Here is an 85540-nt window from a genome sequence, read left to right as displayed (position 1 = left end):
CCTCCGAGTGTGAACAGGCTCCCGGAGCCGCCGGGTCAAGGGTGGCCACAGGCCATCGCGAAGCGACGCGACCGAAGGGAGCGCCCTTGACGCGGTGGTGGAGGGAGCCACACTCGGATCAAGGGCGGCCGCACCAGAAGCCCACACGCAACCCCCACCCGTACGACCTCAGAGACCCGCCACTCCACCCGGACCCCCGCCCCCACCACCTCAGAAACCCGCCCCTCCCGACCCCGCCAGCCAGAGCGCGCCCGACGCTCACGCCCACGCCAGGATCTCCGGCGCCGCCTCCGCCAGCGTTGCGAAGTGGCGATGCGAACCCTCCGACCCCGTCGCGGCGTTCACCGTCCAGACCGTCATCCCCGCCGCTCGGCCCGACCGTACGCCCGACGGCGCGTCCTCGATCACCAGGCAGTCCGCGGGATCCGCGCCCAGCTTCTCGGCGGCGAGGAGGTACGGCACCGGCGAGGGCTTGCCCTCGCTCACCGACGCCGCGTCCACGATCAGCGCGGGCATCGGCAGCCCGGTCCGCTCGAACCGGCCGCGCACCCGGTGCTCGTAGTTCGACGTGACCAGCGCCCAGCGGTCGGCGGGCAGGGCCTTCAGCAGCTCCGCGGCGCCGTCGAAGGCCGCATACGTGCCCGTCCGTACGTCCTCGTCCTCCAGCTCGTGCAGCAGCGCCAGGCACGCGGCCGGGTCCGCCCCTGGCACGACGGCCGCGAACGTCTCCACCGGCCGTGTCCGGAGAGCGACGGCGTACACCTCGTCGCCGTCGAGCCCGTGGCGTGCGGCCCAGGCGTGCCAGACGCGCCGCTGGTTCTCGACGGCGTCCATGAGGGTGCCGTCGACGTCGAAGAGTACGAAGTTCTTACCGGTCACGCGCCAGAGGCTACGCCCACACGCCCGCACGCCTACGAGCCCCTGAGGTCCGGTCACGCATCGCGGGGCCGCCGGCGCCGACGTCGACGCCCGGCGCCGATGAGTTTTCGGCGCGGCCGCCGTCTACCCCTCGTAACCCCCCCGAGAGGAGACCGAGAAATGCCCTACGTTGACGTCAACGGAATGACCCTGTGGTTCGAGGAGCACGGCACCGCCGCCACCTCGGGTGTGCCGCCGCTCGTCCTGCTCCACGGCGGGTTCGGAGCCGGGGAGATGTTCCAGCCGTTCCTCGCCTCGGAGGTCGGGGAAGGGCGGCGCGTCATCACCGTCGACCTCCAGGCGCACGGGCGGACGCCGGACGTCGACGGGCGGCCGATGTCGATGGAGGTGATGGCGGACGACGTCGCCGGACTGCTCAAGCACCTCGGCGGCGAGGCCGTCGACGTCCTCGGCTACTCCCTCGGCGCGGGCGCCGCCATGCGGCTGGCGATCCAGCACCCGGACCTGGTCCGGCGGCTCGTGGTGGTGTCTATGCCGGCCCGGCGCGAGGGATGGTTCCCCGAGGTCACGGCGCAGATGGACCAGATGGACGAGGGCGCGGCGGAGGCGCTGAAGCAGTCGCCGATGTACGAGCTGTACGCGCGGATCGCGCCGCGCGTCGAGGACTGGCCGGTGCTGGTGGAGAAGGTCGCGTCGATGACCCGGCGTGACTACGACTGGAGCGAGGAGATCGCCGGCGTCACCGCGCCCGTGCTGCTGGTCTTCGCCGACGGCGACGGCATCCGCCCGGCGCACATGGTGGAGTTCTTCGGCCTCCTCGGCGGCGGCCTGAAGGACCCGGGATGGGACGGCGGCGACCGGCCCGCCGCCCGCCTCGCGGTCGTTCCCGGCGCCACGCACTACGACCTGATGTTCTCGCCGCTCCTCCCCGGAGTCGTCGGCGCGTTTCTCGCCCAGTGACGTTTCTGTGGTGAAAACGGTCCTCCTGGAGAGTGAGTAAAGCTCCCGTATGCGAAGGTTCGAGCTTGTCTCCCGAAATCATCTTGTTTTGGCAAAGTGCCAGCGTGTTGATGAGGAGTCAGTCTGTGAACCACTTCAGCTACGGCAACGACCTGCGGGCGCGGATCGCCGCGCCCGGCACCACACCCCTGATCGGCGTCTACGACATGTACTCGGCGTCCGTCGCCGCCGAGCACTACGACGGGATGTTCGTCTCCGGCTTCGGCTTCGCCGCCTCGCACTACGGACTGCCGGACATCGGGTTCATCGCGTGGCCGGACATGGTGGCGTTCGTGCAGCGGCTGCGCGGCGCGTTCCCGCGGCACCACCTGCTCGTCGACATCGACGACGGCTACGTCGACCCCGAGGTGGCCTGTCACGTCGTGGAGGGCCTGGAGCGGATCGGCGCCTCCGGCGTGATCCTGGAGGACCAGAAGCGGCCGCGGCGCTGCGGGCACGCGGACGGGAAGCAGGTGCTGCCGCTGGACGAGTACCTCGCCAAGCTGGAGATGGTGCTCCAGACCCGGCGGGACCTGGTGGTCGTGGCCCGTACGGACGCGACGGACGAGGACGACATCCTGCACCGGGCCCAGCGTCTGGCGGCGACGGAGGCGGACGTGGTCCTGGTGGACGGCGTTCGGAGCGTGGAGTGGATCCGGCGGATCCGCGAGGTCGTCGACGGCAAGCCGCTGCTGTTCAACCAGATCGCGGGCGGCAAGTCGCCGCGGCTGTCGCTCTCCGAGCTGTCGGAGCTGGGCGTGGACGTGGCGATCTACAGCACGCCGTGCCTCTTCGCGGCGCACGCGGCGATGGACTCGGCACTGGCCGAGCTGAAGGCCGCCGACGGGCGGCTGCCGTCCTTCGACCCGGAGAGCGGCGTCGGCGTCGCCGCCTCGACCCGGCTCCTGGAGCGGAACATCGCCCGGCACCACGGGGCGCGCGAGCACGTCGGGCGGGCAGTGCGGGGCGGGAAGGCCGAGCAGGCTGTGCGGGTGGGCGCGTGAGGGCGTCGATTCCGCGTCCGCGGAGGGCCCAGCCCGGCCAGCCCGGCCAGCCCGCCCAGCCCGGCCAGCCCGCCCAGACCGGCCAGCTCGGCCAGACCGGCCAGCTCGGCCAGACCGGCCAAGGGAGCCAGACCGCCCAAGCCGCCCAGACCGACGAGGTCGGCCAGGCCGGCCAGGCCGGCCAGGCCGGGCGGAGGGTTCGGGTCGGACAGGGGAGCCAGGCCGGTCGGGTGGGCCGGGCCGCGCTGCCGGTGCTCGGCGCGGTCCTGCTGGCCGCCGCCGGGGCGGCGCCCGCGGTGGCCGGCGGGAGCCTGGTGACCGTGATCGACAACTCGCACGCGGACTCCGTCCTGGAGGTCGACCGGGCGGCCAACCTCCAGTACGGCAGCAGCGGCACGGCCGGCAGCGACCACGACGGCAGCGCGGTCGACGCGCTCCAGACCCTGGTCGGCGCGGTGCACGCGTCCGACGACGACTGAGGGGCCTGAGCGAACGCCGAACGGCCGGACACCGCCCTCGTGGTGTCCGGCCGTCTCGCGCTGTGCCTGACCGCTGCCCGGCCCGCGCCTGGCTCTCGCCCGGCTCCCGGCCCGGCTTTCGCCCCGCGGTCAGTCCTCCAGCAGGTCCGGCAGGCCGAGCTCGTTCAGCTCGACGGGCTCCGGCCCGTCCTCCGCGTGGGCCACGGCGGTGGCGCTGGCCGGAGCGGCCTGAGCGGTGGCGGCGGCGAAGCCGAGGACGCCGCCGGCCAGGGCGACGGCGGCGACGAGGGAGCGGGTGGTGGTGGTGAGGTTCATGCCCGGGGAACGACTCCTCTCCCGCGGCGGTCACGGAGTGTGGCGCGGGAGAGGGAGAGGCGCGCGTCCATCCACCGTGCGCCCCCTTGCCGCCACCGCGCTCTCCGCCACCGCCCGCGTCAGGGCCTAGCGTCGCTCCACCACGCCCCGGACGTACGCCGCCTGCCCCGCGTGCTGGTTGTCCTCGGCGACCACGCTGATGAGGCGGACGCCGAGGGTGACGTGCGGGGTCCAGCGGGTGTCGACGACCCGGTCCAGGTCGGCGTCGGTGAGAGCGCCGACGTGGTCGAGGGTGCGGGCGTGAACGGCGTCGTAGTAGTCGAGCAGGAGGTCGGCCGGCGCACGGACGGCCGCCACCTGCTTGCTGCTGTGGCCGAAGCCGGTGGCGTCCTCCGGGAACGGCAGGCCGAAGCGGCCGGACCAGCCGTCGGCCGTCCACACCTGCTCGGTCCCGAAGGCGTCGGCGACGTGGTCGTCCTGGATCCGGGTCAGGTGCCAGACCAGCCAGGCGATGGAGTTGGCGTCGGGATCGATCCGTACGGTCAGCTCGTCGTCCGACAGGCCCTCGACGGCCTCGTGCACGGCCTCCTGGATCCGGCCGAAGGCGTCAAGGAGAAGCTCCGCGCTCTTCATGGCGTCACGGTACGCGCTCAGACACGGTGGTAGTGGTAGCCCTCGCCGTGGGACGGGCCCACGTCGTGGAGGATGCCGCTCGGTACCGCGAGCTTGAACGCCGACGTGTCGCCGTTCGTGCAGTAGGGGTACCCGCCGGACTTGGCCTGGTCGACGGTGGTGGTGCCCAGGTTGATGCGCTTGCCGCCGTCGGTGATCGAGACCAGCTTGGCCACGTACTCGCAGTGCGCTCCGTTGGTGTCGCTGATCATCCTGGCGGCGATCTGGCCGGGGGCCACCCGGTAGATGTAGACCGTTTCCGGCTGCCCGATGTTGTACTGCGCCGTGTACTTCCAGGTGCCGACGAAGCCCGAGGGGACCGTGTTGCCGCCGGTGGCCGGGGCCTGGGTGGTCGCCGGCGGCCTGGTCGTCGTACCGCCGCCGGACGACGAACCACCGGAGCTCGTCGAGGAACCGCCTCCAGAGGCGGTGCCGCCGGAAGCCCCTCCGGAGGCACCGCCGGAAGCGCCGCCCGAGGCCGTGCCTCCGCCGCTCGCGGGCAGACCGCCGACCGCGCCGCCGCCGCCCGCCGCCGCGTCACCGGGCGGCGGGGCCGCCGTCGGGTTCTGGCCCGGCGGCGTGGTGGCCGTGCCGGGCGGGGGAGCGGAGGAGGGGCCGGTGGTGGTCGTCGCGGGCGGCGGGGCGCTGCTCGACGCGCCGGGTGCGCCTCCGAGATCGCGCTCGCGGGCGCCGTCGTCGATCAGCTTCACCACCGTGCCGCTGATGCCGAGGACGACGAAGACGGCCGCGACGACCGTCCAGACGCGGGAGGCGCGGCGCGGCTCGCGGCGCACGGCGGCGGGTGTGGCGGCGACCGCGTCCGCGGCGCCGGCCGTGCCGGGCTCCTTCGGGCGCGGTCCCGTCGTGCCGGTGTCGGACGCCTCCCCGGCCGCACCGGCCTTCGCGGCCTCACCCGTCCTGCCGGCCCCCGTGGCCGCACCCCCCTTGCCGGCCTCCGTGGCCGCCGCCTCCCGCTCCAGCTCCTCCGACAGCGCTTCCACGTCGAGCAGCCGGGCCGCCTGTCGGGCGAGGCGGGCCACGAGCTCGGGCGGCAGCCAGGCGCCGCCCGCGGCGGGGCCGCGGCCGGACTCCTCGCCCGGGAGGGCCGGGTCGGCGAGCAGGGTGGCGATGGCGGGCCGCTGCTCCGGGTCCTTGGTGAGGCAGCGGGCGATGAAGCCGCGCAGCTCCTCGGACCCGACCCGGTCGAGCTCGGGCTCGGCCTCCACGATCTGGAACATGATCGCGTGCTGGTTGCTGGCGCCGTGCCCGAACGGCAGCCGCCCGGTCGCCGCGTACATGAGGACGCAGCCGAGCGCGAAGACGTCGGCGGCCGGGCCGAGCGACTCGCCGCGGACCTGCTCGGGGGCCATGAAGCCGGGGGAGCCGACGACCATGCCGGTGCTGGTGAGCAGCGACTCGACGGAGGGTTCCAGGGCCCGCGCGATGCCGAAGTCGATCACCCGGGGGCCCTCGACGGTGAGCATCACGTTGGAGGGCTTGAGGTCCCGGTGCAGGATGCCGGCGCCGTGGATGCCCTGGAGGGCCCGCAGCAGGCCGAGCGCGAGGGCCAGGATCGAGTCGGCGGGCAGCGGGCCGTGCTCCCGTACGACCTGTTCGAGGGAGGGACCGGGTACGAAGCCGGTGGCCACCCAGGGGCGGTCGGCCTCGGGGTCGGCGTCCAGGACAGGCGCGGTGTAGTGCTCGCCGACCTTCCGTACGGCGTCGATCTCCCGGCGGAAGCGGGCCCGGAACTGGGGGTCCTGCGCGTGCTCCGCGTGCACGATCTTGACCGCGACCGTCCGCCCGCCCTCGGAGCGGGCCAGGTAGACCCGTCCCATGCCGCCGGAGCCGAGCCGGCCGAGGAGCCGGTACGGCCCGATCGCGCGCGGGTCGCCGGCGCCGAGCGGCTCCATGCCGCTGATGCCCGCGCCCTCTCCCTTGCCCTTCACGCCGCTCATGCCGGTCTGGCCCCCCTGGTCGTCCCTGCCCGATGGTCGGTCGAACGCGCACAGCGTAGATGAGTACGCGTCAACTGGACGCCCTGGACGGGCCCTTGGGTTCCTCCACTATCCATCTATCTCTGAAACGTATCCCTGCGCCCCTACGCGAACCAGCCCCCCGGCGCGCGAACCAGCCCCCGGCGCTCACCCACGGAGGTGCGCCCGGCGCCACCGCGCCGCTTCCGCCTCCACGTCGAACAGTGTCAGGTTCAGCGGCGGACCGGCCGGCGGGCGGGCGAGGGCTTCGGCGATCTTGGTGTTGATGTCGCCGAGGACGCGGCGCAGCTGGGCCTCCGACACCGCTTCCCGAGCGGCGCGCGCCGCGTCCTCGGCGTCCTTGCGCAGGGCCAGCGACGGCGGGAGTGCCGACAGGCCCTCGCGGTGCATCTTCCGCCTGACCCACCACAGCTCGTCGTACGGCGCGGCGTCGTCGTCGAGCGGCTTGCCGAAGCCCTCGAGCCGGGAGAACTCGCCGCGCTCGGTCGCCTCGCGGATCTGCTTGTCCACGAATGACTCGAAGCTGACGCCGGGCGGTTTGCGTTCGGTCATGTGTTCAGCGTAAGACCGGGGGACGGCCACGGCCGGGCCTTTTCGGTACGGGGCCGGAAACGGCAGGAGCCCCGCTCGTGCGCTTCGCGCACGGAGCGGGGCTCCTTGGGTACAGCTCTAGAGGATCGCGATCGTCGACCCCGGGGTCACTTAGACCGGGGTGACGTTCTCCGCCTGCGGGCCCTTCGGGCCCTGCGTGACGTCGAAGTTCACCTGCTGGTTCTCCTCGAGGGAGCGGAAGCCAGAGGCGTTGATCGCGGAGTAGTGGACGAAGACATCCGGGCCGCCGCCTTCCTGGGCAATGAAGCCGAAGCCCTTTTCAGCGTTGAACCACTTCACGGTTCCGGTAGCCATGAGCCCTCCTATGGGCCAAAGGGTCGCCCTGCTCCAGAACCTGCAACCAAGTCTGAAAACTACAAAAGCCTGCGGGTCACATGCTCCGCAGGCTCTGTACTGCAAGGGAAACCAAACTGCAACTTGCGTTGAGCGTAGCACGCAGCGTGCTCGGAGCGGTAGAGGGAAAGATCACGTCACCCGAATGTTTGGCGCGTCTCTCACGCGCTGACGGGATCGGGGCGCGGTGTCGCTCGTACGCCCCCGGCGATGTCCGCCTGGCGAGACGGGTCTAGCCTCGCGATGTGGACAATGCAACCGATGCCGCGGCCGATGAGCAGCGGCGCAGCCGGCCCCGCGTGGGACACATCCAGTTCCTGAACTGCCTTCCCCTTTATTGGGGCCTCGCCCGGACCGGAACGCTGCTCGACCTGGAGCTGACGAAGGACACGCCGGAGAAGCTCAGCGAACGGCTGGTGCGTGGGGACCTGGATATCGGTCCCATCACGCTCGTCGAATACCTCCGGCACGCCGACGAGCTCGTCGCGCTGCCGGACATCGCCGTGGGCTGTGACGGGCCCGTCATGTCGTGCGTGATCGTCTCCCAGCGGCCGCTGGCCGAGCTGGACGGCGCGCGGGTCGCGCTCGGCTCGACCTCCCGCACCTCGGTGCGTCTGGCGCAGCTGCTGCTCGCCGAGTCGTACGGCGTGTCGCCCGACTACTACGCGTGTCCGCCCGACCTCGGTCTGATGATGCAGGAGGCGGAGGCGGCGGTGCTGATCGGCGACGCCGCGCTGCGGGCCTCGCTGCACGACGCGCCGCGGCTCGGGCTCCAGGTCCACGACCTGGGGCTGATGTGGAAGGAGTGGACGGGCCTTCCGTTCGTCTTCGCCGTGTGGGCGGTCCGCAAGGACTTCCTGGCGCGCGAGCCGGAGACCGTCCGTGACGTCCACCGGGCCTTCCTGGCCTCGCGTGACCTGTCGCTGGAGGAGGTCACCAAGGTGGCGGAGCAGGCGGCGCGCTGGGAGTCCTTCGACGCGGAGCTGCTGGAGCGGTACTTCCGTACGCTCGACTTCCGCTTCGGGCCGGAGCAGCTGGCGGGGGTGCGGGAGTTCGCCCGCCGGACCGGCCCGACGACCGGTTTTCCCGCGGACGTACGGGTGGAGCTGCTCGGCTCCCGCTAGCCGGCGGTGGGCTGTTCCGGCTCGGACGGGACCGGGCCCTGGATGTGCCGGCTGATCCAGGCCATCGTCCCGTCGTTCATGCCCCGCATGTAGGAGCGGGCGTTGTGCTCGCCGTCCTGGATGACCTGGAGCCGGGTCTTCAGGGGGCCCTTCGTGTACGTGCGCATGAAGGCCCTGAGCCTGGCCATGCCCGACTCCTTGGTGCCGATCTGGAAGGCCACGTAGGTCCGGTACGCCGGCTTGTCGGGTTTCCGGCCGAGGGCGGCGGCCAGCTTCTCCGGGTTGTTGGCCTGCCGCTCGGCCTCGTGCCCCTTCCAGAGCGGGGAGTCCGGAACGGTGTCCGGGCCGGAGGCGATGACGGCCTTGAACTTGTCCGGCTTCTGCAGCACGGACTTCAGTCCGGCGAAGCCGCCCGAGGACGAGCCCATGAAGGCCCAGCCGTCCCGGGAGTCGAAGGTGCGGAAATTGGCCCGTACGAAATCGGGGACGTCCTCGGTCAGCCAGGTGCCCATTTTCGGCTGCCCGGGGATATCACTGCCGTCGTGGTAGAACTCGGCGCTCGGGTTGAGAACGGGCATCACGACGATGAACGGTTGGCTCTTCCCTTCGTCCACCCAGCGGCTGATGTTCCCCTGGAGGTCGATGCCCTTGCCCGTCCAGTAATTCGTGGGGAACCCCTTTCCGCCGGGCAGCGTGATGAGGACGGGGAAGCCGCTGTCGGCGTACGCCGGGTCGAAATACTGTTTCGGCGCCCATACCCAGACCCGGCCGGTGAATCCCGACTTCTCCCCGTGCAGCTCGGTCATGCCGATCTTGGTGCCGTCGTCGAGGGTGCGGTGCACCGTGAAGGAGGCCTTGGGGCCGGTGGGGAAGACGGTCCTCGGCACCCCGGCTCCCGGCTTGTGCTGCCGCACGGCCTGCTGCTGGGCCGACCGCTCGCTCCGCGGCGTGTCGAAGGAGACGGGATCGCCCTCGTCGGAGCAGCCCGTGACCAGACCGAGCGTGGTGCCGAGGGCGAGGGCGGCCGCGAGGATCCGGGCCGGGCGGCGGCGACGTTTCATGACGTGCTCCGGGTGCGATTCGGGCGATACGGAGGTTATGGAGGATTCCGGAGAAGGAGAGGGTCCCGGCGGCCGATCGGTTGGCTCGGGACCGGCACCAATCCGCGCGAAGGCCCTGGCGTAGGCTGGTTCGGTCCGTTCAGTACGCACCGGTTCGCGTACGCACGCCTCCGAAAGGGACACACCCGGTGACCGAGAACGCCGAACTCACGTCTTTTGATGTCACAGCTGTTCTCGACCGCGCCGCCGCGGGTGGCCGGATCTCCGCCGAGGAGGCGCTCGGCCTCTACCGATCGGCGCCGCTGCACGCGCTGGGCGCCGCCGCCGACGCGGTGCGCCGCCGCCGGTACGCGGGGACCGAGCACATCGCGACGTACATCATCGAGCGCAACATCAACTACACGAACGTCTGTGTGACGGCGTGCAAGTTCTGCGCGTTCTACGCCGCCCCGAAGGACACCAAGAAGGGCTGGACCCGCGACCTCGACGACATCCTGCGCCGCTGCGCGGAGACCGTGGAGCTCGGCGGCACCCAGATCATGTTCCAGGGCGGCCACCACCCGGACTACGGGGTCGAGTACTACGAGAAGCACTTCTCGGCGATCAAGCGGGAGTTCCCGCAGCTGGTCATCCACTCCCTCGGCGCGTCCGAGGTCGAGCACATGGCCCGCATCTCCGGCGTCTCCGTCGAGGAGGCCATCACCCGCATCCACGAGGCCGGCCTCGACTCCTTCGCGGGCGCCGGCGCCGAGCTGCTGCCCGAGCGGCCCCGCAAGGCCATCGCGCCGCTCAAGGAGTCCGGCGAGCGCTGGCTGGAGATCATGGAGATCGCCCACAAGCTGGGCGTCGAGTCGACCTCGACGATGCTCATGGGCACCGGCGAGACCAACGCCGAGCGCATCGAGCACCTGCGGATGATCCGCGACGTGCAGGACCGGACGGGCGGCTTCCGGGCCTTCATCCCGTACACGTACCAGCCCGAGAACAACCACCTGAAGGGCCGTACGCAGGCCACGATCTTCGAGTACCTGCGGATGATCGCCGTCGCGCGGCTCTTCCTGGACAACGTCGCCCACATCCAGGGCTCGTGGCTGACCGTCGGCAAGGAGGCCGGCCAGCTGTCGCTGCACTACGGCGCGGACGACCTGGGCTCGATCATGCTGGAGGAGAACGTGGTCTCCTCGGCCGGTGCGAAGCACCGCTCCAACCGCATGGAGATCATCGACCTGATCCGCAAGGCCGGGCGCGTCCCGGCCCAGCGCGCGACGACGTACGAGCACCTGGTCGTCCACGACGACCCGGCGAACGACCCGGTCGACGAGCGGGTGGTCTCCCACATCTCGTCCATCGCGATCGAGGGCGGCACCGCGCACCCCGAGCTGAAGCTGCTCGACGCCAAGTAGGACCGGAGAAGGGGCACGACTGTGCTGACGCTGCACGTCGCCGACGCGTCGCCCGAGAACGCGGTCCTGGTCGACGGCGCGCTCGTCGCGGCCGTCGGCCCGTACGAGGAGCTGGCCGCGGCCAACCAGGACGCCCGGCTGCGCCGGTGGCCCGGCATCCTCACGCCCGGGCTGCTCAACCCGTACGGCCCCGAACTCCTCGAACAGACCTACCACCCGGACCCGCGCGAGGCCGACACCTACGGCACCGAGCCGATCACGGGCGAACGGGCGCGGGAGATCTTCCACGCCGAGCCCGTGCGGCTCGGCGCCAGCGCGCGGCGCGGGGTGCAGCGGCTCCTCGCGCACGGGACGGTCGCCGTCGCCGGCGAGCTGCGCGGCCGGGCCGCCCTGGACGCGGTGCGCCGGGCCGGGCTGGCGGTGGGGCAGCGCCCGCCGAACCTGCCGGGACCGCCGTCCCTCTCGCCGACGCCGCTCGTGCTGCTGCCGCGCCTGGCGGCGGGCGGTCCTGCGCGCTTCGCCGTGTTCGACGTGCCCGACCGGGCGTCCCTCGTCCGCCTGGGCCCGGCGACCTGTGTCGCCACCGTTCTCGGCGGCCGCCTGGTCTACCGGGCCCGCTGACCGGGCGGGGCCGGTCCCGCCCGGTGGAGGGGGCGGCTGCAACAATGGTCCGGTGACCCGCGCATCCCTGGACAAGCAGCCGCACGAAGTCGCCTCGATGTTCGACGACGTGGCGGCGAACTACGACCTCACCAACGACGTCCTGTCGCTCGGCCAGGACCGGCGCTGGCGCAAGGAGGTCGCCAAGGCGGTCGACGCGCGCCCCGCGCAGAAGATCCTCGACCTCGCCGCCGGCACCGCGACCTCCTCGCAGCCCTTCGCCCGCGCCGGGGCGTACGTCGTGCCCTGCGACTTCTCGCTCGGCATGCTCAGGGTCGGCAAGAAGAACCACCCGTGGATGCCGTTCACCGCGGGCGACGGCACGAAGCTGCCCTTCAAGGACGAGGTCTTCGACGCCGTCACCATCTCCTTCGGGCTGCGCAACATCCAGGACACCGACCAGGCGCTGCGCGAGCTGTACCGGGTGACGAAGCCCGGCGGCCGGGTCGTCATCTGCGAGTTCTCGCACGCCACCTGGGCGCCGTTCCGCACGGTGTACGAGGAGTACCTGATGCGCGCCCTGCCGCCGGTGGCCCGGGCCGTCTCCTCCAACCCCGACGCGTACGTCTACCTCGCCGAGTCCATCCGGTCCTGGCCGGACCAGCCGACCCTCGCGGGGATGCTGCAGAAGGCTGGCTGGGAGCGGGTGGCCTGGCGCAACCTGACGGGCGGAATCGTCGCGATGCACCGGGGCTTCAAGGCGTAATCCCCCGCAATAGACTGCAACCGTCCCGTTCATCGACCCTCCGGGAGACCCCGCCGTGACCGAGCAGCCCCTCTCCGAGCACAGCGCAGACGTGATCGTCGTCGGGGCGGGCCCGGCCGGCTCGACCACCGCGTACTACCTGGCCAAGGCGGGGCTCGACGTCCTGCTCCTGGAGAAGACCGCGTTCCCGCGCGAGAAGGTGTGCGGTGACGGGCTCACGCCGCGCGCCACCAAGCAGCTCGTCGCGATGGGCATCGACATCTCCGAAGAGGCCGGCTGGCTGCGGAACAAGGGGCTGCGGATCATCGGCGGCGGTGTGCGGCTCGAACTCGACTGGCCGGACCTCGCCTCGTACCCGGACTACGGACTCGTCCGCAAGCGTGACGACTTCGACGAGATGCTTGCCCGGCAGGCGCAGAAGGCGGGCGCGCGGCTGTACGAGCGCTGCAACGTCGGCGCCCCCGTCATCGACGACCGCACGGGCCGGATCACCGGCGTCCACGCCAAGCTCGGCGAGGAGAAGCGCGAGGTCACCTTCCACGCGCCGCTCGTCGTCGCCGCCGACGGCAACTCCACCCGTCTGTCCCTCGCGATGGGTCTGCACCGGCGCGAGGACCGGCCGATGGGCGTCGCCGTGCGGACGTACTTCACGACCCCGCGGCACCAGGACGACTACCTGGAGTCCTGGCTGGAGCTGTGGGACCGGCGCGGCCCGCAGGACCGGCTGCTCCCCGGCTACGGCTGGATCTTCGGCATGGGCGACGGCACCTCCAACGTGGGCCTCGGCATCCTCGACTCCTCCTCCGCCTTCCGCGAGCTGGACTGGCGCGAGGTCCTCAAGGCCTGGTGCGCCTCCATGCCGGAGGACTGGGGCTTCACCCCGGACAACATGACCACCCCGATCCGCGGCGCGGCGCTGCCGATGGCCTTCAACCGGCAGCCGCACTACACCAAGGGCCTGCTGCTCGTCGGCGACGCCGGCGGTCTGGTCAACCCGTTCAACGGCGAGGGCATCGCCTACGCGATGGAGTCCGGCCAGATCGCCGCCGACGTCATCGTCCAGGCCCACGCCCGCCAGACCCCCGCCCAGCGCGAACTGGCCCTGCGGAACTACCCGCAGATCCTCAAGGACACCTACGGCGGCTACTACACGCTGGGCCGCGCCTTCGTGAAGCTCATCGGCAACCCCAAGGTCATGAAGATCGCGACCCAGCGCGGCCTGACCCACCCGCTGCTGATGAAGTTCACGCTGAAGATGCTGGCCAACCTCACCGACCCGACCGGCGGCGACGCCATGGACCGCATCATCAACGGGCTTTCGAAGGTGGCCCCGAAGGCCTGAGCGCGAACGACCGCCGGTAGGCGCCGGGGGACACCCCGACCGTGCGGGTGAAGTGGCGGCGCAGGTTGGCCGCGGAGCCCAGGCCGCTCTGCTCGCCGACGCGTTCCACCGGCAGGTCGGTGGATTCGAGGAGCGTACGGGCCCGGGCCACGCGCTCGCCGAGGAGCCACTGCAGCGGTGTCGTGCCGTGCGTCTCGCGGACCCGCCGGTGGAAGGTACGCGGGCTCATGTGGGCGCGGCGGGCCAGCTCCTCCACGGTCAGCGGCTCGTGGAGGTGTTCCACGGCCCACTGCAGGGCCGTCCCGAGGCCGTCGTCCTCGGCCGGGGGCACCGGTGCCTCGACGTACTGCGGGCGGTCGCCCGGCCGGAGGGCGGGCACGACCATGCGCTGGGCGAGGGCGGCCGCGACACCCGCGCCGAGGTCCTTCCGTACGAGGTGCAGGCACAGGTCGAGGCCGGCGGCGGCGCCCGCGCTGGTGAACACCCGCCCCTCGTCGGTGTACAGCGCCGAGGCGTCGACGGTGACCCGCGGGTGGCGGGCGGCCAGCGCGGGCGCGTAGTCGCGGTGGACGACGGCACGGTGGCCGTCCAGGACTCCCGCCGCCGCGAGGGCGAAGGCGCCGGTGCACATCGACACCATGCGCGCTCCCGCCGCGTCCGCCTCCCGCAAGGCCGCGACGAGCTCGGCGGGCAGCTCCTGACGGCCCTCGGCCATCGCGAGCGGCACCGACGGCACGATCACGGTGTCCGCGCCGGCGACCCCGTCGACGCCGTGGGTCCCGTACGGAGCCGGGCCGTGGACCCGCAGCTCGTACCAGGGGTCGGCCAGGTCGGTGTGCGGGATCCCGAACACCATGGACACCGTGGACAGTTCGTACAGGTCCCACGGCGAGAGGGCGCCCTGTTCGTCGGGCACGAGGACGACGGCGACGGCTCCAGCGCTCATGCCCACGACGGTACGGCAGGCCACTGACAGCGTGGCAGGAACCGTGCGCCGGACGTCAGTTACGCCGCTGTCGGCGCGCCCGCCGCGCTGCGAGCGTGGAGCCATGAACGAGATGCACAAGGAGAACGTCACCGTCATCGGCCTCGGGCAGATGGGCGCCGCCCTCGCGGGCGCGTTCCTCGACGCCGGCCACCCCACCACCGTCTTCAACCGCAGCCCCGAGAAGGCCGGGCCGCTCGTCGCGCGCGGCGCCCGCCACGCCGCCACCGTCGCCGAGGCGGTCGCGGCGAGCGAACTCGTCGTGGTCTGCGTCCTCGACCACGACGCCGTCCGCGGCCTCCTCGGCCCGCTCGCCGACGCGCTGCGCGGCAAGGTCCTCGTCAACCTCACCTCCGGTTCGCCCGAGCAGGCCCGTGCGGAGGCGGAGTGGGCCGCCGGGCACGGCATCGGCTACCTCGACGGCGGGATCATGACCACCCCGCCCGGCGTCGGCGACAGCGCCAACATGATCCTGTACGCGGGCGGTCCCGAGCTCCTGGCCGCGCACCGTCCGACGCTCGCCGTGCTCGGCGACCCGGTCGACCTGGGGCCGGACGCGGGCCTCGCCTCGCTCTACGACGCCGGTCTGCTCGGCCTGATGTGGTCGGTGTTCGGCGGCTGGCTGCACGCGACCGCGCTGACCGGAGCCGACGGGGTGCCGGCCAAGGAGTTCACGCCGGTGGCGGTGCGCTGGCTGCGCACGGTGTCCTGGTTCCTCACCACGTACGCCGACCAGATCGACGCGGGGGAGTACCCGGGCGACGACGCCACCATCGACGTCCAGGTCGCGGGCATCGGACACCTGCTGCACGCGGGCGAGGCCCGGGGCGTCGACAACCGGCTCCCGGAACTGCACCTGGAGATGATGAGGCAGGCGGTGGCGGCCGGCCACGGCGGGGACAGCTACGCGCGGATCATCGAGGCGTTCCGGAGGTAGAGCGCGCCCGGGCGGCACGGCGCGCCGGGCGCACGGCCGCCGGCCCGCACGGCGAAGGGCCGCCACTCCCGTGAGAGTGACGGCCCTTCGCCGTGGTGCGGGTGGCGGATCCGGGGATCAGCCGATGGCCAGCTTGTTCTTCCAGCCGACGCCGCCGTCGGTCTCCGAGACGACCTCGACCGGCGCGCCGTGGGCCTGGGCGCCGCCCGGGTAGAAGCGGGCCGAGTTGTCGCCCATCACGGCCCACATGTCCGGGATGCCGTCGCCGTTGGCGTCCGGCGTGCCCGTGAGCAGCCGCACGTTGGTGGCGTCCCAGCCGCCGGTGCCGTACACGCCGTCCTCGCCGTTGAGCGAGTCCGCGGCGGCGGCGAGCGACGTGAGGCTCGTGCCGGTGCCGTCGCCGTCCTTCTTGCCGTAGCGGATGAGGAGGCGGTTGGAGGCGTAGGTGCGGTAGACGAGGTCGACCGCGCCGTCCTTGTTGTGGTCGCCGACGGAGACGATGTCGCGCTCCGCCCACGGGCTGCTGGACAGGCGGACCGACTTGGAGACGCTGCCGCCGGTGTAGCCGAGGAGCGCCCAGAAGGCGTCGCCCTCGGTGGCGAGCATGTCCGGCTTGCGGTCGCCGTCGATGTCGCCGACGGACATGAGCTGGCTGAGGCCGGCCGGGTTCGGGGAACCGGGCGGCAGCAGCATCTCGGTGCGGCGGCTGACGTCGACGCCGCCGAGGCCGTTGCCGGGGTAGATCCACAGCTTGCCGTCGGGCATGCGGGCGACGAGGTCCTGGTAGCCGTCGGCACCCCAGTAGTCGCCGTTGTGGGTGATCAGCGCGCCCTTCCAGTAGCCGCGGGCGACCTTGCCGTCGGCCTGGCCGGCCGCGTCGAGGGAGTAGTTGACGTCGCCCTTGGACAGGTTGGGGTAGAGCCGCAGGTCGCCGTAGCCGTCGACGACGAACAGGTCGGCCAGCCGGTCGCCGGTGGTGTCGCCGGGGCCGTCGGTGCCGGCGGGCGGTGTGGCGTAGGTGAGGTAGTCGGCGCGGTCGGACCAGTTGCCCGCCTTGTCCTTGGTCTTCACGTAGAGGACGTTCGGACCGGCGTGCACCGGCTTGAGGTCGATGTACCAGACGCCGTTGGCGAACGTGGCCGGCTTGTCGTACGAGGTGGTGTCGACGCTGTACCAGTAGCCGGCGATGTCGTTGCCGCCGCCGGTGATGGTCACCCTGCCGGTGGTGCCGAGGGCCGGGCCCCACTTCTCCGTCTCGTCCCAGTCGGGCCAGACGGCGGAGGCGAGGACGGGCGGGCCGGGCTTGCTGGTGTCGACCGTGAAGTAGCAGGTGTCGGAGTACGCGGAGTGGGCGTCCTGGGTGTCCCAGGCCTGCGCGCGGTAGGCGTAGGTGCGGACGCTGTTCGCGGGGAAGGTCGCGGAGGTGATCCGCTTGCTGACCGCGCCGGTGCTGCTGAGGGTGGGCTTGCCGTCGTAGAGGACGGGGCCGCCGGCCGGGCTGGTCTGCCAGATCTTCAGGTGGACGGCTTCCAGGTTGTCGTCGGGGTCGGACGACTTGGCGGAGACGGTGACGTCACCGATGCCCAGGCGCGGGCCCGGGGAGCTGGTGGCGCACTTGCCGCCGGGGCTGGTGGCCAGCGAGCTCGGGGTGCGGGGCGGCCGGTTGTAGACGGTCGTCATGACCGGGTTGTCGCGGAACTTCTTCCAGGAGTAGACGCTGGTCTCGCTGGTGGCCTTGACGCCCAGGGTGATGTTGGGCCAGCCGGCCGCGTTCGCCTTGACCGCGGCGGCCTTCGCGTCGAAGCCGATGTAGTCGTCGGGGCAGCTGGAGCTGTAGCCGTGCGAGGCGGAGACCTTGTCCAGCTGGTCGGCCCAGTCCGGCTGGTTGTCCCAGCTGGTGGACGAGGAGATGGAGCCGGTCAGCCACAGTTCGACGTCGCGCTTGGAGCAGGACCACGAGTGGGTCTCGTACAGCCGGAACGTGGAGGACTTGATGATGGCGTCCTCGAGGTCCCAGTCGACCCGGAAGAAGGACCGGCCGGTGCCGTTGGTCTGGTTCTCGTAGCCGGCGCGGGCCTCGTCGGTGCCGCCGTTGAAGCCGGCGCCGTTCCAGAAGTTGGACTTCGGGTAGCGCTTGTAGGCGAGGGTCCAGGCCTGGGTGTGGCCGTTGAACGACGGGTCGATGAAGACCGGGTAGGTGGTCTTCGGGTCGTCCAGGAGCCGGGTGTCGGGCTTCAGCGTGAGCGTGCCGCCCTTGAGCTCCGAGCCGACGAGCGCGCTGTGCGTGCCGGGTTCGGGGCCTTCGAGGGCGTGCAGGCCGGCGAGGGCGGCGGGGAGGTTGGCGCGGTCCGGTGCGGCGCCGGTGTCGCTCGCGGTGTCCTTGCGGCCGGCGGAGTCCCACATCACGGGGGTGGGCGCGGTGACGAGTTCCTTGCCGGAGGCGTCGGTCCCGGACAGGCCCCCGGCGGCGTTCCGCTTCAGCGTGAGCGTGGGGGAGGACAGGGACAGCGTGAGCGAGCGGACGGCCGGACTGGCCGCGGCCTCACGGGTCTTGACGATCCACGACTGTGCGAAGCCGTCGTTCTTCGCCGTCAGGAGCAGGTCGACGCCCGGCAGGACCTCCGGGTAGAGCGCCCGGGTGCCGGCGACCTGAGGGGCGGGCAGGGCGGAGGGCCAGCCGACGTCCACCGTGTGGCCGCCGGTGGCGAAGCGGACGAGGGTGTTCCCGGCGGGGGCCGCGGGCTCCTGCGGGGTACGGGCGGCGGGACCGGCGGCCGGTCCCGCCGCCGGGCGTGCGGCGGCACGGGCGGCGCGCTCGGTTCCCCCGGCGCTCGCGCGGCCGGTGCCGCCGGAGAAGGTCAGTGCTCCGGTCGTCGCCCTGGTGCGGAAGCCGCCCGCGCCGTCGGACCGGAGCGAGGTGTCGATCGCGGTCCAGGAGCCGTCCGGGGTCTTCAGCCGGACCGGCGCGGTGGCCTGGTCCCGCGTGAACGTTCCGTCAGGGTTGGCGTACGTGGTGGCGTGGGTGGTGCGGAGTCCGGTCGCCTCGACGCGCTTGCCCGTCCGGCGGGCCTCCCGCATCGCGCCGTCCTCGTCGTACGGTCCCCTGGGCGCCGCCGCGGGTGCCGCGGACTTGTGTTCATCGCCGTCGAGCTGCGGCAGCACGACGAGGCCCGTCGCGGTGACAGCGGCCGTCAACGACGCCGCCACCCATAGGCGTATGCGTCGTCGAGGCCATGTGGGCCGTGTGGTCGTCACGGCGCTCCCCCAATTCCTCTTCTGTTTTCCGGAACGGGCCTCTCACGGCGCCCCCCGGCATAGCGGCCGAATCTTTGCACGACGGCGTGGGAAGCTCCGAATCGCCGCTCATCAGCAGCTTCCTGACCTAGCGTCAATGTCCGTTTAATGATCATCAGGGATATTTATCCCCGCTTTATGTGGGTGATTTCCCTGTGCCTCGCCATTCCGGTCATACTTCGGCGACTTTCTTTGTTCGACACTTTGGGGGAATCAACGTGTCTGTGTTCCGGTCCGGACCGCCGAGGGGAGGTGGCGGGAGACCACGCGGAGCGGTGGGGGCCGTCCTGGCGCTCGCGATATCCGCCACGCTCCTGCCCATCGAGGCGTGGGCCGACAGCCCGGTACGCGGTGGCGTCACTCTGCCCGACCTGCAGAGCACCAAGCCCGTACCCGGCGCCGACAGCGAGGCGGAGTTCAAGCTCCCGCCCGCACCCGACACCCAGGGGGAATACGCGGTCGAGCGCACGGCCGCACCGGAGAGCGGTACCGGCACCGTCGTCATCAACGGCGGTGCCGCGACGGCCAGTCAGTCGTCGCAGGTCCAGCCGTCCTCCGTCCAGCACGCGGTCTGGAGCGGTCCCCGCACCGCCCCGCCGCCCGTCACCGGCAAGCCCGGCGAGATGGTCCGCGTCGGCAGACTGCCGGTCATGCTCGGTGCCGCGCCCGGCACCTTCGACAAGGACGCCACGACCAAGGCGCCCGCCAAGGGCGCCAAGACGTCCGCCAAGAACGCCTCCCTCGCCACCCCGGCCGAGGACCCCGCGCCCACCGGCACCTGGCAGGTCACCGTCGCCTCGCGCGAGACGACCGAGGCCGCCGGCATCGACGGCGTCCTGATGAAGCTGGAGCCCGAGGCCGGCACGACCGGCCCCGTCCAGGTCGGCGTCAACTACAAGGCGTTCGAACAGCTCTACGGCGCCGACTGGGGCTCCCGGCTCCAGCTGATCCGGCTGCCCGAGTGCTTCCTGACCACCCCTGACGCCGAGGGCTGCTCCGACCCGATCGAGACCGGATCGGTCAACGACGCCGGCACCGACGTCGTCTCCACCACCGTGGACCCCGCGGCGACCGCGCCCGAGCCCGAGGTGACCCCCTCCGGCTTCACCCGCGTCTCCCACAGCGCCGTCCAGACCGCGGCCGGCGGCGGCTTCGTGCTCGCCGCGACCGGCGGCGGCGCCGGCTCCTCCGGCGACTACGCGGCGACCTCCCTCCAGCCCTCGGGCAAGTGGAGCCACGGCGGCGGGTCCGGCGGCTTCAACTGGAGCTACCCGGTCCAGGTGCCGCCGGTGATCGCCGGGCCCAAGCCCGACATCGCCCTGTCGTACTCGTCGCAGATGGTCGACGGCCGCACCTCCACCACGAACAACCAGGCCTCGTGGATCGGTGACGGCTGGGAGTACCACCCGGGCTTCATCGAGCGGCAGTTCCGCACCTGCACCGACGACCGCGGCAAGGACGCGCAGGACCGCGCGCCCAACAACGCGAAGAAGAAGACCGGCGACCTGTGCTGGTGGGGGAAGACCGAGAACGCGGTCCTCAGCCTCAACGGCTCCACCGCCCCCCTCGTCAAGGACGACAAGTCCGGCAAGTGGAAGCTCGCCAACGACGACGGCACCCGCGTCGAGTTCAAGACCGGTGCCGAGAACGGTGACAAGAGCGACCCCGACGGCAAGGACGACGGCGAGCACTGGATCATCACCACGCCGGACGGCGTCCGCTACCACTTCGGCCTCAACAGGCTGCCCGGCTGGACCGACGGCAAGCCGACCACCGACTCCGTCTTCACCGCCCCGGTCTTCGGCAACCACCCCGACGAGCCCTGCTACAAGTCGGGTGACTTCGCCGGCTCCTCCTGCACCCAGGCCTACCGCTGGAACCTCGACTACGTCGAGGACACCGCGCACAACGCCATGGCGGTCTACCACAAGAAGGAGATCAACCACTACGCGCGCAACGGGAAGGTCAAGACGCCCGTCGACTACGTGCGCGGCGGACACCCGGTCCGCATCGAGTACGGGCTGAGCAACCACACCGGCAACGTCTACGCCGCTCCGGCACCGGCGCGGGTGGTCTTCACCACGCCCGAGCGCTGCATGGAGACCGAGACCTTCGACTGCGCTCCGGAGAAGTTCACCAAGAAGGGCCAGGACGCCCAGCGCTGGCCGGACACCCCGTCCGACACGTACTGCGCCGAGAAGAAGAAGTGCTACGTCTCCTCGCCGACCTTCTGGACCCGGATCCGGCTGAGCGAGATCACCACCGAGGTCGCCACGGCCCCGGGCAGCACGGACTACCGCAAGGTGGACCGCTGGGAGCTGAAGCAGAACTTCCTGCACACCCGGTACGACACCAACCCGCCGCTCTGGCTGGACCGCATCGTCCGCACCGGCTACAGCGCCGGCGGCCAGGGCAAGTCCCTGCCGCCGGTGGTCTTCCACGCCAACGGCGACCCCATGCCCAACCGGGTCTCCAAGCCGACCGACGACCGCCCGCCGTTCGAGCGGCTGCGCATCGCCTCCGTCTACACCGAGACCGGCGGCGGCGTGAAGGTCACCTACTCCAAGCCGTGCGACCCGGACGCCCCGAAGCCCAAGCCCGAGGCGAACGGCACCCGCTGCTACCCGGTGAACTGGACTCCGTCGGGTGAGGACACCACCAAGCCCGAGTGGTTCAACAAGTACGTCGTCACCCGCATCCAGGAGGAGGACCACGTCGGCGGCGCGCCGCCGCAGGTGACCACCTACGAGTACGTCGGCGACGCCGGCTGGGCCAAGGACGACAGCGAGTTCACCAAGGCCAAGCAGCGCACCTGGAACGAGTGGCGCGGCTACGAGGCCGTACGCGTCCGCACGGGCGAGACCAGCACCGCCGAGGGCACCACCCGCACGCTGGTCGAGAACCGCTACTACCGCGGTCTGCACGGCGACCCGCTGCCCGGCGACGAGACCCGCAAGCAGATCGTCCTCGACCACGAGGGCGAGAAGATCGACGAGGACCTGCCCGCCTTCCAGGGGCAGGTGGCGGAGACCGTCACCTACCGGGGCGACACCACCCCCGCCGTCATCGACGGCACGGTGACCACCCGGCTGTGGACCCGCGAGACGGGCCGCCACGCCCGCACCTCCGCGAGCCCGCTGATCGCCCGGCAGACCGCGCAGCTGTCGACCACCACCACCGCGCACATCAGCGGCGGGAAGACCCGTACGACGACCAACTCGACCCTCGAGTTCGACCCCGCGTACCCGCTGCCGGTCAGGACCCAGACCACCGGTGACACCGGAGCGCCCGGCGACGAGACCTGCTCGGTGATCACCTACCGGCACAACACGTCCGTCGGTCTCCTGGGCTACCCGGTGCAGGTCCGCACCACCGCCGGTTCCTGCGCCACGGCCGCGACGGCCGGGCCGGACCGTCTGATGGACGACACCCGCACCTTCTACGACGACCTCGCCTTCGGCGCCGCGCCCACCAAGGGCCTGGTGACCCGCACCGAGGACGTCCAGGCGGACGGTTCGGGCTACGCGCTGACCTCGGCCACGGCGTACGACAAGTACGGCCGCGCCACGGCGACCACCGACTCCGACGGCAAGGTCACCAGGACCGCGTACACGCCCGACGACACGGTGCCGACCCGCACGGTCGTCACCAACCCCAAGGGCCACGAGGTCACCACCGACTTCGAGACGGGCCGCGGACTCGCCCTGACGAAGACGGACGCCAACAAGCGCGTGACCCGCCTCGAGCACGACCCGCTCGGTCGTCTCGTCAAGGTCTGGATGCCCGGACGGTCCGGCGCCGGAGACCCGGCGGGCCTGGAGTACACGTACCGGATCGACGGCCTCAAGCCGACGGTCGTGACCTCCCGCGCGCTGCGCGACAACGGCACCTACGCGACCAGCAAGACCCTCTACGACGGCCGGCTGCGCGAGCGGCAGAGCCAGACCGAGGCCATCGGCGGCGGCCGCATCATCACGGACTCGCTGTACAACTCCAACGGCGGCGTCCGGCGCGTCAACGCCAAGTACCTCGCCGTCGGCAAGCTCTCCGACACGCCGTACATCCCGAAGAGCGACACCGAGATCCCGTCCTGGACCAGCTCGGTCTACGACGGCATGAACCGCTCGGTGAAGCAGGTCACCTGGCACGGTGACGTCAAGGCCTTCGAGGCCGGGACCGAGTTCGGCGGCGACTACACCACGACCCTTCCCCCGCCGGGCGGCACTCCCACCCGTACGTGGAAGGACGCGCTCGGCCGGGTCGTCAGGATCGACCACTTCAGCGACGCCGCCCGCACCAAGTTCACCAGCACCGGCTACGAGTACGACGTCCGCGGCCAGCGCGTCAGGACCACGGACGCGGAGGGCAACGAGTGGACGTCCACCTACGACGTCCGCGGCCAGGAGCTCACGGCCACCGACCCCGACCGGGGCACCTCCTCGTTCACGTACGACAACTCGGGCCGCCAGCGCACCGTCAAGGACTCCCGGGGCGTCGTCCTGGAGACCGAGTACGACGAGCTGGGCCGCAAGACCGCCCAGTACCAGGTGGAGGGCGAGACCCGCACCAAGCGCGCGTCCTGGCTCTACGACACCGTCGCCCTGGGCCTGCTCACCTCGTCCACCCGGTACGAGGGCACGGCGCAGTACGTCAACGAGGTCACGGGCTACAACGCCGAGTACCAGCCCACCGGCCGCAAGGTCGTCATCCCGGAGGCCGCCGGCGCCCTGAAGGGCGAGTACACCTACCGCTACACCTACACCCCGACCGGCAAGCCGGCCACCACCACCCTCCCGGCGGGCGGCGGCCTGACCGCCGAGCAGGTGGTGAACCGCTACACCCCCGAGGGCCTCGCCCTCACCACCTCGGGCATCGACTGGTACGTCAACGACACCAAGTACGACCCGCAGGGACGCGTCCTGCAGACGACCGCGGGCAACGCCCCGTACCGGATGTGGACGACCAACTTCTACGACCCGCACACCGGCAGGCTCACGCAGCAGATCAACGACCGCGAGGTCGCCGACACCCGCGTGAACGACGTCCGGTACAGCTACGACACGATCGGCAACGTCAAGAAGGCGACCGAGTACACGGGCAGCGGGACCAACAAGGTCACCGACACCCAGTGCTACGTCTACGACACCCTGCGCCAGCTCACCGAGGCGTGGACGTCGAAGACGCCGGACGCCTGCGCGTCCTCGCCGTCGGCGGCCGCCGTGGGCGGGCCGCAGCCGTACTGGCACTCGTACACCTTCGGCCCGACCGGCAGCCGTCTCACCGAGACCCGCCACGACCCCTCCGGTGACACCACCAAGGACGTCAGGCGCGGCTACGCCTACCCCGACCCGAAGGCCGCCCGGCCGCACACCCTCACCTCCGTCACCACCCAGGTCGGAACCGGCGCACCCACCACGACCGACTTCGCCTACACGGCGGCCGGCGACACGGAGGAGCGCACCGAGGGATCGGTCCGCCAGAAGCTCGACTGGGACGCCGAAGGCCACCTCCAGCGGGTCAAGAACAAGGACACCGGCGGCGAGCTCGCCTCCTACGTCTACGACGCCGACGGCAACCGCCTGATCGGCAAGACGCCCACCGGCAGCACGCTGTACCTCGGCGAGACCGAGGTCACCGCCCTGCCGAACGGCACGCTCACCGGTACGCGGTACTACACCCACACCGGGGCGCCGACCTTCGTCCGCGTCGCGAGCACGGCGCCCGGCAGCACGGACAAGCTGTCCGCGCTGATCACCGACTACCACAACACCGCGGCCTTCGCGGTGCTCCTGGCCCCGGGCATGACCGTCACGCCGCGCAAGCTCACGGCGTACGGCCAGCTGCGCGGCAGCGCACCGGCCGCCTGGCCGGGCAAGCGCGGATTCGTCGGCGGCACGCTCGACGACACCGGACTGACCCACCTCGGCGCACGGGAGTACGACCCGGCCCTCGGCCGGTTCCTGAGCGTCGACCCGGTCATCGACATGCTCGACCCCCTGCAGATGCAGGGCTACAACTACGGGTACAACAACCCGCTCGTCTTCACGGACCCGGACGGTCTGTGGGGCTGGTCGGACGTCACCCACGCCACCCTCGACGTCGTCGGCATGGTGCCGGTCGTCGGCGAGGGAGCGGACCTGGTCAACGCCGGCATCTACGCGGCCGAGGGCGACTGGGAGAACGCGGCCCTGTCCGCGGCCTCGGCCGTCCCGGTGGCGGGCAACGTCGCCACCGGCGCCAAGTGGGCCAAGAACGCCAACAAGGTGATCGACGGGGCCCAGGCGGCCGGCAAGAAGGCCGACGACGCCCCCTCCCTCTCGAAGCAGGCACCTCCCACCAAGGAGGCGCCCGCCAAGAAGCAGGAGAACAACAACCGCAAGAAGGACAAGGACGACGACGAGGAGTACGTCGACCTGTACCACGGCACGACGCTGGCCGCCGCGAAGAACATCCAGGCGAACGGTGTCGACCCGGACTACGCCCCGCGCGCCATGGACTTCGGCACCGGCTTCTACACGACGAAGCTCGAGGACCAGGCGAAGGAATGGGCGGAGCGCCAGGCCCGGAGCAAGACGAACCGGGCGAAGGGTGGCGACAACGCCAAGCCGGCCATCATCCACTTCCGCATTCCGAAGTCGGAGTTCAGCAAGTTCAAGGGCAAGGTCTTCACCGAGGCCAACGACGAGTGGGCCAAGGAGGTGGCCAAGTTCCGGGCCGACTCCGACCCGCCGAAGCTGCGGCAGAGCCGTCCCTTCGTGGAGGGGCCGATGCTGATGAACAGCCGGACCTACCCGCACACCCGGGGCTCGAAGCCGGTGTCGGGCGGCCATCAGATCTCCTTCCACGTGGTGAAGAAGTTCAGCGCCTCCTTCTGGGGACGCTGGTTCGCCAAGTGGTTCTTCGGGATCAAGACCTGGTAGCCGTGTGATCCGCTCCTGACCACCGCCCCGGTACGCTCAGCCGTACCGGGGCGGTGTCTTCTCTCCCCGCACCCGACCCGAAGGACCTGGAAGACCTGTGCACGACCGCATGGAAGACGAAGACGAGTTCCCGGAATTCGCCGAGGACGGCGACGAGGACGGCGACGAACCGGACGACGGCCCCGAGCGGCTGGAACCGGCCGCCTTCCCCGAAGGCGCGCAGTGGGACCGCGTCCGGGCGGCGGCGCTCCTGGTCGTCCGCTACTGCTCCCTCCTGGAGCCCCCGGTGGCCACCCCGTGGGTCGGCCCCGTGCGCAACGCCCTGATCCGGGCGCGCAGTACGGCCGAGGTGCTGCTGCGGGAGGGCTACGGCCCGGGCGGCGAGATCAGCGCCTGGGACATCGGGCTCACCCGCTGGATCCTGCTCGGCGTGACCGGCCTGCCCGAGGCGGTCCGCCGCCCCGAGGAGTCCGTGGACGGCCAGCAGGCGCTGGCCCGCGCGGTCTACGACGTGATCGCCGACCCGGCCGACGAGGAGCGGTTCGCCGAGGCGTGCGCCCTCGCCGAGCGGCTGGCGGGACCGGAGCTCGCCGGGGAGGAGCGTGAGCTCGTGGCCCGGGACCTCGCGGAGCTCGCCGCGGCGCGCGAGGCCGGCCGGGAGCCGGACGCCGAGGCGCTGTGGGCGCGCGGCGACACCTTCGCCCGGCGCTACGCGGACCGCCTCCGGGCGGAGCTGCGGGCGGCCGGTCACCACATCGGCGAGGTGATGACCGACTTCCCCGTCGCGGTGAGCGAGCGGGGCGCGGACCTCGCGCGTGACATCGTCGCGTCACTGGCCGGCCGGTTCGGGGTGTCGGAGGAGGAGGCCCGCGTCCGGGTCTTCGCGTACTTCTCGGACTGGGACCTGACGGACGAGTCCGACATGGGCGATCTCGACTACATCGGCCACCAGACGCCCGAGGAGTGGGCCGGCAGCATCTACCTGGGCCTGGAGTTCCACGAGGTCCGGCCGGGCGCCGACCTCAGCGGCCACGAGCCCGTGCCGCTGCCGGAGTAGCCCGCACAGGCCGAAGGGCCGTCGCTCCCCCGAGGAGTGACGGCCCTTCGCGCGATGCGGGAGGCGGGATCAGAGGATCCGCACCGCGCCGGACGGCATGTCCCAGTCCAGGGAGCGCTCGACGACACCGGTGGACGGGTTCTGCGCGCCGACGTACTTGCCGCCGCCGACGTAGATGGCGACGTGGTACGAGCCGCTGCGGCTGCCCCAGTACAGGATGTCGCCCGGCTGCAGGTTGCTCAGGGAGACGGAGGTGCCCATGCTCGACTGCGCGCTGGAGACGCGCGGCAGGTCGATGCCGGCCTGGGCGTAGGCGGCCTGCACGAGGCCGGAGCAGTCCCAGGAGTTCGGGCCGGTGCTGCCCATCACGTACGCGTCGCCGACCTGGGCGCGCGCGAAGGCGACGATCGCGGCGGCGGAGCCGGTGGCGACCTGCGAGCTGCTGGAGGAGGAGCCGACGGAGTCCGACGAGGAGGACTTCGCGGAGAGCGTGGTGCGCGCCGCGGTGCGGGAGGCACGCTCCCGGGCCTCGGCGCGGGCCTTCTCGGCGCGCTCGGCCTCGGCCTTGCGGTCGGCCTCGGCCTTGGCCTTCCTGGCGTCCGCGGCGGCCTTCTTCAGGGCCGCGTTCTCCTGGGCCGCGAGGCTCTGGTCCAGGGCCTCCTGCTGGCTCGCCTCGGCGGAGGCGGAGACGGCGCTGGCGAGGTCGGCGTCGAGGGAGCCCAGGGTGGGCATCTCGAGGGTCGTCTCGGTCACCGGCTCGGCGTTGGCCGGCGCGGCGGCACCGGCCACCGCGATGGTGCTGAAGACGCCACCGGCAACTCCGGCCCGGAGCGCCATCTTCGAGGCGCTGCGGCGGGGCTTCCGGTGGCTACGTATGGGAGCGGTCTGGGACATGAGTACAACCGCTATCAGGGCTTCACGGTTCCCTTCAAGAAACGTGGGTTGCGCCACAGTTACGTCCGGAACCTCTTAATCCGCTTCCTGTGCGCCCTTATTGACGCCGTAACGGGCAAATCGGGCACGGCTCATTGGGGCCTTGATCATGTGTTTTCAAGGAAAGGTCCGAATTGCCCGTCGCTTACCACCTCTTCACGTCGATGGCCAAGCCCCGTTTTCCGCTCGCCGTTTCGAAGTGGTGCAGGTCACATCGGAGCTCGTGAACGCGCGCACGTGTCCACCCGGGTACGCATGACCCCCCGACCGGGCGACGGCCGGTTCCTTTATCACCCCGACGCGTCCCACGGCCAATTTGCTTGTAGCCCCCAACTCTTGATAGTGCAACACCCCTTCCGACCAGCGATTTCCGGTGTGGATGTCACATCTGGTGATCACCTGGGCGCTTCGAGTGGCAAGATCACCGCTCATCCGACTTCATGATCGTTCGTCAGGTGGTGGAGATCACAAAGCCGGTGACGCACCCCGTGTCGCAGATCACAGAGGGGCGGGCTTAAGATACGCGGACGTCAGGCTTGTGAACTGCCTCACATGTTGGCGATCTTTCGCGGAGGCCCCATGAGCCGACGGTGCGGTCCAACGGTCAAGGACGACTGGAAGGAGCGAGGAGCGTGAATGCGTACGCGCCCATCCTCGTGCTCGGTGCCCTGGGAGCGGGGTTTGCGATCTTCTCCGTGGTCATGGCCACGCTTATCGGGCCAAAGCGGTACAACAGGGCAAAACTTGAGGCGTACGAGTGCGGCATCGAGCCCACCCCGACGCCGGCGGGCGGCGGCCGCTTCCCGATCAAGTACTACCTGACGGCGATGCTCTTCATCGTCTTCGACATCGAGATCGTCTTCCTCTACCCCTGGGCCGTCAGCTTCGACGCCCTGGGGCTTTTCGGGCTCGTGGAGATGCTGCTCTTCGTGCTCACCGTCTTCGTCGCCTACGCGTACGTGTGGCGGCGCGGCGGCCTGGAATGGGACTGAGGGGCTGAGGAGCACCCATGGGACTCGAAGAGAAGCTGCCGAGCGGTTTTCTGCTGACGACCGTCGAACAGGCCGCGGGCTGGGTCCGGAAGGCCTCGGTCTTCCCCGCGACCTTCGGCCTGGCCTGCTGCGCCATCGAGATGATGACGACGGGCGCAGGCCGCTACGACCTGGCCCGGTTCGGCATGGAGGTGTTCCGGGGCTCTCCGCGCCAGGCCGACCTGATGATCGTGGCCGGCCGGGTCAGCCAGAAGATGGCGCCCGTCCTCCGGCAGGTCTACGACCAGATGCCGAACCCCAAGTGGGTCATCTCGATGGGCGTGTGCGCCTCGTCGGGCGGAATGTTCAACAACTACGCGATCGTGCAGGGCGTCGACCACATCGTCCCGGTCGACATCTACCTGCCCGGTTGCCCGCCCCGCCCCGAGATGCTGATGGACGCGATCCTCAAGCTCCACCAGAAGATCCAGTCCTCCAAGCTCGGCGTGAACGCGAAGGAAGCGGCCCGCGAGGCGGAGGAGGCGGCGCTGAAGGCGCTGCCGACCATCGAGATGAAGGGTCTGCTGAGGTGACCGACGCACGCGCGGCCGCCGGGCCGCAGTCGACGACGAAAACCGCGCCTCTGCGCCGCGCGGGCGGAGAAGGGAACGGGACGGCACGGTGAGCGACGAAACCCCGAACCCCGAGAAGGAGCTCAGCGCGCAGAACCTGCCGGGGCAGCGCGGCGAGCACGGCGAGGAGGTCCGCGTCCAGCGCGGCATGTTCGGCGCCGACGACGGCGGCGACACCTCCGGCTACGGCGGCCTGGTCCGCTCGATCAGACTCCCGGGCCCGGCCACCCGGCCGTACGGCGGCTGGTTCGACGAGGTCGCCGACGAGCTGGAGGGCGCCCTGGAGGAACAGGGCCTCGTCCCCGAGAACGCGATCGAGAAGACCGTCGTCGACCGCGGCGAGCTCACCTTCCACATCGCGCGCGAGCACCTCGTCCGGGTCGCCCGCACCCTGCGCGACGACCCGGCCCTGCGCTTCGAGCTCTGCACCGGCGTCTCCGGCGTCCACTACCGCGGCGACAAGGGCCGCGAGCTCCACGCCGTGTACCACCTGCGCTCGCTCACCCACGGCCGGCTGATCCGCCTGGAGGTCTCGGCGCCCGACGCCGACCCGCACATCCCGTCGCTCGTCCCGGTCTACCCGACCAACGACTGGCACGAGCGCGAGACCTACGACTTCTTCGGCATCGTCTTCGACGGCCACCCCGCCCTCACCCGGATCATGATGCCGGACGACTGGCAGGGCCACCCGCAGCGCAAGGACTACCCGCTCGGCGGCATCGCCGTCGAGTACAAGGGCGCCCAGATCCCGGCTCCGGACCAGCGGAGGTCGTACTCGTGAACAGCACACCGGCAGGAGCCCGGGACACCACCGAGGGGACCGTCTACACGGTCACCGGCGGCGACTGGGACGAGGTCGTCCAGTCCGCCGCAAAGGCCGACGACGAGCGCATCGTCGTCAACATGGGCCCCCAGCACCCGTCCACCCACGGCGTGCTCCGGCTCATCCTGGAGATCGACGGCGAGACCGTCACCGAGGCCCGCTGCGGCATCGGCTACCTCCACACCGGCATCGAGAAGAACCTCGAGTACCGGACCTGGACGCAGGGCACCACCTTCGTCACGCGCATGGACTACCTCACCTCGTTCTACAACGAGACGGCGTACTGCCTCGGCGTGGAGAAGCTGCTCGGCATCACCGACCAGATCCCGGACCGGGCGAGCGTCATCCGGGTCCTGCTCATGGAGCTCAACCGGCTCTCCTCGCACCTGGTCTGCATCGCCACGGGCGGCATGGAGCTCGGCGCCACCACGATCATGATCTACGGCTTCCGGGACCGCGAGATGATCCTGGACCTGTACGAGCTGATCACCGGCCTGCGCATGAACCACGCGTTCATCCGCCCCGGCGGCCTCGCCCAGGACCTCCCGCCCGGCGCCGTCGACGCCGTGCGCGAGTTCGTGAAGACCATGAAGAAGAACCTGCCGGAGTACGACAAGCTCGCCACCGGCAACCCCATCTTCAAGGCCCGCATGCAGGACGTCGGCTACCTCGACCTCACCGGCTGCATGGCCCTCGGCGCCACCGGACCGATCCTGCGCTCCGCGGGCCTCCCGCACGACCTGCGCAAGACCGACCCGTACTGCGGCTACGAGAACTACGACTTCGAGGTGCCCACCGCCGACAGCTGCGACGCCTACGGCCGCTTCCTCGTCCGCCTGGAGGAGATGCGCCAGTCGCTGCGGATCGTCGAGCAGTGCCTCGACCGGCTGGAGCCGGGCGCGGTCATGGTCGCCGACAAGAAGATCGCCTGGCCCGCCCAGCTGGCCCTCGGCCCCGACGGACTCGGCAACTCCCTCGACCACATCAAGAAGATCATGGGCACCTCCATGGAGGCCCTGATCCACCACTTCAAGCTGGTCACCGAGGGCTTCCGGGTCCCGGCCGGCCAGGCGTACGCGGCCGTCGAGTCACCCAAGGGCGAGCTCGGCGTGCACGTCGTCTCCGACGGCGGCACCCGCCCCTACCGGGTCCACTTCCGCGACCCGTCCTTCACCAACCTCCAGGCCATGGCCTCGATGTGCGAAGGCGGCCAGGTCGCCGACGTCATCGTCGCCGTCGCGTCCATCGACCCCGTGATGGGAGGCGTCGACCGATGACGGACGGACACACCAGTCTCGGGATGCCCCAGCTGCCCGCGCCCGACTATCCGGCCGAGGTCCGCGCCCGGCTCGAGGAGGACGCGAAGGCGATCATCGCCCGCTACCCGGGGTCCCGCTCCGCGCTCCTGCCGATGCTGCACCTCGTGCAGTCGGAGGAGGGCCACGTCACCCGCACCGGCATGCGGTTCTGCGCGGACATGCTGGACCTGACCACCGCCGAGGTCACCGCGGTCGCCACCTTCTACTCCATGTACCGGCGCAAGCCGTCCGGCGACTACCAGGTCGGCGTCTGCACCAACACCCTGTGCGCGGTCATGGGCGGCGACGCCATCTTCGAGGAGCTCAAGGAGCACCTCGGCGTCGGCAACAACGAAACCACCGCCGACGGCAAGGTCACCCTCGAGCACATCGAGTGCAACGCGGCCTGCGACTACGCGCCGGTCGTGATGGTCAACTGGGAGTTCTTCGACAACCAGACCCCGGAGTCGGCCAAGGAGCTCGTCGACGACCTGCGGGCCGGCCGCCCCGTGTCGCCCACCCGCGGCGCGCCCCTGTGCACCTTCAAGGAGACCGCCCGCATCCTGGCGGGCTTCCCCGACGAGCGCGACGGGGCCGTCGAGGCCACCGGAGGGGCCGGCCCGGCCTCGCTCGTCGGGCTGCGGCTGGCCAAGGGCGAGTCCCCGCACCACAAGATCGTCCACCCGCGCGGCGAATCGGCCAGTGGGGAGGGGGAGTGATGACCTTGGCAGCCGAGATCAACAACAGCAGCCCCGAGAAGCTGCTCTCACCCGTTCTGTCGGCCTTCTGGGACCAGCCCGACTCCTGGACCCTGGACACCTACCGGCGGCACGAGGGCTACGAGGGCCTGCGCAAGGCCCTCGCGATGTCGCCGGACGACCTCATCGCGTACGTCAAGGACTCCGGTCTGCGCGGTCGCGGCGGCGCCGGCTTCCCCACCGGGATGAAGTGGCAGTTCATCCCGCAGGGCGACGGCAAGCCGCACTACCTCGTCGTGAACGCCGACGAGTCCGAGCCCGGCACCTGCAAGGACATCCCCCTCCTCTTCGCCAACCCGCACTCGCTCATCGAGGGCATCGTGATCGCCTGCTACGCGATCCGCTCCAGCCACGCCTTCATCTACCTGCGCGGCGAGGTCGTCCCCGTCCTGCGCCGGCTCCACGAGGCCGTGCGGGAGGCCTACGCGGCCGGCTACCTCGGCAGGAACATCCTCGGCAGCGGCCTGGACGTCGAGCTCACCGTGCACGCCGGGGCCGGCGCGTACATCTGCGGCGAGGAGACCGCCCTGCTCGACTCGCTCGAAGGACGCCGCGGCCAGCCCCGGCTGCGACCCCCCTTCCCCGCGGTCGCCGGTCTGTACGCGTGCCCCACCGTCGTGAACAACGTCGAGTCCATCGCCTCGGTTCCCGCGATCCTCAACAAGGGCAAGGACTGGTTCACGTCGATGGGGACCGAGAAGTCCCCGGGCTTCACGCTGTACTCGCTCAGCGGGCACGTCGCCTCGCCCGGCCAGTACGAGGCCCCGCTCGGCATCACCCTGCGCCAGCTCCTCGACATGAGCGGCGGGATGCGGCCCGGGCACCGGCTGAAGTTCTGGACCCCGGGCGGCTCCTCCACCCCGATGTTCACCGACGAGCACCTCGACGTGCCGCTCGACTACGAGGGCGTCGGCGCCGCCGGCTCCATGCTCGGCACCAAGGCGCTCCAGTGCTTCGACGAGACCACGTGCGTCGTGCGGGCCGTCACCCGGTGGACCGAGTTCTACGCCCACGAGTCCTGCGGCAAGTGCACGCCCTGCCGCGAAGGCACCTACTGGCTCGTCCAGCTGCTGCGCGACATCGAGGCCGGCAAGGGCCTCATGTCCGACCTCGACAAGCTGAACGACATCGCCGACAACATCAACGGCAAGTCCTTCTGTGCCCTCGGTGACGGCGCCGCCTCGCCGATCTTCTCGTCCCTGAAGTACTTCCGCGACGAGTACGAGGCGCACATCACGGGCAAGGGCTGCCCCTTCGACCCCGCCAAGTCGACGGCCTGGGCGGACAAGCACCGGGAGGTGAACGCATGACCGTCACCACGTCGAACCCGGCCGGCGGCGGCAGCCCGGCGGTTCCGCCGGAGGACCTCGTGACGCTGACCATCGACGGCATCGAGGTCTCCGTCCCCAAGGGGACCCTGGTGATCCGCGCCGCCGAGCAGCTCGGCATCGAGATCCCGCGCTTCTGCGACCACCCGCTCCTCGACCCGGCCGGCGCCTGCCGCCAGTGCATCGTCGAGGTCGAGGGCCAGCGCAAGCCGATGGCCTCCTGCACCATCACGTGCACCGACGGCATGGTCGTCAGGTCGCAGCTGACCTCGCAGGTCGCCGAGAAGGCCCAGCACGGCGTGATGGAGCTGCTGCTCATCAACCACCCGCTGGACTGCCCGGTCTGCGACAAGGGCGGCGAGTGCCCGCTGCAGAACCAGGCCATGTCGCACGGACAGTCCGAGTCCCGCTTCGACGGGAAGAAGCGGACGTACGAGAAGCCGATCCCGCTCTCCACCCAGGTGCTGCTCGACCGCGAGCGCTGCGTGCTGTGCGCGCGCTGCACCCGCTTCTCGCAGCAGATCGCCGGCGACCCGATGATCGAGCTGATCGAGCGCGGCGCGCTCCAGCAGGTCGGCCTCGGCAACAGCGACCCGTTCGAGTCGTACTTCTCCGGCAACACCATCCAGATCTGCCCGGTCGGCGCGCTCACCTCCGCCGCGTACCGCTTCCGCTCCCGGCCCTTCGACCTGGTGTCGTCGCCGAGCGTGTGCGAGCACTGCGCGGGCGGCTGCGCGACCCGCACCGACCACCGGCGCGGCAAGGTCATGCGGCGGCTGGCCGCCGAGGACCCCGAGGTCAACGAGGAGTGGATCTGCGACAAGGGCAGGTTCGCTTTCCGGTACGCGCAGCAGCGCGACCGGCTCACGACCCCGCTCGTCCGCGACCCGGAGACCGGCCGGCTGGAGCAGGCGTCCTGGCCGGAGGCCCTGGAGGCGGCCGCGCGCGGGCTCGTGCGCGGGCGCACCGGCGTCCTGGCCGGCGGCCGGCTCACGGTCGAGGACTCCTACGCGTACGCCAAGTTCGCGCGGGTCGCCCTCGACACCAACGACGTCGACTTCCGGGCCCGGGTCCACTCCGGCGAGGAGGCCGACTTCCTGGCCGCCGTCGTCGCCGGACGGGGCCGTGACCTCGACGGCAGCGGCGTCACCTACCGCTCCCTGGAGGCCGCGCCGGCCGTGCTCCTCGTCGGCCTGGAGGCCGAGGAGGAGGCGCCGGGCGTCTTCCTGAAGCTGCGCAAGGCGTGGCGGAAGAAGGGCCAGCGGACGTACGCGGTCGCCGCGTTCGCCACCCGCGGCCTGGAGAAGGCCGGCGGCACCCTGCTCGCCGCAGCGCCCGGCACCGAGACCGAGTGGCTGGACGCCCTCACCTCCCGCGTCGGCCTGTCCCGCGAGGGCTTCGCCGCCGCCGAGGCGCTGCGCGAGGACGGCGCCGTGATCGTCGTCGGCGAGCGGCTCGCCGGGGTTCCCGGCGCGCTGACCGCCGCCGTCCGGACCGCGACCGCCACCGGCGCGAAGCTGGTGTGGATCCCGCGCCGGGCCGGAGAGCGCGGCGCGGTGGAGGCGGGCGCCGTCCCGGCCCTGCTGCCCGGTGGGCGGCCCGCGACCGATCCCCGCGCGCGGGAGGAGGTCGCCGCCGTGTGGGGCGTCCGCGAACTCCCGCACGGCTACGGCCGTGACACCGGCCAGATCGTCGAGGCCGCCGCCACCGGCGAACTCGCCGCCCTGGTCGTCGGCGGCGTCGACGTCGACGACCTGCCGGACCCGGCACGCGCGCGGGAAGCGCTCGACCGTGCCTTCGTCGTCTCCCTGGAGCTGCGCCCGGGCGCGGTCACCGAGCGGGCCGACGTGATCCTGCCGGTCGCCGCGGTCGCCGAGAAGCCCGGCACCTTCCTCAACTGGGAGGGCAGGGCCCGGCTGTTCGAGGCCGCGCTGAAGCCGGAGCAGATGACCCGGTCGCTCGCCCCGACCGACGCGCGCGTGCTGCACATGCTGGCCGACGCGCTCGCCCGTGCCGAAGGCACTAATTGGCAGGGTCACCTGGGCCTGCCCGACCTGCGGTCGATCCGGCGCGAGCTGGACCGGCTCGGCGGCTGGACCGGCGAGCGGGCCGGCGAGCCGGCCGAGCCCGGCCAGGCCGCGCCCCGGCCCGGCGACGGCGAGGCCGTGCTCGCCGGGCACCGGCTGCTGCTCGACCTGGGCCGCCTCCAGGAGGGCGACGAGGCCCTGGCCGGCACCCGGCACGCCGCCGTGGCCCGGCTCTCGGCCGGCACCGCCGCCGACACCGGAGTGAAGGACGGCGACCTGCTCGAAGTCACCGGCCCGGCCGGCGCGGTGACCTTCCCGCTCGCCGTCACCGAGATGCCGGACCGCGTGGTCTGGCTCCCGCTGAACTCGGCGGGTCACGGCGTCCTCAGCGACGCCGGAGCCCGCCCCGGCGACGTGGTCCGCATCGGCCCGGCCACCACTTCGACGGAGGTGCAGGCGTGAACACGCTGCTCGCCGCGGAGGACCTGTCCATGTTCGGGACGGACCCCTGGTGGCTCGTCGCGATCAAGGCGGTCTTCTGCTTCGCGTTCCTGATGGTGACCGTGCTCTTCTCCATCGTGTGGGAGCGCAAGGTCGTCGCCTGGATGCAGCTGCGCATCGGCCCCAACCGGCACGGCCCCTGGGGCATGCTCCAGTCGCTCGCCGACGGCATCAAGCTGATGCTGAAGGAGGACGTGATCGTCCGGCGGGCCGACAAGGTCGTGTACGTGCTCGCGCCGATCATCGCCGCCATCCCGGCCTTCATGGCGATCGCCGTGATCCCGTTCGGCCCCGCGGGCAACGAGGTGTCGATCTTCGGGCACCGCACCACGATGCAGCTCACCGACCTGCCGATCGCGATGCTGTACGTCCTCGCGGTCGCCTCCGTCGGCATCTACGGCATCGTCCTCGCCGGCTGGTCCTCGGGCTCGACGTACCCGCTGCTCGGCGGACTGCGCTCGTGCGCGCAGATGATCTCGTACGAGATCGCCATGGGCGCCGCCTTCGCCTCCGTCTTCCTCTACTCCGGGTCGATGTCGACCTCGAAGATCGTGGAGGCGCAGGCCGACCGCTGGTACATCGTCCTGCTGCCGGTGTCCTTCATCATCTACATCGTCACCATGGTGGGCGAGACCAACCGCGCCCCCTTCGACATGCCGGAGTCCGAGGGCGACCTCGTCGGCGGCTTCAACACCGAGTACTCGTCCATCAAGTTCGCGATGTTCATGCTCGCCGAGTACGTGAACATGGTGACGGTCTCGGCCGTGTCCGTGACCCTCTTCCTGGGCGGCTGGCGGGCCCCGTGGCCGATCAGCACCTTCTGGGAGGGCGCCAACCACGGCTGGTGGCCGATGCTCTGGTTCGTCCTCAAGGTCCAGCTGCTGCTCTTCTTCTTCATCTGGCTGCGCGGCACCCTGCCCCGCGTCCGCTACGACCAGCTGATGAAGCTGGGCTGGAAGGTGCTCATCCCGGTCTCCGTGGTCTGGCTGATGCTGGTCGCCACCGTCCGGGCGCTGCGCAACGAGAACTACGACTTCCAGTCGATCGTGCTGTATGTCGCCGGGGCCGTGCTCGCGGTGCTGCTGCTCTCCTTCGTCGCGGACCTCTTCCGCGACCGGAAGGCGAAGGGCGCCGCCGAGAAGGCCGCGCCCGAGGCACCGTTCGACCCGATGGCCGGCGGCTTCCCCGTACCTCCCAAGCCCGGACAGTCCCTGCCGCCCGTACCGCGGCGTCGGCCCCGCGCGGAGCGGGAGCTGATTGTCAGTGGTGGTCCCGATACTGCTACTGCGAGTGATGGAAAGGAGACGGACGGTGTCTGATTTCCAGAATCCGGTGGCCGGCTTCGGCGTGACCTTCAAGGCCATGTTCAAGAAGCGGCTGACGGAGCAGTACCCGGAGCAGCAGAAGACGACGGCGCCCCGCTTCCACGGCAGGCACCAGCTCAACCGGCACCCCGACGGCCTGGAGAAGTGCGTCGGCTGCGAGTTGTGCGCCTGGGCCTGCCCCGCCGACGCCATCTACGTGGAGGGCGCCGACAACACCGACGAGGAGCGCTACTCGCCGGGCGAGCGGTACGGGCGGGTGTACCAGATCAACTACGCCCGCTGCATCCTGTGCGGACTCTGCATCGAGGCGTGCCCCACGCGCGCGCTGACGATGACCAACGAGTTCGAACTGGCCGACTCCTCCCGCGAGAACCTGATCTACACCAAGGAGCAGCTCCTCGCGGGCCTCACCGAGGGCATGGTCGACACCCCGCACGCCCTCTACCCGGGCACGGACGAGCAGGACTACTACCGGGGCCGGGTCACCGAGGCCGCGCCCGGGACCGTCCGCCAGGCCGCCGTCTCCAAGGGCGAGGTCGTGCAGGAGGGCGAGTCGACCTTCGGCGAGTCCGAGCCGGCGTCGGGGAAGGTGGTCGGCCGATGAGCGCGCTCGCCGCCTACACCACCTCCACCGGCGAGGCCTTCCAGTTCTGGGTGCTCGGCACCGTCGCCGTCATCGGCGCACTGTGCACGATCCTGATGAGGAAGGCCGTGCACTCGGCGCTCTGCCTCGCCGGGACCATGATCATCCTGGCGGTGTTCTACCTCGCCAACGGCGCCTACTTCCTGGGCATCGTCCAGATCGTCGTCTACACCGGCGCGATCATGATGCTCTTCCTCTTCGTCGTCATGCTGGTCGGCGTCACCGCCGCCGACTCGCTGAAGGAGACCCTCAAGGGCCAGCGCTGGTGGGCCGCCGCCTGCGCGCTCGGCTTCGGCATCCTGCTGGCCGCCGGCATCGGCAGCGCCTCGCTGACCGAGTTCAACGGCCTCGGCACCGCCAACTCGGCGTACGGCGGAAACGTGGAGGGCCTCGCCGCCCTCGTCTTCACCAAGTACGTCTTCGCCTTCGAGATCACCGGCGCCCTGCTCATCACCGCCGCCGTCGGCGCGATGGTCCTCACCCACCGCGAGCGCACCGAACGCGCCCGCACCCAGCGCGAGCTGTCCGAGCAGCGCGTACGGGAAGGCAGGCACGTGCCGCCGCTCCCGGCGCCCGGCGTCTACGCCCGGCACAACGCCGTGGACATCGCCGGCCTGCTGCCCGACGGCACGCCCGCCGACCTGACCGTGATCTCGACGCTGCGCAAGCGCGGCCAGATCCGGGACGTGTCCGGCGAGGCGCTGGCCGACCTCAAGGCCCTCGAACAGCGCTCCGAGGAGCGCCTGGGCCGGGACCGGGAAGACGTCCGCGACATCCGGGACCAGGTCCGGGACCGTGACCGGGACGAGGAGGAGGCCTCGCGATGAACCCCGTCAACTACCTGTACCTCGCCGCGCTGCTGTTCACCATCGGCGCGACCGGGGTGCTCATCCGGCGGAACGCGATCGTGGTCTTCATGTGCGTCGAGCTGATGCTCAACGCCTGCAACCTCGCGTTCGTCGCCTTCTCCCGCATGCACGGCAACCTCGACGGCCAGATCATCGCCTTCTTCACGATGGTCGTGGCCGCCGCGGAGGTCGTCGTCGGACTCGCGATCATCGTGTCCGTCTTCCGTGCCCGCCACTCGGCCTCGGTCGACGACGCCAGCCTGATGAAGCTGTGAGGGGCTGACCGTGGACAACCTCATTGCGCTGCTCGTCGCGGCGCCCCTGCTCGGAGCGGCCGTCCTGCTGACCGGCGGGCGGCGGCTCGACAGGACCGGGCACTGGCTCGGCACCCTGCTCGCCGCCGTGTCCTTCGTGATCGGCCTGGTCCTGTTCGCCGACATGCTCTCCAGGAGCGCCGACGACCGGGCCCTGCACCAGCGGCTGTTCAGCTGGATCCCGGTCGAGGGCTTCCAGGCGGACATCGCCTTCCAGCTCGACCAGCTGTCGATGACCTTCGTGCTGCTGATCACCGGCGTCGGCACGCTCATCCACGTGTACTCGATCGGGTACATGGAGCACGACGAGCGCCGCCGCCGCTTCTTCGGCTACCTGAACCTGTTCGTCGCGGCGATGCTGCTGCTCGTCCTGGCGGACAACTACCTGCTGCTGTACTTCGGCTGGGAGGGCGTCGGCCTCGCCTCGTTCCTCCTCATCGGCTTCTGGCAGCACAAGCCCAGCGCCGCCACCGCCGCCAAGAAGGCCTTCCTGGTCAACCGGGTCGGCGACATGGGCCTGTCCATCGCGATCATGCTGATGTTCACCACCTTCGGCACCTTCGCCTTCGGCCCGGTCCTCGAAGCCACCGGCGAGACCGGCGAGGGCAAGCTCACCGCGATCGGCCTGATGCTGCTCCTCGCCGCCTGCGGCAAGTCCGCCCAGGTGCCGCTGCAGTCCTGGCTCGGCGACGCGATGGAGGGCCCGACCCCGGTCTCCGCCCTCATCCACGCCGCCACCATGGTGACCGCCGGTGTCTACCTGATCGTCCGCTCCGCCGACATCTTCAACGCCGCCCCGGACGCCCAGCTCGTCGTCACCGTCGTCGGCGCCGTCACGCTCCTCTTCGGTGCGATCGTCGGTTGCGCGAAGGACGACATCAAGAAGGCGCTCGCCGGCTCGACGATGTCGCAGATCGGCTACATGGTCCTGGCGGCCGGCCTCGGCCCGATCGGCTACGCGTTCGCGATCATGCACCTGGTGACCCACGGCTTCTTCAAGGCCGGGCTCTTCCTCGGTGCCGGTTCGGTCATGCACGGCATGAACGACGAGGTCGACATGCGCAAGTACGGCGGCCTGCGGAAGTACATGCCGGTCACCTTCGTGACCTTCGGCCTCGGCTACCTCGCGATCATCGGCTTCCCCGGCCTGTCCGGCTTCTTCTCCAAGGACAAGATCATCGAGGCGGCCTTCGCCAAGGGCGGCACCGAGGGCTGGATCCTCGGCGCCTGCGCCCTCCTCGGCGCCGCCATCACCGCGTACTACATGACCCGCGTGATGATCATGACCTTCTTCGGCGAGAAGCGCTGGCAGCCCGCGCCCGACGCCGACCAGGTGCCCAGCGCCGAACCGGCCGCCGAGCACGCCGAGGGGCGGATGCCGCACCCGCACGAGTCGCCGAAGTCCATGACGCTCCCGATGATCCTGCTGGCCGTCGGATCGGTCGGCGCCGGCGCGTTCTTCGAGTACGCCGGGTTCGTCGAGTGGCTGGAGCCGGTCACCGGCTTCGAGCACGGGCACTCGCCGCTCAGCGCGGCGGCCGTCACCACCGCCACCGTCGTGGTCATGCTCCTCGGCGTCGGCCTCGCCTACCTCCAGTACGGGCGCCGCCCCGTGCCGGTGGTCGCCCCGCGCGGCTCGCTGCTCACCCGGGCCGCCCGCCGCGACCTGCTCCAGGACGACTTCAACCACGTCGTCTTCGTCCGCGGCGGCACCCACCTGACCCGCTCCCTCGTCTACGTCGACCACAGCCTCGTCGACGGGGTGGTCAACGGCACCGCCGCCTCGGTCGGCGGGCTGTCCGGCCGGCTGCGCAAGCTCCAGAACGGCTACGCCCGGTCGTACGCGGTCTCCATGTTCGGAGGTACGGCGGTGCTCATCGCCGCGACCCTGCTGATGAGGGCGGTGTAACCACATGTCCCAAGTGGTCAACGCGGGCTTCCCGCTCCTGACCGTGACGGCGGCCGTGCCCGCGGTGGGCGCCGTGCTCACCGCGGCCGTGCCCGCCGCCCGGCGCACTGCCGCCAAGTGGCTCGCGCTGCTGGTCTCGCTCGTCACCCTGGTCCTCGCCGCGGTCATCTTCGTCGACTTCGAACCAGGCGGCGACCGCTACCAGCTCGCCGAGTCGTACGCCTGGATCAAGGACTTCGGCGTCCGCTACGAACTCGGCGTGGACGGCATCGGGGTGGCGCTCATCGGGCTCACCGCCCTGCTGATTCCGTTCATCATCCTGGCGGGCTGGCACGACGCCGACCCGCTGGAGACCTCCTCCAAGCGGTGGCGGCCCACCCAGGGCTTCTTCGCCCTGATCCTCATGGTCGAGGCGATGGTGATCCTCTCCTTCGAGGCCACCGACGTCTTCCTCTTCTACATCCTCTTCGAAGCCATGCTCATCCCGATGTACTTCCTCATCGGCGGCTTCGGCGACCGCGCGCACAGCGGCACCGACGAGAACGCGGCGGCCCAGCGCTCGTACGCGGCGGTCAAGTTCCTGCTCTACAACCTGGTCGGCGGCCTCATCATGCTGGCCGCCGTCATCGGGCTCTACGTCGTCGCCGGCAACTTCTCGCTCACCGAGATCGCCGCGGCGCGGGCGAACGGCTCGCTGGAGATGGCCACGAGCACCGAGCGGTGGCTGTTCCTCGGCTTCTTCTTCGCCTTCGCGGTGAAGGCGCCGCTGTGGCCGCTGCACACCTGGCTGCCCAACGCGATGGGGGAGGCCACCGCCCCGGTCGCCGTCCTCATCACCGCCGTCGTCGACAAGGTCGGCACCTTCGCGATGCTCCGCTTCTGCCTCGGACTCTTCCCCGAGGCGAGCAAGTGGGCCACCCCGGCGATCGTCGTCCTCGCGCTGATCAGCATCGTCTACGGGGCGCTGCTCGCCGTCGGCCAGCGCGACATGAAGCGCCTGGTGGCGTACGCGTCGATCTCCCACTTCGGCTTCATCATCATGGGCATCTTCGCGATGACCAGCCAGGGCCAGTCGGGCGCCACGCTCTACATGGTCAACCACGGCATCTCGACCGCCGCGCTGATGCTGGTCGCCGGCTTCCTGATCTCCCGGCGCGGTTCGCGGCTCATCGCCGACTACGGCGGTGTGCAGAAGGCCGCCCCGGTGCTCGCCGGCACCTTCCTGATCGGCGGCCTCGCCACCCTGTCGCTGCCCGGACTCGCCCCGTTCGTCAGCGAGTTCCTGGTCCTGGTCGGCACCTTCGCCCGCTACCCGGTGGCCGGGATCATCGCCACCACCGGCATCGTCCTCGCCGCGCTCTACGTCCTCGTCCTCTACCAGCGGACGATGACCGGGCCGGTGAAGGAGGAGACCCGCAACATGCCGGACCTGCGGGCGCGTGAGCTCGCGGTGGTCGCTCCGCTGATCGCGGTGCTGATCTTCCTCGGGGTCTTCCCGAAGCCGCTGACGGACGTCGTCAACCCGGCGGTGCGGCACACCATGTCCGATGTCCAGCAGAAGGACCCGAGCCCCGAAGTGGAGGCGGCCAAGTGAGCGTCACCGCCGTCGCACCCGTCGTCCACACCCTGTGGACGACGGCCGCCGGGCCGATCGACAAGATCCCGGCACCCCACATCGAGTACACCCAGCTGTCGCCCGTGCTCATCGTCGTGGGCGCCGCCGTCGTCAGCGTCCTCGTCGAGGCCTTCGTGCCGCGCAAGGGCCGCCACCACACCCAGGTCTTCCTGAGCGTCCTGGCCCTCGTCGCCGCGTTCGCCGCGGTCGTCGGCCTCGCCGCCGGCGGATACGGCTCCACCAAGGCCCACATCGCGGCCATGGGCGCCATCGCCGTCGACGGGCCCGCCCTGTTCCTCCAGGGCGTCATCCTGCTCTCCGCCGTCCTGGCGGTGCTCACCTTCGCCGAGCGCAGGCTCGACCCGGCCGACCACGGCCACCGGGTCGACTCCTTCGCCGCCGAGGCCGCCGCCGTGCCCGGCAGCGAGCAGGAGAAGGCGGCCGTCAAGGCCGGCTTCACCACCACCGAGGTCTTCCCGCTGGCCCTGTTCGCGGTCTCCGGCATGCTGGTCTTCCCGGCCGCCAACGACCTCCTGACGCTCTTCATCGCCCTGGAGGTCTTCTCCCTCCCGCTCTACCTGCTGTGCGCCGTCGCCCGCCGCAAGCGGCTGATGTCGCAGGAGGCCGCGGTCAAGTACTTCCTGCTCGGCGCCTTCTCCTCGGCGTTCCTGCTCTTCGGCATCGCCCTGCTCTACGGCTACGCGGGCTCCGTGTCGTACTCGGCGATCGCCCAGGTCGTCAGCGGCGACGTCCCCGCGATCGACCCGGCGCTCGCCCAGACCATGGGCAACGACGTGCTGCTGCTCATCGGCTTCGCCATGGTCCTGATGGGGCTGCTCTTCAAGGTCGGCGCCGTCCCGTTCCACATGTGGACCCCGGACGTCTACCAGGGCGCCCCGACGCCGGTCACCGGCTTCATGGCGGCCGCGACGAAGGTCGCCGCGTTCGGCGCGATGCTCCGTTTCCTGTACGTGGTGCTGCCGGGCCTCACCTGGGACTGGCGGCCGGTCATGTGGGCCGTCGCCATCGTCACCATGCTGGGCGGCGCGGTCGTCGCCATCACCCAGACCGACATCAAGCGCCTGCTCGCGTACTCGTCGATCGCCCACGCCGGCTTCATCCTGGCCGGTGTCATCGCGGCCACGCCGACGGGCGTCTCGTCGGTCCTCTTCTACCTGGGCGCCTACTCCTTCGTGACGATCGGCGCGTTCGCCGTGGTCACGCTGGTGCGGGACGCGGGCGGCGAGGCCACGCACCTGTCCAAGTGGGCCGGGCTCGGCCGCCGTTCGCCGCTGGTCGCGGCGGTCTTCGCGGTCTTCCTGCTCGCCTTCGCCGGCATCCCGCTGACCTCCGGCTTCTCCGGGAAGTTCGCGGTCTTCAAGGCGGCGGCGGACGGCGGCGCGGGCGCGCTCGTCGTCGTCGGCGTGATCTCGTCGGCGGTCGCCGCGTTCTTCTACATCCGGGTGATCGTGCTGATGTTCTTCAGCGAGCCGAAGGCGGACGGCCCCACGGTCGCCGTGCCGTCGGGCCTCACCTCGGTCGCGATCACGGCCGGCGTGGTCGTGACGCTGGCACTCGGCTTCGCGCCGCAGTACTTCCTCGACCTGGCGAGCCAGGCGAGCGTGTTCGTGCGGTAGCCGAAGGCGGCCGCCGTACGAGGAAGAGGGGCCCGGATCCCGCCGCGAGGGCGGGGCCGGGCCCCTCTCCCGTGCGCCTACGACTTCGGGTGGGCCGGCTTCGGCTCGTCCGGCTTCGCGTGGTCCTCCGTGCACGGGGTGCAGTGGACGCGCGGGTTGTACGGGGTGAAGACGCCCTTCGGGTTCTTCTTGAAGATCCAGGCGTGCAGCGAGTAGTGCGGCCCGACGGGCTCGAAGTCGAACGGCCCGTCGAAGTCGTGGTCGAAGAGCCGCGGCCTGGGCTGGCCCGTGTTGGGAACGACCCACTCGAGGGCGACCAGTTCGCGCTTGCCGGTCTTGTGGTCGGGGGCGTACAGCACGGCGGCGGGCTTCGTCGGGTCGGTCGAGCCGATGTGGTCCGGGTTCACGTAGTGGTAGCCCATGCCGCCGAGCTCCGGGTCCTCCACGCAGTCGTCGGTGCGCACGTAGCCGTCGTCGATGGCCGCCTGCTCGGACTCGTACTTCTTGGTCGCCTCGTACGTCTTCTTCAGGTCCGGATGCGCGAACTCGTCGCCGGCCGGTGCCTTGGCGACGGCCGGGGCGGCCCCCAGGGCCAGCGAGGTGACGGCGGCCAGCGCGAGCGCGGCCATGAGGGGTCGGGGTCGTGCGGACATGTGTGTCTGCTCCTCGGAAGGGTGGGCGCGCCCGGTGCGGGGCGCCTGACGTCGGCGGGCTCTCCCCGTGACCCGCCACCTCCAGCAGCATCGAACGGACGGTGCGGGTGGCGCACGCGGGGTGACCCATTGGGGGGTGGCCCGAGGGGCGGCCGCGTGCCATCGTGGGCGGAATGGTCTGTACCAGTCGAGGAAGCCGTCCGAGGGCCGGTCGTGGGCCGGCCGTCGCCGGCCGAGGAGAAGGGGACGGCGCGATGCGCGGCACCACCGCCTTACCAGGGACCCCGTGCACCACACCGAAGGAGGGCCAACCGCCCGTGCACCGGCTGGAGGTGCGACTGCCGGACGACGTGCCGTTCGCGGTCGGCACCTTCGACGGCATCGGCCCGATGTCCCGGGCGGACTTCCCGCACCGGCACACCTTCTACGAGATCGTCCACGTCACCCACGGCACCGGCACCCATGTCGTCGACCTGGCGCGCTGGGAGCTGCGCCCGCCGCACATCGGCGTGATCCTGCCCGGACAGGTCCATCACTGGGAGAACGCCCGGGACCTCGACGGCTCCGTGGTCCTGTTCACCCCCGAGTTCCTCCTCGACCACCCCGGCGACGAGGAGTTGCTGCGCCGCATCGGCGAACGCCCCTGGCTCCGCCTCGACCCCGCCGCGCACACCCGCACCGCCCGCCTGATCGCCGAACTCACCGAGGAGTACGGCCACGGGGACAGCGGCTTCGCCACCGTGCTCCGCTCGCTGCTGCACGTCCTCCTCGTCCGTACGGCGCGCCTGGGCGGGCCCGGGGAGGCGGCGGCGCCGACCGGTCGCCACGCGGCCGTCACGGACGCGTTCGTCCGGCTGGTCACCCGAACCGGTACGGACGGCGGGGCCGGAGGCGTCGGCCTGCGGTCCGTGCGCGAGTGCGCCGAGCGGCTCGGGGTCAGCCCCGGCTACCTCACCGAGGCGGTACGGGCGGCCCTCGGCCGCACACCGGGCAGCCTGCTCCGCGAGGCGCGCACCCACGAAGCCCAACGGCTCCTCGCCCGCACGGATCTGTCGGTACGTCAGGTAGCGGCGCGGACGGGCTTCGACGACCCCGCGTACTTCTGCCGCTTCTTCCGGAGGGAGACCGGGATGACCCCCGGTCACTTCCGGAAGCACCACGGAGAACACCACGAGAACCCCCACGACAAGCACCACGACTGCAGTGCTCCGTCCATCGAAGACGCCCCCGGCGACACCTAGGTTTCTGGTCGACCGCTCAAGCCCCCCACCCCAGGAGCAGGCATGGACCGAGAGACCAGCACCGGGCACCTCACCCGCAAGGCCGTCCTGCGCGCCGCGCTCGCGGCGGGCATGGCCGCGCCCGTGGTGCTCATGGGCGTCCCGGCACTCGCCCGTACCCTCACCGACGGCACGGGCGCCGCACCCGCGCTCACGCCGGCGTGCGACGACGGCGACGACCCCACGCCGCCCCAGACCGAAGGCCCCTACTTCAAGCCCAACTCACCGCGCCGGACCAGCCTGTTGGAGCCCGGGCTGCCCGGCGTGCGGCTGGAGGTGAGCGGCTACGTCTTCGGGCGGGCGTGCCGGCCGGTCTCCGGCGCGCTGCTCGACTTCTGGCAGGCCGACACGAACGGCGCGTACGACAACACCGGATTCCGCTTCCGCGGCCACCAGTTCACGGGCACGGACGGTTCCTTCAGGCTCAGCACGATCGTCCCGGGCCTCTATCCGGGCCGCACCCGGCACCTCCACGTCAAGGTCCAGGCCCCGGGCCGGCCGGTGCTCACCACGCAGCTGTACTTCCCCGGCGAGCCGCGCAACAACACCGACCCGATCTTCGACGCGCGACTGCTGATGAGCGTGCGGGACGCGGGCGGCGGCGGGAAGGAGGCGGCCTTCGACTTCGTCCTGGACGTCCCGCAGGACCCGGGCCCGACGCCGACGCCCACGCCGACGCCCACGGCTCCCGGGGGCACGTGGTCGGCCGGCACCGCGTACCGGGCGGGCGACGCCGCCACGTACGGCGGACGGGGCTACGTGTGCCTCCAGGCACACACGGCCCAGCCCGGCTGGGAGCCGCCGGCGGTGCCGGCGCTGTGGCGGGCGGCGTGACGGGTCGGCCGGATCGACCGTCCGGCCGGTGGCTCGCGGACGCGCCGGGCGGCCCGCACCCGGCCCGCTCCCCGTGCCGTGTGTGCCTCACGGACGAGGCGCACACGGCGGAGGCGGGCCAGGGGCCTGTCTAGGCGGCGGGGTTCGGGGCGATGCGTCCGGTGACCTCGCCGAGGGCGACGCGGGTGCCGTCCGGGCCCGGGGCCCAGGCGGTCAGGGTGACCTCGTCGCCGTCCTCCAGGAAGGTCCGCTTGCCGTCGGCGAGCTCGAGCGCGTCGCGGCCGTTCCAGGTCAGCTCCAGGAGCGAGCCGCGCTGGCCGACCTCGGGGCCGGAGACCGTACCGGAGCCGTAGAGGTCGCCGGTGCGCAGCGAGGCGCCGTTCACGGTCATGTGGGCGAGCTGCTGGGCCGCCGTCCAGTACATGGAGGCGAACGGCGGCTCGGCCACCACCTCGCCGTTGACGGCGACGCTGATGCGCAGGTCGAAGCCGCCGGGCTCCTCCTCGGCGGAGTCGTCCAGGTACGGCTGGAGCGCGAAGTCTCGGGCGGGCGGAGCCACGCGCGCCGCGTCCAGGGCTTCGAGCGGGGTCACCCAGGCCGAGACGGAGGTCTGGAAGGACTTGCCGAGGAACGGGCCGAGCGGCACGTACTCCCAGGCCTGGATGTCGCGCGCCGACCAGTCGTTGAGCAGGGTCAGGCCGAAGACGTGCTCGCGGAAGTCGCCGAGCGCGACGGGCCGGCCCAGCTCGGACGGCGTGCCGACGAGGAAGCCGACCTCCGCCTCGATGTCGAGCTTGACCGAGGGCCCGAAGACGGGCGCCGGGTCGGCGGGCGTCTTGCGCTGGCCGGCCGGGCGCACGACGTCGGTCCCGGAGACGACGACGGTGCCGGCGCGTCCGTGGTAGCCGATCGGCAGGTGCTTCCAGTTCGGGGTGAGCGCGTCGCCGTCCGGGCGGAAGATCCTGCCGACGTTGGTGGCGTGGTGCTCGCTCGCGTAGAAGTCGACGTAGTCGGCGACCTCGTACGGCAGGTGCAGCGTGACGGTGTCCAGGGCGTGCAGCAGCGGCTCCACGACCGGCCGGTGCGCGGGCACGGTCACCCAGCCGGTGAGCGCCCGGCGCACGTCACGCCAGGCGGTCCGCCCGGCGGCGAGCAGCGGGTTGAGGCTCGGCTGCGCGAGCAGCGCGGCGTACGGCGACCCCAGGGCGTGCGCCGCGGCCCCCGCGTCGAGCACGTACCCGCCGATCCGGACGCCGAGCCGGCGGCGCTCGGGCTCGTCGGCGGTGGAGAAGACGCCGTACGGGAGGTTGTGCGGGCCGAAGGGGTCGCCCTCGGGCAGGTCGAGCGGGCTGTGCTCGGGCATCGGTGCTTGCCTCGCTTTCCAGGTGTGTGGGGGACACGTTACGGGGCGTGCGCCAAGGCGCTGATGACATGTGTCACACAGAAACTGCGGCCTCCGTGGGCAACTGTCCGGGTTCGCGGGCTTTGTGGCGCCGGTGCGTGCGCGGTGCGACGGGAGGGCCTGTCACGGCCCGGCGAATGTCGCTATTCCGCGGCGTATTCCGGTCATACGATCAGCCCGTCGTTGCGCCGCGTGACCTATCCGCAGGCGCGCGACCCCACAACTCCGTTTCTCTCATCTTCGTCCGACCAGAAAAGGTCCATCTTGAAGATCCGCCGAATTCTCGCCACGGCCGTGGCCGCCGCGGTGACCACGCCGGTCGTGTTCCTTTCCGCCGCGCCGGCGTTCGCCGAGGACAAGCCTGCGTCGCAGACGCAGGACCAGAAGCAGACGATCAAGGAACTGCGCGAGGCCGTCGCCAAGGCGCAGACCGCGTACGAGGCCGCCGTCGTCGCCCACGCCAAGGCCGAGGAGGCCCTGGCCGCGCTGGACAAGGCCGACAACCCGCTGAAGAAGGCGGCCGTCGACGCCAAGAAGGCGTCCGAGCTCGCCGCTGCCGCGAAGAACGTGGCGGACGGCCAGCTGGCCGACGCCGAGAAGGCGCTGGCGGAGATCCAGGCCAAGCCGGACGCCACCGCGGAGGAGAAGGCGCTCGCCGAGAAGGCCGTCGCCGACGCGAAGACCGGCGCCGACGCCGCCAAGACCACCGCCGAGACCAAGGCCGCCGAGGCGGCCGAGGCCAAGGACGCCCTGGACGATGCGCGCGTCGCCGCCGCCCGTGAGGCGGAGAAGGCCCGGGTGGCCAAGGAGAAGGCGGCGAAGGAGCTGGACGCCGCCAAGGAGGCGCTGCGGGAGGCCCTGGCCGAGGAAGAAGAGGAGCCGTTCGAAGACTGCGAGGCCGACAAGGGCATCATCGGCTCCCTGACCGGTCCGAAGGAGATCACCGCCGGTCAGAGCGGGATCTTCACCTTCCGCGTCACCAACAAGGGCAGCGCCGAGATCGAGTCGGTCGATGGTTCCGCCGAGGCGTACATGTACGAGGGCATCAACCTCGACAAGTACCTCCACGTGTCCTGGTCCTCCGCCACCCACCCGAAGTGGCAGCCGATCGAGGAGGACACCATGTTCTCCACCTCCGCGCTCAAGCCGGGCAAGTCCTTCGACTTCAAGCTGAAGGTCACGGTCGACGCCAAGGCCCCCGCCGGTGACGGCGCCGTCTCCACCGGTGCCGGCTACGTCAACGAGGACGGCTCCTGCGGCTGGACCGATGAAGGCACCTACGCCGGCTTCGCCGTGGTCAAGCCCACGAAGCCTGGTACCGGCTCCGCCGGTGGCAACGGAAACACCGCCCAGCAGGGTGGTCAGTCGACCACTCCGGTGACCACCGGAACCTCCGGCACGCTCGCCAACACCGGCGCGGGCTCCTCCACCATGCCGATCGCCCTCGCCGCCGGTGCGGCCGTGGTGCTCGGTGCCGGTGCGATGGTCGTCGTGCGTCGTCGTAAGGCCGGCGCCGACGCGTAAGCGCGTACGTACGGTGCGGTGAAGGGCCCCTTCCGGAATCCGGGAGGGGCCCTTCCTCATGCGGGCGGGGATCAGCCCGCCGTGCGCGGGATGCGTTTCTCCCACGTGCGGTGGAAGACGACCTCCCCGCCCTCCCGGCAGATCACCTCGTCCGACGTCAGGAACGCGTCCGCGTCGCACGTGATCTCCGAGCGGGTCTCGACGCGGACGTCCCACGCCAGTTCCGGGCGGTGGAGGCGGATGTTCCAGTCCGAGCGGGTGCGGGCCGTCAGCGGGCCGGACTCGGCGATCGTGTACGTGTCCAGGGCGTCGTCGGTGTACTCCAGGCCGTCCGGGTAGACCCGGGTGCCGCCGTAGCGCGGGTCGACCTCCAGGCGCCACTCGCCCTTCGCCACGTCGCGGACCACCACCCGCTCCGGGCGCGGCTCCTCCAGCGTGCGCGGGTAGGACACGTTCAGCGGCTCGGACTGTTCCGGTTCCTCGAACTCGACGGCGTCGGCCGTCCGGGCGCGGACCGGGAGGGTGAGGGAGGAACCCGTCGGGTCGAGGGTGAAGCCGGCGGCGTCCGGCTGGGGCCAGATCCACGGCCAGTACGCGGAGGAGACCGCGAGGCGGACCCGGTGGCCGGGCGCGAAGGCGTGGCCGATGGCGTTCAGCCGGAAGTCGTAGCTCTCCCACTCGCCGACCTGCGCCTCGACCGCCCGGTCGCGGCCGTAACGGGCGGAGAGGTTCAGCGCGCCCCGGGTGACGAGCGTGGACGACCCGTCCGGGGCGATGTCGCAGAGGCGGGCGATGACCTGGCCGGTCGGGGCCGCGGCGCGCAGGGACAGCCTCACCGACGGCCTGCCCAGGATCTGGAGGGCAGGACCGGCATCCGGGACCGGGAAGTCGAAGCACGCCGAGTGCGCGTCCTCCTCGCGCTGGTCCGGCGGCAGGTCCGCGTCGTTGCCGAAGGGGAAGAAGCGGCCCGCGTCGAGGCCGGTCTGCTGGGGCGAGGACACCCCCACCGGGTCGCCCTGGAAGCCGTACGTCACCGGGGTGACGTTCGGCGACGGCCAGGACGGCTCGGTGACCCAGCGGCCCGGCAGCTCCTCGTACACCGTCGCCGGCGGGTGCGAGTCGCTGATCCAGGAGCGCAGCAGCGGTTCGGCCATCACGTCGTTGTCGACGTTCTTGAGGTGGTGGTCCCACCAGCGCAGGGTCTCCTGGAGGAAGCCGATCGCCGGGCCGGGCGGCAGCCCGCGGTCGGGGTACTGGTGCGACCAGGGGCCGATGATGCCGCGGACGCGGTCCTGCGGGAGGTGCTCGACGAGCCGGAGCACGGTGTCGCGGTACGGGTCGTGCCAGCCGCCCACGGCGAGGACGGCGGAGCGGATCGAGGTGTAGTCCTCGCAGACGCTGCCGTGCCGCCAGTACGCGTCGCGGGTCTGGTGGGCGAGCCACGTGTGGGTGAACGGCGTCACCGCCTCCAGGCGCTTCAGCCACATCTCGCGCCACTCCTCGCCCACGTAGTGCGGGTCCGGCGGCCTGGACACGAAGGCGAGCATGGTCGCGGCCCAGGCGTGCATGTCGACGGCGAGGACGGAGCCGCCCAGGTAGTGGAGGTCGTTGTCGTAGCGGTCGTCGGTGGAGCAGACGGTGACGACCGCCTTCAGGGGCTCGGGCGCCAGGGCGGCGATCTGGAGGCTGTTGGAGCCGCCCCAGGAGATGCCGAACATGCCGACCCGGCCGGTGCACCAGGGCTGCTCGGCGAGCCAGTTCACGACGGCCACGCCGTCGGCGAGCTCGGTCGCGTCGTACTCGTCGCCGGGCAGCCCCTCGCTGTTGCCGTGGCCGCGCACGTCCACCCGTACGGAGGCGTAGCCGTGGCCCGCGTACCAGGGATGGCGCTGCCAGTCGCGGGGCGCGGTCCAGTCCGTGAGGCGGTAGGGGAGGTATTCGAGCAGGGCGGGGACGGGCTCGTCGGTGAGCGGGCGCCACACGCGGGCGTAGAGCCTCGTGCCGTCGGGCATCGGGATGCGGATGTCCTCGTGGCGGGTCTCGTACGGGAAGCCGGTACGGATCTTCGCCATCCTCGCGGGCTTCGCGTCCTCCGCGGGCTTCACGGTCCTCGTGACCCTCGTGATCCTCGTCATCTTCGTGCTCTTCGTGGTCTTCATGGCTCCGGACACCTCGCGGCGCACCTCTGGTCACGACCGTGCCCGGGCTCGCCGTTCGGGCCGCTGTCGATCACTGTTCGGGACAAAACGCCTACTCCTGGTCGTATGGGCTGATCACGAACATACCGGGGGTGACGGGAAGGCGCCCACGGTGATCGAAACGTGACCGGATACGCTGGCTTGAGTGAATGGACCGACACATCGACAATCCGAGTCATCGGCTGGTCGTGGCAGGGTCATCGGCGAGTCACCGACAGGTCGGCCGGAAGGTCGACCCGCAGGTCGGCCGGCGAGCCGGCCGGCAGGTCGAAGCAGGCCGTCGGCGTGCGGTCCGGACATCGTGAAGACAGCGTCAAGGACAGCGTCAGTAGGCGTCAGCAGACAGGAGATCCCCTCGTGACCGTCGTCGGGCCGTTCGGTCTTAGCGTGCGGGACCAGGCTCTCGAAGCCGATGTCCAGACCGGCTTGGCCGCCGTGGAGGCGGGCCTCCTCGACGCCACCAAGAGCGATGTCCCGTTCATCACGGAGGCCGCGCAGCACCTCGTGCTGGCCGGCGGCAAGCGGTTCCGGCCGCTGCTCGTGATGCTCGCGGCCCAGTTCGGCGACCCCTACGCGCCGGGCGTCGTGCCCTCGGCCGTCGTCGTCGAGCTCACCCACCTCGCCACGCTGTACCACGACGACGTCATGGACGAGGCGGCCGTACGGCGCGGCGTCGCCAGCGCGAACAGCCGCTGGGGCAACTCGCTCGCCGTCCTCACGGGTGACTTCCTCTTCGCCCGCGCGTCGCACACGCTCGCGGACCTCGGACCCGAGGCCGTACGCATCCAGTCCGAGGCGTTCGAGCGGCTCGTCACCGGCCAGATCCTGGAGACCGCCGGACCGCAGGAGGGCCGCGACCCCATCGCGCACTACCTCGACGTCCTCAGCGGCAAGACCGGCTCGCTCGTCGCCGTCTCCTGCCGCTTCGGCGCGATGATGTCCGGCGCGGACGAGGGCACCGTCGACATCCTCACGCAGTACGGCGAGCGGCTCGGCGTCGCCTTCCAGCTCGCCGACGACGTCCTCGACATCGCCTCCGACTCCCACGAGTCCGGCAAGACGCCCGGCACCGACCTCCGCGAGGGCGTCCCCACGCTGCCCGTGCTCCACCTGCGCGCCGCCGCGGCCGCCCACGGCCGCCCGGAGGACCTCGAACTCCTCGCGCTCGTCGAGGGCGACCTCACGGACGACGCCCGCCACGCCGAGGCCCTCCGCCGCCTCCGCGTCCACCCGGCCCTGGAGCAGGCCCGCCGCGAGACGGTCCGCTACGCGGAAGAGGCCCGCGCGATGCTGGCCCCGCTCCCGGAGGGCTACGCGAAGGCGGCCCTGGAGGAACTCTGCGACGCGGTGGTGCACCGGGCGGGCTGAAGTCGGCTTCGCCGGATCGTCTGCCGTCCGGAGTCCGTCGGAACGTGAAGGGCCGCACCCCTTGAGGGGTGCGGCCCGCACCTTTGTGCGGCGGCCTCCTGCGGGCCGGGTGGAGCACCTTGTGCGACGAGACACCGCTGACGTAGTGGTAGCCGTCGGGCGGGCCCGCCCTAGGGGTACGTCATCCCGTAGGTGTACGTGAGGTTGAGTCCGCGGGCTGACGATTCCTGGGCGGTGTGCTGGTGGGATGGATCCATCAAGAAGGGTCCACGAGGGCACGGAGGGAACGCAGACATGGCAGGACAGCGCAAGGCGAGCCGTTACGTCGTCCCGGTCGCGGTGGCCGGGGTGGCCGCGGCGACCATCGGGCTGGTGCCGGCGCTCGCCGCGTCGGGTGACCCGGATCTGCCGGACATCACCGCGCAGCAGCTCATCGAGAAGATCGCCGCCTCGGACACCCAGACCCTGTCCGGCACGTTCAGGATCAGCACCGACCTGGGACTGCCGTCCTTCGCCGGGCTGATCCCGTCGGCGCCCGGCGGCTCCGGCTCCGGTTCCGCGGACCCGTCGGAGCGGCTGACCCAGCTGGTCTCCGGCTCGCACACGCTGCGGGTCGCGGCCGACGGTCCCGACCGGCAGAAGCTGACGCTGCTCGACGGCTCGGACGAGTACAGCCTGATCCACAACGGCGACGACCTCTGGGCGTACGACAGCAAGTCGAACGAGGTCTTCCACGAGAAGGGCGAGAAGGGGGACGAGGGCGAGAAGGGCAAGCACGAGCAGGAGCTGCCCGCCACGCCCAAGGAGCTCGCCGACGAGGTGCTGAAGGCGGCCGGCGACACCACCTCCCTCACCGTCGGCGGTACCGCCAAGGTGGCCGGCCGGGACGCCTACCAGCTGGTGATCAAGCCCAAGCAGTCCGGCTCCACGGTCGAGTCGGTCACGATCGCGGTGGACGCGGCCAACGGCACCCCGCTGAAGTTCACCCTCGACTCCGTCAGCGGCGGCAAGCCGGTCGTCGACGCGGGCTTCACCAAGGTGGACTTCGCCAAGCCCGCCGCCGACACCTTCGACTTCAAGGCGCCGAAGGGCGCGAAGGTCACCGAGGGCGCGGCTGACAAGGCGGGGAAGGACGCCGAGGAGGAGTTCGGCAAGGACTTCGACAAGGGCCTCGGCGGGCTCTTCGGGGGCCTGGGGGAGGGTGCGAAGGGCGAGCCGAACATCATCGGTGAGGGCTGGACCACCATCGCCCGGCTCGACACCGGCGCCCCCGCGCCCAAGACCGGCGAGGCGCCGAAGGAGGTCCAGGGCTTCCTGGACGCCCTCGGCGACAAGGTGAGCGGGAAGTTCGGCTCCGGCACCGTCTTCAAGACGAAGATCGTCAACGCGCTGATGACGGACGACGGCAAGGTCTACGTCGGTGCCGTCACCCCGGAGAAGCTCGTGGACGCCGCCAATTCCGCCAAGTAGGGGCGTGGTTGGGACCCCGGGTGGGTCGGGGCTGTCGTCACCGACCCACCCGGGAGTTTTTCTGCGGACTACGGGAACGTCAGCTTGAAGCTGTTGATGTAGCCCGTGTCGACCGCGGCCTTGTCCTGGACGCGGAGGCTCCAGACGCCGTTGGCGACCTCGGAGGAGGCGTTCACGGTGTAGGTCTGGTTGATGTTGTCGGCGCTGCCGCCGGAGCGGTTGTGCAGGTTGTAGACCGAGCCGTCGGGGGCGACGAGGTCGACGACGAGGTCACCGATGTAGGTGTGGACGATGTTCACGCCCACGGAGAGGTTGCTCGGCGCGTTGCCGCTGATGCCGGACACGGTCACGGACGAGGTCACCGCGGTGCCGTTGTCCGGGACGGACACGTCGGCCGTGTTCTCGAAGACCGTGCCCGGCGGCGGGGTCGTGCCGCTCGACAGGTTCCAGACCGCGTACGCGATGGCGTCGGCGTTGCGGTCCAGGGCGGTGTCGTTGATGTTCGCCGTCGTGTCGCACGAGGAGTGGTAGCAGCGGTCGAAGGCCGTGGCCGTGCCGCCCCACTTCTGCACCTGGGCGGAGGTCTTCACCCGGCTGGCGCCGGTGAACAGGCCGCCGACCGGGATGCCCACGTTCTTGAACGAGGCGTGGTCGGAGCGGCCGTCGCCCTCGGTCTCGATCTCCGTCGGGACGCCGAGGCCCGCGAAGTAGGTCTTGAAGGTTTGCTCGATCGTCGGGTCGTCGTCGTAGACGAAGTAGCCCGGGTTGGGCGAGCCGATCATGTCGAAGTTCAGGTAGCCCTTGATCTTCGAACGCTCGGTGGTGGGCAGGTTGTTGACGTAGTACTTCGAGCCGACCAGGCCCAGCTCCTCCGCGCCCCACCAGCCGAACCGCAGGTGCTTGGTGGGCTGGAGCTGGGCGCGGGAGACGGCGAGCGCGGTCTCCAGGATGGCCGCCGAACCCGAGCCGTTGTCGTTGATGCCGGGCCCCGAGGTGACCGAGTCCAGGTGCGAACCGGACATGATCACCTGGTTCGGGTCGCCGCCCGGCCAGTCGGCTATCAGGTTGTAGCCGGTCGTGCCGTTGTACGTGAACTGCTGGACGGTGGTGGTGTATCCCGCCGCGTCCAGCTTGGCCTTCACGAAGTCGATGGACGCCTTGTAGCCGGTACGGCCGTGGGCGCGGTTGCCGCCGTTGTTCGTGGCGATGGTCTGGAGGTCGGCCAGGTGCTGCTTGACGTTGGTCACCGATATGTCGGGCGGCGTCACGGCGGCGGTGCCCGATGCGGCGGTCGCCGGGGCGGCGCCGGCGAAGGCGCCGAGGACCAGTGCCGAGGCACCGGCCAGGGCCGACAGTCTTGTGGACAGTCTCGCGGAGAGTTTCATGTGGGGGCTCCGGATTCCGAACTGGGGATGGGACGGAACGTGCGAGCGCCTCGCGCCGTGGGTGACGCGAGGCGTTGGAGCGTGTCAGAGCGTGTTTCAGAGCGTGTGGAGCTTCATGGAGCACGAGCTTGGTCGGAGCATGTGCGGCTGCGCTTTGTGTGACGAATGTTCAGCGAGAGTTTGACGTCTCGTCAAGAGCAGAAACCGGTCAGGAGTGTTCGCTCACCGAACATCCGAGCGCCCGCAGCCGCAGCGTCGACATCGCGTCGTCGAGAGGATGAGGCCGGCTCCACCGCATGAGGTTGACGGCGATGGACATCTGGCGCCTGCCGTCCGCTCGCGTCAGGGAGACCGTCCCGGCTCCCCAGACCGTGCCCTCGTTGCCCCAGAAGGTGCCGCAGTCCGGCACCTCGATCTTCTGCAGCCCCAGGCCGTACGTGATCGTCGACCCGTCCAGGGCGATCACCGGCACCGTCCGCCGCATCTGCGCCAGCGAGGCCGGAGCGATGATCCGGCCGCCGAGCAGCGCCCGGTAGAAGCGGTTCAGGTCCTCCATGGTGGACACCAGGCCGCCCCCGGCCATGTCCCACGACATGGTGTAGACGCTGTAGTCGCGCGGCGGTTCGAGCGCGCCCCAGAGCGCCTCGTACATCTTCGAGTGCGGGCCCTTGATGCGCGGCCCGGTGGGGAAGAAGGTGTGCCGCAGCCCGGCCCGCCCGATGACGTTCCGGGTGATGTACTCCTCCGCCGGCACGCCTGTCACCCGCTCCAACAGCTCGCCGAGCAGCAGGTAGTTGGTATTCGAGTAGACGCCGGGGAGCGCGCCGGGCTCGGCCGGCGCCGGCGCCGCGAGACCGAGCGCGATCAGGTCCGGCACCCGGAACCGCGTGAAGCGGTTCTCGTCGAGGCTCTTCGAGGAGACCGGCCCGTCGGCGCCGGATATGGACGGGAAGGCGTACGGGATGTACTCGGCGAATCCGCTGGTGTGGTTGAGCAGCATCCGTACGGTGACCACCCGGCCGCGCTCGCCCGGTACCAGGTCGGGCAGGTAGTCGCCGATCGGGGCGTCGAGCCGTACCCGACCCTGCTCGACCTGCTGGAGCACGGCGGAGGCGGTGAAGACCTTGGTGATGCTGCCGACCCGTTGCAGCAGATCGGGCCGGACCGGGCGCTGCGACTCCAGGTCGGCGACCCCGGCAGCGCCCCGCCAGGTGCGCCCCGCGTCCCGCACTTCGGCGAAGGCGCCGGGCATGCCGGCGGCGTGCAGGCCGTCCAGGGCGGACTGGAGGGCGGCGGGGTCGAGCCCGGGGGTGGGAGCGGGGGCGGGAGAGGGGGCAGGGGCGGGGGACGTGCCGGTCGTGGCGGCCGCGGGGGTGGTGGTCGCCGCCATCAGGCCGAAGGCGGCGAGCCCGAGCAGTGACAGGCGCAGTTTCATGGGGCGGTCCTCTCGTGAGCGGGTGCTGGGTGCTGGGCGCCGGGTGCCGGGCGCTCGGTACCGGGTGCCGGCTGCTGGGCGCTCGGTGCTGGGTGCCGACTGCCGGGCGCTCGGTGCTCGGTGCTGGGTGTTGGGTGCGCGATACCGGGCGCGCGACGCCCGGTGTCGGGCGCTCGGTGCCGGTGCTTCAGTCGGCCAGGGCGCGGCGCAGGACGGCTCCGAGCTCGGCGTTCTGCCGCTGCGACACGTCGGCGGAGACGATCGCCTGCGAGCCGTGGAAGGTGCCGGGCCACTGGTGCAGCTCGACCGACACGCCCGCCTGGAGGAGCCGCAGGGCGTAGTGGATGTCCTCGTCGCGGTTGGGGCAGAGCTCCGCCGTCGCGATGTAAGCGGGCGGCAGGCCCGTCAGGTCCTCGGCGCGGGCGGGCGCCGCGTACGGGGTGGCGGGCCGTCCGCCGAGGTAGTGCCGCCACGACGCCGCGACCTTGTCCCGGTCGATCCAGGGCGTGTCGGTGAAGTTCCGCTGCGACCAGGTCTCCTGCCGGTCGTCGAGCTGGGGCTGGTTGAGCAGCTGGAAGCGGATCGCGGGGCCCCGCTCGTCCCGTGCCCGCAGGGCCACCGCCGCCGCGAGCCCGCCGCCGGCGCTGTGGCCGGCGACCGCGATCCGCGCCGGGTCGACGCCGAGCCGGCCGGCGTTCGCCGCCGCCCAGGTGAGCACCGCGTAGGCGTCGTCGAGGGACGCGGGGAAGGGGTTCTCGGGCGAGAGGCGGAAGCCGACCGAGAGCACCACCACGCCGGAGGTGGCGGCGAGCCGGGTCGCCCACGGGTGTTCGGTGTCCACGTCTCCCGTGACGTGTCCGCCTCCGTGCAGCCAGACGACGGCGGCCCGCGCGTCGTGCGGGCGGTAGACGCGTACGGGTACGTCCGGACCGGCGGCGACCGGCACCGCGAGGTCCTCGACCTCCATGCCGGAGGTGTCCGGCAGCGGCACCGAGGCGGCGAGCCGGGCGAAGAGCTGGCGCGCGCCGGCCGGGTCGGCGAGATCGGCCTGGGGGAACAGCGGGACGAATGCTTCGAGTTCGGGGTCCATGACGGCCATCCTGGCGGCCGCTGCCCGGCGGCGCGGCCGCCGTCCGTCGCGCTTCCGGGCCCGTTCGCGCACCGATCGGCGCGGGCCGCCACGCCGTCGGTCCTTCTATCCTTCCGGGCATGGAGGCACTGGCCCTGCGCCTGTCCGGACTCGATCCGTACGCCGGCGGCGCGATCCGCATCGTGGCGTTCTACGACACGCTGATGCGCCGCCGCGTCGACCTGCCGGCGCTCGCCCGCGCCTCGGCCGGTCTCGCGGAGTGCGTCACCGGGATACGGGTGCACGGCACGGGGCGGGCCGTCCGGGTCTCGCCGCTGGGCACGGAGGCCGACGCGCCGGCGCCGCCCGCACCGGCGCCGCCCGCGTCGACGACGGTGCCGGTCACGCTCGACGAGGAGGAGATCGGCGAGGTGTGGCTGGAGCGGCCCGGCCCGCCGAACGCGCTCGACGAGGTCCTGCTCGACCGCCTCGCGATCGCCGTCGCGGCGGCGGTCGAACGCTACGGCCCGGCCCGTACGACCATGGCCGACCCGGCCCTCGTCGAACTCGCCGTCGCCCCGACCACGGACCCCGCCGCCCGGGCCCGCGCCCTGCGCCTCCTGGGCTTCGCGCCCGGCCGGCCGGTCCAGGCGGTCGCGGTCCGTTCCGGCCTTCCCCTCGACAGGATCGGCGCGCGGATCTGCCCGGCCGGCCTGGTGAAGGCGGCGGTCCTCGCGGCGCCCGGGGGACCTGGCCGACCTGCCGGACCGGGCGGATATGGCGGACTCGCCGGACACGGCGCGCCTGGCGGACTTGCCGGACCTGCCGGACCTGCCGGACCCGCCCGAAGTGCCGGCTCTGGCGGAATCGATGGCCAGGGCGGCGCGCCTGGCGGACCCGCCGGACTTGCCGGACCCGCCGGAAGTGCCGGCTCTGGCGGAATCGCCGGCCAGGGCGCGCATGGCGGACCCGCCGGTCCCGCCGCACCCGCCGCACCCGCCGGACTGGCCGGCCTCGCCCGACTCGGCGGACCTGACGGACGTGGCCGGCCCGCCGTGTCCGGCGGTGAGATCGGCGTGCTGCTCACCACGGCCGTCGACCCCGCCCGCTTCCCGGACGGTGTACGGGCCGGGGTCGCCGACGCGGACAGTCCCGAGACGTCCTGGCGGCAGGCCCGCACGGCCCTGCGCTTCACCACCGACCACCAACCGGTCGTCCACTACGCCGACTTGGGCGCCCTCGCACTGCTCGCCGACGTCCCCGACGCGGCCGCACGCGCCAACCCGGACGTCGCCGCACTCGCCCGGGCGGTGGCCGGCCCGGAGGGCCAGGAAGCCCTGGAGACCCTCGACGCCTACTGCGCCACCGCCTCGCTCCGCCGCGCCGCCGAGCGCCTCCACCTCCACCACAGCAGCGTCTCCCGCCGCCTCGACCAACTCGGCAAGGCGCTCGGCCTCGACCTCACGGCCCCGACGGGCCTCACGCGGGCCCGGCTGGCGCTCACGGCGTGGCGGCTCCTGGCCGACGGGCCCGAGCCCGGGCGCTGGCCCTGAACTCGCCGCCTCCATCGAACGATGCAGCCCGAAATCGTTCCGTCGGCCGAGGAGCCACCCTCCGGCCCGCTCCTACGCTGAAGCCGTCCCCCTCGAACCGACGGCACCCAGTCGAATGCCGTGAGACGCGAGAAGAGGTCTCCCATGAGCCGCGCCACGAAGAACCTGGCCGAAGGATCCGTGACCTTGCTCGTCGGCCTCGCGCTGGCGCTGTTCGCCGACGGGATCGAGATCCCGGTCTTCACCCTCACCAAGGTGGGAGTGGTCCTCGTCGTCGTCGGCGCCGCCCTGCTGCTCACCGGCCTCGTCCAGGCGGTACGGGAGAGGTGACGCCCGGCCCGCCGGCCCGTACTAGGGGTAGCGGGGCAGATCGTCGGTGGAGATGGTCCAGTCGGCGATGGTGACGTCCTCGCCGTAGAAGAAGTCCTTGCGCGTCGCGTAGCGGGGGCCGTCGGGCGTGGCGTGGATGTCCGAGAAGACGGCGCCGGAGCCGGTCCGGGGGTCGAAGATCGCGTAGACGGGGATGCCGAGGAGGGGGTAGTCGCGCAGCTTCCCGACCCAGTCGTTGTCGGGGTTCGAGCGCGAGACGACCTCGATGGCGGCGATGAGGGTACGGGGGTCGAAGGAGCCGTCGCCCTCCATGTCCGCCATGGAGATCACCATGATGTCGGGGTGGCGCATGACGCCTTGCGGCTCGTCCTCAACGTCGGGCTCTCCCGTATGGGCCGCGATGTCTTCCGGCATCCCCTTCTCAAGGCGCCGACGCAGCTGCAACACGGTCAACTCGTGTGGGCGACTCGGGGCCATCATGTCGTGGACGATTCCTTCTTTGGTGATCTCGAACTTGCCAGGGACGGTGTCGTCCAGGCGGTCCAGGGCTTCGCGCATGGTCCGGTAGAGCGGGAATGCGGTGGTCATGGCGCCGGCTCCTCGTGTGTGCCCTGGGGCCCGAGTCATCAGCTTCATGCTAGGCGGCCTCTCTTGTATCGGAGCGGCAATCCCGGCACCGGCCCGGTGTGGCGGAGCGGAAGGGGCGGTCGCAGCCGTCGCACATCTGGAACGGGTCAGGGGCCGGGGGCCCGGCAGGGAGGGGCGGCGGCATCAGCACGACGAGGCGGTGCGCCAGGAGGCCCGCCGGGTGGGCCAGGTCGTCGGGGAGGCAGGCCGAGAGCGTGCGCGTTACGGCGTCGGGGTGGGCTCCGCGGTCGAGCCACGCCGTCACTCCCGGGGCGAGGCGCCGGACGTCGCGCTCGGACAGCAGGAGCCGGGGTGAGTGGAGGCGGAGGCCGGCGAGGAGCTCGGCGGCGGGGCGGTGGCGCTCGTCGAGCGGCGCGGCCGGCGGAGGCTGAGACGGCGGCGGGGTCTCGCCACGCTTCGGCGAAGGCGCCGGAGGCGGCGGAGGGGCCGGAGGGGCCGGAGGTGGCGGAGGTTGCGAAGGCCGCAGAGCTTGTGACGGCGCCGGAGGCGGAGAAGGCGAGGGCGGCGGCGAGGGCGGCGAAGGCCGCGGGGGCCGCGGAGGCGACGAGGGCTTGGCGCGCTTCCGCGAAGGGGGCGGCGGAGGAAGCGGGGGGAGCGGAGTGTCCGGCGGTGTCTTCGGCGGCGTCTCCGGCGAGGGGTCGCGCTCAGCCCTCGGGCGGTTGTACGAGATTGTGCGCGGCACGATCCGGCCATCGGGAAGCCGCTCCCGGAAACGGGCCAGGTAGCCGTGGGTCTCCAGCTCCCGCATGGCGCGGGCGATGCGCAGCTCGCTCTCGGGCACTTGGGCGGCGATGGCCTTGATGCCGACGGGGGTACCGGCGGGCAGCGACTGGAGGTAGAGGGCCAGCCCTCTCGCGACCAGCGAGATCTTGTGGTTCTGGGCGAGGTGATTGCCGATGACCACGTAGTGGGCCGTGAGCGGGACGTTGTCGTGAATGAGCCCGGAGGCGTGCAGGGGCACGCTAGGGTGCTGTGAAGCCATCGGGAAGGTGCTTCTTCCTCGGTGGTCAGGCCCTCGATCGGGATCGCTAGTCCCGGCCGGGGGCCGACGCATGTCTGGGGGTTGTGGCGTGAGCATATGCCAGGCAACAGGCATGAAATCCAGCCCAGTTGGTACCAATCACCCGAGTGGGTGACGTGCCGGAGGCGGGGAGGCTGGAGGGGAGGGATCGGTAATTTCCCTGGTACTTAAGTCTTTTACGGCGTGGGCCACCGCGCCGCGAGCGCCTGCGTCGCGGGCGGCCGCGACGCCGCCGCTCCGGGCAGGGCCACCTCGGCCCAGACCGTCTTCCGGGGCACCGGCCCCCGCCGGACGCCCCAGCTCCGCGACAGCGCCTCGACGAGCGGCAGCCCGTACCCGGCCGCGACGACGGGAAGCCGGTCGCCCCGGGTGTCCGTGACCTCGATGCGCAGACGTTCCTCGGCGGCGAAGAGCCCGAGGGTGAAGTCCCGGCCGGGCACGCGACCGTGGGTGACGGCGTTGGCGGCCAGTTCGGCCACGATCTGGGCCGCCGGTTCCGAAGCCGCGACCAGCTCCCAGGAGCGCAGCTGCTCGACGGCCAGCAGCCTGGCGAGCCGAGCGCCCCTGGGCGTGGCGGAGAGCCGGATTCCGAATTGGCGTACGGATGCCAAGAGTTGGGTGGGTTCCTGATTCATGTGACCCAGCGTGGTCGTACCTGCTTACGCTGCCCATCGAACATGCCCTTACGTACGGTTACTGTCCGGGGACTGTCCGGTCGTGTCCCGACTGTCCCGCGCGACACTCCGGGAAGGGCTCTGCCCGAAGGAGGTGGGCGCGCATGAGCGTGAACGAAGCTGACGGTACGGGGACAGAGGACGCGGGCTGGGAGGTGGAGCCCGGCGACGAGTCGGGCGCGGCCGTGGTCGCGGCGGTGGGCCGCCAGATCAGGCTGTGGCGCGAGGCGAAGGGGCTGAGCGCGGTAGAGCTCGGGGCGGCCGTGGGTTACGGAGAGGACCTGGTGCGCAAGGTCGAGCGGGGCGCGCGCATCCCCCGACCCGAGTTCCTGGACAAGGTGGACAAGGCGGTGGGGGCCGGCGGGCTGATCTCGGCGATGAAGAGTGACGTGCAGGAGGTCAGGTACCCGAAGCAGGTGCGTGACCTCGCCAAGTTGGAGTCACGGGCGGTCGAGTTCTGTTTCTACTCCAACTTCAACGTCCATGGTCTGCTGCAGACGGAGGAGTTCTCGCGGGCTCTCCTGCGAACGTGGCGACCCGCGTACGGGCAGCAGGAGCTGGACCGCTATCTGGCGGCTCGTGTGGCGCGTCGGGCGGTGCTTGAGCGGGAACCGGCGGCGGAGTTCAGCTTCATCCAGGAAGAGGTGTCGCTGCGTCGGCCGGTCGGGGGCAAGATGGTGTTGCGTCGCCAGCTCGAACGCCTGCTGGAGGTGGCTGAATTGCCCCATGTCGAGATCCAGGTGATGCCGACGGAGCAGGCCGACCACCCCGCGACGGGCGGGCGGATCGCCATCCTGAAGTTCGGGGACGGCACGGCAGTGGGGCGCATGGACGGGGACTTCGGCGGTCGGCCGGTCTCGGATCTCAAGCGGCTCCGGATCTTGGAACTTCGCTATGGCATCCTCCGGTCCATGGCCCTCACTCCTGGGGAGTCCAGGGACTTCATCGAGCAACGGCTGGGAGAGACATGACCGACAACTCCGAACTCAAATGGTGCAAGAGCAGCTACAGCGACAGTGGCAACGGCAACGACTGCGTCGAGGTCGCCACCACCCCCGGCACCGTCCACGTCCGCGACTCCAAGGACACCGAAGGCCCGCGCCTCGCCTTCGGCCCCGGTGCCTGGGCCGGGTTCGTGAGCTTCGCGTCCGAATAGCGCCAGCATTCGTCCCGCGTCCGCGTGAAGGTGGGCGTATGACCACGACGACCTACACGCCACGCGCCATCCCGCCCGCCGCCCTGGCCGAGCTCCGCCGTACCGACGACGCGGGCCGCACGTGCCGGCCGTTCACGGCGGACGCCGAGGCCGCCGGGAATCCGCTGCGCTGCTGCCTGCGCTCCTCGCGCGAGGGGGAGCGGATCGCCCTCGTGTCGTACGCCCCGCTGCGGCGGTGGGCCGCCGAGACGGGGGCCGAGCCGGGGGCGTACGACGAGCAGGGGCCGGTCTTCATCCACGCCGAGGAGTGCGCGGGTCCGCCCGCCGCGCCCGGGACGTACCCCTTCGACCGGCCCGGCGCGCTGCGCACCCTGCGCCGTTACGACGCCGCCGGGCGGATCGTCGGCGGGCGGCTCCTGGAGATCCCGGAGGCGCCGAACGAGGGCTTCGACCGGGCCTTCGAGGAGGCCTTCGCCGATCCGGCCGTCGCGCTCGTACACGTACGGGCCGTGGAGTACGGCTGCTTCCAGTACGAGGTGCGGCGGGACGCCCCGTAGGCTCGGCCGAGTGATCACCGACGAATTCAGCGACGCGTTCCTGCTGGAGGCCGAGCGGCACGCCGCGTGGGGCGCGGCGCAGCTCGAAGCCCTGGCGGACTTCCTGCCCGAGGGGGACTGGACGGCCGACCTGGCGGCCTGCCGCTACCGGCAGGGGCCCGTCGAGCTCAGGGTCGGGGTCCTCGGCACGTACGACATGAACGAACAGAGTTGGATGTGGGGTTGGGCCAACCCCGGGCTGCGAGGTGGTGAGGTCGTCGCGCTGGCCGGAGCCGTCGAGCGGTACGGGCGGGCGCACGGCATCGCCGAACTCACCGCGGAGGTCCTGGACCTGTCCGGCTTCCCCGACCCGCGGCGCGCGGCCGAGATGCTGGCCTTCACCGGGATGGGCGTCGCCGAGGCCGCCGGCTACATCGGCGTGCCCGCCGGCCCGGCCACCCAGGTCTACTTCCTGCCCGACGACCCGCAGGTCCCACGCCCCGGCCTCGACCCGGTCGCCCTGCCCCGCACCCTGCTCACCGGCGCCGGCCTGATCGGCCGCTCGGCCCGCCACGTCGTCGAGGGCCACTTCGACCACCACGGCGCCCCGTACCGCGCGGAACCGGACCGGATCACCGCCGAACTCCCCGGCGGCAGCACGGCCGTGGTCTCCTTCGACGGCCTCGGCCGGATCGCGGGCGTGGAGCTCGACGTCGTACGCGTCGGCGGCTAGGCCGTTTCCCTCGGCGGTCGGCCGTCTCCCTCGGTCGCACGTGCCTGTCCCTGCCCCTCCGTGCCCTCCCGTCGGCTCGTACCCCGCCTCATCAGGGCCGACGTCTCGTTGCTAGGGTCTGCCGACTCGTGTGCCGGGGGGCAGCGGAGACAGGTGTTCGAGGAGGGGCTTGGGGTGCGTCGTCACGTGTGGAAGAGGGCCGGGTTGTGCACGGCCCTGCTGATGGGGCTGGTGGCGGGACCGGTCGGCGCCGCGCAGGCGGAGGCGGCCGCGCCGGCGGAGACGGTGTTCCAGGCGGACCGGTTCGTGCCGCGCACCGTCGCCCCGCTGGGAGCGGGGGCGTCCGGCGTGCTGTACCGCCAGGAGGGCACCGACGGCCTGCTGTGGACCGGGTGGGACGGCCGGACGCGGACGGTCGACCTCAACGGGGCGGGGGTGGAGGGCGACGAGTACAGCGACACGCGCCGGACCTGGCTGCCGGCCGGTACCGACGTACTGCTCTACGCGGAGGGCGGCGCGCACCGGCGGATCGACCTCGCCACGGACGAGCGGACCACGGTCACCTTGCCCCAGGGGCACATCGTCCAGGCCCGCGTCGGCGACATGGTCGTGACCACCACGGGCAGCGCCGGGAGCCTCGCGTACCACCTGCTCAAGGTCGCCCCCGACGGTACCGCCACACCGGTGGCCGACGTGTCCGGACCCGTCCCTTCCCGGCTGTACGAGCAGGTGGCCGCGGACGAGCGGACCCTGGTCGTGCGCTACCCCGGTGACACCGACTACACGGTCGACCTCGGCCTGTTCGACCTGCGGACGGGAGCCTTCACGCGCGGGCCGCGCGTGGATACAGCCCCGCACACCCAGGTCGTCCTCACCGAGGACCGTCTCGCCTGGGTCACGTGGGACGGCAAGACCCTCAGCTCCGTGCCCCGGGACGACCCGTCCGCCACCCCGACGGACGTTCCGCTGACCCCGCCCGGCTCCGCGCGGCCCGTCATCGCGGCCGCCGGCCAGGACCTCCTGCTCACCTGGACCGCCTCAAACGCCCAGCTGTCGGACGACCCCGCCGGTTTCCCCCTGCAGCGCATCGCCTACGACGGCAGCCGCGCCACCACCCTCGCCCGGCATGCCGGACCGGCCATGGTCAACAGCGCCGACGGTGACGTCGTCGTCGCCTCCGGAGCCGACTCCGCCCACTGGGCCCTGCGGAAGACGTCCACCGACGGGCTGCGGACGACCGACCTCGCCGCCGCCCCGCCCGTGGCCGCCGGCGTCGGCCGGCTGTCGCTCGCCAACGGCGTGCTGGCGACGCTGGAGTCCGACAGCGCCCCGAACGCCGGTGTCTACACCCGTACGGTCACGGCCACGCCGGACGGATACCGTGCGGGTGAGCCCGTCCGCCGGGACTGGGCCATGGGTTCGGGCCCGTGGAGCACCGGCGACGGCCGGTCCCTCAGGGTGGACAGCCAGTCCGGGCAGGTCTTCGTCGAGACGGTCGACCGCGAGGACGGCACCTACTTCCGCGCGCCGTCCGCGACCGGCCAGCTGGTCACCGTCACCGGACGCTACGCAGTCGTCAACGGGCTCAACCCCGACCGGCAGTACGTCGGTGACCTCTCCGACGACGCGAGCAGCTACGACCCGATCCGCAGCCGTGCGGTCACCGCCGCCTCCGTCTGGGGCACCACGTACTGGACCCCGACCGGCACCCCCGGCGTCCTGTCCGCGGACGACCTGAAGACCGGCGCCAAGACCACGCTGGACACGGGCGCGCCCTGCGTCCCCAAGGACCTCCAGGCCGTCGGCCGCTGGCTCTACTGGTCCTGCGGGCCCACGGGCCCGGCCGGCGTGTACGACCGCACGGCGAAGAAGAACGTCACGGTCCCTGCCGGAGACGCCCTCCTCGGCGACGGCTACCTGGTGCGCCACGACAGGACCGCCGGGCAGCTGGCACTCACCGCGTTCCGTGACGGCGCCGCCGTCACCCGGAGCGTCGGCAGTGTCCCCGCGTCCGCCGACTTCCGGCGCGGCGTGGAGTGGACCGTCGACAGGTTCGGCGGGCCCCTCGCCTACGAGGACGCCGACGGGCGCATCCACATCGTGCCGAGCGGCGTGACCGCGGAGCCGTTCACCCTCGTGCAGTCCTCGGTGGCCGCGCAGCAGACCGTCACCGCGTGGCAGCACTGGCGGCCCCGCTGGCTGCCCTCCCGCCCCGCGGGCACCTGGCAGGTCGCTCTGCGCAACAAGCGCACCGGTGTCCTCGTGCGTACCTTGAGGGGCAGCGGCGACGGACCGACGGGCGGTGCGGTGGCCGTCGACTGGGACGCGCGGGACGAGCGCGGTCTCGGCGTCGAGAGCGGCGACTACACGTGGACGATGACCGCGTCTCCGGCGGACGGCGTCGGCGCCGCCCTGCAGCAGTCGGGCGTGGTGCGCATCGACGGCAGCGCGGTGACGACTCCGGCGGGCACCTATGAGCCGCTCACGCCGACCCGGCTGCTCGACACCCGCGCCGGGCTCGGCGCGCCCAAGGCCAAGGTCGGGCCCGGCCAGACCGTCTCGCTGAAGGTCGCGGGCGTCGGCGGGGTACCGGCGAGCGGCGTCACCGCCGTGGTCCTCAACGTGACCGCGACCGGTCCGACCGCCGCCGGCTTCGTGTCCGCATACCCGTCCGGCGCCGAGCGGACCTCCGCGTCCAACCTCAACTTCGTCGCCGGGCAGACGGTCGCGAACGCCGTGGTCGTCCCCGTCCTCGACGGCAAGGTGACCTTCTACAACCGGGCCGGTTCGGTGGACCTGCTCGCCGACGTCTCCGGCTACTTCGCCGAGGGCGACTCCGGCTCCACGTACCGGCCCGTGACGCCGGACCGGATCCTGGACACCCGCTCGGGCCTCGGCGCCCCGAAGGCGAAGGTGGGCGCGGGCCGTACGGTGACCGTGCAGGTGGCCGGCCGGGCCGGAGTGCCGCAGAGCGGCGCGACCGCGGTCGTCCTGAACGTGACCGCGACCAACCCGACCGCCACGAGCTTCGTGTCCGTGTACCCGTCGGGCACCCAGCGCACCAGCGCGTCCAGCCTGAACGTCACGGCCGGACGCACCGTGCCGAACCTCGTGACCGTGCCGCTCGTCGACGGCAAGGTGAACCTGTACAACCACAACGGCTCGGTGGACCTGCTGGCCGACGTCGCCGGTTACTACACCGAGGACCCGGCGGCCGACGGCTCCCGCTTCACCGCCGTGGGTCCGGTCCGGGTCATGGACACCCGCGTCGACCTGCCCCTGGGCACCGGCTACTCGGGCATGAGCCCCGCGTCGACCAAGTCGCTGGGATTCCTGGGCACCCATCAGGTTCCGGCCAGTGGTGTCAGGGCGGTCGTGCTCAACGTGACCGCGACGGCCCCGACGGCGCCGAGCTTCGTCTCGGTCTACCCGTACGGGACGACCCGGACCGCGGCCTCGAACCTCAACTTCGTCGCCGGCCAGACCGTGCCGAACCTCGTGGTGGTCCCGGTCGTCAACGGATCGGTCACCTTCTACAACCACAACGGCGACGTGCACCTGATCGCCGATCTGGTCGGCTACTACCGCTAGGAGTGGCAAGAGGCCGGGGGGCGACGGGAGACGGGGCAGCGCCTAGGATCGCGGGCATGGCCCTGATCATGAGTGACGTGGACCGGTTCGAGGCCGCGCGGCCGCGGCTTCAGGCCATCGCCTACCGGCTGCTCGGCTCGTCGAGCGAGGCCGAGGACGCCGTGCAGGAGACCTTCCTGCGCTGGCAGGCGGCCGACGTCTCGCGGATCGAGGTGCCCGAGGCCTGGCTGACCAAGGTCCTCACCAACCACTGCCTCAACCAGCTCGCTTCGGCCCGCGCCCGGCGCGAGACGTACGTGGGCAGGTGGCTGCCCGAGCCGCTGCTCGCCGGTGACCCGATGCTCGGCCCCGCCGACACCGCCGAGCAGCGCGAGTCGGTCTCGTACGCCGTCCTCGTCCTGCTCGAACGCCTGTCGCCCAACGAGCGGGCGGTGTACGTGCTGCGCGAGGCCTTCGACTACCCGCACCGGGAGATCGCCGAGATCCTGGACATCACCGAGGCGGCCAGCCAGCAGATCCTGCACCGGGCCAAGAAGCACGTCGCCGACGGCAAGGCGCGCACCGAGATCGACGAGGCCGCCGCCCGGCGGATCGTCGAGGAGTTCCTGGCCGCGGCGACCAGCGGCCGTACGGAACCTCTCGTCGCCCTGCTCACCCAGGACGCCGTCTCGGTCGGCGACGGCGGCGGCAAGGTCCCGGCCCGCGCGAAGGCGTTCGAGGGCGCGCTCGCCGTGGCCACGTTCCTGCGGGGCCTGTTCAAGCCCGCGCCGGCCAAGCGGGCCCTCGTCGGCGGCGTGCCCGAGATCTACGCCACGACCGCGAACGGCGGACCCGCCGTCGTGGCCGTGGTGGACGGCCGGGTCGTCGGCATCACCTGCCTGGAGGTCACCGCGGACGGCATCGTCGCGGTCCGCAGCCAGGTCAACCCCGACAAGCTGGTCCGCGCGACCGAGCAATGGGCCGCCGCGGAGCACGGCGAGCCCCTGTACGTCCTCTGAGACCTGCGGCTGCCTCGGGGGTAGGGCGCTGCACGTCTTCTGGCGTTGGTCTGACGGGCTCCGATCGGTGTGTGACGCAGGTCACATCCCGATCCTGTCAGGAAACGCCGGGCTGCCCGGTTCAAGGGTCGACACCGCGCAAGACCACGGCGCACCCGACCCGTACAGACAGGAGCAGGGCCATGCAGCACCGCATCGTCGTCCTCGGAGCCGGCTACACCGGAGCCGTCGCCGCCGGCCGCCTCGCCAAGCGGCTGCACCGCGAGGACGTCACCATCACCCTCGTGAACCCCGAGTCCGACTTCGTCGAGCGCGTCCGGCTGCACCAGCTCGCCGCCGGCCAGGACCTCAGGCCCCGCCCCTTCGACGAGATGTTCGCGGGGACGGGCGTGGAGCTGAAGCTCGCCAAGGTCACCGCCGTGGACGTGGACCGCAAGACCGTGACGGTCACCGCCGCGCCCGCCGCGACCGGGGCCGCGCCCGCCGCGACCGGCTTCGCGACCGGCTCCGGGCAGGAGGAGCTGGCGTACGACACCCTGGTCTACGCCCTCGGCAGCGGCTGGAACGACGGCGACGTACCCGGCGTCGCCGCCCACGCGTACGAGCTCTCCAGCCGTCCCGGCGCCCTCCGCCTCCGCGACCGCCTCGCCGCCCTGGACGCCGGCCGGCCGGTGGTCGTCGTCGGCGGCGGGCTGACCGGAGTGGAGGCCGCGACCGAGATCGCCGAGGCCCGGCCGGACCTCGACGTGGCCCTCGCCGTACGCGGCGAGCTCGGCGACTGGCTCTCCGAGAAGGGCCGCACCCACCTGCGCAAGGTGACGGACGGGCTCGGCATCACCGTCCACGAGCACGCCGCGGTCGCCGCCGTGGCGGCGGACGCCGTGCGGACCGCCGACGGCGCGACCGTCCCGGCCGACGTGACCGTCTGGACCACCGGCTTCGCCGTCCACCCGATCGCCCAGGCCACCAGCCTGGAGCTGGGCGAGGGCGGCCGGATCGTGGTCGACGGCACGATGCGCTCGGTCTCCCACCCGGACGTGTACGCCGTGGGCGACGCGGCCCTCGCGGCGGGCCCCGGCGACAAGCCGCTCCGCATGTCCTGCGCCTCGGGCGTGCCCATGGCCTGGCAGGCGGCCGACGCCATCGCCGCCCGCCTCGCCGGCACCAAGGTTCCCAGCGTCTCGATCCGCTACTTCCAGCAGTGCGTCTCCCTCGGCCGCAAGGAGGCCCTGATCCAGTTCGTCACCGCCGACGACCGGTCGGTCGCCAGGGCGCTGACGGGCCGCGTGGCCGTCCTCTACAAGGAGCTGATCTGCAAGAGCGCGGCCTGGGGCGTCGCCAACCCGACCGCCGGCCTGCCGACCCGGCGCCGTCGTGTCGTACGGCAGCAGGTCCAGCTTCCGGTCCCGGCGGAGGCGGCGGCCTGAAGCGCCGTCGAGGACCCGCCGGAACCGGGTCGGGCGTCACGAGGACCGGGACGTCATTGGACGCAGAACTCGTTGTCCTCCGGGTCCGTCATGACCGTCCACGAGCCGCCCTGTTCCGCCACATGGCGCACGACCTTCGCGCCCAGGCCCTCCAGGCGGGCCACCTCGGCCTCGCGGTTCTCCGGTCCCGGGTGGAGGTCCAGGTGGAGGCGGTTCTTGCCGGTCTTCGGCTCGGGCACCCGCTGGAAGAGGATGCGGTGCCCGAGCCCGGTGTCGGTGTCCGGGTCGAAGGGATCGTCCGGGTGGCGGACGGCGGCGAGGTCGCGCCAGGCCGGCCGGCCGTGGACGGTGACGGTCACGTCGGGCTCGACCGCTCCCGCGGCGAGCAGCCGGGAGACCAGGGCGCTGTGGTCCTCCTCCCGGTAGTGGAGGGCGGCGGCCCAGAACCCGGCCTGCGCGTGCGGGTCGGCCGAGTCGATGACGAGCTTCCAGTGGATTGCGGTCATGTGACCTTTTATAGGGTCCGCCTCTGACATCGGCGGCCAGGCCGCGCCTGCCGCGTCTGCCGCCGCGTCTGCCCGCCGCGTCTGCCGTGCCCGCTGTCCTCGCCGCGCCTGCCGTGCCTACCGTGCCCGCCGTGCCTCGGGGCCCGGATCTGCGACCGACGTCACGGTCTCGGCGGCCGTTTCCGCGCCTAATGTGGGGGGATGAACGATTCGCCCGGCTGCCCTCTGGTCGGTGTCGCCGCCACGTACATGACCCGGCTCGCGGAAGTCTCCCTGGAGCCGGGCCTGGTGGCCGCCGTCGACCAACACGCGGCGGCCGTGTGCGACGCGCTCGCGCCGCCCTCTCGGGGCCGCGGCGCCATTCCCGCGCAGCGGGGGCCGCAGGCCCGGACCGTCCGCCGCGAGGAACTCGCCGACTACGTGCTCGGCTTCACCGACCGGCTCACCGAGGTCGAGTGGACGGAACCCGCAGGGCACGACTTCGCCACCCTGCGTCTGACGGCCGTCTGCTGGCTGATCCGCGAGCACGACCTCCTGGCGGCCTGACCGCCGCCGCCGGCCCTCCCGGCCGGCCGTCGCCGGTCGGCCGTCGCCTGTCGGCCGGCGCAGGCTGGCCCGCTGGCCCGCTCGCCCGCCCGGCTGTCGCCGGCCCGCGACCGCGCCCGCGCCTCGGCCTCAGCCCCCGGCCTCGGCCTCAGCCCCTGCCCGGCCTCGGCCTCAGCGCCCGGCCTGTGCCGACGGGGCCGGCTCCACGACGGGGAGGGAGGCCGGTTCGGCTGGTGCCGCGGCGGTCGCCGCCGCCGCGGCCAGGGCCTCGCGGCTGCGCCGTGCCGTGCGCAGGCCGTCCCAGGTGAGGACCGTCAGGGCCAGCCACACCAGCGAGAAGCCCACCCAGCGCTCCGGCGGCATCGCCTCGTGGAAGTAGAGGACGCCGAGCAGGAACTGGAAGACCGGCGCCAGGTACTGGAGCAGACCGAGGGTCGAGAGCGGGACGCGGATGGCCGCCGCCCCGAAGCAGACGAGCGGGATCGCGGTGATCACGCCGGTCGCCGCGAGCAGCGCGGCGTGGCCGGCGCCGTCGGAGGTGAAGGTCGACCGGCCCTGGGTGCCCAGCCACAGCAGGTAGCCGAGGGCGGGCAGGAACTGGACGGCGGTCTCGGCGGCCAGCGACTCCAGGCCGCCGATGTTGACCTTCTTCTTCACCAGGCCGTACGTGCCGAAGCTGCACGCCAGGACCAGCGAGATCCACGGCAGCCGCCCGTAGCCGACGGCGAGGACGACCACCGCGAGCACCGCGATGCCGACGGCCGCCCACTGCGCGGGCCGAAGCCGCTCCTTGAGCACGAGCACGCCGAGGGCGATGCTGACCAGCGGGTTGATGAAGTAGCCGAGCGAGGACTCCACGACGTGGCCGGCGTTCACGGCCCAGATGTAGACGCCCCAGTTGACGGTGATGAGACCGGCGGCGAGGGCGACCAGGCCGAGCCGGCGCGGGGTGCGCACCAGGTCGCGGACCCAGCTCCAGCGGCGCAGCGCGAGCAGGGCGAGGCCGACGACGACGAACGACCACACCATGCGGTGGGCGAGGATCTCGACCGCTCCGGCGGGTTCGAGGAGCGGCCAGTAGAGGGGGAACAGGCCCCAGATGCCGTAGGCGGCTATGCCGTAGATCAGTCCTGTGCGCTCCGCCCGCTGATCGTGCTCCGTGTCCACCGGACCTCCTGCCCCTGCCGGCCCTGCGCCGCGCGTCCTCACGAAGGTAGCGCCGCGAAGGGCCGGCTGTCATGTCCGTATCGCCATACGGTCCTGACGGATCAAGAAGCGGTGGGCGCCTGGCCGAGCGCTTCGCGGATCGTCTCGGCGATCGGGGTGGTCGGGCGGCCGATCAGGCGGGACAGGTCGTCGCCGCGGGCGGCGAGCGCGCCGCGCGCCACGGCCTCGTCGACGTCGACCAGGATCTCCGCGAAGGGCTGCGGGACGCCGGCGCCGACGAGGATCTCCAGGTGGGCGGCGGCCGGCACGTTCGTGTAGCCGATCTCCTGGCCGGACTGGCGGGCCACCTCGGCCGCGTACTCGGCGAGCGACCACGACACGTCGCCGCTCAGCTCGTACGCCCGGCCCAGGTGCTCGTCGAGCGGGCCGGTGAGCACGGCCGCGGCCGCGGCGGCGTAGTCGGCGCGGGCGGCGGAGGCGACGCGGCCCTCGCCCGCGTTGGCGACGACGGTGCCGTGGGCGAGGACGGGGGCGAGGTTGGCGGTGTAGTTCTCCGTGTACCAGCCGTTGCGGAGGAAGGTGTACCGCAGACCGGAGTCGAGGATCGCCTGCTCGGTCGCCTTGTGCTCGTCGGCCAGGACGAAGTCGGCCTCGGGGCCGCCGAGGACGCCGGTGTACGCGAGCTGGGCGACGCCCGCGGCCTTGGCGGCGGTGATCACGGCGGTGTGCTGGGCCACGCGCTGCCCGACCTCGCTGCCGGAGATCAGCAGCACCCGGTCGCCGGCCTCGAAGGCGCCGGCCAGCGTCTCGGGCCGGGAGTAGTCGGCGACCCGGAGTTCGACGCCGCGCTCGGCCAGGTCGGCGGCCTTCGCCTTGTCGCGGACGACGGCGACGAGGGACTCGGCGGGCTCGGTGGCGAGGAGGGCGTCGACGACGAGACGGCCGAGCTGTCCGGTGGCTCCGGTGACGACGATGCTCATGAGGTTCTCCCGGGGTGCGGTGAAGGGGCAACGCACTCACCGTACGACTGGCGCTAACCTTTCGAAAGTACCCACTTTGAAGTAAGGTACTGGTATGCCGGTAAGTGCCGAAGGTGCCAGGAAGCCCGACGTCAACGACGCGATGTGCCCTTCGCGCCTCGTCCTGGAGCACGTCACCAGCCGCTGGGGCGTCCTCATCCTCATCGCCCTGCTCGACCGCTCGTACCGCTTCGGCGAGCTGCGCCGGAAGATCGGCGGGGTCAGCGAGAAGATGCTCACCCAGACCCTCCAGACCCTGGAGCGGGACGGCTTCGTCCACCGCGACGCCAAGCCCGTTATCCCGCCCCGCGTCGACTACAGCCTCACCGCCCTCGGCCGCGAGGCCGCCCTCATCGTCGCGGAGCTCGGCCGCTGGACGGAGCAGCGGCTTCCGGCGGTCGAAGAGGCTCGTGTGCGTTACGACACGGTGCGCGAAGCGTCCCAATGAGGTGTTAACCAGGGCTCGTTGGGGCCGCCCGGCGTACGATCGCTCACCTATGGGGATTCCGTGACCATCTGTGGGGGGAATCGTGGCGCACGTGAGGCGAAGACTGCTGCGCGCCTGCGGGGCGGTGACGGCGGGCGGGGTGCTGCTGCTTGCCGGTTGCTCCGACGGGGACGGAGCGGACGGCGGGGGCAAGGGCGGCGCCATCGGTGACGGAAAGGGCGGGACGAGCGCGTCGGCGACCGCGACCGTGAGCCCCACGCCCCGCCCGACCTCGACCGGTGCCGCCACCCTCGACCCGTCGCGCGCGCCGAAGACCGCGGCCGAGGCCGAACGACTGGCCCTCGCGGTCGTCGCCGGCCCCGACAGCTGGGGCCCCGACTACGTCAAGCGCACCCCGTACCTCAGCGCTCCCGGCTCCTGGCCGGTGCTCGACAAGGACTGCACCTGGGAGGGCGGCGACCTCCCCCGCTCGGTGCTGGCCAGCGTCACCGCGTACAGCGAGATCCCGGCCGCCGGTGGCAAGGGCCCGCTGCGGGTCGCCGCCACCGTCACCGTGCACCGCACCGAGTCCGATGCCGACTGGGAACTGGCCGAGACCCTGGAGGAGGCGCTGCGCTGCCCGGACCAGCGGCTGCGCGAGAACGAACGCATCACCGGACTCATGTCCCTCGGCACGCCCTACGGCGTGAACGGCAACGCCACGACGGTCGACTCCGTCCTCGAACGCGGCGACTACCTCAACGACGCCTTCAAGGGGCGGCAGTTCTACACCTGGTACCAGACCCGCATCGGCCAGGTCACCCTCGCCACCGTCATCAAGGGAGCCCCCGGCTACACCGAGACGGTCACCAACTCCGACCAGGTGCGCGCCAACGTCCTCATGCAGGATCGCATCAAGGCGCAGTGGGGAGCCCAGTCGTGAGCCCGATGACCCAGCCCGCCGGCGCGTCCGACGCCCCCGGGCCCGGCGCCCTCCAGCCGCTGCTTCCGTCCGACCCGTCCCAGCTCGCCGGCTACCGGCTCCTCGGGCGCCTGGGCGCCGGCGGCATGGGCGTCGTCTACCTCGGCCGTACGGACAACGGCGAACTCGCCGCCGTGAAGGTCACCCACGCCGACCAGGCCGACCAGGCCGACTTCCGGGCCCGCTTCCGCCGCGAGGTCGAGGCGGCCCGCCGGGTCGTCAGCCCCTGGGCCGTCCCGGTGCTCGGCGCCGACCCCGACGCGCCCGAGCCGTGGATGGCCACCGCCTTCGTGCCCGGCCCGTCCCTCGGCGAGGCGGTCCGCGGGCACGGTCCGCTGCCCGAGCGGAGCGTACGGATCCTCGGTGGCGCCGTGGCCCGCGCGCTCGCCGCCGTGCACGCGGCCGGACTCGTCCACCGGGACGTGAAGCCCGGCAACATCCTGCTCGCCGTCGACGGCCCCCGGCTGATCGACTTCGGCATCGCGCGCGTCACCGGCGAGACCGGGCTGACCTCGGTCGACATGGTCGTCGGCACGCCCGGCTTCCTCGCTCCCGAGCAGGCCGAGGCCCGCGCCGCCGAGATCGGCCCCGCCGCCGACGTCTTCGCCCTCGGCTGTCTCCTCGCCTTCGCGACCACGGGACGGCCGCCGTTCGGCAGCGGCAGCCTGGACGCACTGCTGTACCGGACGGTGCACGACGAGCCCGACCTCGCCGGCCTACCGGACGCGCTGCTCGACCTCGTACGCCAGTGCGTCGCCAAGCGGCCGGCCGAGCGGCCCACCGCCGAGGAGGTCGCCGCCCGGCTCACCGAGGACACCCCCGGCGCCGCCGCCGACTGGCTGCCGGCGCCCGTCGTCACCACCATCGCCGCCCGCTCGGCCGCGATGCTCGCCCTCCCCGCCATCGACGCGACCGCCCCCGGCGTCGCCCCCGCCGCACCCCCGAAGCCCAGCCGGCGTGGCTTCCTGCTGCTCGGCGCCGGAGCCGCCGTGCTCGCGGCCGGCGGAGGTGCCTACGCCCTCGTCAACTCCCGGCGTGACAAGGCAGGGGAGGACGGCAAGGCTCCCGCGCCGAAGGTCCCGGACACCTGGGCGATCGGCCTCCTCGCCGACCTGTCCGGCCCCGCCAAGGAGATCGGACAGGCCCAGGAGCGCGGCGCCCGCCTCGCCGTCGAGCAGTTCAACGCGATTCACAAGGGAAAGCCCTTCACCCTCCAGCTGAAGGTCTCCGACGACCGGGGGGACCGCGGCGCCGCCCTCGCCGCCGCCCGCAGGCTGACCACCGACCCCGCCGTGGTCGCGGTCCTCGGCCCCACCTCGGACGACACCGGCCAGGCCGCGCTGCCCGCCTTCGACGAGGCCGGCCTGCCGCTCCTGACCGTCTCGGCCGGCTACAACTTGCTCACCCTGCGGGACGCCAACACCACCGTGCTGCGCGCCATCCCGAACCACATCATGGCGGGCACGTACCTCTCCTTCGCCACCACCCTGCTGCCGCAGGTCCGCCGCCCCGGCGTCCTCCAGGAGCGCACCGACGACCAGTACAGCTGGCAGTACACCGGCGGCATCCGCTTCGGCTTCAAGCAGGCCGGCATCACCCCGCACTTCCGGGTGGTCCCCGGCCGGGCCACCGACTACCGGAGGATCATCGGGGAGATGATCGACGCCGGCATCGACGCGTACATCCACTGCGGCGTCCGCTCCACGGCCGTGCTCGCCGCCCGCGCGCTGACGGAACTCGGCTTCACCGGACCGAAGTTCACCGGTCAGCACGTCTTCGGCCCGGCCTTCCTCAAGGAAGCCGGCGCAGCCGCCGAGGGCTGGTTCGTGTGCGCGCCGGTCGTCGACCCCGTCCAGCGGGCCGCCGACGAGAAGCAGAAGCCCGCCGACCGCAAGGCGGTGCAGGACTTCCTCGCCGCGTACCGCAAGCGCTACGGCACCGACCCCGCCTTCTACACAGGTGAGTCCTTCGACGTCGTCAACATGGTCACCGCCTGGCTCGCCACCAGCTCGGCAAAGGGCCCGCTCACCCGCAAGGGCCTGTGGGCGGCCCTGCGCGCGCAGAAGTACACCGGGGCGATGGGCGGTTACGAGTTCCAGCCGAACGGTGAGCTCAAGGGAGTCGGCACCTTCATCTACGGCGTGGAGAACGGCGCGTACAAGTTCATCGGCGGCGCGCCGGGCTACCCCAACAAGCCCAAGACGAGCTGACGGTGCAGCCCCTCAAGAAGGCCGATCCCTCCACGATCGCCGGATACCGGCTGCTCGGGCGGCTCGGCGCCGGCGGCATGGGCGTGGTCTACCTCGCCCGTTCCGCCGGCGGTGCCCTCGCCGCGCTCAAGCTGATCCGGGCCGAGCACGCCGCCGACCCCGGCTTCCGCGCCCGCTTCCGCCGGGAGGCGGCCACCGCCGAGCGGATCACCGGCCGCTGGGTCGTCCGGGTGCTCGGCGCGGACCCGGAGGCCCGCGAACCGTGGCTGGCCACCGAATTCGTCCCCGGGCCCTCGCTCGTCGAGGCCGTCGACGCGCACGGAGCCCTGCCAGAGCCTGCCGTCCGGGCCCTCGGCGCCCGGCTCGCCGACGCCCTCCACGACATGCACGAGGCCGGGCTCGTGCACCGCGACGTCAAGCCCGGGAACGTCCTGCTCGCCCTCGACGGGCCCCGGCTCATCGACTTCGGCATCGCGCGGGTCAGCGGGGCGACCGCCCTCACCGCCACCGACGCGATGATCGGCACGCCCGGCTTCCTCGCCCCCGAACAGGCGCGGGTCATGGGCGGCGGCGAGGTCGGCCCGGCCGCCGACGTCTTCTCGCTCGGCTGCGTCCTCGCGTACGCGCTGACCGGCCGCCGCCCCTTCGGTACGGGCGCGGTGGCCGCGGTGGTCTACCGCACCGTCCACGAGGATCCCGACCTCGACGGCCTGCCCGAGTCCCTGCTGCCGCTGGTGACGGCCTGCCTCGCCAAGGACGCCGCCGACCGGCCCACCGCGGCGGAGGTACGGGCCGCCCTGGGCGCGGCCGACGTCCCGGCCGGCGACTGGCTGCCGCCCGGCCTGCCCGCGCTCATCGCCCAGCGCTCGTCCCGCGTCCTGGACCTGCCGGTCGCCGACCCCACGATGCTGAACCCCGAGGAGCCGCGGGGGACTTCGCGGCGCCGGCTGCTCGTCCTCGGCTCGGCCGGGGCCGTCGCCACGGCCGGCGGCCTCACCGCCTGGCTGCTCGGCCGCGGCCCCGCCACCGGAACGGGCGGCGGCACCGGAACCCCGCGGGCCGCGTACACGCTCGGCGTGGTGACCGACCTCAGCGGTCCGAGGAAGGCGGACGGGCGCGCCCAGGAACGCGGGCTGCGCCTCGCCGCGGAGACCTTCAACGCCCAGGCGGACCGGCCCTTCGATCTGGTGCTCAAGGTGACGGACGACGGAGGAGACCCCCGGCGGGCCGCGACCGGAGCCCGCTCCCTGCTCAAGGACCCCGCCCTGGTCGCCGTCCTCGGGCCGACGACCACGGAGACCACCGTGGCGACCGCGGAGGTGCTGGGCGACGTGAAGGTGACGGTGATGGGCGTGGTGGCGTCCGTCCCCGCGGGCATGATCCAGGGCGGGTCGGCGGAAGTCCGTACCTACTACGAGGTGCGGCCCCACCCCGACACCATGATCGTGCCCTTCGCCCGCTATCTCAGCGAGCACCGGCTCGGCCGCACCGCGGTCGTCCACGACCGGGCGGGCGGCACCTACAGCTGGTCCGCCGTCCGCAGCATGAAGACCACGCCGCCGGCCGGCGGCACGGTCACCTCGCACGAGGTCGCCGCGGACAGCGAGGACTTCGGCCCGGCGGTCCGTGCCGCGCTCGCCACCTCCCCGCAGGGCGTGATGTACGCGGGGACCTCGCCGCGCCGGGCCGCCCTGTGCGCCAAGGCACTCAGGGAGCAGGGGTACCGGGGCCCGTGCGGAAGCGTCGAGTACGTGCTGGAGCCCGAGTTCCTGGCCCTGGCGGGGCCCGCCGCCGAGGGCTGGTACTTCGGCGTGGGGTACCTCGATCCCGACACCGTCCCGGCCGCGAAGGAGTTCGTCTCCGCGTACCGCAAGCGCTTCGGGCTCGCGGCCACGGACCGGGTCGACCGGTTCGCCGTCGAGACCTACGACGTCCTGTACTGGCTGGGGCAGGCGCTGCGCACCGCGGTCGGCAGGAACGCCGGCGTCACGGGCGCGGCGCTCGCGAACGCGCTGATGACGGACAACATGCTCTACAAGGGGGTGGCCAGGTCGTACAACGCCCGGGGCACCGACAACTCGACGTCCGCCCTCGAAGGCCTCACCCTCTGGCAGGTGAAGAACGGCGCGCCCCGCTGCCTCGGACCGTTCGCCGAGGCAGCGAAGCGCGACTGACCCCGCGGGCGCGAGGGCCCGTCAGCCCACCACCGTCCAGGTGTCCCTGCCCGTGAGCAGCTGCGCCAGGTCGCCCTTGCCCTGCTGCTCCACCGCCTGCTCCAGCTGGTCGGCCATCAGCGTGTCGTACACCGGGCGCTCCACCGACCGGAAGACGCCGATGGGCGTCTGGTGCAGCGTGTCCGGGTCGGCGAGGCGGGAGAGGGCGAAGGCGGTCGTCGGCGAGGCCGCGTGGGCGTCGTGGACGAGGACACGCGACTCGTTCTCCGGCGTCACCGTGACGACCGCGAGGTCGCCGGTGGCCGGGTCGCGGACGACGCCCTTGTCGAGCTCGGCGCCGAAGCGGATCGGCTGCCCGTGCTCCAGACGGATGACCGCCTCCTTCGCCTGGTCCTTGCCCTTGAGGACCTCGAAGGCGCCGTCGTTGAAGATGTTGCAGTTCTGGTAGATCTCCACCAGGGCCGTGCCGTTGTGGTCGGCGGCCTGCCGCAGCACCTCGGTGAGGTGCTTGCGGTCGGAGTCGACCGTACGGGCGACGAAGGACGCCTCGGCGCCGAGGGCCAGGGACACCGGGTTGAAGGGCGCGTCCAGGGAGCCCATCGGGGTCGACTTGGTGATCTTGCCGAGCTCGGAGGTGGGGCTGTACTGGCCCTTCGTCAGACCGTAGATCCGGTTGTTGAAGAGCAGGATCTTCAGGTTGACGTTGCGGCGCAGCGCGTGGATGAGGTGGTTGCCGCCGATGGACAGCGCGTCGCCGTCACCGGTGACCACCCACACCGACAGGTCGCGCCGCGAGGTCGCCAGGCCGGTGGCGATGGCCGGGGCGCGGCCGTGGATGGAGTGCATCCCGTAGGTGTTCATGTAGTACGGGAAGCGGGAGGAGCAGCCGATGCCGGAGACGAAGACGATGTTCTCCTTCGCCAGGCCGAGTTCGGGCATGAACCCCTGCACCGCGGCGAGCACGGCGTAGTCGCCGCAGCCGGGGCACCAGCGGACCTCCTGGTCCGACTTGAAGTCCTTCATGGACTGGGCGGCCTCGGCCTTGGGCACCAGGTGCAGCAGCGACTCACTCATCGATGACCTCCTTGAGGGCCGTGGCGAGCTGCTCGGCCTTGAACGGCATGCCGTTGACCTGGTTGTGGCTGCGGGCGTCGACCAGGTACTTCGCCCGGACGAGGGTGGCCAGCTGGCCCAGGTTCATCTCGGGGACCACCACCTTCTCGTAGCGCCCCAGGACCTCGCCGAGGTTCTTCGGGAAGGGGTTGAGGTGCCGCAGATGGGCCTGGGCGACGGGGTGGCCGGCGGCCCGCAGCCGGCGTACGGCGGCGGTGATCGGCCCGTAGGTGGAGCCCCAGCCGAGGACCAGGGTCTTCGCGCCGTCCGGGTCGTCGACCTCGACGTCCGGCACCTCGATGCCGTCGATCTTGGCCTGCCGGGTGCGGACCATGAAGTCGTGGTTGGCCGGGTCGTACGAGATGTTGCCGGTGCCGTCCTGCTTCTCGATGCCGCCGATGCGGTGCTCGAGGCCGGGCGTGCCGGGCAGCGCCCACGGGCGGGCGAGGGTCTCCGGGTCGCGCTTGTACGGCCAGAAGACCTCGGTGCCGTCGGCCAGGGTGTGGTTCGGGCCGGTGGCGAACGTCGTGGTCAGGTCGGGCAGCTCGTCGACGTCCGGGATGCGCCAGGGCTCGGAGCCGTTGGCGAGGTAGCCGTCGGACAGCAGCAGCACCGGCGTGCGGTAGGTGAGCGCGATCCGGGCCGCGTCCAGCGCCGCGTCGAAGCAGTCGGCGGGCGTCTTCGGGGCCACGACCGGCACCGGGGCCTCGCCGTTGCGCCCGTACATGGCCTGGAGCAGGTCGGCCTGCTCGGTCTTGGTCGGCAGACCGGTGGACGGGCCGCCGCGCTGGATGTCGACGACGATCAGCGGCAGTTCGAGGGAGACGGCCAGGCCGATCGTCTCGGACTTCAGCGCCACTCCGGGGCCCGAGGTGGTGGTCACGGCGAGCGAGCCGCCGAAGGCCGCGCCGAGCGCGGCGCCGATGCCGGCGATCTCGTCCTCGGCCTGGAAGGTGCGCACGCCGAAGTTCTTGTGCCTGCTCAGCTCGTGCAGGATGTCCGAGGCCGGCGTGATCGGGTACGAGCCGAGGTAGAGCGGCAGGTCCGCCTGGCGGGAGGCGGCGACCAGACCGTACGAGAGGGCCAGGTTCCCCGAGATGTTGCGGTACGTGCCGGTGGGGAAGGCCCGGGTCGCCGGGGCGACCTCGTAGGAGACGGCGAAGTCCTCGGTGGTCTCGCCGAAGTTCCAGCCGGCCCGGAAGGCGACGATGTTCGCCTCGGCGATCTCCGGCTTCTTGGCGAACTTCTGGCGCAGGAAGTTCTCGGTGCCCTCGGTGGGCCGGTGGTACATCCAGGACAGCAGTCCGAGCGCGAACATGTTCTTGCTCCGCTCGGCCTCCTTCCGGGACAGGCCGAAGTCCTTCAGGGCCTCGACCGTGAGCGTGGTCAGCGGCACCGGGTGGACCTGGTAGCCGGCGAGCGAGCCGTCCTCCAGGGGAGAGGTCTCGTAGCCCACCTTGGCCATGGCGCGCTTGGCGAACTCGTCCGTGTTGACGATGATCTCGCCGCCACGCGGCACGTCCCCGATGTTGGCCTTGAGCGCGGCCGGGTTCATCGCGACCAGGACGTTCGGCGCGTCCCCCGGAGTCAGGATGTCGTGGTCGGCGAAGTGCAGCTGGAACGAGGACACCCCCGGCAGCGTGCCGGCGGGGGCCCGGATCTCAGCGGGGAAGTTCGGCAGCGTGGAGAGGTCGTTCCCGAAGGACGCCGTCTCCGAGGTGAACCGGTCACCGGTGAGCTGCATGCCGTCGCCGGAGTCGCCCGCGAAGCGGATGATCACCCGGTCGAGCCGGCGGACTTCCTTCGCTGAGCCGTGGTCGCCCGTCGCCGGGGCGCTGCGCTGCTCCCCGACCAGGGCCTCACCGGCCTCGCTACTGACCTGGCTGGTCACTGAACTGGACCTCCCTCGCGGCAGGGTCTCTCCGTCGAGGCTGTCCCCGCGGAGAAGGCTCGGGAGACGGCCGGCACCCCGGCCGTCCCGTGGCCCACCCTACGTCCGAGGGGTGGGCCTTCCCGGGACTTCTCGCATCGTGGACCTCGTTTCGAGACGCCCACTGGCGCCCTTATATGGTCAATTGTCGCTCTCCGTGAACCGTCGGGTCCACCCGGAGGTCACGGTGTGCTCATCCCCAGTAACGACCCGTCGCATCGAGCCGCCCCTGAGCCACGCTGAAGCCGGGCTGAAGCCGGGTCGATCCTCCCTGGTCCGAGGGGTGGGACCCCGGGCCACCTGACAGGGTGTCAGCTGTTCATGAGTTCAGATAGGTCAGTACGGCGAGTACCCGGCGGTGATCCCCGTCACTCGGCGAGAGTCCCAGCTTCAGGAAGATGTTGCTGATGTGCTTCTCCACCGCGCCGTCGCTCACCACCAGCTGCTTCGCGATGGCCGAATTCGTCCGCCCCTCCGCCATCAGCCCCAGGACCTCCCGCTCGCGCGGCGTCAGCGCCGCGAGGACGTCCTGCTTACGGCTCCGGCCCAGCAGCTGCGCCACCACCTCCGGGTCCAGCGCCGTGCCGCCCCTGGCCACCCGCACCACCGCGTCCACGAACTCCCGGACCTCGGCCACCCGGTCCTTCAGGAGGTAGCCGACGCCCGTGCTGGAGCCGGCCAGCAGCTCCGTGGCGTACTGCTCCTCCACGTACTGCGACAGGACGAGCACCCCGATCCCCGGGTGCTCCTTCCGCAGCCGCACGGCCGCCCGCACACCCTCGTCCGTGTGCGTCGGAGGCATCCGCACGTCGGCCACGACCACGTCCGGCAGCGCTCCCTCGCCCGCGAGACCGGCCACCGTCTGCACCAGCGCCTCACCGTCGCCCACCTTGGCGACCACCTCGTGGCCCAGATCGGTGAGGAGCCGGGTCAGGCCCTCGCGCAGCAGCACCGAATCCTCGGCGATGACCACGCGCACGCTGTCCGTCACGGTTAATGCCTTTCTGCCGCCTGGCTGGGTGCCCCAGCATCGCAGCAGAAGGGACGCGGCGGGCGCCGCGGAGGTTCAACCAGGCCACCGGCCCGCGGTTTCCGGCCGCGGCGGGCGTGCCCGCGGCCCCGCCCGCCGCGGCCCGGGGAGGACGGCCTTCAGGCCCGCCAGGGCAGTTCGGCGGTGACGGTGGTGGGGCCGCCGGCGGGGGAGTCGACGGCGAGGACGCCGTCGACGGCGCCGAGGCGTTCGGCCAGGCCCGCAAGGCCGCTGCCGGCCGCCGGGTCGGTGCCGCCCACGCCGTCGTCGCGGACCTGCAGCATCAGCCGGTCGTCCGTCCGCCACACGTCCACCCAGGCCCGGCGGGCCCGGGAGTGCTTGGAGACGTTCTGCAGCAGCTCGGAGACCGTGAAGTACGCGATGCCCTCGATCGCCGCGGCCGGCCGGCCCGGCAGGTCCACGTCCACCGACACCGGCACCGTGCCGCGGGCCGCGAGCGCCGACAGGGCGGCGTCCAGGCCCCGGTCGGTGAGGACCGCCGGGTGGATGCCGCGCGCCAGGTCGCGGAGCTCCTGGAGGGCGAGCTTCACCTCGCCGTGCGCCTCGTCGACCATCGCCGCCGCGGCCAGCGGATCCCGCGCCAGCTTCTCCTTCGCCAGGCCCAGGTCCATCGCCAGGGCCACGAGCCGGGCCTGGGCGCCGTCGTGCAGGTCGCGCTCGATGCGGCGTAGGTCGGCGGCCGCGGTGTCCACGACCACGCCCCGGTCCGACTCCAGCTCCGTCACCCGGCTCGCCAGCCGGGACGGGCCCAGCAGCCCCGACACCATCAGCCGGTCGACCGCCACCAGA

The 85540-nt window shown here is 71.8% G+C and carries 70 protein-coding genes (1 of these 70 running past the window's edge); 44 read left to right on the top strand and 26 right to left on the bottom strand.

Annotated elements, in window-relative coordinates; translation table 11 throughout:
• Positions 1 to 258: 258 nt before the first annotated feature.
• Positions 259 to 879 (bottom strand): HAD-IA family hydrolase, encoded by a 621-nt coding sequence (locus tag ACFVGS_RS22005; protein ID WP_384420932.1) that lies wholly within the window; start codon positions 877 to 879, stop codon positions 259 to 261.
• Positions 880 to 1038: 159 nt separating this feature from the next.
• On the opposite strand from ACFVGS_RS22005, the gene ACFVGS_RS22000 reads away from it, so the two are divergent.
• From ACFVGS_RS22000 to ACFVGS_RS21990, 3 genes are all read left to right on the top strand, one after another.
• Positions 1039 to 1839 (top strand): alpha/beta fold hydrolase, encoded by an 801-nt coding sequence (locus ACFVGS_RS22000; protein ID WP_384420930.1) that lies wholly within the window; start codon positions 1039 to 1041, stop codon positions 1837 to 1839.
• Positions 1840 to 1964: 125 nt separating this feature from the next.
• Complete coding sequence (locus ACFVGS_RS21995) at positions 1965 to 2882, top strand: oxaloacetate decarboxylase (RefSeq protein WP_384420928.1); 918 nt, start codon at positions 1965 to 1967, stop codon at positions 2880 to 2882.
• Entirely contained in the window at positions 2879 to 3361 is a 483-nt protein-coding gene (locus ACFVGS_RS21990) for a hypothetical protein (RefSeq protein ID WP_384420927.1), read from the top strand. Before ACFVGS_RS21995 ends, ACFVGS_RS21990 begins: the two co-directional genes overlap by 4 nt.
• Positions 3362 to 3490: 129 nt before the next feature.
• Here the strand turns inward: ACFVGS_RS21990 and ACFVGS_RS21985 are convergent, their stop codons facing one another.
• The 5 genes from ACFVGS_RS21985 to ACFVGS_RS21965 form a co-directional block, all read right to left on the bottom strand.
• Positions 3491 to 3676 (bottom strand): hypothetical protein, encoded by a 186-nt coding sequence (locus tag ACFVGS_RS21985; protein ID WP_384420925.1) that lies wholly within the window; start codon positions 3674 to 3676, stop codon positions 3491 to 3493.
• Positions 3677 to 3802: 126 nt separating this feature from the next.
• Complete coding sequence (locus ACFVGS_RS21980; protein ID WP_384420923.1) at positions 3803 to 4309, bottom strand: DUF664 domain-containing protein; 507 nt, start codon at positions 4307 to 4309, stop codon at positions 3803 to 3805.
• A 17-nt stretch (positions 4310 to 4326) separates the two neighbouring features.
• Positions 4327 to 6306: a serine/threonine-protein kinase gene (locus tag ACFVGS_RS21975; RefSeq protein ID WP_384420921.1), complete on the bottom strand. Its 1980-nt coding sequence runs from the start codon at positions 6304 to 6306 to the stop codon at positions 4327 to 4329.
• A 186-nt stretch (positions 6307 to 6492) separates the two neighbouring features.
• Positions 6493 to 6897 (bottom strand): DUF1992 domain-containing protein, encoded by a 405-nt coding sequence (locus ACFVGS_RS21970; RefSeq protein WP_385693409.1) that lies wholly within the window; start codon positions 6895 to 6897, stop codon positions 6493 to 6495.
• 150 nt (positions 6898 to 7047) lie between these two features.
• Complete coding sequence (locus ACFVGS_RS21965; protein WP_046908818.1) at positions 7048 to 7251, bottom strand: cold-shock protein; 204 nt, start codon at positions 7249 to 7251, stop codon at positions 7048 to 7050.
• Between the two features lie 284 nt (positions 7252 to 7535).
• Here ACFVGS_RS21965 and ACFVGS_RS21960 point away from each other — a divergent pair, with 284 nt between their 5' ends.
• Positions 7536 to 8414: a menaquinone biosynthetic enzyme MqnA/MqnD family protein gene (locus ACFVGS_RS21960; RefSeq protein WP_384423453.1), complete on the top strand. Its 879-nt coding sequence runs from the start codon at positions 7536 to 7538 to the stop codon at positions 8412 to 8414.
• Here the strand turns inward: ACFVGS_RS21960 and ACFVGS_RS21955 are convergent.
• The gene (locus ACFVGS_RS21955) at positions 8411 to 9475 is read right to left on the bottom strand and encodes an alpha/beta hydrolase (protein WP_384423451.1); all 1065 of its coding nucleotides are present in this window, start codon (positions 9473 to 9475) and stop codon (positions 8411 to 8413) included. The genes ACFVGS_RS21960 and ACFVGS_RS21955 overlap by 4 nt on opposite strands.
• 188 nt (positions 9476 to 9663) lie before the next feature.
• Between ACFVGS_RS21955 and mqnC the strand changes: the two genes are divergently transcribed.
• From mqnC to ACFVGS_RS21935, 4 genes are read left to right on the top strand one after another with little or no spacing between them, the layout of a single operon-like run.
• The gene (gene mqnC / locus ACFVGS_RS21950) at positions 9664 to 10878 is read left to right on the top strand and encodes a cyclic dehypoxanthinyl futalosine synthase (protein ID WP_384423449.1); all 1215 of its coding nucleotides are present in this window, start codon (positions 9664 to 9666) and stop codon (positions 10876 to 10878) included.
• A 21-nt stretch (positions 10879 to 10899) separates the two neighbouring features.
• Positions 10900 to 11499 (top strand): hypothetical protein, encoded by a 600-nt coding sequence (locus ACFVGS_RS21945; protein ID WP_384423447.1) that lies wholly within the window; start codon positions 10900 to 10902, stop codon positions 11497 to 11499.
• A 52-nt stretch (positions 11500 to 11551) separates the two neighbouring features.
• A complete protein-coding gene (locus ACFVGS_RS21940; RefSeq protein ID WP_384423446.1) occupies positions 11552 to 12244 on the top strand; it encodes a demethylmenaquinone methyltransferase in 693 nt (230 codons plus the stop codon).
• 55 nt (positions 12245 to 12299) lie between these two features.
• A complete protein-coding gene (locus tag ACFVGS_RS21935) occupies positions 12300 to 13586 on the top strand; it encodes a geranylgeranyl reductase family protein (RefSeq protein ID WP_384423444.1) in 1287 nt (428 codons plus the stop codon).
• Here the strand turns inward: ACFVGS_RS21935 and ACFVGS_RS21930 are convergent.
• Positions 13552 to 14532 (bottom strand): GlxA family transcriptional regulator, encoded by a 981-nt coding sequence (locus ACFVGS_RS21930; protein ID WP_384423442.1) that lies wholly within the window; start codon positions 14530 to 14532, stop codon positions 13552 to 13554. The genes ACFVGS_RS21935 and ACFVGS_RS21930 overlap by 35 nt on opposite strands.
• 112 nt (positions 14533 to 14644) lie before the next feature.
• Here ACFVGS_RS21930 and ACFVGS_RS21925 point away from each other — a divergent pair, with 112 nt between their 5' ends.
• A complete protein-coding gene (locus tag ACFVGS_RS21925) occupies positions 14645 to 15508 on the top strand; it encodes an NAD(P)-dependent oxidoreductase (protein ID WP_384423455.1) in 864 nt (287 codons plus the stop codon).
• A gap of 117 nt (positions 15509 to 15625) precedes the next feature.
• On the opposite strand, the gene ACFVGS_RS21920 is transcribed toward ACFVGS_RS21925, so the two are convergent.
• A complete protein-coding gene (locus tag ACFVGS_RS21920; protein WP_385693408.1) occupies positions 15626 to 18703 on the bottom strand; it encodes a VCBS repeat-containing protein in 3078 nt (1025 codons plus the stop codon).
• Positions 18704 to 19077: 374 nt separating this feature from the next.
• On the opposite strand from ACFVGS_RS21920, the gene ACFVGS_RS21915 reads away from it, so the two are divergent.
• A complete protein-coding gene (locus ACFVGS_RS21915) occupies positions 19078 to 25722 on the top strand; it encodes an RHS repeat-associated core domain-containing protein (protein ID WP_385693407.1) in 6645 nt (2214 codons plus the stop codon).
• A gap of 109 nt (positions 25723 to 25831) precedes the next feature.
• Positions 25832 to 26779, top strand: a complete 948-nt coding sequence (locus ACFVGS_RS21910; protein ID WP_385693406.1) for a hypothetical protein — start codon at positions 25832 to 25834, stop codon at positions 26777 to 26779.
• 69 nt (positions 26780 to 26848) lie between these two features.
• On the opposite strand, the gene ACFVGS_RS21905 is transcribed toward ACFVGS_RS21910, so the two are convergent.
• Positions 26849 to 27673 (bottom strand): C40 family peptidase, encoded by an 825-nt coding sequence (locus ACFVGS_RS21905; protein ID WP_384412132.1) that lies wholly within the window; start codon positions 27671 to 27673, stop codon positions 26849 to 26851.
• Positions 27674 to 28344: 671 nt separating this feature from the next.
• On the opposite strand from ACFVGS_RS21905, the gene ACFVGS_RS21900 reads away from it, so the two are divergent.
• The 14 genes from ACFVGS_RS21900 to nuoN all read left to right on the top strand — a co-directional run bounded on the left by ACFVGS_RS21900 (position 28345) and on the right by nuoN (position 44341).
• The gene (locus ACFVGS_RS21900) at positions 28345 to 28704 is read left to right on the top strand and encodes an NADH-quinone oxidoreductase subunit A (RefSeq protein ID WP_003956195.1); all 360 of its coding nucleotides are present in this window, start codon (positions 28345 to 28347) and stop codon (positions 28702 to 28704) included.
• A 17-nt stretch (positions 28705 to 28721) separates the two neighbouring features.
• Positions 28722 to 29276 carry a NuoB/complex I 20 kDa subunit family protein gene (locus ACFVGS_RS21895; protein WP_384412129.1) on the top strand — a complete coding sequence of 185 codons (555 nt, stop codon included), beginning with the start codon at positions 28722 to 28724 and terminating at the stop codon, positions 29274 to 29276.
• Between the two features lie 88 nt (positions 29277 to 29364).
• The gene (locus ACFVGS_RS21890) at positions 29365 to 30096 is read left to right on the top strand and encodes an NADH-quinone oxidoreductase subunit C (protein WP_384412128.1); all 732 of its coding nucleotides are present in this window, start codon (positions 29365 to 29367) and stop codon (positions 30094 to 30096) included.
• Positions 30093 to 31415 (top strand): NADH-quinone oxidoreductase subunit D, encoded by a 1323-nt coding sequence (locus tag ACFVGS_RS21885; RefSeq protein ID WP_385693405.1) that lies wholly within the window; start codon positions 30093 to 30095, stop codon positions 31413 to 31415. The genes ACFVGS_RS21890 and ACFVGS_RS21885 overlap by 4 nt, the downstream gene beginning before the upstream one ends.
• Entirely contained in the window at positions 31412 to 32155 is a 744-nt protein-coding gene (gene nuoE, locus ACFVGS_RS21880) for an NADH-quinone oxidoreductase subunit NuoE (RefSeq protein ID WP_385693404.1), read from the top strand. The genes ACFVGS_RS21885 and nuoE overlap by 4 nt, the downstream gene beginning before the upstream one ends.
• Positions 32152 to 33504 (top strand): NADH-quinone oxidoreductase subunit NuoF, encoded by a 1353-nt coding sequence (nuoF, locus tag ACFVGS_RS21875; RefSeq protein ID WP_384412122.1) that lies wholly within the window; start codon positions 32152 to 32154, stop codon positions 33502 to 33504. Before nuoE ends, nuoF begins: the two co-directional genes overlap by 4 nt.
• Positions 33501 to 36011 (top strand): NADH-quinone oxidoreductase subunit G, encoded by a 2511-nt coding sequence (locus ACFVGS_RS21870; RefSeq protein WP_385693403.1) that lies wholly within the window; start codon positions 33501 to 33503, stop codon positions 36009 to 36011. Before nuoF ends, ACFVGS_RS21870 begins: the two co-directional genes overlap by 4 nt.
• Positions 36012 to 36040: 29 nt before the next feature.
• Positions 36041 to 37369, top strand: a complete 1329-nt coding sequence (gene nuoH / locus ACFVGS_RS21865) for an NADH-quinone oxidoreductase subunit NuoH (RefSeq protein WP_384412149.1) — start codon at positions 36041 to 36043, stop codon at positions 37367 to 37369.
• Positions 37362 to 37979: an NADH-quinone oxidoreductase subunit NuoI gene (gene nuoI, locus ACFVGS_RS21860; protein ID WP_385693402.1), complete on the top strand. Its 618-nt coding sequence runs from the start codon at positions 37362 to 37364 to the stop codon at positions 37977 to 37979. Before nuoH ends, nuoI begins: the two co-directional genes overlap by 8 nt.
• Positions 37976 to 38845 carry an NADH-quinone oxidoreductase subunit J gene (locus ACFVGS_RS21855; protein ID WP_384412116.1) on the top strand — a complete coding sequence of 290 codons (870 nt, stop codon included), beginning with the start codon at positions 37976 to 37978 and terminating at the stop codon, positions 38843 to 38845. Before nuoI ends, ACFVGS_RS21855 begins: the two co-directional genes overlap by 4 nt.
• Complete coding sequence (nuoK, locus tag ACFVGS_RS21850; RefSeq protein ID WP_067240510.1) at positions 38842 to 39141, top strand: NADH-quinone oxidoreductase subunit NuoK; 300 nt, start codon at positions 38842 to 38844, stop codon at positions 39139 to 39141. Before ACFVGS_RS21855 ends, nuoK begins: the two co-directional genes overlap by 4 nt.
• Positions 39142 to 39151: 10 nt before the next feature.
• On the top strand, positions 39152 to 41089 hold the full coding sequence (nuoL, locus tag ACFVGS_RS21845; RefSeq protein WP_385693401.1) for an NADH-quinone oxidoreductase subunit L: 1938 nt from the start codon (positions 39152 to 39154) through the stop codon (positions 41087 to 41089).
• 4 nt (positions 41090 to 41093) lie between these two features.
• Positions 41094 to 42683 carry an NADH-quinone oxidoreductase subunit M gene (locus ACFVGS_RS21840; protein WP_385693400.1) on the top strand — a complete coding sequence of 530 codons (1590 nt, stop codon included), beginning with the start codon at positions 41094 to 41096 and terminating at the stop codon, positions 42681 to 42683.
• A complete protein-coding gene (gene nuoN / locus ACFVGS_RS21835; protein ID WP_385693399.1) occupies positions 42680 to 44341 on the top strand; it encodes an NADH-quinone oxidoreductase subunit NuoN in 1662 nt (553 codons plus the stop codon). The genes ACFVGS_RS21840 and nuoN overlap by 4 nt, the downstream gene beginning before the upstream one ends.
• 77 nt (positions 44342 to 44418) lie before the next feature.
• Here the strand turns inward: nuoN and ACFVGS_RS21830 are convergent, their stop codons facing one another.
• The gene (locus ACFVGS_RS21830) at positions 44419 to 44994 is read right to left on the bottom strand and encodes a hypothetical protein (protein ID WP_385693398.1); all 576 of its coding nucleotides are present in this window, start codon (positions 44992 to 44994) and stop codon (positions 44419 to 44421) included.
• Positions 44995 to 45248: 254 nt separating this feature from the next.
• Between ACFVGS_RS21830 and ACFVGS_RS21825 the strand changes: the two genes are divergently transcribed.
• Positions 45249 to 46235: an AraC family transcriptional regulator gene (locus tag ACFVGS_RS21825; RefSeq protein WP_385693397.1), complete on the top strand. Its 987-nt coding sequence runs from the start codon at positions 45249 to 45251 to the stop codon at positions 46233 to 46235.
• 42 nt (positions 46236 to 46277) lie between these two features.
• Positions 46278 to 47108 (top strand): carbohydrate-binding protein, encoded by an 831-nt coding sequence (locus tag ACFVGS_RS21820; protein ID WP_385693396.1) that lies wholly within the window; start codon positions 46278 to 46280, stop codon positions 47106 to 47108.
• A gap of 130 nt (positions 47109 to 47238) precedes the next feature.
• Here the strand turns inward: ACFVGS_RS21820 and fahA are convergent, their stop codons facing one another.
• A complete protein-coding gene (fahA, locus tag ACFVGS_RS21815; protein WP_384412104.1) occupies positions 47239 to 48471 on the bottom strand; it encodes a fumarylacetoacetase in 1233 nt (410 codons plus the stop codon).
• Positions 48472 to 48774: 303 nt separating this feature from the next.
• Here fahA and ACFVGS_RS21810 point away from each other — a divergent pair, with 303 nt between their 5' ends.
• Positions 48775 to 50034 carry an LPXTG cell wall anchor domain-containing protein gene (locus ACFVGS_RS21810; protein ID WP_385693395.1) on the top strand — a complete coding sequence of 420 codons (1260 nt, stop codon included), beginning with the start codon at positions 48775 to 48777 and terminating at the stop codon, positions 50032 to 50034.
• A 71-nt stretch (positions 50035 to 50105) separates the two neighbouring features.
• Here the strand turns inward: ACFVGS_RS21810 and ACFVGS_RS21805 are convergent, their stop codons facing one another.
• The gene (locus ACFVGS_RS21805; RefSeq protein ID WP_384412148.1) at positions 50106 to 52106 is read right to left on the bottom strand and encodes a CocE/NonD family hydrolase; all 2001 of its coding nucleotides are present in this window, start codon (positions 52104 to 52106) and stop codon (positions 50106 to 50108) included.
• Between the two features lie 483 nt (positions 52107 to 52589).
• On the opposite strand from ACFVGS_RS21805, the gene ACFVGS_RS21800 reads away from it, so the two are divergent.
• Positions 52590 to 53600: a polyprenyl synthetase family protein gene (locus ACFVGS_RS21800; protein ID WP_385693394.1), complete on the top strand. Its 1011-nt coding sequence runs from the start codon at positions 52590 to 52592 to the stop codon at positions 53598 to 53600.
• A 294-nt stretch (positions 53601 to 53894) separates the two neighbouring features.
• Entirely contained in the window at positions 53895 to 55070 is a 1176-nt protein-coding gene (locus tag ACFVGS_RS21795) for an outer membrane lipoprotein carrier protein LolA (protein ID WP_385693393.1), read from the top strand.
• Between the two features lie 68 nt (positions 55071 to 55138).
• Here ACFVGS_RS21795 and ACFVGS_RS21790 read toward each other — a convergent pair whose 3' ends face one another.
• The 3 genes from ACFVGS_RS21790 to ACFVGS_RS21780 all read right to left on the bottom strand — a co-directional run bounded on the left by ACFVGS_RS21790 (position 55139) and on the right by ACFVGS_RS21780 (position 58980).
• Entirely contained in the window at positions 55139 to 56455 is a 1317-nt protein-coding gene (locus ACFVGS_RS21790) for a M28 family metallopeptidase (RefSeq protein ID WP_385693392.1), read from the bottom strand.
• Positions 56456 to 56663: 208 nt separating this feature from the next.
• The gene (locus tag ACFVGS_RS21785) at positions 56664 to 57890 is read right to left on the bottom strand and encodes a serine hydrolase domain-containing protein (RefSeq protein WP_385693391.1); all 1227 of its coding nucleotides are present in this window, start codon (positions 57888 to 57890) and stop codon (positions 56664 to 56666) included.
• A 187-nt stretch (positions 57891 to 58077) separates the two neighbouring features.
• Complete coding sequence (locus ACFVGS_RS21780) at positions 58078 to 58980, bottom strand: alpha/beta hydrolase (RefSeq protein ID WP_385693390.1); 903 nt, start codon at positions 58978 to 58980, stop codon at positions 58078 to 58080.
• 119 nt (positions 58981 to 59099) lie between these two features.
• On the opposite strand from ACFVGS_RS21780, the gene ACFVGS_RS21775 reads away from it, so the two are divergent.
• Positions 59100 to 60512: a helix-turn-helix domain-containing protein gene (locus tag ACFVGS_RS21775; RefSeq protein ID WP_385693389.1), complete on the top strand. Its 1413-nt coding sequence runs from the start codon at positions 59100 to 59102 to the stop codon at positions 60510 to 60512.
• A gap of 144 nt (positions 60513 to 60656) precedes the next feature.
• Entirely contained in the window at positions 60657 to 60842 is a 186-nt protein-coding gene (locus ACFVGS_RS21770; RefSeq protein WP_385693388.1) for a DUF5708 family protein, read from the top strand.
• 21 nt (positions 60843 to 60863) lie between these two features.
• Here ACFVGS_RS21770 and ACFVGS_RS21765 read toward each other — a convergent pair whose 3' ends face one another.
• The 3 genes from ACFVGS_RS21765 to ACFVGS_RS21755 all read right to left on the bottom strand — a co-directional run bounded on the left by ACFVGS_RS21765 (position 60864) and on the right by ACFVGS_RS21755 (position 63146).
• Complete coding sequence (locus tag ACFVGS_RS21765; protein ID WP_385693387.1) at positions 60864 to 61430, bottom strand: Uma2 family endonuclease; 567 nt, start codon at positions 61428 to 61430, stop codon at positions 60864 to 60866.
• Positions 61431 to 61479: 49 nt separating this feature from the next.
• Complete coding sequence (locus tag ACFVGS_RS21760; RefSeq protein ID WP_385693386.1) at positions 61480 to 62472, bottom strand: helix-turn-helix domain-containing protein; 993 nt, start codon at positions 62470 to 62472, stop codon at positions 61480 to 61482.
• A gap of 215 nt (positions 62473 to 62687) precedes the next feature.
• Positions 62688 to 63146 (bottom strand): ATP-binding protein, encoded by a 459-nt coding sequence (locus ACFVGS_RS21755; RefSeq protein ID WP_385693385.1) that lies wholly within the window; start codon positions 63144 to 63146, stop codon positions 62688 to 62690.
• Positions 63147 to 63289: 143 nt separating this feature from the next.
• On the opposite strand from ACFVGS_RS21755, the gene ACFVGS_RS21750 reads away from it, so the two are divergent.
• The 7 genes from ACFVGS_RS21750 (at position 63290) to ACFVGS_RS21720 (ending at position 71626) form a co-directional block, all read left to right on the top strand.
• Entirely contained in the window at positions 63290 to 64156 is an 867-nt protein-coding gene (locus ACFVGS_RS21750; protein WP_385693384.1) for a Scr1 family TA system antitoxin-like transcriptional regulator, read from the top strand.
• Positions 64153 to 64341 (top strand): DUF397 domain-containing protein, encoded by a 189-nt coding sequence (locus ACFVGS_RS21745; RefSeq protein WP_384412074.1) that lies wholly within the window; start codon positions 64153 to 64155, stop codon positions 64339 to 64341. The genes ACFVGS_RS21750 and ACFVGS_RS21745 overlap by 4 nt, the downstream gene beginning before the upstream one ends.
• 38 nt (positions 64342 to 64379) lie before the next feature.
• The gene (locus tag ACFVGS_RS21740; protein WP_385693383.1) at positions 64380 to 64898 is read left to right on the top strand and encodes a DUF1203 domain-containing protein; all 519 of its coding nucleotides are present in this window, start codon (positions 64380 to 64382) and stop codon (positions 64896 to 64898) included.
• 10 nt (positions 64899 to 64908) lie between these two features.
• A complete protein-coding gene (locus ACFVGS_RS21735; protein ID WP_385693382.1) occupies positions 64909 to 65610 on the top strand; it encodes a DUF6882 domain-containing protein in 702 nt (233 codons plus the stop codon).
• Positions 65611 to 65784: 174 nt separating this feature from the next.
• The gene (locus tag ACFVGS_RS21730; RefSeq protein ID WP_385693381.1) at positions 65785 to 69201 is read left to right on the top strand and encodes a hypothetical protein; all 3417 of its coding nucleotides are present in this window, start codon (positions 65785 to 65787) and stop codon (positions 69199 to 69201) included.
• A 56-nt stretch (positions 69202 to 69257) separates the two neighbouring features.
• Entirely contained in the window at positions 69258 to 70199 is a 942-nt protein-coding gene (locus tag ACFVGS_RS21725) for an RNA polymerase sigma-70 factor (protein WP_384412066.1), read from the top strand.
• Between the two features lie 182 nt (positions 70200 to 70381).
• Positions 70382 to 71626 carry an NAD(P)/FAD-dependent oxidoreductase gene (locus ACFVGS_RS21720; RefSeq protein ID WP_385693380.1) on the top strand — a complete coding sequence of 415 codons (1245 nt, stop codon included), beginning with the start codon at positions 70382 to 70384 and terminating at the stop codon, positions 71624 to 71626.
• A 53-nt stretch (positions 71627 to 71679) separates the two neighbouring features.
• Here the strand turns inward: ACFVGS_RS21720 and ACFVGS_RS21715 are convergent, their stop codons facing one another.
• Positions 71680 to 72132 carry a VOC family protein gene (locus ACFVGS_RS21715; protein ID WP_384412062.1) on the bottom strand — a complete coding sequence of 151 codons (453 nt, stop codon included), beginning with the start codon at positions 72130 to 72132 and terminating at the stop codon, positions 71680 to 71682.
• 201 nt (positions 72133 to 72333) lie between these two features.
• On the opposite strand from ACFVGS_RS21715, the gene ACFVGS_RS21710 reads away from it, so the two are divergent.
• Positions 72334 to 72678: a DUF6401 family natural product biosynthesis protein gene (locus ACFVGS_RS21710; protein WP_384412061.1), complete on the top strand. Its 345-nt coding sequence runs from the start codon at positions 72334 to 72336 to the stop codon at positions 72676 to 72678.
• A 171-nt stretch (positions 72679 to 72849) separates the two neighbouring features.
• Here the strand turns inward: ACFVGS_RS21710 and rarD are convergent, their stop codons facing one another.
• The gene (gene rarD / locus ACFVGS_RS21705; RefSeq protein WP_384412059.1) at positions 72850 to 73845 is read right to left on the bottom strand and encodes an EamA family transporter RarD; all 996 of its coding nucleotides are present in this window, start codon (positions 73843 to 73845) and stop codon (positions 72850 to 72852) included.
• Positions 73846 to 73946: 101 nt separating this feature from the next.
• Positions 73947 to 74825: an SDR family oxidoreductase gene (locus ACFVGS_RS21700; RefSeq protein ID WP_385693379.1), complete on the bottom strand. Its 879-nt coding sequence runs from the start codon at positions 74823 to 74825 to the stop codon at positions 73947 to 73949.
• Between the two features lie 94 nt (positions 74826 to 74919).
• On the opposite strand from ACFVGS_RS21700, the gene ACFVGS_RS21695 reads away from it, so the two are divergent.
• The 4 genes from ACFVGS_RS21695 to ACFVGS_RS21680 all read left to right on the top strand — a co-directional run bounded on the left by ACFVGS_RS21695 (position 74920) and on the right by ACFVGS_RS21680 (position 80657).
• Positions 74920 to 75312 (top strand): winged helix-turn-helix transcriptional regulator, encoded by a 393-nt coding sequence (locus ACFVGS_RS21695; RefSeq protein ID WP_385693378.1) that lies wholly within the window; start codon positions 74920 to 74922, stop codon positions 75310 to 75312.
• Positions 75313 to 75403: 91 nt separating this feature from the next.
• The gene (locus ACFVGS_RS21690; RefSeq protein ID WP_384412053.1) at positions 75404 to 76234 is read left to right on the top strand and encodes a hypothetical protein; all 831 of its coding nucleotides are present in this window, start codon (positions 75404 to 75406) and stop codon (positions 76232 to 76234) included.
• A 5-nt stretch (positions 76235 to 76239) separates the two neighbouring features.
• Positions 76240 to 78483: a bifunctional serine/threonine-protein kinase/ABC transporter substrate-binding protein gene (locus tag ACFVGS_RS21685; protein ID WP_385693411.1), complete on the top strand. Its 2244-nt coding sequence runs from the start codon at positions 76240 to 76242 to the stop codon at positions 78481 to 78483.
• Positions 78484 to 78485: 2 nt separating this feature from the next.
• Positions 78486 to 80657: a bifunctional serine/threonine-protein kinase/ABC transporter substrate-binding protein gene (locus ACFVGS_RS21680; RefSeq protein ID WP_385693377.1), complete on the top strand. Its 2172-nt coding sequence runs from the start codon at positions 78486 to 78488 to the stop codon at positions 80655 to 80657.
• A 21-nt stretch (positions 80658 to 80678) separates the two neighbouring features.
• Here ACFVGS_RS21680 and ACFVGS_RS21675 read toward each other — a convergent pair whose 3' ends face one another.
• From ACFVGS_RS21675 to ACFVGS_RS21660, 4 genes are all read right to left on the bottom strand, one after another.
• Positions 80679 to 81731 (bottom strand): 2-oxoacid:ferredoxin oxidoreductase subunit beta, encoded by a 1053-nt coding sequence (locus ACFVGS_RS21675; RefSeq protein ID WP_385693376.1) that lies wholly within the window; start codon positions 81729 to 81731, stop codon positions 80679 to 80681.
• Positions 81724 to 83661, bottom strand: coding sequence for a 2-oxoacid:acceptor oxidoreductase subunit alpha (locus ACFVGS_RS21670; protein ID WP_384412047.1), 1938 nt, complete (start codon positions 83659 to 83661; stop codon positions 81724 to 81726). Before ACFVGS_RS21670 ends, ACFVGS_RS21675 begins: the two co-directional genes overlap by 8 nt.
• 358 nt (positions 83662 to 84019) lie before the next feature.
• On the bottom strand, positions 84020 to 84679 hold the full coding sequence (locus tag ACFVGS_RS21665; protein ID WP_384412142.1) for a LuxR C-terminal-related transcriptional regulator: 660 nt from the start codon (positions 84677 to 84679) through the stop codon (positions 84020 to 84022).
• 170 nt (positions 84680 to 84849) lie between these two features.
• A protein-coding gene (locus ACFVGS_RS21660) for a sensor histidine kinase (RefSeq protein ID WP_385693375.1) crosses the window boundary here: on the bottom strand, positions 84850 to 85540 show its 3' portion. Its footprint extends 596 nt past the window's final position; only the last 691 of its 1287 coding nucleotides appear in the window; its start codon lies beyond the right edge, outside the window; the stop codon is at positions 84850 to 84852.

It is taken from the genome of Streptomyces sp. NPDC127114 (genome assembly GCF_042677525.1).
Lineage (GTDB): Bacteria > Actinomycetota > Actinomycetes > Streptomycetales > Streptomycetaceae > Streptomyces.
This window is presented reverse-complemented; position numbering and strand designations above follow the sequence as displayed.

Bases quoted from the DNA above. Each gene is read 5' to 3' on its own strand.
- ACFVGS_RS21755 (WP_385693385.1), bottom strand. From the start codon at position 63,146: ATGAATCAGGAACCCACCCAACTCTTGGCATCCGTACGCCAATTCGGA.
- ACFVGS_RS21825 (WP_385693397.1), top strand. From the start codon at position 45,249: ATGCGCGGCACCACCGCCTTACCAGGGACCCCGTGCACCACACCGAAG.
- ACFVGS_RS21930 (WP_384423442.1), bottom strand. From the start codon at position 14,532: ATGAGCGCTGGAGCCGTCGCCGTCGTCCTCGTGCCCGACGAACAGGGC.
- ACFVGS_RS21925 (WP_384423455.1), top strand. From the start codon at position 14,645: ATGCACAAGGAGAACGTCACCGTCATCGGCCTCGGGCAGATGGGCGCC.
- ACFVGS_RS21780 (WP_385693390.1), bottom strand. From the start codon at position 58,980: ATGGACCCCGAACTCGAAGCATTCGTCCCGCTGTTCCCCCAGGCCGAT.
- ACFVGS_RS21675 (WP_385693376.1), bottom strand. From the start codon at position 81,731: ATGAGTGAGTCGCTGCTGCACCTGGTGCCCAAGGCCGAGGCCGCCCAG.
- ACFVGS_RS21765 (WP_385693387.1), bottom strand. From the start codon at position 61,430: ATGACCACCGCATTCCCGCTCTACCGGACCATGCGCGAAGCCCTGGAC.
- ACFVGS_RS21840 (WP_385693400.1), top strand. From the start codon at position 41,094: ATGTCCCAAGTGGTCAACGCGGGCTTCCCGCTCCTGACCGTGACGGCG.
- ACFVGS_RS21710 (WP_384412061.1), top strand. From the start codon at position 72,334: ATGAACGATTCGCCCGGCTGCCCTCTGGTCGGTGTCGCCGCCACGTAC.
- nuoK (WP_067240510.1), top strand. From the start codon at position 38,842: ATGAACCCCGTCAACTACCTGTACCTCGCCGCGCTGCTGTTCACCATC.
- fahA (WP_384412104.1), bottom strand. From the start codon at position 48,471: ATGCCCGAGCACAGCCCGCTCGACCTGCCCGAGGGCGACCCCTTCGGC.
- nuoE (WP_385693404.1), top strand. From the start codon at position 31,412: ATGACGGACGGACACACCAGTCTCGGGATGCCCCAGCTGCCCGCGCCC.
- ACFVGS_RS21980 (WP_384420923.1), bottom strand. From the start codon at position 4,309: ATGAAGAGCGCGGAGCTTCTCCTTGACGCCTTCGGCCGGATCCAGGAG.
- ACFVGS_RS21870 (WP_385693403.1), top strand. From the start codon at position 33,501: ATGACCGTCACCACGTCGAACCCGGCCGGCGGCGGCAGCCCGGCGGTT.
- ACFVGS_RS21910 (WP_385693406.1), top strand. From the start codon at position 25,832: ATGGAAGACGAAGACGAGTTCCCGGAATTCGCCGAGGACGGCGACGAG.
- ACFVGS_RS21970 (WP_385693409.1), bottom strand. From the start codon at position 6,897: ATGACCGAACGCAAACCGCCCGGCGTCAGCTTCGAGTCATTCGTGGAC.
- ACFVGS_RS21855 (WP_384412116.1), top strand. From the start codon at position 37,976: ATGAGCGCGCTCGCCGCCTACACCACCTCCACCGGCGAGGCCTTCCAG.
- ACFVGS_RS21745 (WP_384412074.1), top strand. From the start codon at position 64,153: ATGACCGACAACTCCGAACTCAAATGGTGCAAGAGCAGCTACAGCGAC.
- ACFVGS_RS21955 (WP_384423451.1), bottom strand. From the start codon at position 9,475: ATGAAACGTCGCCGCCGCCCGGCCCGGATCCTCGCGGCCGCCCTCGCC.
- ACFVGS_RS21770 (WP_385693388.1), top strand. From the start codon at position 60,657: ATGAGCCGCGCCACGAAGAACCTGGCCGAAGGATCCGTGACCTTGCTC.
- ACFVGS_RS21985 (WP_384420925.1), bottom strand. From the start codon at position 3,676: ATGAACCTCACCACCACCACCCGCTCCCTCGTCGCCGCCGTCGCCCTG.
- ACFVGS_RS21820 (WP_385693396.1), top strand. From the start codon at position 46,278: ATGGACCGAGAGACCAGCACCGGGCACCTCACCCGCAAGGCCGTCCTG.
- ACFVGS_RS21725 (WP_384412066.1), top strand. From the start codon at position 69,258: ATGGCCCTGATCATGAGTGACGTGGACCGGTTCGAGGCCGCGCGGCCG.
- ACFVGS_RS21795 (WP_385693393.1), top strand. From the start codon at position 53,895: ATGGCAGGACAGCGCAAGGCGAGCCGTTACGTCGTCCCGGTCGCGGTG.
- ACFVGS_RS21975 (WP_384420921.1), bottom strand. From the start codon at position 6,306: ATGAGCGGCGTGAAGGGCAAGGGAGAGGGCGCGGGCATCAGCGGCATG.
- ACFVGS_RS21775 (WP_385693389.1), top strand. From the start codon at position 59,100: ATGGAGGCACTGGCCCTGCGCCTGTCCGGACTCGATCCGTACGCCGGC.
- ACFVGS_RS21895 (WP_384412129.1), top strand. From the start codon at position 28,722: ATGGGACTCGAAGAGAAGCTGCCGAGCGGTTTTCTGCTGACGACCGTC.
- ACFVGS_RS21905 (WP_384412132.1), bottom strand. From the start codon at position 27,673: ATGTCCCAGACCGCTCCCATACGTAGCCACCGGAAGCCCCGCCGCAGC.
- ACFVGS_RS21740 (WP_385693383.1), top strand. From the start codon at position 64,380: ATGACCACGACGACCTACACGCCACGCGCCATCCCGCCCGCCGCCCTG.
- ACFVGS_RS21785 (WP_385693391.1), bottom strand. From the start codon at position 57,890: ATGAAACTGCGCCTGTCACTGCTCGGGCTCGCCGCCTTCGGCCTGATG.
- ACFVGS_RS21715 (WP_384412062.1), bottom strand. From the start codon at position 72,132: ATGACCGCAATCCACTGGAAGCTCGTCATCGACTCGGCCGACCCGCAC.
- ACFVGS_RS21750 (WP_385693384.1), top strand. From the start codon at position 63,290: ATGAGCGTGAACGAAGCTGACGGTACGGGGACAGAGGACGCGGGCTGG.
- ACFVGS_RS21830 (WP_385693398.1), bottom strand. From the start codon at position 44,994: ATGTCCGCACGACCCCGACCCCTCATGGCCGCGCTCGCGCTGGCCGCC.
- ACFVGS_RS21700 (WP_385693379.1), bottom strand. From the start codon at position 74,825: ATGAGCATCGTCGTCACCGGAGCCACCGGACAGCTCGGCCGTCTCGTC.
- ACFVGS_RS21720 (WP_385693380.1), top strand. From the start codon at position 70,382: ATGCAGCACCGCATCGTCGTCCTCGGAGCCGGCTACACCGGAGCCGTC.
- ACFVGS_RS22000 (WP_384420930.1), top strand. From the start codon at position 1,039: ATGCCCTACGTTGACGTCAACGGAATGACCCTGTGGTTCGAGGAGCAC.
- ACFVGS_RS21805 (WP_384412148.1), bottom strand. From the start codon at position 52,106: ATGGCGAAGATCCGTACCGGCTTCCCGTACGAGACCCGCCACGAGGAC.
- ACFVGS_RS21685 (WP_385693411.1), top strand. From the start codon at position 76,240: ATGACCCAGCCCGCCGGCGCGTCCGACGCCCCCGGGCCCGGCGCCCTC.
- ACFVGS_RS21695 (WP_385693378.1), top strand. From the start codon at position 74,920: ATGCCGGTAAGTGCCGAAGGTGCCAGGAAGCCCGACGTCAACGACGCG.
- ACFVGS_RS21760 (WP_385693386.1), bottom strand. From the start codon at position 62,472: ATGGCTTCACAGCACCCTAGCGTGCCCCTGCACGCCTCCGGGCTCATT.
- ACFVGS_RS21790 (WP_385693392.1), bottom strand. From the start codon at position 56,455: ATGAAACTCTCCGCGAGACTGTCCACAAGACTGTCGGCCCTGGCCGGT.
- ACFVGS_RS21965 (WP_046908818.1), bottom strand. From the start codon at position 7,251: ATGGCTACCGGAACCGTGAAGTGGTTCAACGCTGAAAAGGGCTTCGGC.
- nuoH (WP_384412149.1), top strand. From the start codon at position 36,041: ATGTTCGGGACGGACCCCTGGTGGCTCGTCGCGATCAAGGCGGTCTTC.